At 70.0% G+C, this 113,849-nt stretch carries 101 protein-coding genes and 4 pseudogenes (1 of these 105 running past the window's edge); 53 read left to right on the top strand and 52 right to left on the bottom strand.

The window, feature by feature from the left end; translation table 11 throughout:
• The 3 genes in view from ACFYXH_RS31975 to ACFYXH_RS31965 are tightly spaced (at most 5 nt apart) and all read right to left on the bottom strand, a layout consistent with a single transcriptional unit that may run on beyond the window.
• A protein-coding gene (locus tag ACFYXH_RS31975) for a xanthine dehydrogenase family protein molybdopterin-binding subunit (RefSeq protein ID WP_389570305.1) crosses the window boundary here: on the bottom strand, positions 1–76 show its 5' end (the start). Its footprint begins 2,309 nt before the window's first position; the window shows 76 of its 2,385 coding nt (coding positions 1–76); the start codon lies at positions 74–76; its stop codon lies off the left edge, out of view.
• Positions 77–81: 5 nt separating this feature from the next.
• On the bottom strand, positions 82–666 hold the full coding sequence (locus tag ACFYXH_RS31970; RefSeq protein ID WP_327326793.1) for a (2Fe-2S)-binding protein: 585 nt from the start codon (positions 664–666) through the stop codon (positions 82–84).
• A complete protein-coding gene (locus tag ACFYXH_RS31965) occupies positions 657–1,556 on the bottom strand; it encodes an FAD binding domain-containing protein (RefSeq protein ID WP_389570302.1) in 900 nt (299 codons plus the stop codon). Before ACFYXH_RS31965 ends, ACFYXH_RS31970 begins: the two co-directional genes overlap by 10 nt.
• 288 nt (positions 1,557–1,844) lie before the next feature.
• On the opposite strand from ACFYXH_RS31965, the gene ACFYXH_RS31960 reads away from it, so the two are divergent.
• The 4 genes from ACFYXH_RS31960 (at position 1,845) to ACFYXH_RS31945 (ending at position 5,991) form a co-directional block, all read left to right on the top strand.
• Complete coding sequence (locus ACFYXH_RS31960; RefSeq protein ID WP_389570299.1) at positions 1,845–3,569, top strand: PucR family transcriptional regulator; 1,725 nt, start codon at positions 1,845–1,847, stop codon at positions 3,567–3,569.
• A gap of 190 nt (positions 3,570–3,759) precedes the next feature.
• Positions 3,760–4,623 (top strand): hypothetical protein, encoded by an 864-nt coding sequence (locus ACFYXH_RS31955; RefSeq protein WP_389570296.1) that lies wholly within the window; start codon positions 3,760–3,762, stop codon positions 4,621–4,623.
• Between the two features lie 43 nt (positions 4,624–4,666).
• Entirely contained in the window at positions 4,667–5,449 is a 783-nt protein-coding gene (locus tag ACFYXH_RS31950) for an SDR family NAD(P)-dependent oxidoreductase (RefSeq protein WP_389570292.1), read from the top strand.
• A 29-nt stretch (positions 5,450–5,478) separates the two neighbouring features.
• A complete protein-coding gene (locus tag ACFYXH_RS31945; protein WP_389570289.1) occupies positions 5,479–5,991 on the top strand; it encodes a protein phosphatase in 513 nt (170 codons plus the stop codon).
• Between the two features lie 9 nt (positions 5,992–6,000).
• Here the strand turns inward: ACFYXH_RS31945 and ACFYXH_RS31940 are convergent, their stop codons facing one another.
• The 3 genes from ACFYXH_RS31940 to ACFYXH_RS31930 all read right to left on the bottom strand — a co-directional run bounded on the left by ACFYXH_RS31940 (position 6,001) and on the right by ACFYXH_RS31930 (position 9,071).
• Positions 6,001–6,354: a hypothetical protein gene (locus ACFYXH_RS31940; protein WP_389570287.1), complete on the bottom strand. Its 354-nt coding sequence runs from the start codon at positions 6,352–6,354 to the stop codon at positions 6,001–6,003.
• A 116-nt stretch (positions 6,355–6,470) separates the two neighbouring features.
• Positions 6,471–8,096, bottom strand: coding sequence for an alpha/beta hydrolase (locus ACFYXH_RS31935; protein ID WP_389570284.1), 1,626 nt, complete (start codon positions 8,094–8,096; stop codon positions 6,471–6,473).
• Between the two features lie 180 nt (positions 8,097–8,276).
• Positions 8,277–9,071: a GntR family transcriptional regulator gene (locus ACFYXH_RS31930; protein ID WP_389570282.1), complete on the bottom strand. Its 795-nt coding sequence runs from the start codon at positions 9,069–9,071 to the stop codon at positions 8,277–8,279.
• A gap of 148 nt (positions 9,072–9,219) precedes the next feature.
• Between ACFYXH_RS31930 and ACFYXH_RS31925 the strand changes: the two genes are divergently transcribed.
• Together ACFYXH_RS31925 and ACFYXH_RS31920 are read left to right on the top strand one after the other, a co-directional pair.
• Positions 9,220–10,065 (top strand): (2Fe-2S)-binding protein, encoded by an 846-nt coding sequence (locus ACFYXH_RS31925; protein WP_389570279.1) that lies wholly within the window; start codon positions 9,220–9,222, stop codon positions 10,063–10,065.
• A 210-nt stretch (positions 10,066–10,275) separates the two neighbouring features.
• On the top strand, positions 10,276–11,361 hold the full coding sequence (locus tag ACFYXH_RS31920) for a DUF2637 domain-containing protein (RefSeq protein ID WP_389570276.1): 1,086 nt from the start codon (positions 10,276–10,278) through the stop codon (positions 11,359–11,361).
• Between the two features lie 43 nt (positions 11,362–11,404).
• Here the strand turns inward: ACFYXH_RS31920 and ACFYXH_RS31915 are convergent, their stop codons facing one another.
• From ACFYXH_RS31915 to ACFYXH_RS31900, 4 genes are all read right to left on the bottom strand, one after another.
• Entirely contained in the window at positions 11,405–11,863 is a 459-nt protein-coding gene (locus tag ACFYXH_RS31915) for an ATP-binding protein (protein ID WP_389570273.1), read from the bottom strand.
• A 158-nt stretch (positions 11,864–12,021) separates the two neighbouring features.
• Positions 12,022–13,764, bottom strand: coding sequence for a pyruvate dehydrogenase (locus tag ACFYXH_RS31910; RefSeq protein ID WP_389570270.1), 1,743 nt, complete (start codon positions 13,762–13,764; stop codon positions 12,022–12,024).
• A gap of 89 nt (positions 13,765–13,853) precedes the next feature.
• The gene (locus ACFYXH_RS31905) at positions 13,854–15,662 is read right to left on the bottom strand and encodes a protein phosphatase 2C domain-containing protein (protein WP_389570267.1); all 1,809 of its coding nucleotides are present in this window, start codon (positions 15,660–15,662) and stop codon (positions 13,854–13,856) included.
• 125 nt (positions 15,663–15,787) lie between these two features.
• Complete coding sequence (locus ACFYXH_RS31900; RefSeq protein ID WP_389570264.1) at positions 15,788–19,528, bottom strand: S8 family serine peptidase; 3,741 nt, start codon at positions 19,526–19,528, stop codon at positions 15,788–15,790.
• Between the two features lie 191 nt (positions 19,529–19,719).
• Here ACFYXH_RS31900 and ACFYXH_RS31895 point away from each other — a divergent pair, with 191 nt between their 5' ends.
• The 5 genes and pseudogenes from ACFYXH_RS31895 to ACFYXH_RS31875 all read left to right on the top strand — a co-directional run bounded on the left by ACFYXH_RS31895 (position 19,720) and on the right by ACFYXH_RS31875 (position 23,976).
• Entirely contained in the window at positions 19,720–20,712 is a 993-nt protein-coding gene (locus tag ACFYXH_RS31895; RefSeq protein ID WP_389570261.1) for a helix-turn-helix domain-containing protein, read from the top strand.
• A gap of 23 nt (positions 20,713–20,735) precedes the next feature.
• Positions 20,736–20,876, top strand: a pseudogene (locus ACFYXH_RS31890) (DUF456 domain-containing protein); the annotation flags it as partial.
• Positions 20,846–20,968: a hypothetical protein gene (locus ACFYXH_RS31885; RefSeq protein ID WP_389570804.1), complete on the top strand. Its 123-nt coding sequence runs from the start codon at positions 20,846–20,848 to the stop codon at positions 20,966–20,968. The pseudogene ACFYXH_RS31890 and the gene ACFYXH_RS31885, both read left to right, overlap by 31 nt.
• A 189-nt stretch (positions 20,969–21,157) precedes the next feature.
• A complete protein-coding gene (locus ACFYXH_RS31880; RefSeq protein WP_389570258.1) occupies positions 21,158–23,512 on the top strand; it encodes a Tat pathway signal sequence domain protein in 2,355 nt (784 codons plus the stop codon).
• Positions 23,513–23,610: 98 nt separating this feature from the next.
• The gene (locus ACFYXH_RS31875; RefSeq protein ID WP_362677156.1) at positions 23,611–23,976 is read left to right on the top strand and encodes a PPOX class F420-dependent oxidoreductase; all 366 of its coding nucleotides are present in this window, start codon (positions 23,611–23,613) and stop codon (positions 23,974–23,976) included.
• A gap of 74 nt (positions 23,977–24,050) precedes the next feature.
• Here ACFYXH_RS31875 and rsgA read toward each other — a convergent pair whose 3' ends face one another.
• From rsgA to ACFYXH_RS31845, 6 genes are all read right to left on the bottom strand, one after another.
• Entirely contained in the window at positions 24,051–25,163 is a 1,113-nt protein-coding gene (gene rsgA, locus ACFYXH_RS31870; RefSeq protein WP_389570254.1) for a ribosome small subunit-dependent GTPase A, read from the bottom strand.
• Positions 25,164–25,624: 461 nt separating this feature from the next.
• A complete protein-coding gene (fmdA, locus tag ACFYXH_RS31865) occupies positions 25,625–26,875 on the bottom strand; it encodes a formamidase (RefSeq protein WP_326653435.1) in 1,251 nt (416 codons plus the stop codon).
• 24 nt (positions 26,876–26,899) lie between these two features.
• Positions 26,900–27,538: an AmiS/UreI family transporter gene (locus ACFYXH_RS31860; protein WP_389570250.1), complete on the bottom strand. Its 639-nt coding sequence runs from the start codon at positions 27,536–27,538 to the stop codon at positions 26,900–26,902.
• 33 nt (positions 27,539–27,571) lie between these two features.
• A complete protein-coding gene (locus ACFYXH_RS31855; RefSeq protein ID WP_389570249.1) occupies positions 27,572–27,850 on the bottom strand; it encodes an FmdB family zinc ribbon protein in 279 nt (92 codons plus the stop codon).
• A 148-nt stretch (positions 27,851–27,998) separates the two neighbouring features.
• The gene (gene crcB, locus ACFYXH_RS31850; protein ID WP_389570248.1) at positions 27,999–28,367 is read right to left on the bottom strand and encodes a fluoride efflux transporter CrcB; all 369 of its coding nucleotides are present in this window, start codon (positions 28,365–28,367) and stop codon (positions 27,999–28,001) included.
• Positions 28,364–28,840: a fluoride efflux transporter FluC gene (locus ACFYXH_RS31845; protein ID WP_389570245.1), complete on the bottom strand. Its 477-nt coding sequence runs from the start codon at positions 28,838–28,840 to the stop codon at positions 28,364–28,366. The genes crcB and ACFYXH_RS31845 overlap by 4 nt, the downstream gene beginning before the upstream one ends.
• Before the next feature lie 171 nt (positions 28,841–29,011).
• Here ACFYXH_RS31845 and ACFYXH_RS31840 point away from each other — a divergent pair, with 171 nt between their 5' ends.
• The 7 genes from ACFYXH_RS31840 to ACFYXH_RS31810 all read left to right on the top strand — a co-directional run bounded on the left by ACFYXH_RS31840 (position 29,012) and on the right by ACFYXH_RS31810 (position 38,915).
• Positions 29,012–30,175, top strand: coding sequence for an NAD-dependent formate dehydrogenase (locus ACFYXH_RS31840; protein ID WP_385301449.1), 1,164 nt, complete (start codon positions 29,012–29,014; stop codon positions 30,173–30,175).
• Between the two features lie 227 nt (positions 30,176–30,402).
• Positions 30,403–30,825 carry a hypothetical protein gene (locus ACFYXH_RS31835; protein WP_121786269.1) on the top strand — a complete coding sequence of 141 codons (423 nt, stop codon included), beginning with the start codon at positions 30,403–30,405 and terminating at the stop codon, positions 30,823–30,825.
• Positions 30,826–31,640: 815 nt separating this feature from the next.
• A complete protein-coding gene (locus ACFYXH_RS31830; protein ID WP_389570242.1) occupies positions 31,641–32,111 on the top strand; it encodes a hypothetical protein in 471 nt (156 codons plus the stop codon).
• The gene (locus tag ACFYXH_RS31825; RefSeq protein WP_389570239.1) at positions 32,111–33,499 is read left to right on the top strand and encodes a hypothetical protein; all 1,389 of its coding nucleotides are present in this window, start codon (positions 32,111–32,113) and stop codon (positions 33,497–33,499) included. Before ACFYXH_RS31830 ends, ACFYXH_RS31825 begins: the two co-directional genes overlap by 1 nt.
• The gene (locus ACFYXH_RS31820) at positions 33,496–34,971 is read left to right on the top strand and encodes a VWA domain-containing protein (protein ID WP_389570236.1); all 1,476 of its coding nucleotides are present in this window, start codon (positions 33,496–33,498) and stop codon (positions 34,969–34,971) included. The genes ACFYXH_RS31825 and ACFYXH_RS31820 overlap by 4 nt, the downstream gene beginning before the upstream one ends.
• Before the next feature lie 12 nt (positions 34,972–34,983).
• Entirely contained in the window at positions 34,984–36,096 is a 1,113-nt protein-coding gene (locus ACFYXH_RS31815; RefSeq protein ID WP_389570233.1) for an AAA family ATPase, read from the top strand.
• Complete coding sequence (locus ACFYXH_RS31810; protein WP_389570230.1) at positions 36,093–38,915, top strand: DUF5682 family protein; 2,823 nt, start codon at positions 36,093–36,095, stop codon at positions 38,913–38,915. Before ACFYXH_RS31815 ends, ACFYXH_RS31810 begins: the two co-directional genes overlap by 4 nt.
• A gap of 269 nt (positions 38,916–39,184) precedes the next feature.
• On the opposite strand, the gene katG is transcribed toward ACFYXH_RS31810, so the two are convergent.
• Together katG and ACFYXH_RS31800 are read right to left on the bottom strand one after the other, a co-directional pair.
• Positions 39,185–41,416 (bottom strand): catalase/peroxidase HPI, encoded by a 2,232-nt coding sequence (katG, locus tag ACFYXH_RS31805; RefSeq protein WP_389570227.1) that lies wholly within the window; start codon positions 41,414–41,416, stop codon positions 39,185–39,187.
• A gap of 33 nt (positions 41,417–41,449) precedes the next feature.
• A pseudogene (locus tag ACFYXH_RS31800) lies at positions 41,450–41,793 on the bottom strand (Fur family transcriptional regulator).
• Between the two features lie 230 nt (positions 41,794–42,023).
• On the opposite strand from ACFYXH_RS31800, the gene ACFYXH_RS31795 reads away from it, so the two are divergent.
• On the top strand, positions 42,024–42,434 hold the full coding sequence (locus tag ACFYXH_RS31795; protein ID WP_362677164.1) for a Fur family transcriptional regulator: 411 nt from the start codon (positions 42,024–42,026) through the stop codon (positions 42,432–42,434).
• Positions 42,435–42,715: 281 nt separating this feature from the next.
• Entirely contained in the window at positions 42,716–43,141 is a 426-nt protein-coding gene (locus ACFYXH_RS31790; RefSeq protein ID WP_389570223.1) for an acyl-CoA thioesterase, read from the top strand.
• Between the two features lie 51 nt (positions 43,142–43,192).
• Here the strand turns inward: ACFYXH_RS31790 and ACFYXH_RS31785 are convergent, their stop codons facing one another.
• Positions 43,193–44,092 (bottom strand): hypothetical protein, encoded by a 900-nt coding sequence (locus tag ACFYXH_RS31785; RefSeq protein WP_389570220.1) that lies wholly within the window; start codon positions 44,090–44,092, stop codon positions 43,193–43,195.
• Between the two features lie 140 nt (positions 44,093–44,232).
• On the opposite strand from ACFYXH_RS31785, the gene ACFYXH_RS31780 reads away from it, so the two are divergent.
• Positions 44,233–45,297 carry a nitrous oxide reductase family maturation protein NosD gene (locus tag ACFYXH_RS31780; protein WP_389570217.1) on the top strand — a complete coding sequence of 355 codons (1,065 nt, stop codon included), beginning with the start codon at positions 44,233–44,235 and terminating at the stop codon, positions 45,295–45,297.
• 32 nt (positions 45,298–45,329) lie between these two features.
• The gene (locus ACFYXH_RS31775; RefSeq protein WP_389570214.1) at positions 45,330–46,397 is read left to right on the top strand and encodes a methyltransferase; all 1,068 of its coding nucleotides are present in this window, start codon (positions 45,330–45,332) and stop codon (positions 46,395–46,397) included.
• 84 nt (positions 46,398–46,481) lie between these two features.
• On the opposite strand, the gene ACFYXH_RS31770 is transcribed toward ACFYXH_RS31775, so the two are convergent.
• The 7 genes from ACFYXH_RS31770 to ACFYXH_RS31740 form a co-directional block, all read right to left on the bottom strand.
• On the bottom strand, positions 46,482–46,814 hold the full coding sequence (locus ACFYXH_RS31770) for a TcmI family type II polyketide cyclase (RefSeq protein WP_327326751.1): 333 nt from the start codon (positions 46,812–46,814) through the stop codon (positions 46,482–46,484).
• Positions 46,815–46,841: 27 nt separating this feature from the next.
• The gene (locus tag ACFYXH_RS31765) at positions 46,842–47,321 is read right to left on the bottom strand and encodes an SRPBCC family protein (RefSeq protein WP_327326750.1); all 480 of its coding nucleotides are present in this window, start codon (positions 47,319–47,321) and stop codon (positions 46,842–46,844) included.
• A gap of 1 nt (position 47,322) precedes the next feature.
• Positions 47,323–47,577 (bottom strand): acyl carrier protein, encoded by a 255-nt coding sequence (locus ACFYXH_RS31760; RefSeq protein WP_327326749.1) that lies wholly within the window; start codon positions 47,575–47,577, stop codon positions 47,323–47,325.
• Between the two features lie 14 nt (positions 47,578–47,591).
• Entirely contained in the window at positions 47,592–48,842 is a 1,251-nt protein-coding gene (locus ACFYXH_RS31755) for a beta-ketoacyl synthase N-terminal-like domain-containing protein (RefSeq protein ID WP_389570209.1), read from the bottom strand.
• Entirely contained in the window at positions 48,839–50,107 is a 1,269-nt protein-coding gene (locus ACFYXH_RS31750) for a beta-ketoacyl-[acyl-carrier-protein] synthase family protein (protein WP_389570207.1), read from the bottom strand. Before ACFYXH_RS31750 ends, ACFYXH_RS31755 begins: the two co-directional genes overlap by 4 nt.
• Positions 50,104–50,538 carry a cupin domain-containing protein gene (locus ACFYXH_RS31745; protein WP_385301427.1) on the bottom strand — a complete coding sequence of 145 codons (435 nt, stop codon included), beginning with the start codon at positions 50,536–50,538 and terminating at the stop codon, positions 50,104–50,106. The genes ACFYXH_RS31750 and ACFYXH_RS31745 overlap by 4 nt, the downstream gene beginning before the upstream one ends.
• A gap of 70 nt (positions 50,539–50,608) precedes the next feature.
• Entirely contained in the window at positions 50,609–51,730 is a 1,122-nt protein-coding gene (locus tag ACFYXH_RS31740; protein ID WP_389570204.1) for a SchA/CurD-like domain-containing protein, read from the bottom strand.
• Between the two features lie 261 nt (positions 51,731–51,991).
• Between ACFYXH_RS31740 and ACFYXH_RS31735 the strand changes: the two genes are divergently transcribed.
• The gene (locus tag ACFYXH_RS31735) at positions 51,992–53,629 is read left to right on the top strand and encodes an FAD-dependent oxidoreductase (protein WP_389570200.1); all 1,638 of its coding nucleotides are present in this window, start codon (positions 51,992–51,994) and stop codon (positions 53,627–53,629) included.
• 315 nt (positions 53,630–53,944) lie between these two features.
• Complete coding sequence (locus tag ACFYXH_RS31730; protein ID WP_389570197.1) at positions 53,945–56,647, top strand: SpoIIE family protein phosphatase; 2,703 nt, start codon at positions 53,945–53,947, stop codon at positions 56,645–56,647.
• Between the two features lie 81 nt (positions 56,648–56,728).
• On the opposite strand, the gene ACFYXH_RS31725 is transcribed toward ACFYXH_RS31730, so the two are convergent.
• The 3 genes from ACFYXH_RS31725 to ACFYXH_RS31715 all read right to left on the bottom strand — a co-directional run bounded on the left by ACFYXH_RS31725 (position 56,729) and on the right by ACFYXH_RS31715 (position 58,847).
• Positions 56,729–57,460, bottom strand: a complete 732-nt coding sequence (locus ACFYXH_RS31725; protein WP_389570194.1) for a DUF1775 domain-containing protein — start codon at positions 57,458–57,460, stop codon at positions 56,729–56,731.
• A 69-nt stretch (positions 57,461–57,529) separates the two neighbouring features.
• Positions 57,530–58,120 (bottom strand): hypothetical protein, encoded by a 591-nt coding sequence (locus ACFYXH_RS31720; RefSeq protein WP_389570191.1) that lies wholly within the window; start codon positions 58,118–58,120, stop codon positions 57,530–57,532.
• Between the two features lie 151 nt (positions 58,121–58,271).
• Positions 58,272–58,847 carry a histidine phosphatase family protein gene (locus ACFYXH_RS31715; protein WP_389570188.1) on the bottom strand — a complete coding sequence of 192 codons (576 nt, stop codon included), beginning with the start codon at positions 58,845–58,847 and terminating at the stop codon, positions 58,272–58,274.
• A 262-nt stretch (positions 58,848–59,109) separates the two neighbouring features.
• Here ACFYXH_RS31715 and ACFYXH_RS31710 point away from each other — a divergent pair, with 262 nt between their 5' ends.
• Positions 59,110–59,322 carry a CbtB-domain containing protein gene (locus ACFYXH_RS31710; RefSeq protein ID WP_327326740.1) on the top strand — a complete coding sequence of 71 codons (213 nt, stop codon included), beginning with the start codon at positions 59,110–59,112 and terminating at the stop codon, positions 59,320–59,322.
• Positions 59,323–59,343: 21 nt separating this feature from the next.
• Complete coding sequence (locus tag ACFYXH_RS31705; protein ID WP_389570184.1) at positions 59,344–60,117, top strand: CbtA family protein; 774 nt, start codon at positions 59,344–59,346, stop codon at positions 60,115–60,117.
• Between the two features lie 102 nt (positions 60,118–60,219).
• On the opposite strand, the gene ACFYXH_RS31700 is transcribed toward ACFYXH_RS31705, so the two are convergent.
• The 3 genes from ACFYXH_RS31700 to ACFYXH_RS31690 form a co-directional block, all read right to left on the bottom strand.
• Positions 60,220–61,107: an ABC transporter substrate-binding protein gene (locus tag ACFYXH_RS31700; protein ID WP_389570181.1), complete on the bottom strand. Its 888-nt coding sequence runs from the start codon at positions 61,105–61,107 to the stop codon at positions 60,220–60,222.
• Between the two features lie 112 nt (positions 61,108–61,219).
• Positions 61,220–62,341: a sensor histidine kinase gene (locus tag ACFYXH_RS31695; RefSeq protein WP_389570178.1), complete on the bottom strand. Its 1,122-nt coding sequence runs from the start codon at positions 62,339–62,341 to the stop codon at positions 61,220–61,222.
• Positions 62,342–62,346: 5 nt separating this feature from the next.
• Positions 62,347–63,117, bottom strand: a complete 771-nt coding sequence (locus ACFYXH_RS31690; RefSeq protein WP_389570175.1) for a response regulator transcription factor — start codon at positions 63,115–63,117, stop codon at positions 62,347–62,349.
• A gap of 144 nt (positions 63,118–63,261) precedes the next feature.
• On the opposite strand from ACFYXH_RS31690, the gene ACFYXH_RS31685 reads away from it, so the two are divergent.
• Entirely contained in the window at positions 63,262–63,657 is a 396-nt protein-coding gene (locus ACFYXH_RS31685) for a VOC family protein (protein WP_389570172.1), read from the top strand.
• Here the strand turns inward: ACFYXH_RS31685 and ACFYXH_RS31680 are convergent.
• Both ACFYXH_RS31680 and ACFYXH_RS31675 read right to left on the bottom strand, forming a co-directional pair.
• Positions 63,597–64,334 carry a DUF6597 domain-containing transcriptional factor gene (locus ACFYXH_RS31680; RefSeq protein ID WP_389570169.1) on the bottom strand — a complete coding sequence of 246 codons (738 nt, stop codon included), beginning with the start codon at positions 64,332–64,334 and terminating at the stop codon, positions 63,597–63,599. The genes ACFYXH_RS31685 and ACFYXH_RS31680 overlap by 61 nt on opposite strands.
• Positions 64,335–64,469: 135 nt before the next feature.
• On the bottom strand, positions 64,470–65,651 hold the full coding sequence (locus ACFYXH_RS31675; protein WP_389570167.1) for a YihY/virulence factor BrkB family protein: 1,182 nt from the start codon (positions 65,649–65,651) through the stop codon (positions 64,470–64,472).
• Between the two features lie 17 nt (positions 65,652–65,668).
• On the opposite strand from ACFYXH_RS31675, the gene ACFYXH_RS31670 reads away from it, so the two are divergent.
• The 14 genes from ACFYXH_RS31670 (at position 65,669) to ACFYXH_RS31605 (ending at position 79,053) form a co-directional block, all read left to right on the top strand.
• On the top strand, positions 65,669–67,303 hold the full coding sequence (locus tag ACFYXH_RS31670; protein ID WP_389570164.1) for an acyl-CoA dehydrogenase family protein: 1,635 nt from the start codon (positions 65,669–65,671) through the stop codon (positions 67,301–67,303).
• Positions 67,304–67,611: 308 nt separating this feature from the next.
• The gene (locus ACFYXH_RS31665; protein WP_389570770.1) at positions 67,612–68,856 is read left to right on the top strand and encodes a GAF domain-containing protein; all 1,245 of its coding nucleotides are present in this window, start codon (positions 67,612–67,614) and stop codon (positions 68,854–68,856) included.
• 129 nt (positions 68,857–68,985) lie between these two features.
• Positions 68,986–69,552 (top strand): GNAT family N-acetyltransferase, encoded by a 567-nt coding sequence (locus ACFYXH_RS31660; RefSeq protein ID WP_389570160.1) that lies wholly within the window; start codon positions 68,986–68,988, stop codon positions 69,550–69,552.
• A 96-nt stretch (positions 69,553–69,648) separates the two neighbouring features.
• The gene (locus tag ACFYXH_RS31655; protein WP_351448512.1) at positions 69,649–69,732 is read left to right on the top strand and encodes a putative leader peptide; all 84 of its coding nucleotides are present in this window, start codon (positions 69,649–69,651) and stop codon (positions 69,730–69,732) included.
• 117 nt (positions 69,733–69,849) lie between these two features.
• Positions 69,850–71,547, top strand: coding sequence for a nitrite/sulfite reductase (locus ACFYXH_RS31650; protein ID WP_389570158.1), 1,698 nt, complete (start codon positions 69,850–69,852; stop codon positions 71,545–71,547).
• Positions 71,544–71,723 (top strand): hypothetical protein, encoded by a 180-nt coding sequence (locus ACFYXH_RS31645; protein ID WP_389570155.1) that lies wholly within the window; start codon positions 71,544–71,546, stop codon positions 71,721–71,723. The genes ACFYXH_RS31650 and ACFYXH_RS31645 overlap by 4 nt, the downstream gene beginning before the upstream one ends.
• Entirely contained in the window at positions 71,720–72,421 is a 702-nt protein-coding gene (locus tag ACFYXH_RS31640; protein WP_389570153.1) for a phosphoadenylyl-sulfate reductase, read from the top strand. The genes ACFYXH_RS31645 and ACFYXH_RS31640 overlap by 4 nt, the downstream gene beginning before the upstream one ends.
• On the top strand, positions 72,418–72,975 hold the full coding sequence (gene cysC, locus ACFYXH_RS31635) for an adenylyl-sulfate kinase (protein WP_389570151.1): 558 nt from the start codon (positions 72,418–72,420) through the stop codon (positions 72,973–72,975). The genes ACFYXH_RS31640 and cysC overlap by 4 nt, the downstream gene beginning before the upstream one ends.
• Positions 72,972–73,907 (top strand): sulfate adenylyltransferase subunit CysD, encoded by a 936-nt coding sequence (gene cysD, locus ACFYXH_RS31630; RefSeq protein WP_389570148.1) that lies wholly within the window; start codon positions 72,972–72,974, stop codon positions 73,905–73,907. The genes cysC and cysD overlap by 4 nt, the downstream gene beginning before the upstream one ends.
• Positions 73,908–73,909: 2 nt before the next feature.
• Complete coding sequence (locus ACFYXH_RS31625; protein ID WP_389570146.1) at positions 73,910–75,250, top strand: sulfate adenylyltransferase subunit 1; 1,341 nt, start codon at positions 73,910–73,912, stop codon at positions 75,248–75,250.
• A 218-nt stretch (positions 75,251–75,468) separates the two neighbouring features.
• Positions 75,469–76,581, top strand: a complete 1,113-nt coding sequence (locus tag ACFYXH_RS31620) for an aliphatic sulfonate ABC transporter substrate-binding protein (RefSeq protein ID WP_389570144.1) — start codon at positions 75,469–75,471, stop codon at positions 76,579–76,581.
• A 36-nt stretch (positions 76,582–76,617) separates the two neighbouring features.
• Positions 76,618–77,418, top strand: coding sequence for an ABC transporter ATP-binding protein (locus tag ACFYXH_RS31615; RefSeq protein WP_389570142.1), 801 nt, complete (start codon positions 76,618–76,620; stop codon positions 77,416–77,418).
• Positions 77,405–78,298, top strand: coding sequence for an ABC transporter permease (locus ACFYXH_RS31610; RefSeq protein WP_362677222.1), 894 nt, complete (start codon positions 77,405–77,407; stop codon positions 78,296–78,298). Before ACFYXH_RS31615 ends, ACFYXH_RS31610 begins: the two co-directional genes overlap by 14 nt.
• 8 nt (positions 78,299–78,306) lie before the next feature.
• Positions 78,307–79,053 (top strand): sirohydrochlorin chelatase, encoded by a 747-nt coding sequence (locus ACFYXH_RS31605; protein WP_389570138.1) that lies wholly within the window; start codon positions 78,307–78,309, stop codon positions 79,051–79,053.
• Between the two features lie 40 nt (positions 79,054–79,093).
• Here the strand turns inward: ACFYXH_RS31605 and ACFYXH_RS31600 are convergent, their stop codons facing one another.
• From ACFYXH_RS31600 to ACFYXH_RS31590, 3 genes are all read right to left on the bottom strand, one after another.
• Complete coding sequence (locus ACFYXH_RS31600; protein WP_389570136.1) at positions 79,094–79,675, bottom strand: TIGR03086 family metal-binding protein; 582 nt, start codon at positions 79,673–79,675, stop codon at positions 79,094–79,096.
• A 79-nt stretch (positions 79,676–79,754) separates the two neighbouring features.
• Positions 79,755–80,375, bottom strand: coding sequence for a DsbA family protein (locus tag ACFYXH_RS31595; protein ID WP_389570133.1), 621 nt, complete (start codon positions 80,373–80,375; stop codon positions 79,755–79,757).
• Between the two features lie 55 nt (positions 80,376–80,430).
• Positions 80,431–81,438: a ketopantoate reductase family protein gene (locus tag ACFYXH_RS31590; RefSeq protein WP_389570131.1), complete on the bottom strand. Its 1,008-nt coding sequence runs from the start codon at positions 81,436–81,438 to the stop codon at positions 80,431–80,433.
• Positions 81,439–81,474: 36 nt separating this feature from the next.
• Here ACFYXH_RS31590 and ACFYXH_RS31585 point away from each other — a divergent pair, with 36 nt between their 5' ends.
• The gene (locus ACFYXH_RS31585) at positions 81,475–82,311 is read left to right on the top strand and encodes an aldo/keto reductase (RefSeq protein ID WP_389570128.1); all 837 of its coding nucleotides are present in this window, start codon (positions 81,475–81,477) and stop codon (positions 82,309–82,311) included.
• Between the two features lie 57 nt (positions 82,312–82,368).
• Here the strand turns inward: ACFYXH_RS31585 and ACFYXH_RS31580 are convergent, their stop codons facing one another.
• From ACFYXH_RS31580 to ACFYXH_RS31570, 3 genes are all read right to left on the bottom strand, one after another.
• Positions 82,369–82,731, bottom strand: a complete 363-nt coding sequence (locus tag ACFYXH_RS31580) for a DUF4440 domain-containing protein (RefSeq protein WP_385301396.1) — start codon at positions 82,729–82,731, stop codon at positions 82,369–82,371.
• Positions 82,724–83,272, bottom strand: a complete 549-nt coding sequence (locus ACFYXH_RS31575; protein WP_389570125.1) for a DUF1697 domain-containing protein — start codon at positions 83,270–83,272, stop codon at positions 82,724–82,726. Before ACFYXH_RS31575 ends, ACFYXH_RS31580 begins: the two co-directional genes overlap by 8 nt.
• A gap of 77 nt (positions 83,273–83,349) precedes the next feature.
• A complete protein-coding gene (locus ACFYXH_RS31570) occupies positions 83,350–84,549 on the bottom strand; it encodes a S8 family peptidase (protein WP_389570122.1) in 1,200 nt (399 codons plus the stop codon).
• A gap of 366 nt (positions 84,550–84,915) precedes the next feature.
• Here ACFYXH_RS31570 and ACFYXH_RS31565 point away from each other — a divergent pair, with 366 nt between their 5' ends.
• Positions 84,916–87,189 (top strand): MMPL family transporter, encoded by a 2,274-nt coding sequence (locus tag ACFYXH_RS31565; RefSeq protein WP_389570120.1) that lies wholly within the window; start codon positions 84,916–84,918, stop codon positions 87,187–87,189.
• 732 nt (positions 87,190–87,921) lie between these two features.
• On the opposite strand, the gene ACFYXH_RS31560 is transcribed toward ACFYXH_RS31565, so the two are convergent.
• Genes ACFYXH_RS31560 through ACFYXH_RS31550 form a run of 3 tightly spaced genes read right to left on the bottom strand, consistent with a single transcriptional unit; the run spans position 87,922 to position 90,982 of the window.
• Positions 87,922–89,208, bottom strand: coding sequence for an ABC transporter substrate-binding protein (locus ACFYXH_RS31560; protein ID WP_389570117.1), 1,287 nt, complete (start codon positions 89,206–89,208; stop codon positions 87,922–87,924).
• Positions 89,208–90,050: a carbohydrate ABC transporter permease gene (locus ACFYXH_RS31555; protein WP_389570114.1), complete on the bottom strand. Its 843-nt coding sequence runs from the start codon at positions 90,048–90,050 to the stop codon at positions 89,208–89,210. Before ACFYXH_RS31555 ends, ACFYXH_RS31560 begins: the two co-directional genes overlap by 1 nt.
• Complete coding sequence (locus ACFYXH_RS31550) at positions 90,047–90,982, bottom strand: carbohydrate ABC transporter permease (protein WP_389570111.1); 936 nt, start codon at positions 90,980–90,982, stop codon at positions 90,047–90,049. The genes ACFYXH_RS31555 and ACFYXH_RS31550 overlap by 4 nt, the downstream gene beginning before the upstream one ends.
• A gap of 151 nt (positions 90,983–91,133) precedes the next feature.
• On the opposite strand from ACFYXH_RS31550, the gene ACFYXH_RS31545 reads away from it, so the two are divergent.
• Positions 91,134–91,985, top strand: a complete 852-nt coding sequence (locus ACFYXH_RS31545; RefSeq protein WP_389570107.1) for a phosphotransferase enzyme family protein — start codon at positions 91,134–91,136, stop codon at positions 91,983–91,985.
• Between the two features lie 167 nt (positions 91,986–92,152).
• Here ACFYXH_RS31545 and ACFYXH_RS31540 read toward each other — a convergent pair whose 3' ends face one another.
• Together ACFYXH_RS31540 and ACFYXH_RS31535 are read right to left on the bottom strand one after the other, a co-directional pair.
• Positions 92,153–92,875 carry a 3'-5' exonuclease gene (locus ACFYXH_RS31540; protein ID WP_389570105.1) on the bottom strand — a complete coding sequence of 241 codons (723 nt, stop codon included), beginning with the start codon at positions 92,873–92,875 and terminating at the stop codon, positions 92,153–92,155.
• Between the two features lie 72 nt (positions 92,876–92,947).
• Positions 92,948–94,180: an SAV2148 family HEPN domain-containing protein gene (locus tag ACFYXH_RS31535; protein ID WP_389570102.1), complete on the bottom strand. Its 1,233-nt coding sequence runs from the start codon at positions 94,178–94,180 to the stop codon at positions 92,948–92,950.
• A 300-nt stretch (positions 94,181–94,480) separates the two neighbouring features.
• On the opposite strand from ACFYXH_RS31535, the gene glgX reads away from it, so the two are divergent.
• The 3 genes from glgX to ACFYXH_RS31520 all read left to right on the top strand — a co-directional run bounded on the left by glgX (position 94,481) and on the right by ACFYXH_RS31520 (position 99,419).
• Entirely contained in the window at positions 94,481–96,601 is a 2,121-nt protein-coding gene (glgX, locus tag ACFYXH_RS31530) for a glycogen debranching protein GlgX (RefSeq protein ID WP_389570099.1), read from the top strand.
• 136 nt (positions 96,602–96,737) lie between these two features.
• Positions 96,738–99,098 carry a malto-oligosyltrehalose synthase gene (treY, locus tag ACFYXH_RS31525; RefSeq protein WP_389570096.1) on the top strand — a complete coding sequence of 787 codons (2,361 nt, stop codon included), beginning with the start codon at positions 96,738–96,740 and terminating at the stop codon, positions 99,096–99,098.
• Positions 99,099–99,182: 84 nt separating this feature from the next.
• Positions 99,183–99,419 (top strand): hypothetical protein, encoded by a 237-nt coding sequence (locus tag ACFYXH_RS31520; RefSeq protein WP_389570093.1) that lies wholly within the window; start codon positions 99,183–99,185, stop codon positions 99,417–99,419.
• Positions 99,420–99,457: 38 nt separating this feature from the next.
• Here the strand turns inward: ACFYXH_RS31520 and ACFYXH_RS31515 are convergent.
• A pseudogene (locus tag ACFYXH_RS31515) lies at positions 99,458–99,846 on the bottom strand (LysR family transcriptional regulator substrate-binding protein); the annotation flags it as partial.
• Between ACFYXH_RS31515 and ACFYXH_RS31510 the strand changes: the two are divergent.
• Positions 99,844–100,330: pseudogene (locus ACFYXH_RS31510) on the top strand (dihydrolipoyl dehydrogenase); the annotation flags it as partial. The pseudogenes ACFYXH_RS31515 and ACFYXH_RS31510 overlap by 3 nt on opposite strands.
• Before the next feature lie 10 nt (positions 100,331–100,340).
• On the opposite strand, the gene ACFYXH_RS31505 reads toward ACFYXH_RS31510, so the two are convergent.
• A complete protein-coding gene (locus tag ACFYXH_RS31505; RefSeq protein ID WP_389570091.1) occupies positions 100,341–102,536 on the bottom strand; it encodes an MMPL family transporter in 2,196 nt (731 codons plus the stop codon).
• A gap of 146 nt (positions 102,537–102,682) precedes the next feature.
• Positions 102,683–103,231: an FHA domain-containing protein gene (locus ACFYXH_RS31500; protein WP_389570088.1), complete on the bottom strand. Its 549-nt coding sequence runs from the start codon at positions 103,229–103,231 to the stop codon at positions 102,683–102,685.
• A 300-nt stretch (positions 103,232–103,531) separates the two neighbouring features.
• On the opposite strand from ACFYXH_RS31500, the gene ACFYXH_RS31495 reads away from it, so the two are divergent.
• Both ACFYXH_RS31495 and ACFYXH_RS31490 read left to right on the top strand, forming a co-directional pair.
• Positions 103,532–104,428 (top strand): GNAT family N-acetyltransferase, encoded by an 897-nt coding sequence (locus ACFYXH_RS31495; protein WP_389570086.1) that lies wholly within the window; start codon positions 103,532–103,534, stop codon positions 104,426–104,428.
• 57 nt (positions 104,429–104,485) lie between these two features.
• Positions 104,486–105,724 carry an MFS transporter gene (locus ACFYXH_RS31490; RefSeq protein WP_389570084.1) on the top strand — a complete coding sequence of 413 codons (1,239 nt, stop codon included), beginning with the start codon at positions 104,486–104,488 and terminating at the stop codon, positions 105,722–105,724.
• Here the strand turns inward: ACFYXH_RS31490 and ACFYXH_RS31485 are convergent.
• Positions 105,713–107,095 (bottom strand): GH1 family beta-glucosidase, encoded by a 1,383-nt coding sequence (locus ACFYXH_RS31485; RefSeq protein WP_389570081.1) that lies wholly within the window; start codon positions 107,093–107,095, stop codon positions 105,713–105,715. The two genes, ACFYXH_RS31490 and ACFYXH_RS31485, sit on opposite strands and share 12 nt — an antisense overlap.
• Before the next feature lie 56 nt (positions 107,096–107,151).
• On the opposite strand from ACFYXH_RS31485, the gene treZ reads away from it, so the two are divergent.
• Positions 107,152–108,930, top strand: a complete 1,779-nt coding sequence (gene treZ, locus ACFYXH_RS31480; RefSeq protein ID WP_389570078.1) for a malto-oligosyltrehalose trehalohydrolase — start codon at positions 107,152–107,154, stop codon at positions 108,928–108,930.
• Positions 108,931–108,972: 42 nt separating this feature from the next.
• On the top strand, positions 108,973–109,977 hold the full coding sequence (locus tag ACFYXH_RS31475) for an aldo/keto reductase (RefSeq protein WP_389570075.1): 1,005 nt from the start codon (positions 108,973–108,975) through the stop codon (positions 109,975–109,977).
• A 54-nt stretch (positions 109,978–110,031) separates the two neighbouring features.
• Here ACFYXH_RS31475 and ACFYXH_RS31470 read toward each other — a convergent pair whose 3' ends face one another.
• The 3 genes from ACFYXH_RS31470 to ACFYXH_RS31460 form a co-directional block, all read right to left on the bottom strand.
• On the bottom strand, positions 110,032–111,153 hold the full coding sequence (locus ACFYXH_RS31470; protein ID WP_389570073.1) for an aminopeptidase P family protein: 1,122 nt from the start codon (positions 111,151–111,153) through the stop codon (positions 110,032–110,034).
• Between the two features lie 37 nt (positions 111,154–111,190).
• Positions 111,191–112,144 carry a hypothetical protein gene (locus ACFYXH_RS31465; RefSeq protein WP_389570767.1) on the bottom strand — a complete coding sequence of 318 codons (954 nt, stop codon included), beginning with the start codon at positions 112,142–112,144 and terminating at the stop codon, positions 111,191–111,193.
• A gap of 183 nt (positions 112,145–112,327) precedes the next feature.
• Positions 112,328–112,969, bottom strand: coding sequence for a nucleoside/nucleotide kinase family protein (locus tag ACFYXH_RS31460; protein ID WP_389570765.1), 642 nt, complete (start codon positions 112,967–112,969; stop codon positions 112,328–112,330).
• Positions 112,970–113,027: 58 nt separating this feature from the next.
• Here ACFYXH_RS31460 and ACFYXH_RS31455 point away from each other — a divergent pair, with 58 nt between their 5' ends.
• Positions 113,028–113,417, top strand: coding sequence for a VOC family protein (locus ACFYXH_RS31455; RefSeq protein ID WP_389570071.1), 390 nt, complete (start codon positions 113,028–113,030; stop codon positions 113,415–113,417).
• Positions 113,418–113,849: the final 432 nt, after the last annotated feature.

Genomic DNA, 113,849 nt, shown 5'->3' with positions numbered 1-113,849 from the left:
GCAGCGTCGACTCGCCGATGCCGCCCTTGGTCCGGGAGCCCTGGGAGATGTTGGTGGGAGTACCGATGGTGGCCATGGTTCTCAGACCGCCTCTTCCTGGCGGGCGGCCGCGAGGCGGACCGCGTCGAGGATCTTCTCGTAACCGGTGCAGCGGCAGAGGTTGCCGGAGAGCGCCTCACGGATGTCCGCGTCGGACGGCTCGGCGTTGCGCTCGAGCAGTTCGTCGGCGGCGACCAGCAGACCGGGCGTGCAGAAACCGCACTGCACGGCGCCGGCGTCGATGAACGCCTGCTGGATCGGGGAGAGCTCGGAGCCCTCGCCGGTCTGCGAGTCGGAAGGCTTGGCTTCCCACTGCTTGGCCTGGTCCAGGGTGGTGCCGCAGGCGGCCGTGGCGCAGCCGCCGTGCTCGGCACGCTGCTTGGCGAAGTCCGCCAGGCCCTCTACGGTGACGACCTCGCGGCCCTCGACCTGACCTGCGGCAACGAGGCAGGAGCAGACCGGGACGCCGTCGAGCCGGACCGTGCAGGAGCCGCACTCGCCCTGCTCGCATGCGTTCTTGGAGCCCGGCAGGCCCATGCGCTCACGCAGCACGTAGAGAAGGCTCTCGCCCTCCCACACGTCGTCCGCTTCCTGCTGACGACCGTTGACCGTGAAGTTCACGCGCATTGTGCGCCTCCCTTTGTGCCGTGGGCGTTGCCCCGGTATGCCTCCCAGGTCCAGCCGAGGGTCCGGCGGGCCATGGTGCCGACCGCGTGACGGCGGTAGCTCGCGGTGCCACGCACATCGTCGATCGGGTTGCAGCCGCCGGAGGCGAGCTCCGCGAACTGCTTGGCGATCGACGGGGTGATGATCTTCCGGCTGTCCCAGAAGCCGCCCTCTTCCAGCGCGGCGTTCAGGAATTCCTCGGCCGCCTTCGCCCGGACCGGGGTCGGGGCGGCGGAGCCGATGCCGGTGCGCACCGTGCGGGTCTCCGGGTGCAGGGCCAGACCGAAGGCGCAGACCGCGATCACCATCGCGTTGCGGGTGCCCACCTTCGAGTACTGCTGCGGTCCGTCGGCCTTCTCGATGTGGACGGCCCGAATCAGCTCGTCCGCCGCCAGCGCGTTGCGCTTGACGCCGGTGTAGAACTCGTCGATCGGGATGAGGCGGCTGCCGCGTACCGACTCGACCTCGACCTCGGCGCCCGCGGCGAGCAGCGCCGGGTGGGCGTCGCCGGCCGGGGATGCGGTGCCGAGGTTGCCGCCGACGCCGCCGCGGTTGCGGATCTGGGGCGATGCGACCGTGTGCGACGCCAGTGCCAGTCCGGGCAGTTCGGCCCGGAGGTTCTCCATGATCTGGGTGTACGGAACGGAGGCGCCCAGTCGGACGGTGTCCTCGCCGACCTCCCACTCGCACAGCTCGCCGATGCGGTTCAGGTCCAGGAGGTACTCCGGCCGGCGGTGGTCGAAGTTGATCTCGACCATCACATCGGTGCCGCCCGCAATGGGTACAGCCGTGGGGTGCTCGGCCTTGGCGGCGAGCGCCTCCTCCCAGCTGGCGGGGCGAAGGAAGTCCATGAGTGGCTCTCTTCTTCTCAATCGTGGGCGTTCGTCGCAGCGGGCCCGGGACGGTTGGCCCTCGACTGTTTGTTCCTGCGCTTATTCATGTGCTGTTAACGCGCTGTGACCCCAGTACACAAGCCGGGCTGCGCCTGGTGCAGTCACCGAAACCATGAAGGAGTTGGCTGGTCGCCTGTCCCGTCTTGTAGATTCGAACGAAAGGCGGGGCTCAGTAACCTCACTGTTTTCCCCTGGAAACGGTGGTCACGGCCACCGGCAACAACGAGACAGATCGGTGGCGACGAGATGCGGCTGCGCGCACTGCTGGAAACCGACGCGCTGGGGCTGCGGCTGCTCGGCGGCGAGGACGAACTGGACCGCGGTGTACGCGGTGTGATGACCACCGACCTGCGGGATCCGAGCCGCTATCTCTCGGGCGGCGAACTGGTGCTGACCGGGCTCGCCTGGCGGCGCACGGCCGCGGACTCCGAGCCGTTCGTCCGGATCCTGGCGGGCGCCGGGGTGGCCGGTCTGGCGGCCGGCGAGGCGGAGCTGGGAAACATCCCGGGTGATCTCATCGAGGCGTGTTCGCGCCATCGACTGCCACTCTTTGCAGTCAATGAATCCGTTGCATTCGCGACGATCACTGAGCATGTGGTGCGCCAGGTCTCCGGCGAGCGGGCCGGGGACCTCGCCGCAGTCGTGGACAGGCACAGGCGGCTGATGACCTCCGGCCCGGCGGGCGGCGGACCCGAGGTGGTCCTGGACCTCCTCGGCTCCGACCTGGACCTTCGAGCCTGGGTGCTCTCCCCCACCGGCCGCCAGATCGCGGGCGCGGGCGACCCGCTGCCCGCCGACGTGAGCGCCACGCTCGCCGGTGAGCACCTGGCGGCCTCCCGCACCGGCCGCCGGGGGCCGCATCGGGCGACGGTCCGCGGGCTGACGTACTCCCTCTTCCCGATCCGTAACACGGGCCGCGGCGCCACCCCCGCCTCCAGGGACGTCCGCGAGACGGTCCTGTCGGACTGGCTGCTGGCGGTCGAGGCGGACGCGAGCGACTGGCCGGCCGCGCGGCTGGATCTGCTGCAGGGCGTGACCCAGCTGATCGCCGTCGAGCGCGACCGGCGCGAGGCGGCCCGTACGGTACGCCGACGGCTCGCCCAGGAGGTCCTGGAACTGGTCCAGACGGGCGCGGCACCGGCCGAGATCGCGGCACGACTGCGGGTGGCCGCGCCGGTGCTGCTGCCGGGGCTCGGGACGGCGCCGCACTGGCAGGTGGTGGTGGCGCGGGTGGACTGGGGGGACGCGACGACGGTGGCGGGTGCGGGTGCTTCCGCTGCTTCGGGTACGGCCATCGAGGCCGGCCCGGTCGCCCAGTCGCTGCTGGAGGAGATCCTGGTCGACCCGGCGGCGGCCGGGCCCGACTCCGCGGACCGGATCGCGGTCGCCCACACCGGCGACGAGGCGATCGCGCTGGTCCCGCTGCCCGCGACGGCCCTCGCCCCGGACGCCCCCGACGCCGACTCCTTCGAGGCCGGGCTGCACGCCGACGCGCTGCTGCTGTCCGTACGCGACCCGCTCTCCGCGGGTCTCGCCGACGACGGCCGGCTCACCCTGGGCGTCAGCGCGGCAGTGAGCTCGGCAGAGGGTCTGCGGGGCGCGCTGGAGGAGGCACGACACGCCCGCCGGGTGGCGGCGGCGCGCCCTGGCAGGGTCTGCGCGGCGGGTCACCACGAGCTGGCCTCGCACGTACTGCTGCTGCCGTTCGTCCCGGACGATGTGCGCCGCGCGTTCACGGCCAGGCTGCTGGACCCGCTCCGCGACTACGACCGGCGCCACCGAGCGGAGCTGATCCCGACGCTGGAGGCGTTCCTGGACTGCGACGGGTCGTGGACGCGATGCGCGACGCGGCTGCATCTGCATGTGAACACACTGCGCTACAGGGTGGGCAGGATCGAGCAACTGACGAGCCGTGACCTGTCGCGCCTGGAGGACAAGCTGGACTTCTTCCTGGCGCTGAGGATGAGCTGAAGCCGGGCCCCTCCCCCCTGCCCCCGGACGGGCTGGAAAATCCAGCCTCGCCGGCAATTGAAGCGCGGGGACGCCGGGGGAGCCCGGTTCGGAAGAGGCGCCCCACTGACCACCCGCGCCCCATCACCCGCCGCGCGATTGTGAATTCATTCACCTGACCTCTTGGCCAGGCATGCCTATCCATGCTGAGATGCGACTGACTCAACAGCTCAATGGCGTGCTCGGGGAGGGCAACGTGGCGCATACCGCCATGTCTGGTTCCGGAACCACTGCAGGTGACGATCCCCTCCAGACCGCGGTATGGCGGCTGCGCTCGCGCGGCTGCTGGACCGATGCGGCAGCCCTGCTCGAAGCCCACACGGCGAATCCCGCCGCGGCGCTCGAGCGGGCCGGACTGCTCGTCGAGCGCTGTCTGTTCACCGCCGACGGCTGGGCGGAAGCCGAGGACGCGCTGCGTACGGCCGAGGCCGTGGCCCGGGACGACGAAGAACGCGGCGGCGCGGCGTGTGAGCGCGGGAGGCTCGCGTACGCGGCGACCCGCCTCGGAGTACGCGACCGAGCCGACGAGGCCCGCTCCGCACTCGGCAGGGCCGCGGCGCTGCTCGCCCCCACCTCGCGCAGGCGCCCGCTGCTCGACTTCCGCCGCGGGCTGGTCGCCGAGCACATCGCCGACTCGCCGCAGGCGGCCCGCGCCGCGTACCAGCGGGCGCACGCCGGAGCCACCGCGCAGGATGACACGCTGCTGCTCTCCTTCACATGGCATCATCTGGCCGGACTCGCCCTGCGGGACGGTGAGTTGGCGGAGGCTCGGCACGGCTTCTCCGAGTCGCTGCGGATCCGCGAGGAGCTCGGCTACCTGATCGGCACGGCCCCGTCGCTGGCAGGGCTGGCCGACTGCGAACCGGAACCGGAGGCAAGCCGTTTGCGGGCGGAGGCCGGCCGGCTGTTCCGCCTGCTGGGCGGCGTACCGGTCTCGCTGGCCGCTCAACTGGCCCCGGCGACGTCCACCGGGCCGCTCGAGAACTCACCGGCCCAGACCGAGCCTGCGGCATGAGCGGGCCTGCGGCATGAGCGGGCCTGCGGCATGATCGGGGCGCATGAGCGCTCAGCATGACTTCCTCGACCGCCACTTCGGCCTGCGAGACCGTACGGCGCTGATCACCGGCGGCAGTTCCGGCATCGGCCGCGCCATCGCGGGGGCACTCGCATCGGCGGGCGCGCGGGTGGTGGTGCTGGCGCGGCGCGAGGCTCCGCTGCGTACGGCCGTCGAGGAACTCCGCGCGGCGGGCCACCGGGCCGACTGGGTGGCCGCCGACCTCGGCGACCGGGACGCGCTGCGGGCCGCGGCCGAGCGGGCGGTCGGTTTCGTCGGCGAGCCGGACATCCTGGTCACGGCCGCCGGCGTCAACCACCGTCCGCCGCTGGACGATCTGACCGAGGCGCAGTGGGACACGACGATGTCCGTGAACCTGGACGCGCCGTTCCTGCTCGGGCAGCGCTTCGGCCCGTCGATGGCGGGCCGCGGGTGGGGCCGGATCATCCACCTCGCCTCGCAGCAGTCGGTTCGGGCCTTCGGCGCCAGTGGCGCGTACGGGGTGTCGAAGGCAGCGGTCTCCGCGCTGGCCCGCTCCCAGGCGGAGGCGTGGTCGCGGCACGGCGTCTGCGTCAATGCCCTCGCGCCCGGCTTCGTCCGTACGCCGCTGACCCGTGCGGTGTTCGACGATCCGGTCCGTACGGAGGCGATGGCGGCGCGCACGATGGCGGGCCGCAACGGCGAGGCGGCTGATCTGACGGGCGCGGCGGTCTTCCTGGCGAGCGACGCCGCACGCTATATGACGGGCCAGACCTTGTTCGTGGACGGCGGCCTCTCCGTCACCTAGCGTGGACCTCCCCGCAAAGGGAGGGTTCAGTGAAGGCACGTCGCCCGGACCACCACGTTCCGGATCCCCGATCGCCCTGGGACGAGATCACGACCGGCCTCTGGATGGGTGGCCATGTCTGGGAGGACGACCGGAACCGGCGCCTCAATGCTGTTGTGGAACGCGAATTCGACCTGGTGATCAGCCTGTTCACCCGCGTCGGCCACGGTCCGCCGGACGGGGTCGAACACCATGTCGCCCCGATCCCGGACGACTGGCTGACCGCCGAGCAGATCGACCGGGTCCGCGGGCTGGCAGTGCTGGCCGCTGATGCGGTACGCGCCGGGCGCACCGTGCTCGTGCGCTGCTACTCCGGCTACAACAGATCGGGCCTGGTGGTGGCCCAGACGCTGATCGAGCTCGGCCACGACGGCGCGGGGGCGATCGACCTGATCCGGCGCCGACGCTCCTCGTACGCCCTGCACAACCTCGCCTTCGAGCGATACCTCATGACCGGGCTGGACATCGCCTCACTGCTGACCGGCCTGGAGTCGCCGCCCTGAGCCCCCGGCTCACACCAGCCAGGACAGCGTCCTCTCCGGATTCATGACGAGCAGTAGGACGACGACGGTCACGACCACCCAGAAGACTCCCCAGGCCCGCCGCCTGCGCGCCTGCCGCTGCCGGGACGGCCAAGCCCGCCACGCCTCGGGCTCCGCGCGCACCGCTGCCTTCCTCCCCCACCTGCGCGGACGGCGCTGCCGCCGGGCGGCCGCCTCGTCCTCGAGCCGCAGCCGCTCGGTCACCATCCGCGCCCGCGCGGAGGGCTCCTTCGGCGCGGCGAGGCGTGCGGGCCCTTCGCTCTCGCGCTGGAACTCCTCCCACGCCTCGTCGGGTATGGGTGACTCCGGCAGCTCCGCGGACATGAATGGCCCCCCGTTTGTTCGGACTTCGTCAACGGCGGCACAGAATAATGCAGCAGACTGACATCCGCGCGCACGGTCCTACCGACGTGCCCCGGGGGAATTGCCCGGAGCCGGACTCAGGAGACGGTGCCGGCCATCGCTCCGCCCCCGGTGGCGACGCCACCGCTCGGCTTGCGTGCGGAGAAGGGAGGCGTGTCCTGCAGGCACGTTGTTCCGACCGGGGGGAGGGTGCCGTCGATGAGGTAGCGGCTCTCGTAATTCCTGACGCAGCTGCTGGGGTTGAGCAGCGCGGTGTGCCCGTATCCGTTGTGGGTGAGCAGGCGGGCGTTGGCCAGTTCTCTGGCCATGGCCTGGGTGCCCGAGTAGGGGGTGGAGGGGTCGTAGGTGGTGCCGACCAGCAGGACGGGGTGCGCCGTCCGCTTGTTCCACGGGCCGCGATAGCTGTTGGCCACGGTGGCCGGCCAGTCGGCACACCCCTCGGCGGCCCAGGTCCAGAAGCGTCCGGCGTCGCCCGCGCGGGTCGCGCTGGCCTCCTCCATGGCGTGGTAGGCAGCGGGGTCACGCGGATTGGGGCTGTCGCTGCAGAACACCGCACCGGCCTGTTCATCGCCCAGGTACGGATTCGGATTCGGGACCGGTGGTGGGGGTGGAAGAGGGGACGGCTCCGGAACGCGGCCCTGCCACAGGTTCTGCAGCCTGCCGGCGAGGCCCGTCCATCCGAGGTGGACAATGTAGAGGCTGTTCACGACGTCACCGACCGTACGGCCATAGGTCCATGCACCCAGGGGATGCCCCCTCAGCCGCCGCATCAGCTGGTCGAACTTGTCCCGGGTCGCTTTGGGGCTGCCGGCGGAGAAGGCACAGCGGGCGGTGGTGGTGGACCCGCAGAGGGCGAGGAACTTGTCCAGGACTGCTGCCGCGCCGCGGTCCGCGCCCATGCGCAGGAATGTCGTGAGCCGGGGGTCGTCGTCGGAGGCGTGGGTCCAGGCCTGCGGGTCGACGTTGCTGTCAAGAACCATGGCGCGGACCTTGCCGGGGAAGAGGTTGGCGTAGGTGGCGCCCAGGAACGTGCCGTAGGAGATCCCGAGGTAGGTGAGTTGTGGGTCGCCCACCGCCTGGCGGAGCTGGTCGAGGTCGCGAGCGGTGTCGGCGGTCGACACATGGCGCAGGAGCTCGGGGTCACGCTGCTGACAGCGCCGGGCCAGATCCTTGTACGCGGCGATCCAGGTCTTCCGCTGCTGTTCGCCCACCGGGAAGCCGGCGGGTTTGCTCGCATTCCACGCGTCGGCTTCCTTGCGACTGTCGAAACAGTTCACCGCGGTGCTGCTGCCGATCCCGCGGGGGTCCCAGCTGACGATGTCGAACCGCTCCCGCACCTCGCGCGGGAAGAACTCGTAATTCTGTGGCATCTGCACCGTTCCGGGCCCGCCGGGTCCGCCGGGGTTGAAGAACAGAGTGCCGATGCGCCGTCCGGGGCCGGTCGCCTTCCGTTTGACGACTGCCAGTTCGATGGTGCGACGACCGGGGTTGCGGTAGTCCAGCGGCACCTTCGCGGTCGCGCAGTCGAACTGACTGCCCTGGACGCAGGGTCTCCAGTCCAGCTTCGGGGCGGGAACCGAAGGTGTCGGCGCGCCGCCGGCCGCGGCGAGGTCCGGCCCGGTGAATACCGTCGAGCAGATCACCGCCGCGGCGGTGGCCGCGGCACAACGCCGACGGCCCGCTATGCATCTGGGTATGCGCATACTCTGTCCCTCCGCCTTCACGGCTGAGCGCCCGATGCCACCAACACCCTGGACGTCGGCACGCATCCGCATCAACAGCACCGCGGCCCGACGGGGCGCACAAGTCGGCCGCGGCCGAATGCGCGGAGCTACTCGAGCGCGCGTACATCGTCGGCCGAGACCGGCGTCGGGTGGATGCCGTCAGCCGTCCGCGCCGGTGAAGTGCTCCCGCACCAGCGACTGCACCACCGCCAGGTCCTGGGCCACCAGGGCCTCCAGCAGCGCCATGTGTTCCGCCGCGTCCGCCACCAGGTCAGCCCTGCGGGTGACCGGTGCGCTCGTCAGCGGCCACTGGGAGCGGCGGTGGAGGTCGTCCGCGACCATCACCAGTTGCTGGTTTCCGGACAGGGCGAGCACCGCGCGGTGGAAGGCGCGATCCGTCTCCGCGTACGCCGCGCGGTCGCCCGTCGCCGCCGCCGCTGCCGTCGCGTCGGCCAGCGGGCGCAGCGCCGCCCAGCGGGTGGCGGGGACCGTGCGGGCCAGACGGAGCATGACCGGGACCTCGAGCATGGCGCGGACCTCGGCGAGCTCGGCCAGCTCGCGGGCGGTGCGTACCGCGACGCGGAAGCCGCGGTTGGGGACCACCTCGACCGCGCCCTCGATCGCCAGCTGCTGCATCGCCTCGCGTACCGGGGTCGCCGAGACGCCGAAGCGCTCGCCGAGGACCGGGGCCGAGTAGACCTCGCCCGGGATCAGCTCGCCGTCGACGAGGGCGGTGCGCAGGGCTTCGAGGATCTGGCCGCGGACCGAATGGCGCTGAACCGTGCGCGGCGCGGGCGGCTCGCTGTGGGTGTGCTCGCCCCGGGCCTGTTCCGGGATGCGGGCCTGTTCCGGGATGCGGGGACGCGCGGGCTGCCCGCTACCTGCCTGTTCGGGGACGTGCGCGGACGCGTACGGCTGCGGCGTCGCGGCATCGCGCGCTCGGGCCTGCTCCACTCGAGTCCTCCTCCGGCCGGGTGCCGGGCCCGGCTGGCGAGTGCAGGGCCCCTGAGCACGATAGGCGGACGGGGTCACAGTTCAAACATCGATCGCGTCGGGTAAGGTAAGGCTAACCTGTTAATGATCGCGATACGGTGGTCCCTGTATGACCGTTCCCGCTCTGCTGCCCGCCCTCACCTCACCCGTCGAGGACGCGTATGCCCGCCTGGCCGAGGTCTACCCCGGGCTGCGCGTACGGGAGCTCATGGACGGCGAGCGGGCCCCGTCCGGCGCCGGCTGGGTGGGCGCGGACGAGCTCGCGGCCGGTGGGCCCGCGCTCGACAGCTTCCTCGACTGGGACAACGCACAGGTCCTGCGGGACTACGGACAGCAGGCCCGCCCCGATGTGATCGCCGGCTTCGGTCTGCACCGTTACGCCTGGCCGGCCTGTCTGCTGATCACGGTGCCCTGGTTTCTGCACCGCCGGGTGCCGCGGGTACCCGTCGAGGATGTCGCCTTTCAGCGCGTGGCGGGGCAGATGACGGTACGGGTGAGGGAGTTCGCCTGCCTGCCGGACAACCCCGCCGCGCGGCTGCCCGGCGCCCGTGTCGTACAGGACGAGGAAGCGCTGCGTGCCGAGGTGCGCTCCGCCGTCGCCGAGCACATCGGGCCCGTCCTGGACGGCTTCCGTTCGCGGATGCGCCGCGGCAGGCGTGCGCTGTGGGGCATGGCGACCGACGAGATCGCCGAGGGCCTCTGGTACATCGCGCATCTGCTCGGCGAGGAGCGGCGTGCCGTACTGGAGCTCGAGCAGCTGCTGCCGGGCGCCACCGAGCCGTACGTCGGTACCGCCGGCTTCCGTGAGCTCACCGGGCCGAACGGCGAGCAGCTGCCGACCCGCGACCGGGCCGGCTGCTGCCTCTTCTACACACTCCGGCCCGAGGACACCTGCGTCACCTGTCCGCGTACGTGCGACGCCGACCGCGTGAGGAAGCTCCAGCCGAGCGCCTGATCTCCCGCACGCCCTGCGTCACGCCATCCGACCGGGTGAGGTAAATCGAACCAACTCCCTTTATACATACGGTAGTTCGACGAGATCGCACCTATCCGTATGTCGTACAGCCCCATTGGCGTTCTCTTGCCCCGAAACCCCTTGGACACGCTGCGACTTCGGACACTATGGCGGCCGAAACGCTCTACCGCGATGCAAGGGACACCGCCCATGAGACTGACCGACATATCGCTGGACTGGCTGCTTCCTGGCGGCGTGATGCTCCTGGGAGTCCTGGTCGCGGTGACGGTGCTCGCACGCGGCAAGCGCACCGGTGACAAGGCCTCGCCCGAGGACTCCTGGGAGCGCAGCGAGGAGCGCCGAAGGCGCAAGGAGGCGGTCTATGGCACGGCCTCCTATGTGCTCCTGTTCTGCTGTGCCGCAGTCGCCGCCGCACTCTCCTTCCACGGCCTCGTCGGCTTCGGCCAGCAGAATCTCAACCTCACCGGAGGCTGGGAGTATCTGGTCCCCTTCGGGCTCGACGGCGCGGCGATGTTCTGCTCGGTGCTCGCGGTGCGCGAGGCCAGCCACGGAGACGCGGCGCTCGGCTCGCGGATGCTGGTGTGGCTGTTCGCGGGCGCGGCAGCGTGGTTCAACTGGGTACACGCACCACGGGGGTTCGGCCATGACGGCGCCCCTCAGTTCTTCTCCGGGATGTCGCTGTCGGCCGCGGTCCTGTTCGACCGGGCGCTCAAGCAGACTCGCCGGGCGGCGCTGCGCGACCAGGGCCTGGTGCCGCGGCCGCTGCCGCAGATCCGCGTCGTGCGCTGGCTGCGCGCTCCCCGGGAAACCTTCGGCGCCTGGTCGCTGATGCTTCTGGAGGGCGTACGCACCCTGGACCAGGCGGTCGACGAGGTCCGCGAGGACCGCCGGGAGAAGGAGCAGGACCGACTCCGCCGACGGGGCCGGGAGAAGCTGGAGCGGGCGCAGATCAGGGCGCTCAGCCGGCAGCACCGGGCCTGGGGGCGCGGACGCACCCACCGCATGCCCGAGCTGTCTTCGGAGCTTCCCGCCCTGGGCTCCGCGACTGGTTCGACGCAGGCCGTCTCCGGCACTGCCGGGTCCGCCGGGGAGCCGGCCCCGGCAGAGCCGGGACAACTGCCGCTTCGCCCCCGGCCCTCCCTCCAGGCCGTGAAGATGACCGACGGCTCCGAGCCGCGCACGGTCGACCTCACCGCCGAGGACGACACCCAGACGCTGCCGCGGCTGGACTCTCTGGAGCAGAAGCTCACGGATCTGGAGCGGCAGTTCGGCTGAGCGCACGGTCAGGAGGATTCACGCGAAGGCCGGCCTGCGACTGTCAGGTCGGCCTTTCGTGCAGCTCGAACCAGACCACCTTGCCCACGCCGTGTGTCCGTACACCCCACGCGTCGGCGAGGCTCTGCACCAGGACGAGTCCCCTGCCGTTCGTGCCGAGTTGGCCGACCGGTACACGCAGCACAGGCAGTCCGGCCATGAAATCCCGCACCTCCACACGGAGTGTGGAAGCCGCGACGGTGGCCGTGACCACCGCTCCGTGATCGGTATGGATCAGCGCATTGGTCACCAGCTCGCTCGCGAGCAGCTCCGCCACATCTGCCGCATCCGGTTTCCCCCAGTGCCGCAGCAAGTCCCGCAGCGCACGTCGTACTTCCGGAACGGACGTAAGGTCCACGCACCCTAATCGGCGGTGCAGCCGGCTCTCCGGTTCTCCTTCCGCCCCAGGTTCCCGGCCATGCCCGCTTGCGGCAGGATCGGCCCCTCCCTGACGCCCAGTCATCATCCCCACCCGCACGTCGAAACGACCCTTTCTCCGGTTTCCTCGGAACTACCCCTTCTGCCGAACATGTTCACGAGATGCATGCCCCACGCGGGGAACGCCACTCATGTCCATTCATCAACGAACCAGGGCCGTCGAGAGGAAGTCCGCCCCGGGCGTCAGGGCCTCGGCACGTTCCGCAGATTCGAGCGCGCCATCTGGACCATGCGGCCCACGCCACCGTCCAGCACGATCTTGCTGGCGGAGAGCGCGAAGCCCGTCACCATCTCGGCGCTGATCTTCGGCGGGATGGAGAGCGCGTTCGGGTCGGTGACCACATCCACGAGTGCCGGGCCCTTGTGCCTGAAAGCGTCCTTCAGCGCGCCCGCGAGCTGCTTCGGCTTCTCCACCCGTACGCCGTACGCCCCCGCCGCCCGCGCGATCGCCGCGAAGTCGGGGTTGCGGTTGGTGGTTCCGTACGACGGAAGTCCCGCCACCAGCATCTCCAGCTCCACCATGCTCAGAGAGGAGTTGTTGAACAGGACGATCTTCACCGGCAGGTCGTACTGGACGAGGGTGAGGAAGTCGCCCATCAGCATGGCGAAACCGCCGTCCCCCGACATCGAGACGACCTGGCGGTTCCGGTCGATGAACTGTGCGCCGATCGCCTGCGGCAGGGCGTTCGCCATCGAGCCATGGCTGAACGAACCGATGATCCTGCGGCGGCCGTTGGGCGAGATATAGCGGGCCGCCCACACATTGCACATGCCCGTGTCCACGGTGAACACCGCGTCCTGGTCGGCGAGTTCGTCCAGTACGGAGGCGACGTACTCGGGATGGATCGGGGTGTGCTTCTCCACCTTGCGGGTGTACGCCTTGATCACGCCCTCGAGCGCGTCGGCGTGCTTCTTCAGCATCTTGTCGAGGAACCTGCGGTCCGACTTGGCGCGCACGCGCGGCGTAAGACAGCGCAGTGTCTCGCGCACATCGCCCCAGACGGCCAGGTCGAGCTTGGAGCGGCGGCCGAGGTGTTCGGGCCTGACATCGACCTGGGCGATCTTGACGTCGTCGGGGAGGAAGGCGTTGTACGGGAAGTCCGTGCCGAGCAGGATCAGCAGATCGCACTCGTGGGTGGCCTCGTAGGCGGCGCCGTAGCCGAGCAGTCCGCTCATGCCGACGTCGTACGGGTTGTCGTACTGAATCCACTCCTTGCCGCGCAGCGCGTGCCCGACCGGGGACTTGATGCGCTCCGCAAACTGCATGACCTCGGCGTGCGCGCCCGCCGTACCGCTGCCGCAGAAGAGCGTGACCCGCTTCGCCTCGTCGATCATCTGCGCCAGTTTGTCGATCTCGGTGTCCCCCGGTCGTACGGTGGGGCGTGAGGTGACCAGTGCGTGCTCGATCGACTTCTCCGGGGCGGCGTGCGATGCGATGTCGCCGGGGAGCGAGACGACGCTGACACCGCTCCGGCCGATCGCGTGCTGGATCGCGGTCTGCACGAGGCGCGGCATCTGCTGCGGGTTGGAGATCATCTCGCAGTAGTGGCTGCACTCGCGGAACAGCTGGTCGGGGTGGGTCTCCTGGAAGTAGCCGAGGCCGATCTCCCCGGAGGGGATGTGCGAAGCGAGGGCGAGTACGGGCGCCATGGAGCGGTGGGCGTCGTACAGACCGTTGATGAGGTGGAGGTTGCCGGGGCCGCAGGAGCCGGCGCAGGCGGCGAGCTGCCCGGTGATCTGTGCCTCGGCACCGGCCGCGAAGGCGGCGACCTCCTCGTGCCTGACCTGGATCCAGTCGATGGCGGAATTGCGGCGGATGGCGTCGACGACGGGGTTGAGACTGTCGCCGACGACTCCGTACAGCCGCTGGACACCGGCGCGGACGAGGATGTCGACGAACTGCTCCGCCACGTTCTGCTTGGCCATGGGACGCACCCTTTCTCGGCTTCGGGCCTGCTTCGGCCTGCTTCGGCCTGCTTCGGGCCTGAAGGTCCATCAACCCATGGCGGATGCGGTTACGCCTCCCAGACTGCGACAGCCGTACGATCGTCGGCGTATCCCTTCACCCTCAGCTGGGTGTCGGCGAGGAACGTGGCCAGGCCCGGCGGCCGGGCGGGCGCCCACCGCTCGGCGAGCACCTTGGCCAGGGCGGCCTCCCCGCGCAGCGGCTCGGCCAGTCCGCTGCTGCACAGCAGCAGGGTGTCACCGGGGCGGGCCACGGAGGCGCGGAATCGGAACGGTTCGGCGGGCGGCGGTGGCGGGGCCTCGATATACGGGGACGGGGCCGTCGCGATCCCCAGATCCATGGTGAGCCGGTCGCCGTCGGGGGTCTCGGCGGGCGTGTCGGTGGGCGCCGAGCCGTATCCGACGACGGGTTCTCCGGTCACCGCGGCGGGCTCGGGGACATGCGGCTCGATGTCCTGCCAGGCGCCGTCGCGAAGGCGGAAGAGACCGCCGCCGCCCACTCCGAAGAACACGCGCGTACGGCACTCGGGGTCGGCGGAGAGCAGCAGGCACCGGAGGTTCGCGGTGTACTCCTCGGGTTCCACACCGAGCTCGGCGGCGCGGGCGCGCAGCTTGCCGAAGCTGCGGTCGGTGAGCCGGTGCAGACCCGACTTGAGATCGCCCCGGCGGCCGGCCCGGATGTCCTCGGCGAGGCGGGCGTGGCTGCGGCCGACGGCACCGCCTATCCAGCGGCAGGCGTCGGCGGCGGCGAGATGGGCCCCTTCGGCGGCACGGGCACCGCTGGCCACGGCGACCAGGACGAGCGCGGCCTCGCCGCTGCCGAAGCGCGCGGTGAGCAGGGCGTCACGGCGCGGCTCGCCGCGGTAGCGCGCGGAGTCCCCGCGGACGGAGGCGGCGCGCAGGGTGTACGTACCGTAGTGGGCCCCGTCGAGCACGGTGTCGGCGACGAGGTTGTCCAGCTCGTGCGGCTGGGCCGCGGGCAGCGCGGTGGGCTCGGCGTCATAGGTGGGCGGTCCGCCACCGACGTACGCGACGTAGGGGCGCGGCTCCACGAGACCCGCGTCGGGCGGCGGCAGGGGCGGATCCTCGGCAATCTGCGGCGGGGCGGGCAGGTGTGGCTCCGCGGAAACCAGCGGCGGTACGGGCGTGGAGCTCGGTGCCTCGAGGCCTTGCGGTGGTACGGGCGCGGCGTGCCGTGCCGCGGAGGCGGGGGCGGGCGGCTCCGCGGAAATCCGCGGCGGTACGGGCGGGTGCGGTGCCGAAGGGGCGGGCGCGTCCTCGAAGTGCTCGTCCGGGACGGTCGCTCGTCCGGGCGGGCCTTCGCGCCGGGGCGGCTCTACGCCGGCAACCGGGGGAATGTCGCGTACCGCGTCCGGCCGGGTGGCCGGGTGCCTGGGCGCCACGGGGGCGGCGGGCGCGGCGGGCGCGGCGTCGAAGTTCTCTGCCGGGACCGGCAGTTGCGCGCGCGGGACCTCCGGCCGGGGCGGCTCGGGCGGCGGCGCCGGCCGGAACGTGGGCGGCTGGTCGGAGGCGGTCGGCCGTTCCCATGCCGCTCGTTGCCGGGGCGGCGTCGCAGGACGGTGCGGAATGTCCGGCTCGGCGGGCGCCGCCGCATCCGTGGGGCGCGCCTCCCACCAGGCGCGCGGGCGCCATCTGCCGCGATCGCCCGGACCGCGGGGGTCGTCCGGCTCCGCCGGCTCGGGTGTGCTCTCCGTGGCCACCGCATCCGCCGCGGAGTCGAAACGGTCGTCCAGCGTGTCGCGCGTGGGCGCCGCGGGACCGATGTCCGGGGCGGACTCGTCGTACAGCCGGTTCCACCATTCGTCCTCGGTGGCGGGCCTCTCCCCCTGCTGACTCATGCCCTTATTGTCCACCGCACGGGCCGTACGAAAACGGGGCATCCCGAAAAAAGAAATATGCGGCAAGTGGTCCGCCGGGCGCCCCAACCCCCCACGGGAAGGACGCCCGGCGGACCGTTTCGCGGTCAGCGCACGGCGTATGCGTTGGCCACGAGCTGGGTGACGGAGTTGCCGTTGGCGTCCGTCAGTTCGGCCTTCAGGGTGACCGGTTTGCCCGCCGCGCCCGCGTGGTTCACGGTCGCTGTCCATGCGCCGCCCTGCTGGGACGTGGCCGCCTCGGTCCATGTCCCACCGCCGTCGTACGAGTACGACAACGTGGCGGCGGTCAGCGCGCCGGGCGTATAGCCCGCGTGCCCGGTGAAGCTCAACGCGATCCTCTGACCGTCCGTCGCCGAGAGGGTCTTCAGCCCGTCCTCCGGAAGGCCGTAGTGCGGGAAGAGCAGCGGGATGCCCTGCGAGTACGCGCTCTCGTCGAGTTTCGAGCGGAACTTCCAGGTCGTCAGCAGCTGGGTCGAACGCTTCCACACCGCGGCCGGCTGCCCGATCTTCGTGGTGTTCAGGGAGAGTACGTACGTCGCCTCGTCCGCCGGGACCTCGAAGACCCCGAACGGGTATCCGCTCTGGCCGATCTCCTCGCCGTTGCGGCTCAGCCGCATGTTGCCGATGTCGCCGAACGACCCGGCCATGCCGACGTGCTCGCTGTCGCCCCAGAACGCCGGGGCGACACCGATCAGATTGGCCTGCCGCTCTGCTGCGAGTGCCGGCCTGCCGGTGGCGTCGCGCGGCGCGGCCGGGGCGACCACCCCGCCGTACCAGCTCTCGTTGCGCTGCTTGCCCGCCTGGTACGTACGCGCCTGGTCGATCATGAACTCGCCCCAGGGGAAGCTGGAGGAGACATAGTGGTCCCAGCTGGTGTCGCCCGCCGTGTAGTACTCGGTACGGGTGCCGGGGACGCCGACCAGGTCGAAGCCGGAGACCGAGGCCCCGGTGCCGTTCGGGCGGTAGGCGACGACGCTGTCGTTGTAGTCGGCCTGGACGCCCATCGCGTGGTACGTGGACTCGTTGCGGCCGAGCTTGCTGTCCCGGACCCGGTAGGTGCGGGCGGAGGTGATCGGACCGTGCTCGGGGAAGGCCAGGTTGTAGACGAACGGGCTCTTGGCCGTCGCCTTCCAGCGCAGTGCGACCGGGCCGTTGGCCAGCCGCTCCAGCAGGGACTTCGCCTCGGCGGCCTCGATGCCGAGGACCGGGTGCGGTGCGGTGCCGAAGCCGGTGGACGGGATCCAGCGGCCGGCGGACGGACGGTGCACGATGACGGCCTTGGCGCCCGCGGCCTTGGCTTCGCGTGCCAGGCCGATGACGTTGCCGCCGCCGTCCGGGACCTCGACCAGGGCGAACTTTCCGCTCACGCCCGCGGACTCGAGCTCCTTGGGTGTGCCCTTGCCCGCGTCGACGACCGCGGCCTCGCCGGTGCCGTCGAGGTTGACGGAGCCGAGGCTGGCGGCCACCGGGTGCAGATCGCCGCCGCCGACGACGGAGAGCTTTTCGACCAGCGGTGCGTAGGCGCGCCAGTAGCTGCCGAACTCGAACTCGCCGTCGTCCGCGTGGCCTTGGACATCGGCGTAGTAACCGGCGACCAGGCGCGAGCCGGAGACGGTGCCGGCGTGCCGCCAGGTGTCGTCCCAGCTGCGGTCGAAGGCGAGCGTGGTGGTGCGCGTCTCACTCCTGCGGTCGGTCTCGATACGCAGCCTCTTCGCCTTGCGGGCGTCCAGGACGACCGTGGTGTCCTTGGTCAGGTCCAGCTGCGGGCGGCCGACATAACTGACCGTCATGTCCGGTGAGTCCACGAAGGAGGAGAGGAAGTACGCGCCGGGGCGCAGCCGGTAGACCTGGTCGGCCGCGCCGTCGTTGAAGCGGCGCTCGCCCTTGGCGGTGTCGGTGCCGATGACGTCGAGCGAGGACGCGCCGTCGGCGGGCTTCCCGGTGCGGTCGACGAGTTTGACGCGCAGGGTGACGGTCTCCGGCTCGACGTACAGCGAGAACGGCGTGGAGACGCTGACGCCGTGCGCGGTGGCGAGGACGCGGCCGGTGATGTCGCCGTACTGGCTGCGCTCGATCCGGGCATCCGGGTCGAGAGTCAGCGGGACCTTGACCGTCGCGCCGGCCGGGACGGTGACGGAGCGTGCGCCGAGGCGGGCGACGGCGGAGCGGATCCGGGAGCCGTCGTTGCCGGTGACGGACTGGACGGCGAGGTCCAGCCGGGCCGGCTTCTCGCCGGTGTTGGTGTACGGGACCTGGACGGTGGTGCGGTCGCTGCTGTCCTGCGGCCAGTTGAAGCTGCCGCCCTGGACGGCGGGCGCGCCGGTCACGGTGGTGGAGACCGCGGCGTTGACGTCGAGCCTGCCGCCGCCGATCTCGCGTACGTCACCGGGCGCCGAGGCCTTCGCCGACGACACCAGCGCGGCCTTGATCTGCTGGGCCGTCCAGTCGGGGTGACGCTGCTTGACGATGGCGGTGGCGCCCGCGACATGCGGAGTGGCCATCGACGTACCGGACATGGACCGGTACGCGTAGACGCCGCGGCCGCCGGCGGCCGCGGCCGAGATGGCGACGCCCGGGGCGGCGATCTCCGGCTTGAGCGTGTGCGTGTACGGGGCGGGGCCGCGGCTGGAGAAGGACGCGGTGGAGTCGTCGCGGTCGACGGCGCCGACGGTCAGCACGCTCGGGGCGCAGCCCGGGGACGAGACGGTGTTCAGGCTCGGGCCGGAGTTGCCCGCGGCGATGACGAACAACGTGCCCTCGTTCCGGGCGAGCTCCTCGGCCGCGACGCTCATCGGGTCGGTGCAATCGGTCGGTTCCGGGCTGCCGAGGCTCATGGAAACGACGTCGGCCTTGCTGTCGACGGCCCACTGCATACCGGCGATGATCCAGGAGGCGGCGCCGGAGCCGCCGTCGTTGAGGACCTTGCCGTTGAGCAGTTCGGCGCCGGGGGCGACACCCTTCTTCCTGCCGCCGCTCGCCGCGCCGGAGCCGCCGACGGTGGAGATGGTGTGGGTGCCGTGGCCCTGGCGGTCGTCGTCGGTCCCGGAGTCGGTGAAGTTCTTGGAGGCGGCGATCCGGCCCTTGAGGTCGGGGTGTTCGGCGTCCGCGCCGGTGTCGAGCACGGCGACCTTGGTGCCCTGGCCGTCGTAGCCGGCGGCCCAGGCGAGGTCGGCGCCGATCTGCTTGGTGGAGCGGTCGAGGGTGGCCGTGACCTTGCGGTCGAGCCAGAGCTTCTCGAGTCCGGAGACGGAGCGCGAGCGGGAGTTCGTGACGTCCGCCCAGAAGTCGGCCGTCTGCTTCTTGTCGGCCTTGAGGGCGACTCCGTCGACGGCGTCGAGGACGAGGCCGCGCTCGGCGCCGCGGGGGGTGACGGGCACGGAGCGGGCGATATCGGTGCCGTACACGGCGATCAGCGGCAGGGACTCGGCGTGCGCGTCGTCGTAGCCCTGACGGATCAGGCCCGTGACGTTGAAGAGCTGCTCGTCGACCTTGTTCGCGGCGAGTGCGGTGGCGGCGTCCGCCGGGTAGACGTACAGATCCTGGCCCGACCGGCGGGTCTGTACCAGCGGGGTGGAGCCGTCGGCGCGGGGCAGCACGGTCGCGGACGGCGTGCCTGCGCGGTCGCGGCTCACCAGGACCCTGTCCCCGGTGACAAGGGTGACCGTGGTCGGCCTGTCCCCCTGCTGTGCGGCGGCATCGCTGCCGGCCAGGGCTCTCTTCGCGGTCGTGTCGTCCTGCGGCCCAGCGGCCGCCGACGGCGCGACCGCCGTGACGGCCAGGACGGCGGCGGTCGCCGCCCCCAGTGCCGTACGCGATATCGGGCGCATCGCTCTCCCCATCTGAATCCGGCACAGATAGGCATGAAATACCCTGTCGCCGGAGGCTGTTGGTGCTGCGGTGGCGCCACATTGGCAGAGGGGCGGGCGGTGCAGGGATGATGTACGCGGCGGAAATACGCCTTGGCCGGTTTCCGCCAGCGCGGCCGAAGAAGTGCACGTCCGGGGAGGGGTGGGGTCAGTTGCTGGGAGCGATAGGTCTCGACGAGAGGCAGGAATCGGCGTACCGCGCGCTCGTCGCGCTCGGGGCGGCGGAAGTCCCCGATCTCGCGCACCGGCTGGCGCTGCCGGAGACGGATACGGAGCGCGCGTTGCGACGGCTGGAGCAGCAGGGCCTTGCCGCGAAGTCCTCGGCCGGCACCGGACGGTGGGTGGCGGCTCCGCCCGGCGTGGCGCTGGGCGCGCTGCTGACCCAGCAGCGCCACGAGCTGGAGCAGGCGGAGCTGGCGGCGGCGCTGCTGGCGCAGGAGTTCAGATCGGAGGCCACCGCTCCGGCCGTGCACGATCTGGTCGAGGTGGTGACGGGCGCGAGTGCCGTCGCGCACCGTTTCGTACAGCTGCAGTTGGGCGCCACCGAGGAGGTCTGCGCCCTGGTCACCGGAAATCCGGTCGTGGTCACCGGGACGGACAACGAGGCGGAGGAGAAGGCGGCGACGCGCGGGGTGAGGTACCGGGTGGTGGTCGAGCGCGAGGTGTTCTCGCTGCCCAACGGGATCAACGAACTGAGCGCGGCGCTGGGCCGTGACGAACAGGTCCGGGTGGTGGACCGGGTGCCGACCAAGCTGGTGGTCGCCGACCGAACGCTCGCCATGGTCCCGCTGACCGGGCGCGGGGCCGATCCCGCGGCACTGGTCGTGCATGCGAGCGGGCTGCTGGAGTCACTGACGGGTCTGTTCGAGGCGGTGTGGCGGGAGGCGCTGCCGCTGCGGCTCGGCGTGGGTGGCGAGGTGGACGAGGAGAAGGCGCCGGGGCCCGATGCCACGGATCTGGAGATCCTTTCGCTGCTGCTCGCCGGAATGACGGACGCGAGTGTGGCCAAGCAGCTGGATCTCGGGCTGCGGACCGTTCAGCGCCGGGTGAAGGGGCTGATGGAGCTGACCGGTGTGACGACCCGGCTGCAGCTCGGCTGGCATGCGTACGCGAAGGGCTGGGTGGCCCGCGACCTGCGGGAATGATCAGCATCCTGCACCCTTGGCAGATGGGCGCATGGCGGCTCCTGCTGGTCGGCCTGGTGATGCTGCTGGGCCAGCTCGGGGTGCTTGCGCCCGGTGCCCCGGGGCCGTGGCCGGTCTGGGCCGCGATGCTGTGGTGGTCGATGCACGAGCAGTCCGGACCGGCTGGGTGCTGCCGGTGGGGACGAGTGTGCTGGTGGAGCTGTTCGCCTGCCTGCCGGCCGTGGGGGCGTGGCTGGGCACGGTCTTCGCGGGCTGAGCGCGACCCGGTGTCCCTTCGTCCTCCAGCCAAGGTGCCTTTTGTCCTCTGCTGAACACTGTCCAGATGGACAGAGACACATCGGATCTCTCCCGCCGTATTGACTGCCTCCCACCGCCTGCCTACCTTCCGTCGAAGGGATAGCTCGGATGAATTGACATGTCTGCGTACGAGCCGCCGGGAGGCGTCATGGCCACTGCACCAGACCCGTCCACTGCACCGGACCCATCCAGAAGAACCGTCCTTGCCACCGGTACGGCGATCGGCGGAGCGCTGGTGGTGGGAGGTGCCGCCGCGGTCCCGGCGCAGGCCGCGCCCGCCCCGGAAGACACCACCGCTCTCACGGTGCACGCCGACAGCTGGCGCACGGTCCTCGACGACGCCGATCTCGTCTGGCAGAAGATGCCGAAGACCTGGTACGAGGGCCCGTATCTCGGCAATGGCTACTTGGGCACCGGCATCTACGCCGAGCCCGGCGGAAAGAACGCCGTCCGCTTCAATGTCCAGCACTCCGAAGTGCAGGACCACCGGCCGGAGTTCGGCTCGCTCTTCGGCCTCGCCCGGCTGCCCGTAGGCCACTTCACGCTTGAGCCCGTCGGCACGATCACCGGCCTCGACTGGCGGCTGCGGCTGCGCGGCGCCGAGCTCACCGGCAGCCTGACCACCACGGCGGGCACTCTGCGCCTGCGCGTCTTCGTCCACACCACGACATCCCTGCTCACCGTCGAGATCACACCGAGCGAGGGCGAGAAGAACTTCCGCTGGGTCTTCCACCCGGCCGATGCCATCAGCCCGCGTGCCGCCTTCAAACCCCTTCCGGACGGGTACACGGGCAATCCGCCGGCCGTCGTCGAGCAGCACGGCGAGCTGACGGCCGCGGTCCAGCCGCTGCTCGCGGGCGGCCGGCATGTCACCGCCTGGCAGGAGCGGGTCCGCAGGGAGACGCGGACGCTGTATGTGTCCGTCGCGCACTCCTTCCCGAGGACGACCGCACTCGACCGTGCGCTGCGCACGGTGCGGGACGCGTCCTCGGCGCCGTACGACGTACTCGCCCTCCCCCACCGCGTCTGGTGGGAGCGCTTCTACCGCAAGAGCTTCCTGTCGCTGCCCGACGCACGGCTGCAGCGCTTCTACTGGATCCAGCTGTACAAGACGGCTTCCGCGGCCCGGCGCGACGCCCCCGTCATGGCCACCTGCGGGCCCTGGCTGGAGTCGACCCCCTGGCCCAACACCTGGTGGAACCTCAACGTCCAGCTGGAGTACTGGCTGATCCACGGCTCGAACCATCTTGAACTCGACGCCGTCTCACGCGCGTTGGGCGAGTTCCGGGCCCAGCTGACCGCCGAGGTCGCCGGCCCCTACCGTGGCGACTCGGCCGGCATCCCCCGCACCACCGACACCCGGCTCGTCAACGGCGGCGCCACTCCGTCCGGCAACGGCTACGGCGTCGGCATCCCCGGCCAGAACCCGCCCACCCCCGAGGTCGGCAACCTCACCTGGGCGCTGCACAACGTCTGGCTCTCGTACCGCCACACCATGGACGAGTCGCTGCTGCGCGACCTCCTCTTCCCGCTGCTGCGCAAGGCGGTCAACTACTACCTGCACTTCCTCAACCCCGGGCCGGACGGCAAGCTGCATCTGCCGCCGACGTTCTCGCCGGAGTACGGCGTGGACGCGCCGGACTGCAACTACGACCTGATGCTGCTGCGCTGGGGCTGCCGTACGCTCATCGACTCGGCCGCGGAACTGGGCATCTCCGACCCTCTGACCGCCCGCTGGCAGGAGGTCCTCGCCAAGCTGGTCCCGTATCCGGTGGACGCGAACGGCTACATGATCGGCGCCGGTGTCCCGTTCGCGAAGTCCCACCGCCACTACTCGCATCTTCTCGCGGTGTATCCGCTGTACGAGATCACCGGCCGTACGCCCGAGGAACGCGCCCTGATCGAGAAGTCGCTCAGCCACTGGGTCAGCTTCGAAGGGGCGCTGCAGGGCTATACGTTCACGGGTGCGGCATCCATGTCCGCGCTGCTGGGCAAGGGCGAGGACGCGCTCAAGTACCTCGGCGAACTGATGACCCGTTTCATCCAGGCCAACACCATGTACAAGGAGTCGGGCCCGGTCATCGAGACCCCACTTTCGGCGGCGCAGTCGCTGCACGACATGGTCTGCCAGTCGTGGGGCGAGGTCATCCGGGTCTTCCCGGCGCTGCCGGACGCGTGGCGGGAGCTGGTCGTCCATGACTTCCGTACGCAGGGAGCGTTCCTGCTCAGTGCGGTACGGGAGGCGGGGAGGACCCGCTGGGTCCGGCTGACCAGCGGGGCGGGCGCGCCGTGCGCCGTACGCCACGGCATCGCGGGCCCGATCGAGGTCCGCGACGGGCGGGGCCGACGGCTGCGGTGGGATGAGGCGGGCGACGGTGCGATCCGGATCCCGCTGGGGAAGGGCGAGTCGGCGCTGATCACGGCGCGTGGGGACCGCCCGGACCTGCGGATCCGTCCGGTGGCTCCGAACGCGCCGGCCCCGGCGTGGGGCCTCCCGGCCTGACCGGCCCCCGACCGGTGCCGTGCCGGTCCGAAGTCCTAGGACTCGCCCAGTTCCTGCGTCCCATGCGGGGGACGAGGTACGCGTGTGAGGCTGCATCCATGACCGAATTCAGCGACGCCGAGCGCGCGTACCTCAAGTCCCAGCGCCTGGGACGGCTGGCGACCGTCGACCCGAAGGGTCAGCCACAGGCGAACCCGGTCGGTTTCTTCCCGCAGGAGGACGGGACGATCCTGGTCGGCGGCTACGCCCTGGGCACGACGAAGAAGTGGCGCAATCTCCGGGAGAATCCGAAGGTGGCGCTGGTGGTCGACGACATCGTGAGCCTCCAGCCGTGGAAAGTGCGCGGGGTGGACATCAGAGGCGAGGCCGAACTGCTGACCGGCCCGCACGAGTTGGGCCCGCACTTCAGCGAGGAGCTGATCCGGATCCACCCGCGGAAGATCCACAGCTGGGGCCTGGAGTAGGGCCGGAACGGGCGGCGTCAGCGGCCATCGGGCCCGGTGACCCACGAGGTCACCGGGCCCGGTCCCACCTGCACTCAGCGCATCCGGCCACGCTTCGCCTGCATGGCCGCGCGGCCCTCCGCGCCCTTCTGCTTCCAGTCGCGCAGGATTTCCGCCCGCAGCCGCGCGTCCGTCTTCGCGACGATGCGCTGGTTCTCCCGCAGCAGCTTGCGGTAGCTCTCCAGCCGCCGCTCCGGCAGCGAACCGTCCTCGATCGCGGCGAGCACCGCGCAGCCCGGCTCCGACTCGTGCGCACAGTCGTGGAAGCGGCACTCCTCCGCGAGCTCCTCGATCTCCGAGAAGACCTGACCCACGCCGGACTCCGCGTCCCAGAGCCCCACGCCGCGCAGCCCGGGCGTGTCGATCAGCACACCCCCGCCGGGCAGCGCGAGGAGGTTGCGGGTCGTGGTGGTGTGCCGGCCCTTGCCGTCGACGTCGCGGGTCGCCTGCACATCCATCACGTCCTCGCCGAGCAGCGCGTTGGCGAGCGTCGACTTACCCGCGCCGGACGCGCCGAGCAGCACACTCGTCCCGCCGGAGAGGACCGCGGTGAGCACATCGACGCCCTCACCCGACGCCGAACTGACAGGCAGCACCTGCACTCCGGGCGCGGTCGTCTCCACGTCCTGGACGAGGTACGAAAGACCGGTCACATCGGGAACGAGGTCGGCCTTGGTGAGCACGACGAGCGGCTGCGCGCCGCTCTCCCACGCCAGCGCGAGGAACCGCTCGATCCGCCCGAGGTCCAGCTCGACAGCGAGCGAGACCGCGATGATCGCGTGGTCGACGTTGGCGGCGAGGATCTGCCCCTCGGAGCGGCTCGAGGAGGTGGAGCGTACAAAGGCGGTACGGCGCGGCAGATACGTCCGTACGAAACGGGGGTCGCCGTCACGGTCGACGGCAGCCCAGTCACCGGTGCAGATGACCCGCAGTGGATCGTGCGGGGTGACGAACGCGGTGTCGGCGCGGACCAGTCCGCCGGTGGTGACGACATCGCACTGGCCGCGGTCCACCCGTACGACTCGGCCCGGCAGCAGACCCTGCTCGGTGTACGGGGCGAACTCGACGTCCCATCCTTCGTCCCAGCCGTAGGACGACAGCGGGTGCGACGAAGACGAAGCGGACGCAGAAACAGATGAGAGAGACAAGGGGAACCCTTCGAAGGGCGGCCCCGGCAGCGCGCTCGGCGCGCGGAAGTGGTGTGAGTGTCAGCCGGAGACCACGGGGGTGGGAACGATGAACTCCTGAATGCGGGCAACGCCCGTCTCCGTGACAGTCATCAATGTCCTCACCTCCTGCTCCTCGACGCACCAACGCGGTTCCCCGGACACAGCACACGGCCGCGCCCCGGAACGAGCAGAACCGTAGCCCCACCCCAGGGCACGGCGCCAGCGATTAACTGTCGGGGCTCATCCGTGCGACACCCGCAGCCGGCGGACCGACCTCACGCCGCGACTCGTACGGCGTTCTGCGCGAGGTCCTGGGGCCTGCGGGCATCAACTGCGCAGACAAGAACCCTGGCCGCGGCCCGCCGTCTCGGATCTGGCAACCGGCGATGATGTGCAGGGCCGAGTTGCTTCGGGACCGCGGGGCCGCAGCTGGGGTCCGGTCAGGCGGTGGCCAACGCGCACTGGCCTCGGTCGGCCTTCATCGGTCCGGCGGCGCTGGGACGGACCTCGAAGTCGAACATGGCGGTGGGTACGTACAACGAGCAGCAGGCGTTGGGGATGTCGACGATGCCGCTGATACGTCCCTCTATGGGGGAGGAGCCGAGCAGCAGGTAGGCCTGCTCTCCGCTGTAGCCGAACTTCTTGAAGTACTCGACGGCGTTGAGGCAGGCCCGGCGGTAGGCCAGCGTCGCGTCGAGGTAGTAGTTCGTGTCCGTGTCGTGGTCGACGGAGATCCCGATGAAGGTGAGGAACTCCGTGTACCTCGGCTCGACGTTGCCAGGAATGAACACGGGGTTGGTGGAGATGCCGTACGTCTCCATGCCGCCCTTGATCAGGTCGACGTGGAAGTCGATGAAGCCGCCCATCTCGATGGCGCCGCAGAAGGTGATCTCTCCGTCGCCCTGGCTGAAGTGCAGGTCGCCTCCGGAGAGCTTGGCGTCCTTGACGTGTACGGGGTAGAAGACCCGCGAACCGCGCGTGAAGTTCTTGATGTCGTGGTTGCCTCCGTTCTCGCGGGCCGGCACCGTGCGTGCGCCTTCCGCGGCGATGCGCGTGGCGAGGTCTCCGGTGGCCGTGCCCGCGAGTGCGTTGGTGCTGTCCGGCGGTACGGCGAGTGGCGGGACCCGGTTCGGGTCGGTGTCGATCAGCGCCTGCTCGCGGGCGTTCCAGCGGGCGAGCATCTCGGTGGACGGGGCGGTTCCGAACAGCCCGGGGTGGGTGATCCCGGTGAAGCTGATCCCGGGAAGGTGGCGGGAGACCGCCTGCTGTCCGTGGAAGTCCCATATCGCCTTGTAGGCGTCCGGGAAATAGTCGGTCAGGAAGCCGCCGCCGTTGGCCTTGGCGAAGATACCGGTGTAGCCCCAGCCCTGGCCCGCCGCGTCCCCGGTCTGCTGCGGCACGGGGCCGAGGTCGAGTATGTCGACGACGAGCAGGTCGCCGGGTTCGGCGCCCTCCACGCCTACCGGACCGCTGAGCATGTGAGGGATGGTCAGGTCGATGTCGCGTACGTCGTTGGCGGTGTCGTTGTTGCCGACCTGGCAGTCGGTCCAGTCGCGGCATTCCATGCGGAACTCCGCTCCCGGCTTCACCATGGCGACGGTGGGGACGTCCGGGTGCCACCTGTTGTGTCCGGGGACGTCCTGGTCACGCATCGACTTACTGTGGTCCACATTGAAGATGATTTCTGGCATGACAGCTCCTGGTTTCTGATTCCGTCACGTTTGTGCGCCCACGCTTCCGGCCGCCGGGGCGGCTGGGGCCGGTTGCCGCGAATTCCGGGTGAGCGGCCACAGCGCCCCGAACACCACCACGCCGAACACCGCCAGCGCGATGGCGGTTTCGGTGGGGCTCACCCAGTAACCGGAGAGCAGCAGCGCCGCGGGAATCGCGCCGGTGACCCAGCCCTGGATCGCCGTGACCCAGCCTGTATAGATTCTGAGGCTGTCCATCTTGAGACCGAGCAACAGGAAGAACAGGAACCACAGGAATGCCCAGTAGAGCCAGATGACCCCGAACGGGTAGTCCCTGAAGACCCGGAAATTGACGAACGAGTACCCCAGGGCCGCAACCGCAACGAACAGCGAGTAGTAGCCGACGCCGGTACTGTCGAGACCGGCGAGGAGGCCCACACCTACATACAGGTAGGTGAAGCCGAACAGATAGATGCCGGATGCCGCCAGGATCCCTCTGGGTTCGCCGGCGGCGACGAAGATGAGATAAGTCGGCGTCAGCACCTGCAGTGCGCCCACGAACAGGTTGAACACCGCTGCCGCCTTGGCGTCGACCTTCCCGAGCAACAGCATTCCGTTGATGAAGAGCACTGCACCGACAAACAGCAGTCCCACGTTTCCCACGAGGTCGCACCTCCTAAGTCCGCGTGGACGCCCTCAGGGACGCGGCAACCGCGAGAGCGCGGGGTGCGGGTGCCGTGGCACCCTTGTGCGTGACGGCACTTCGGAGACTACTGCCGGGGCCTCACGGGCCTGCTCCTCCTGGTCATGAAGGGCGGCGACCGCGTGCGAGGTCAGCGTAAAGCCGGGCGAGGAGTACACACGTCTCGCAGCGCCTGCGCAAACAGGGCAACCGTAAACCTTGGGCGCCGTCCCGATCGCCAACTTCACGTCGAAGGGCCCACATCGGCTGCATAGATATTCATAGGTTGCCATCAGCAGCCTCCGAATGCCGGTGGACGCTGGCCAACCCGAGTGCGTGCGGTGCGCCCCGATCAGCACACGCCGCAGCGCGTTTCCTACCTTCAAGAAGACGTCTCGCAAATCCAGGTGTCAAGTACCGGACGGCCGGGCCTGGACCTTCTCAGAACGACCCGATCACGAGCGCCGCCGCTGCTGCCGCAAAACCCACCGCGAGACTCGAAGCGGCGTACAGCAGGGCCTTGCCGACCTGCCCTTTCTCGCACAGGTGGACCAACTCGTAACTGAATGTGGAGAACGTCGTATAGGCGCCGCAGAAACCGACGCCGGCAATGGTCACGACCTGCTCCGGCAATGCGTGCCGTGCGCCGAGGCCCACCAGAAGCCCCAGCACGAACGATCCGCTCACGTTGATCAGCCAGGTGCCGCGTGGGAACACGCCCGGGCTCCGGTACTGCACGTACTGGCCGAGGACGTAACGCGCCACTGCCCCGACCGCGGCCGCCGCACCGACGGCGAGCAGGATGATCACCGCACCCACCAGCCGTATCGGCGGGCGCGCCCGCGCCGCGCGTCGAGCCGTATTCGCCGGGCCGACGTCAGCCGGCCGATAGCCAGGCCCAGAACGGTGGCGGCCGCCCCGGCGAAGAGGCTCCCGACGATGTTCAACGCCGCGGCTGCGTAGTGGCCGTGGCCCAGCAGGCGATCGGTGTCGACCATCCAGGTCGAGAAGGTGGTGAAGGCGCCGAGGAAGCCGACGGCAGCGAACGGCCGCACGTACAGGGTCGGCGGCCAGGCCTCGAACACATAAATGAGCAGCAGCGCCAGCGCGAACGATCCGGACACGTTGATGGCGAATGTCGTCCACGGGAACGTCGCCCCAGGCGCGGGGAAAGCCAGCCCCAGCGCGTAACGGGCCGTCCCGCCCAGCAGGCCGCCGAGCGCGACCGCCGCCAGGACGCCCCCGCGCAGATGCGCGCGGAACGGCTCCCGAACTCCCGTCACAGGCCTCATCGAAATAGCCGCATCCCTATCCACCGGAACACCTCCCCATTATCCCTGGGGATTGCAGCGCCGACGCACACTCGACTAAAATTCAAGATCATCGGCGTTCGACCGGTTTACCGGTGCCCTACCCGTTCACCGGAGCAGTGGCCCCACCGATGGAGGACGGCCATGGCAAAAATCCTTGCGGTGCTCTATCCGGATCCCGTGGGCGGATATCCTCCCGACTACGCCCGCGACGAGATTCCCACCATCACCGGCTATCCGGGCGGTCAGACCGCGCCGACCCCGCAGGCCATCGATTTCGCCCCGGGGCACCTCCTCGGCTGCGTCTCCGGAGAACTGGGACTGCGCCGGTTCCTGGAGGACCGGGGTCACACCTTCGTCGTCACGAGCGACAAGGAAGGGGCGGACTCCACCCTGGATCGCGAGCTTCCCGACACCGACGTGGTCATCTCGCAGCCATTCTGGCCCGCCTATCTGACCCCCGAGCGCATCGCCGCGGCTCCCCGGCTCAGACTCGCGATCACCGCGGGGATCGGGTCGGACCACGTCGATCTGCCGAGCGCCATCTCCCATGGCATGACCGTGGCCGAGGTGACTTTCAGCAACAGCATCAGTGTGTCGGAGCACGCCGTGATGCAGATCCTCACCCTGGTGCACAACTACATGCCGGCTCACGAGTGGGTGACCACCAAGAAGGGCTGGAACATCGCCGACAGCGTCTCGCGCGCCTACGACCTCGAAGGCATGGACGTCGGCGTCCTCGGCTCCGGCCGTATCGGCCAGGCGGTACTGCGCCGCCTCAAGCCGTTCGACGTCACGCTGCACTACTGCGACGTGCACCGGCTGTCCAAGGAGGTCGAGGAGGAGCTGGAGCTGACCTGGCATCCCGACGCCCGTTCGCTGGCCTCCTCCGTCGATGTGCTGTCGATCCACACTCCGCTGCATCCGCAGACGAAGAACCTCTTCGACGACGAGCTGATCGGGGCCATGAAGCGCGGTTCGTACATCGTCAACACCGCACGGGCGCTCATCGTCAACCGGGACGCCGTGGTGCGGGCCCTCAACAGCGGCCAACTGGCCGGTTACGCCGGTGACGTCTGGTACCCGCAGCCGCCACCGCCCGACCATCCCTGGCGCACCATGCCGTACGAGGCGATGACGCCGCACGTGTCCGGGTCGACCCTCTCGGCGCAGGCACGCTACGCGGCCGGTACGCGGGAGATCCTGGAGTGCTGGCTCGACGGGCACCCCATCCGCCCGGAGTACCTGATCGTCGAAGGCGGTGGGCTCGCCGGGACGGGAGCGAGCTCCTACACGGTCGCCGGATGACCGACACGCGCGGGACTGACATCCGGCGGACAAGAAATCAGCTGAAGATTCAATAGAAGATCCACCACCCCGGCTGTGAGCCGATTCACGCAAAATTTACTGGACGGGCACAGACGAGGCCTTTAGCGTCCGTAAATAGATTGTTTCTCATTATGCGGAGATACCGGCGCCGCGCGTAATCTCTCGTAAGAAAACCAGGCGCACGCCGGGAAGGTGGATCAGTGAGCATAGACGCAGTGTGGGTCCGGGGCGTGACCGGCATTCAGATGCACCACGTGACCGACCTTCAGGATGCCGGCAGGTTTTTGGGCAACGCAGCGATGGCACTGCGGGCCGCGCACGTAAGGACCGGCGCCGACCGGTACTCCGGCATCGCCGCCGAGCTCAAGGCTCTGGTGGAGCGAGTGCGGGAGCTGGAGGAGGAGGCGCGGTCGAGCATGCACGACCTGCACTCCACCGACCCCGATCGGTTCGTCCGCTGCCGGGACGGCCACGAGCCGTGGCCCGGCGAGATCGCGGCAGGATTCATCCCGCGCCACACGTGCAAGGACGAGTGCCTATACCACGACCGCGAGGTCCTCGACGCCATCATGCAGTGCACCTGCGGGCGGCCGCCGTGCCGGGCCTGTGAGATCGGCGGGAGGCTCTGACGAGCCCCGGGCCTCCCGTGGCCGAGCCGGATCGAGACACCACCTGATCACCGACGGTCACGGCGCCAACTCGCGGTGATCAGGACCGACTGTAACCACAACGACGGCTGCCGCTGGTCGATGCCGTTCCTGCCGTAGACAACGGTCAGCAGGGACGGCCACGCCGCAAGCCCGGCTCACACATCGCCGAGCACGGTTTCGGCCGGTACCGAGCCGTGCGGCCGACACGGCCGTGACGACGAGCTCGAGTCAGCTCACCGCGACCCCACCGCTGCGCAATTCGCGGCACTCTCCGAGGAGGGGGCCGACTTATGCAGCTCGTGGGACGCGAGAACATTCTGCGCGGATCCCCGAAGAGGCTGCGAATACGCCTCGGACCCGGAGTGGCGGGCGGAGAGTTTCTGACTCACGGTGGACTCCCGTCCCACCTCGACGCGTTCGACGTTCTCCGGCTCACGACCCTGAGCAGCGACTACCAGTCCCTGGCTGGTGCTCGCTCCCCAGCTCGCCTCGCCTCAACACCGGAACGGATCAGTGCTCGGCTCCCCGGAGCCCTCCCTCGTCGTACGCAACCGGCGCAGGGGGCCGTACTTCGCCCGCTCCAACCACACAGCACGAGGGCAGTTGGGCGGTCCATTCAGCGGGCCATCGCCTCCGAGAGCAGTGCGTGACGCGGCTGTGCGTCCGCGATCAGCATTGTCAGTGGCCGCAAGTATGTTCAGTCGTGTCCCGCCGTTGTGGCGCGGAAGTCCCCTTGGTGCATAGGAGATGGCGCGTTGTCAGATTCAGATTGGGAGAGGTCGAGCACGGCACGGGTGGTAGCACCCGCACGGCCGCGCAAGCTGGCCAAGGTCCCGTTCGTCGAGCTGGCCGACGGACGCTTGCAGGGCGTGGTGTCCAGCGGCTCGGACATCGAGCGGGTCTATGTCTCGTCGGTCGCCGCCGGCACCCACGCGTTCGCTTGCAGCACCAACAACAACCGGCCCTGCGGCGGCGCGCGGGGCTCGTTCTGCAATCACATCCGGGCCCTGATCAACGAGGCGGTGCTGCAATACGGCGCCGAGCGCGTCGTCCGTTACCTGAGGGTCGAGAGCGTGGACGGGGAGCCGAGCGCGCAGACCATCGCCACCGACATGAGCAACACACGTCCACCGCAGGGGGACTCCAAGGCCGCCGCACCCGTCTTCAGCCGGTTCCTGCGCCATCTGGCCTACCTGGAACTCGCCCCGACCACCGCGCCGTTGCCGGAGATGCAGTGGTTCCCGCCGACCAGGGCGGTGGCTTGATGCGCGCCGACCTGCTCGCCGAAACCATCGCCGGGCTCGACGAAGCCCTGGCGGCCGTCGACGCCTTCGACCGGGCTCTCGTCGCCGGCCTGCTCCGCCCCCAGCCCGCCCAGGCCGCCGGCCTGACAGAGCTCGCCCACGCCGTCACGGGAACGCCGCTGGCCGCCAAGGTCGCCGAGGCGGCCGAGAAGACGGCGGCCGGAGCCGCGAGCGAAGACCACTTCGTCGCCCTCGCCGCCGCCCGCACCGCACTGCTCGGCTCCGTCCACGACGCACTGATGACCCGCGTCGAAGAGGCGACCGGCCGGCCCCGCAACGAGGAGACCGTCCCGGCGCCCGGCGGGCAGCAAGCGGCGAACCTGCTCGCCGCCGCCCGCTCCTGGCTGTCCGATCTGGCGCGCTCCGGGTGGCAGGGCATCGACCACGACGTGGTCTCCGGGTCGGCGCAAGTCGTCTCCGCGATGCTTCCGGACCCGGCCCTGCGCCGCCTGGCGACGCTCCTCGACGGCTTCGCCGCCGAACTCGCCGCATCCTGCCCGGGCGCGGCCCTGGAACGCATCCCGGCACGCCGCTGGGCCGACCTGTGGTCGCGCGCGATGCTGCTGACCCTGCCCGGTGCGGCCGACATACCCAAGACCGGTACGGCCACCGGACGCCTCCTGCCCCTCGGCGTGGACGTGCAGGAACACGCGACCGCCGCACAGGCCCAAGTCCACGCGGTGTTCGAGCCCGCCGACGGCACCGCGCCCCGCCTGGTGCGCGCCAGCGTGTCGGTGCCGAAGCCGGACACGGTTGTCGGAGCCGGCCTCTGGCAGCTGCTCCGCCCGCACATGTCGCTCCTGGCGGCCGTCAGCGAAAGCCGCTCGATGGACCTCGCCGGTATGCCGGTCACCGCCGAGGGCGACCTGCTCTGGAGCGACGAGCACGCACGCCCGAGCGAGCCCGCCGACGCCTTCGCCACTGCCCGCGTCGCCCTGCCCACCGCCACCGACGCGGCGACCGCACCCCTGGACCGGCACCCGGCGCGCATCGCCGTACCCGTGTTCCTGGAGGGCTACGCCGCCCAGAAGGACGACGGCGCGCTGACGTTCACCGTCGCCGGACACCTTCTCGCTGTCGACACCGACCGCATTCCGACCGCCGGACCGCTCACCCCCGAGGCCGTTGCGGCGTCCGGCGCGTGCATCGGGCTGCTCCGCTGGGACGCCGGGACGTATCGCGTCCAGCCTCTGGCCGTCGAGACGACCGTGCGGAAGAAGGCTGTCGCGATCCACGCCGGGGGATGGGCCGGCGGCACGACCGACAAGGCCGGCGTCAAGGCCGAGAAGGCCGCCACCGACGCCGTGACTGTGCTGCGGGAGCGTGCCGGGAGGCTGCTGCGGAAATGACGGACCACACGACCGGGCAAACGACCGAAACCGAGCAATCGGCCGACCATACGAATCCACAGAACCCCGAGGTGGAACCCCACGACAACCGCCGTCAGGCCCTGTACTGGCGGCTCCTCGCCCGCCTCTTCGACGACGAGGAGCAGGCCACGCTGGAATCGGCGAGCCTCGCCGTCGTCGAGGACATCGGTCTGCCGTCCGCGCTGCTGGACCCGCAGGCCTCCCTCGACTCGATCGTGCAGCGCCACCCGGAGCTGGCCGCCGAGTTCGACGGTCTGATGGCGCCCGCCCCCGACCCCGACGACGGTGCCCGCGACCGGGCCGCCGAAGTACGGCGCGCGGCGCTGGTGTCGAAGGTGCTGCTCAACGTCTTCGCCTCCGACTCCGGCACAGTCACCGCCGGACAGCTGGCGCGCTGGCAGTCCGACGCGGGCTGGTTGGAGCGCGCGCTCGGCTGCAAGCCGGGCGAGCTGCGCGGCGGCCGCGCAGGCGGAGGTTCCGGGGCAGGCGCCGCAGGACCGGGTGTCAGCCCGATCGGCACCGGCGGCCTGGGCACGACGCCCGATCTCAGTCGGCTGATTCCGGCGATCGGCCCGGAACTCGGCGCCATCGAGGCCGACCTCGTCAAGCGGATGCACCTGCGCGAGGTGCTGGCCGACCCCAAGCTGGCCTCGCAGCTGACCCCGAGCATGTCCCTGATCGAGCAGCTGCTGCGGGACAAGAACAACCTCTCGGGCGTGGCCCTGGCCAACGCCAAGGCCCTGATCCGCCGTTTCGTCGACGAGGTCGCCGAAGTGCTGCGCACCCAGGTGGAGAAGGCCACGGTAGGCGCCCTGGACCGCTCCGTCCCGCCCAAGCGGGTGTTCCGCAACCTCGACCTCGACCGCACGATCTGGAAGAACCTCACCAACTGGAGCCCGGAGGAGGAGCGGTTGTACGTCGACCGCCTCTACTACCGGCACACCGCACGCAAGACGACGCCCCAGCGGCTGATCGTCGTCGTGGACCAGTCGGGCTCGATGGTCGACTCGATGGTGAACTGCACCATCCTGGCGTCGATCTTCGCCGGGCTGCCGAAGGTGGACGTCCACCTGATCGCGTACGACACGCAGGCGCTCGACCTCACGCCGTGGGTGCACGACCCCTTCGAGAGCCTGCTGCGCACCAACCTCGGGGGCGGCACCGACGGCACAGTCGCCATGGCACTGGCCCAGCCGAAGATCGCCGAGCCCCGCAACACCGTCGTGGTGTGGATCTCCGACTTCTACGAATGGCGGACCGAGCAGCTGTTCGAGAGCATGGCCGCCATTCACCGCTCCGGAGCCAGGTTCATCCCGGTCGGCTCGGTGACCAGCTCCGGCCGCGGCAGTGTCAACCCGTGGTTCAGGGAGCGCTTCAAGGACCTCGGTACGCCGGTGCTCTCCGGCCACATCCGCAAGCTCGTCCACGAACTCAAGACGTTCCTCGCTTAGAAAGGTCCTGTTATGTCAGACATGTTGCGCGCCCCTGCCGAGATCAAGTACGCCGAGGAACTGGACTGGCTGGAGTCCATCGACGACAACCCCAAGCCCTTCTCCTGGAGGCTGTCCCCGAAGATGGTCCGGCTGTTCGTCCTGGGCTCCGAGCGCTCGGACGGTCTGGACCGGGAAGTCTCGCAGAAGTGGTATGGAGACCGCAGTTTCGTCGAGCGCTCCATCGTCACGCTGGCCTCCGACCGCGGCCTGCTGCTCATCGGCGACCCCGGCACCGGCAAGAGCTGGCTGGCCGAGCTGCTGTCCGCCGCGATCTGCCGCAACTCCACGCTGGTCGTGCAGGGCACGGCCGGCACCACCGAGGACCACATCAAGTACTCCTGGAACGTGTCCATGGTCATCGCCAAGGGCCAGTCGCGGGAGTCGATGATCCCCTCGCCGATCATGACCGCGATGGAGAGCGGCGCGATCGGCCGTTTCGAGGAACTCACCCGCTCCACCAGCGACGTCCAGGACGCGTTGATCTCGATCCTGTCGGAGAAGTACATCTCGGTTCCCGAACTGGACAGCGAGAACATCGTCTTCGCCAAGCCCGGCTTCTCGATCATCGCCACCGCCAACAGCCGTGACCGGGGCGTCAACGACCTGTCCTCGGCGCTCAAGCGCCGCTTCAACTTCGTCCGCATCCCGGTGGTGACGAACAAGAAGAGCGAGGCGGAGATCGTCCGCTTCCGTACCGAGGAACTGCTGCGCCGCCACCAGATCGAGCTGGACGTGCCGCCGACGCTGCTCGACGTGCTGCTGCAGAGCTTCGCCGACCTGCGCGCCTCGGCGGCCGCGGCCGGCAGCGACGACGAGAAGCTGGAGTCCGCGCTGTCCACCGCCGAACAGATAGGCGTGCTCGAGGACGCCATCCTGCACGGCAATTTCTTCGGCGAGCGCGCGCTGACCGCCCACACGCTGGCCTCCTCGCTCGTCGGGTCACTGGCCCGGCGCGAGCCCGAGGACTTGGCCATCCTCAACAAGTACCTGCATGGCGTCGTCGAGCCGCGCAGCAAGGAAGAGGGCGGATCCTGGCCGGAGTTCCTGGAGGGCGGCCGCGACGCGATCGCCACCCTGTCATGAGCGGTACGCACGAGGGGACCTTCGAAGCGCTGCGCGCGCAGCTGCAGGAGGCCGCAGCGACGTTCGCCGACGGGCCCGGCGCACTGGAGGGCATCCTCCTCGGCCTCGTCGAGGACGTCGACCGCGCGGTGGGCGAGCCACTGGAGATCTTCCCCGTCTGTCACCACTCGCCCGCCTCGGCGCTCGCGATGGCACGCCGCCTGCGGGAGAAGCAGCCGAAGGTCGTGTACCTGGAGCTGTGCGAGGACATGGCGCCGCTGCTGACCGAACTGCGCAACTGCAGGCTCCCGGTGGCGGTCCAGGCGTTCGCGACCGAGGTCGACGGCTTCCCGGCCGAGTGGTCTCCGCTGTCGGTGGTCGCACCGATCACCGAGGCCTCGGCCGAGTACCAGGCGATCGCCTACGCGCTGGACACGCCGGGCGTCGAACTGGTCCTCGTCGACCGTTCCTCGGACCACGTCTACCAGTGGGACGCGCGCGGGAGACACCCCGACGACCCGGCCGAGCCCGGCGCCGATCCAGGGGGGTCGGACGCACCGCCTGCCGAGGAGGAGGCCGCGCTGCACGGTGACGCGGTCGGCGTGGGGATAGGCGACCTGCGGCCGCGCTTCGCCGAACTGGAGGAACACCTGCTGCATCACGGCAGGGTGCGGCACTGGTCGGAGTGGTGGCACCAGTACGTCGAACTCCCGCTCGGCGACAGCGACCACGACACCTACCGGCAGGTCATGCTCCTGATCGGCAGCCTCTTCCGCCGCCTCGCACCCGGCGACCCCCATCGGGTGCACGTGGACGAGGACCGCGAGCGCTACATGTGGACCAGGATGCGCCAGCACCTGGCCGCGACCGGCACCGATCCCGCGGACTGCCTCTACATCTGCGGCGCCTTCCACGCGGCCAGCCGTGTCGCGGAGTTCGGCGTCCACGGCACCGACACCTTCGAGATCAGCCCGCTCAGTGCCACCAAGTGGCAGCACGGCCTGATTCCGTCCAGCCACGCGGCGATCGAGGCGCAGTTCGGTCTCGCCGCCGGCTCGGTGTCGATCGCCGCGACGGTCTGGGCGAAGAACGTCAGGCGCACGCGCGTGGAGCCGTACCGCCTGGCGGGACAGGCGGGCGCGAAGAAATCGAAGGCCAGGAAGACCGCGGCCGCGGTGGCTCCCGTACCGGCGGTCCCGCTCTCGGACAAGCTGACCGGCTTCCTGCAGCAACCGCCCGTCCTGGACCGGCTGGACGAGACCGAACTGCTCGGCTGGTCGGTGGAGATCGTGCGCGCCGCGCGCCGTAACGGCTACCTCGCCTCCACCGCCGACGCCATCGCGGTGTTTGAGACGTCGATCCTGCTGGCCGGCATGCGTGACCGGGCCAAGCCGACGCCGTACGACTTCCAGGACGCGGCCGTCACCTGCATCGAGAAGGACACCGTGCCCGGCCGGCGCGACGTGCGCCGCCTCGTGGAGATCATGATGGGCGGCGACAAGATAGGCCAAGTCGGCTACGACGCGCTGCCACCCCTGGCCCGCGACGTCCACGACCGGCTCGCGCCGCTGAACCTGAAGCTCCAGCAGCGCGGTGTGCAACGGGCGTTGCTTGACATCGCCTCCCGGCCGGAACTGGGGCAGTGCTCCGACGTGCTGTGGATGCTGCGCTACCTGATGCCGCAGGGCACCGCGCGGCCCATCATGGGCGAGCGGAGGCTCGGCGAGCGCCCGATCCAGGAGTCGTGGGACCTTGCGCTGGGCACCCACCAGCGTGCGCTCATCGAGCTCGGCTACGAGGGCGTCAGCATCGAGCAGGTCCTGGAACAGCGCCTGCGCCGCACGGCGTACGGCCCGCAGGCCACCGCGGCAACCGTCCTGGAAGCCGTCGAGGACGCGACGCTGTACCTGCGCAGCCGCCGGCTTGCCGACGAGCTGGGCACACGCGCCCTGGAAGTTCTGTCGGCCGAACGCAGCGTCGACGGCGCACCGGAGGTCCTGCGCCGGGTGCGGCGGCTGTTGGCGTACTACCGCACCAGCGAGCCGGTACTGCCGCCGTGGATCGAGTCCTTCGTCAAGACCGGATACGCCCACTACTGCACCCTGCTGCCGACGGCGTTCACCGACGACGACGCCACCGTCCGCCACGTGGCGGCGATGCTGGGCTTCTTGTTCAGCATGGAGAGCCTGGCGCTGTCGCTGGGCTGCGACCGGACCCAACTGGAGCTGGCGGTCGCCCAGTCGCATCCACAGGACCAGTCGAAGACGGCGCTGCTGTGGGCGGCCCAGACGCAGCTCGGGCACCTCTCCCGCGCGGACCTTCGGGCGAGGTGTGACGAACTGCTGGGCAATCCCTTGGTGGTGCCTGCCTATCCGCGCTACCTCAGCGGCTTCGTACACGCCTTGGAGCCCGTCCCAGGCCTCACCGACTTCGTCGTGGAAGCGGTGTCGAACGCGTTCGGACGGCTGCCGGACCCGGTGCTCCTGCCGTGGCTGCCGACCCTGATCACCACCCTGCGATCGGGTGGCACCGAGCTGGCCCCGCTGCTGATTCGTGAGGCCGGACGGATCTTCCCCGGCCGGCTTGCAGTGCTGGACGAGTGGGTGCCGCCGTGGCGGGCGCAGCCGGAGCCGGAAGCCGTGCATCCGGCGCGGCGCACGGACGGCAGCCGAGGTGGCACGCTGCTCGCTGCCCACCCCGCGACGTGCGACGCGGTGGCGAGACTGCTGGGCTGCGACGGGACGTGGGAGACGGCGGATCCTGGCCCGCAGGGCGCGGCGCTGGTAGGCCGCCATCCGGACACGGCGGTGGCGCTGGAGGTGCTGCTGGCCGGCACATGACTTCGGCGGGGTGAAACCCACGCAGCGGATTCGCCGCCGACGGCGACCCGAGCTGCGGGCGCCGCCGACGCGGCCCGGCAAGCGGGCCCAGGTCCCGCCGCAGCCGCGCGAAATCCACGCTCAGCTGCCGGGCCACGGCCGCCGTCACATCCACCCGGTCGGCCAGGGCTCGGGCTCCGGGCCTGCCCGATCATCACCTGGTGTGCCGGAGCTGCGGGGCGGTCAAGGACGTCCAGGTCGGCCGGCGGGGGCCGACCTGGACGTCATGATCAGACGAGGTCGAACCGGTCGAGGTTCATCACCTTGTCCCACGCCGCGACGAAGTCGTTCACGAACTTCTCCTTCGCGTCATCGCTCGCGTAGACCTCCGCGAGCGCGCGCAGCTCGGAGTTCGACCCGAAGACGAGGTCGGCACGGCTGCCGGTCCACTTGACCTCGCCCGTGGCGGCGTCGCGACCCTCGAACGTGTTCGCGTCCTCGGACGTCGACTTCCACGTCGTGCCCAGGTCGAGCAGGTTGACGAAGAAGTCGTTGGTCAGAGACCCGGGGGTCGTGGTGAAGGCGCCGAGCGGCGACTGCTGGTAGTTCGCGCCCAGGACCCGGAGGCCACCGACGAGGGCCGTCATCTCGGGGGCGCTCAGGGTCAGGAGGTTCGCCCGGTCGGTCAGCAGGTACTCGGCCGGCAGCCGGTTGCCCTTCCCGAGGTAGTTGCGGAACCCGTCGGCGGTCGGCTCGAGCGCGGCGAACGACTCCACGTCGGTCTGCTCCTGCGACGCGTCCACGCGGCCCGGCGTGAAGGGGACCTCGACAGCGAAGCCGGCGTCCTTGGCGGCCTGCTCGACGGCGGCACCACCGGCGAGCACGATCAGGTCGGCGAGCGAGATCTGCTTGCCGCCGGTCCCGGCGGCGTTGAAGGCCTCCTGGATCCCACCCAGGGTGCGCAGCACCGTCGCCAGCTGGTCGGGCTCGTTGACCTCCCACCCGCTCTGCGGCTGGAGGCGGATGCGCGCACCGTTGGCGCCGCCGCGCTTGTCGCTGCCGCGGAAGGACGAGGCCGACGCCCACGCGGAGGACACGAGCTGGGACACCGACAGGCCCGAGGCGAGGATCTGGCCCTTGAGGGAGGCGATGTCCTCGGCGTCGATGAGCTCGTGCGTCACCGCGGGGAGGGGGTCCTGCCACAGCAGCGTCTCGGCCGGGACCTCAGGGCCGAGGTAGCGCACGATCGGGCCCATGTCGCGGTGGGTCAGCTTGAACCACGCGCGGGCGAAGGCGTCCGCGAACTCGGCGGGGTTCTCCAGGAAGCGCCGCGAGATCTGCTCGTAGGCAGGATCGAACCGGAGCGAGAGATCGGTCGTCAGCATCGTGGGGGCGTGGCTCTTCGACGGGTCGTGGGCGTCGGGCACGGTGCCCGCCCCGGCGCCCTCCTTCGGCTTCCACTGGTGCGCCCCGGCGGGGCTCTGGAACAGCTCCCACTCGTTGCCGAACAGGATCTCGAAGAAGCTGTTGTCCCACGTGATCGGGGTGTTCGTCCAGATACCCTCAAGACCGCTGGTGATCGCGTCGCCACCCTTGCCTGTGCCGAACGAGTTCCTCCAGCCGAGGCCCTGCTCCTCGAGCGGGGCGGCCTCGGGGTCGGGGCCGACGCTCTCCGCCGGGCCCGCGCCGTGGGTCTTGCCAAAGGTGTGACCGCCCGCGATCAGGGCGACGGTCTCCTCGTCGTTCATCGCCATCCGGCGGAACGTCTCACGGATGTCGCGGGCCGCGGCGAGGGGGTCCGGGTTGCCGTTCGGGCCCTCCGGGTTGACGTAGATGAGGCCCATCTGGACCGCGCCGAGGGGGTTCTCCAGCTCCCGGTCGCCGGTGTAGCGCTCGTCGTCGAGCCAGGTGGTCTCGGGACCCCAGTAGACGTCCTCGTCGGGCTCCCAGACGTCCGCACGACCGCCGCCGAAGCCGAAGGTCTCGAAGCCCATCGACTCCAGGGCGACATTGCCGGCGAGGATCATGAGGTCGGCCCACGAGAGGCTCTGGCCGTACTTCTTCTTGACCGGCCACAGCAGGCGGCGGGCCTTGTCGAGGTTCCCGTTGTCCGGCCAGCTGTTGAGGGGGGCGAAGCGCTGCTGGCCGGCCCCGCCGCCGCCGCGGCCGTCGCTGATCCGGTAGGTACCCGCGCTGTGCCACGCCATCCGGATCATGAACGGGCCGTAGTGGCCGAAGTCGGCGGGCCACCAGTCCTGCGAGGTCGTCAGCACCTCCGCGATGTCCTGCTTCACAGCCGGGAGGTCGAGGGTCTTGAACGCCTCGGCGTAGTCGAAATCCTCGCCGAGGGGGTTGGCCACGGCGGGGTTCTTGGCAAGGATCTTCAGGTTGAGCCGCTCCGGCCACCACTGGCGGTTTCCGCCGCCCTGAGTCGGGTGCGGGGCGCGCCCGTGCGCGACCGGGCAGCCACCTCCACCCTCCGTCTTCGCGTCTGTGACGATCGCATCATGGTTCTCAGACATGGGAATCCTTCCGAACTGGGCGGATCATGGTGCTCAGAAACTGTGGGCGGTGGAACAGTCGGGGTACAGGCCCCAGTAGATGACCTCGGCCTCGTCGATCGAGAAGCCTTGGTCGTCGGACGCGGTCAGACAGGTGGCCTCGCCGACCGCGCAGTCGACGTCGGCGAGGCCACGAGTCGTCCCTCGAACCGGGCCGGGCTGCCGGCCGGATCGATGCGGCGTACGAGTCCCGCCACGGTGAGCGCGTAGAGGGCCTCACACACGACTTGAAGGGAGATATGGCCCACGCGATCGCGCACCCCGGAGGCGATCGCCTCGACACCGAGGCGGTCACCGTCCTGGACGGTCTCGAGCAGCGCGACGCGGGCGGCCGTCACCCGCAGGCCGACACCGCGCAGGTCCGCGGTGGTGGTCCCGTCACGTCTCTGTCTCCTGTCTGTACCGGAGTTCTGTACTGGAGTCTTCCTGTCCCTTGGCTATCACCGGAACCGATCCTACGATGGACAGAGTCCAAGTCAAGAAGTGCGCCAAACCCCTATCCAATCGGAACCCGGATGTCCACCAGTAAACTTCGAGTATCCCACCGAACCTGAATAGGTGAACCGATATGAGTGACCTGCTGGAGCGACTGCGAGGGCGTGGCTGGCGGATGACCTCCCAGCGGCGTGTCGTTGCGGAGGTCCTCGACGGCGACCACGTGCATCTCACGGCCGACGAGGTGCACGCCCGCGCGGTACAGCGGCTGCCCGAGATCTCCCGTGCGACCGTCTACAACGCCCTGGGCGAGCTGGTCTCCCTCGGTGAGGTCATAGAGGTCTCCACCGACGGCCGCGCCAAGCGTTACGACCCCAACGCACACCACCCGCACCAGCACCTGGTGTGCTCCAACTGCGGCACCATCCGCGATGTCCACCCGACCGGCAATCCGCTGACCGACCTCCCGGCGGAGGAACGGTTCGGCTTCACGGTGTCCGAGGTCGAGGTCACCTACCGCGGGCTGTGCCCCTCCTGCGCCTAGGCAGTGCTTGCCCTGCGAGCGCGCTCGGCGACCGTTCGCAGGAATCCTCTGCCCGTCTCCGTGACAGTCATCAATGTCCTCCCCTCCTGCTCCTCGACCACCAACGCGGTTCCCCGGGCACGGCACACGGCCGCGTCCGGGAAGGAAGGAACCCTGCCCCGCGACGCGACGCCACCCATGTGCAGAGGGCCGAGCTCACGACCGACACCAACTCCCGGGTGGAAGTGGGCCGTTACCTTCAACAAGGCGCTTGAACGGCGCCCTGTTGAAGGGATTGAAAAATGGCAGACCTGTTTACCGTGAGGGTTACCGTCCGCGGTTACGAGATCGATGCGCAGGGGCACCTCAACGGCACGGTGTATCTGCAGCATGCGGAGCACGCGCGCTGGGAGTTGCTGCGGGCAGCCGGAATCGAGCAGAACGCACTGCTGGCGAAGGGCGTCGGCCCGATCAATCTGGAGACCACGATCCGGTACCACCGCGAGGTGGTCGCGGGTGATGACGTCGACATAACCTGCGCGTTCATCTTCGGGGAGGGCAGGTCGTTCCAGGTGGAGCAGACGTTCCACCGTACGGACGACAACACTCTCGTGGCCGAGGTCGTCAGTGTCGGAGGTCTGCTCGACCTGAAGGCACGCAAGCTGGTCGCCGACCCGCACGAGTACTTCCGCGCCGTGGCCTCCGACCCTGGCGTGTTCGGCCTCTGACACGGTTCCACCGGGCCGCTGTCGCGGCCCGGTGGAGCTCCGGTGCGAGTGTCAGCCGCCGACCAGGCGCACCGTGCTCAGGATCTTCCGTACCGTCGCGTCCGGCACCTCACCCGCAACGTCCTTCGCGCCGAGGAAGGTCCAGGACACGAAGTCGCCCTTGGAGTCCTCGAAGGCGAACGTGGTGGCCTTGCCCTCGGTTTCGCACTTGCCCTTCTTCTCGACGCCGGAGGACACCGCCGTCGCCACGCTGCCCTTGATGCCGGACCTCGCGGTGTACGGCTCCACCGCACCGGGCTTGATCTTCTTCTTGTCCGGCTGGGTGTACGCGCCATAGAGCCACAGGGACACGCTGTTGCGGGCGGCCTCCTCGGTGGTCCTGGCCCCCGTCTCACCTCTGGAGCCGGCAGTGGCGAGCGCCGTGTCCTCCAGGGTGCCGTTCTTGTCGTCGTCGGACTGGCACCACTTCTCCTTGAACATCGCCGGGGCCGAGAAGCCGATGAGGGGTTTGTCCTCCGGGTCGTTGTTGTCGGAGACGTAGCTGGACCAGCTCGGCGACTTGAGCCCCCATTCCGGGGGAACGTCGAAGGCAATGCCGCGCTTCGGGTTCACCACGACCTTCCAGCCGGGAATCACCGGTTTCGGGTCGGCGGCGTCGCGCGCATCGTCGTCGCCCGAACCGGTCGGCTCGGACGCCGGGGACGACGCCGATCGGGTCGGCCCCGGATCCGCCGTGTCGTCCTTGTCGCCGCCCAGGACCAGATAGCCGGTGACACCGGCGGCGATGACGACGGCGGTGGCCGCGGCGACGGCGACGGCCGTCGTGCTGCGGCCGCCGCGCGGAGGCTCGGGCGGCGTACCCGTCGCGTACGGATTCGGCTGCTGATACGGATTCACATACCCGTCCTGGGAGTGCTCCTCGCCCCCCGGCGGCTGCTGTCCTGACCACATAAGAGGCCACCCTAGAGGGGCCGTCGGGAGGGGCTGGGGCCGGGCCGCGCGACCACCGAAAAACACCCACTCGCGCACGGGATGTATCCATACGCTCACTCCATGTGGCGAGCGGGGATGATCGACCATAACTTCGGCTCATGACGAAACGACAGTTCACGTGCCTCGCATGCACCGCGGTCATCATGGTCTCCGGACTGGGCGCAGCCGCTCCGTCCGCCGGCGCGGCCACCCACACGGTGCATCCGGGCGAATCGATCCAGAAAGCGGTGAACGCCGCCAGTCCGGGAGACACCATTGTCATCGCGGCCGGCACCTACCGCGAAAGCGTCCTTGTCACGAAGTCGAACCTGACCCTGAGCGGGATGGGCGAGGCGACCGTGATCAAGCCGCGGACGGCGACCACGTCGGCCGCGAACGTCTGCGCCCGGGCCGGCAACGGCATCTGTGTGACGGGTAAGGCGAAGAAGGACGTAGTAGGCGTCAGCATCCGCTCGCTGACCCTTTCAGGCTTCAAGAAGAGTGCCATCTGGGCCACCCGCACCGACCGGCTGACGGTCCAGCAGGTGACGGCCGAGAAGAACGGCACCTGGGGCATCGCCCAGGAGATGTCCACCCGGTCGGTGATCCGTAACAACACGGTCCGGGGCAGCGGAGACGCCGGCATCTTCATCGCCAACACGGTCGACCGGGAGGCCGGGGCGACCGACACCAAGAGGACGGTGGTCGCGTACAACCGGCTGACGGGCAACCGGATCGGAGTCACGGTCAGGCGGGTCAGAAACCTCAGCGTCCGCGCCAACACCATGACCGGAAACTGCGCCGGGTTGTTCATCGTGGGCGACGAGTCGAAGCCCACGGCCGGGGCGATGACCGTCCGCGACAACTGGATCTACCGGAACAACAAGTTCTGCCCCGCCACCACCCGCCTCCCCGCCATCCAGGGATCCGGCATCGTCCTCACCGGTACCGAGTCCGCCGTCGTCCAATCGAACCTGATCATGGAAAATGTCGGCTCCTCGCCGCTCTCCGGCGGAGTCGTGCTGTTCCAGAGCTTCGTGGGCGCCGTCAACACCGGAAATGTCATCAAGGACAACTGGGTGCAGGGCAACAAGACGGCTGACCTGGCCAACCGGGGTGGCGGAACGCGCAACGAGTTCCTCAGCAATGAGTGCCTGGCTTCCGAACCCGCAGGGATGTGCTGAGTGTTCCCCCTCAGCAGGAGAATCGAGGCGGTATGACCACCGTAAGTCCCACCCCCGTCACCACCACCGTCACTACCCCCGTCGTGTCCACTCCCCCGCCCGCCATGCGGCTGCGGGAGCTTGTCTTCGGGGCGGCGTGCGCCGCTGCCGTACGCGCGGCTGCCCGGCTGGGCGTGGCCGACGCGCTCGGCGATTCGCCCGCCACCGCGGAGCAGCTCGCGACCGCGGTGGACTGCGAACCCAAGTCGCTGCGCCGGCTGCTGCGCACCCTGTCCTGCTACGGCATCTTCGTCGAGACCGAGGACGGGACGTTCGCCCACACGGACATGTCGCTGATGCTGCGCGAGGACGATCCCAACAGCCTGCGGTACATCGCCCTGTGGTGCACAGAGCCGTGGACCTGGGACGCCTGGCCCCGGCTCGACGAGGCGGTGCGTTCCGGCGGGAGCGTCTTCCACGAGCTGTACGGCAAGGGGTTCTTCGAGTACCTGCACCAGGACGCGCACGAGTCGGCCCAGGTGTTCAACCGGGCCATGACCACGTCCAGCAGGCAGTCGGCGCTGGAAGTCGCGGAGCTCCTCGACCTGACCGGTATCTCGGTGGTCGCGGACATCGGCGGCGGCCAGGGGCATGTGCTCGCGAGCCTGCTGGAGAAGCATCCGACCGTCCGGGGCACGCTGCTCGATCTGCCCGACGTGGTCGCGAAGGCGGATCCCCGGCTGCGCGAAGGGGGTTCGCTCGCGGATCGGGTCCGTATCGTCCCCGGGGACTGCCGCCAGGACATCCCGGTCGAGGCCGATCTCTACATCATCAAGAACATCCTGGAGTGGGACGACGAGAGCACCCGCAGAACTCTGGGGAACATCGTCGCGGCGGCGCGGCCGGGAGCCCGGGTCGTGGTCATCGAGAACCTCGTGGACGACACTCCCTCGATGAAGTTCACCACGGCCATGGATCTGCTTCTGCTGCTCAACGTCGGCGGCGCGAAGCACACCAAGGAGAGCCTGGTGGAAAGAGTGACGAAGGCGGGTCTGCTCATCGGCGAGATCCGCCCGGTCAACCCGTACCTCGACGCGTTCGAATGCACCGTCCCCGGGTGACCCTGGTCGCTCTCCGCACCTCAACACCCGCAACAACGCCCCGAGTCCGGCTTCTCAGCCCGGACCCGGGGCGATCGCATGTCCTCATGTGGTTCCGTCGCGCTCCCACCGGTAGAACTGGTGGGCCATCGCGTCCTTCGGGGTCCGCCAGGTCTCCGGGTTGTACGGACTGACGAAGGCCGTGAGCCGGTCGCTGATGTCCCGGAAGGCCGGATGTTCCGTCACCTTCGCGATCTCGGGGCCGGGCGGCTTCTCGGACTCGATCAGGTGCATATACACATCGCCGAACTGGAACAGGCTGCGGCGGGTGACGCCGACGAGGTGCGGAAGTTCACCGGCGTCGGAGGCCGCGAACAGCTTGGCGATGTCCGGGGCCGATTCCGGCGCCATACGGGCGACGATCAGAGCTTGGTGCATCGGGAGGCTCCCTTTCCTTGCCCGGGCTCAGTTGGGGGTGACGGCGGCGGTACGGCTGTCGCGGTCGCGCTGCTCGATCTTGTCCCGGATGAGTTCCATCTGGACCCGGGAGTTGCGGTTGATGTTGTCGGTCATCCAGGCGTCGTCGACCGGGGCTTCCGGCTTCATCGCGAAGTCCTGGGTCCAGTGCATCCGGGTGCCGCCGGGGACCTCCGTGTACTCCCACCGGATGTCCATGCGCTCGAAGGGGCCGGTCTCGACGCGGCGGGCCCGTACCTTCCGGCCCTTGCGGTCGATCGTCCGTTCCGAGACCCAGCTCCAGATCTTGCCGTTCTCGTCGGGGTGCATGGTCAGCCGGAAGGTCGTCGTATCGCCCTCCCGGGACAGGACCTCGACCGACGCGTACTCGCTGAACAGCTGAGGCCAGTTCTCGAGGTCGTTGGTCATGTCCCAGACGAGGTCCAGGGGGGCGGCGACGGTGATTTCGTTCTCGGTGTGTCCGGGCACGTCAGGCTCCAGTCATGAGGCTGTTGTTGACGAGTTCGAGGAACTCCTGCGGGGTCTTGCACCGGTCCGCGTCGGCGGGCAGGGGGCGGCCGTGCCGGTTCTCCAGCTCGCCGACGATGCCGAGCAGGCCCAGCGAGTCGAGGCCGAACTCGTCGAAGCGGGTGTTGGGCCGGTTTGCCAGGTCCAAGGGGTCGACGGTGACGCCGGCGCCCTTCTTCATCAGTGCGGCCAGTTCTTGGATGGTCAGAGCGGACATGAGTGCTCTCCTTCTCATGAGGGGGTTTCGGTGGCGTGCCGCAGCACCAGTGCCGCGTTCGAGCCCATGAGCCCGCGGCTCAGCACCAGCGCAGTCCGCAGCTGAGCGGGTCGCGCCCGGCCGGTCACGACGTCGAGGTCGTGGCACACGTCGAAGACATTGGGAGTGGGTGGTACGAGGTCGCGCTCCATGGCCAGCACGGCGGCGGCCGCGTCGAGCACGGGTCCGCCGCAGTAGGCCCGGCCGATACCGGTCTTGGGCGCCGTCACCGGTACCTTGCAGCCGTGCGCGCCCAGCGCGTCGGCGATCGCCATCGCCTCGGCGCGGTCGGCCTCCGGTACGCCGAGCGCGTCCGCGAAGACCACGTCGATCTCCTCCGGCGCGCACCCGGCTTCCCTCAGAGCGCCACGGATCGCCTGGGCCAGTCCCTCCCGGGACTCCTCCCACCGCGACGGTCCGGTGAAGGTCGCGGCGTGCCCGGCCACCCGGGCGCGGACCCGGGCCCCTCGGCGGCGGGCCGCCGTCTCCTCCTCGACCACGAGCATCGCGCCGCCTTCGGCAGGGACGAAGCCGCAGGCGTCGGCGGTGAACGGCCGGTAGGCGCGGTCCGGTTCCTCGCCGGTGCTGAGATCCTCGTACCCCAGCTGGCAGACGACCGAGTAGGGCGCCAGCGGGGCTTCCGCGGCACCGACCACGACCGCGTCGGTGCCGCGGCGGATGGCACCGGCGGCATGCGCGAGCGCGTCGAGCCCGCCCGCCTCGTCGCTGGCCACGACGCCGCACGGCCCCTTGAAGCCGCCGCGGATGGATATCTGGCCGGTGCTCGCGGCGTAGAACCAGGCGATGGACTGGTACGGGCCGACGAAGCGGGAGCCCTGTCCCCACAGCCGCTGCAGTTCGCGCTGTCCGAACTCGCCACCACCGGAACCCGCCGCGGTCACCACACCCACGGCGAAGGGCGAACCCTCGTAGTCGCCGCGGCCGAGCCGGGCGTCGTCCATGGCGAGATCGGCCGCTGCCATCGCGAAGTGCGTGAACCGGTCCGTCTGGACGAGAAAGCGCTCCTCTATCAGCGCAGTCGCGTCGAAGTCGCGCACCTCGCCCGCGACGCGGAGCGGAAGATGCTCGCAGCCCTCGCGGGTGACGCGGTCGAGGACGCTGACGCCCTCGTGGGTCGACTTCCAGAAGGCCTCGGTGTTGGCCCCGTTGGGGGCTATGACACCGATGCCGGTGACGACCGTGTGCCGATCCTGCCGGGAGCTCATAGGGTCCTCCCACTTGGTCTGGTCATGACGACCGCCGACTGGAAACCGCCGAATCCGCTGCCCACCGAGAGCACGCTGTGCAGCTTCCGTGAGCGGGCGGTGCGCGGCACATAGTCGAGGTCGCACTCGGGGTCGGGGGTCTCGTAGTTCGCCGTCGGCGGCACCACCTGGTGGGCCATGGCAAGGACACAGGCCACGAGTTCGATCGCGCCGATGGCGCCCAGCGAGTGGCCCACCATGGATTTGATGGAGCTCATGGGCGTTTTGAAGGCGTGGTCGCCCAGTGAGCGCTTCACCGCGGCTGTCTCGTGCCGGTCGTTCTGTTTGGTGCCGGAGCCGTGTGCGTTGACGTAGTCGATCTGTGAGCGGTCGATACGGGCGTGGTCGAGGGCGGTGTTGATCGCCTGGGCCATCTCCAGTCCCTCGGGGGTGAGCCCGGTCATGTGGTAGGCGTTGCCGAAGGTGGCGTAACCCCCTATCTCGCAGTACACACGCGCGCCGCGGGCGCGAGCGTGCTCCAGGTCCTCCAGGATGAGGACGGCGCCGCCCTCGCCCATGACGAACCCGTCCCGGTTGGCGTCGAACGGCCGGGAGGCGTGGGCCGGGTCGTCGTTGTTCGGCGAGGTGGCTTTGATCGCGTCGAAGCACGCCACGGTGATGGGTGAGATGGGCGAGTCCGACGCGCCCGCTATGCAGACGTCGAGCCGGCCCTCCTCAATGGCGTGGAAGGCGTAGCCGATCGCGTCGAGTCCCGAGGTGCAGCCCGTCGAGACGGTCTGCACCGGGCCGTGGGCGCCGACCTGCTCGGCCACCGCGGAAGCGAGTGAGCTGGGCGAGAACGCGCGCTGCAGATGAGGTCCGGCCGGGTGGTGGTCCACGTCCCAGTACGTGCCGCTCTCGCTGACGGCGACGTAGTCGTGCTCGAGACGTGTGGTGCCGCCGACCGCGGTGCCCAACGACACCCCGACGCGCCAGGGATCCTCCTTCTCGGGGTCGAGACCGGCGTCACGCACCGCCTCCCGGGCGGCCACCAGCGCGAACTGGATGTACCGGTCGGAGCGCGCCACCTGGTTCTCGTCGAGACCGTGCGCCGCCGGATCGAAGTCGACCTCGGCGGCGATACGGGAGCGGAAACCCTCCGGGTTGAAGAGGGTGATGCCCCGCGTCGCCGTACGGCCGTTGGCGAGCAGGTCCCAGAACGCCGTGGCGCCAACTCCGCCGGGGGCGACGATACCGACCCCGGTGACCGCCACCCGCCGGTTCACGACACCGCCCCAGTCCGTTCCGGCGGCAGGCCCTGCTCGGAGTTCTCGGTGTCCTCGGTGTCGACGTGCCCGAGCTCCGGGCGCGGGGCCAGCGGACCGAGGTGGAACACCATGCGGGCCTCCACGTTTCCGACGTTGCGGAACCGGTGGCGCATATTCAGCGGGATCATGAGGCCCTGATCGGGTCGCATCGCATGCGTCTCTCCGTCCAGGTCCACCTCGAGGAGCCCGCTGACGACGTAGACGAACTCCTCGGAGTACGGGTGGTAGTGCTCCCCGATGCGCTCACCGGGCTGCACGATGGCCAGCCCCATGAAGCCAGTGGTGGCACCCACCGCGGTCGGGGTGAGCATGGCGCGCAGGTCGCCTCCGCGCCTGCGGTTGGGCTGGGTCTCGCTGAGGTCCACGATGCGTGGGCGGTGCGTGGTCATGACTGCTTCCTCCAGGTGCGTTGCCCCCGACGGCCTTGGCCGCGTGGCTGGATGGGCCGGACAATCGGGTTCAGGATTCCGACGAGGCACACCGGTCCGTGATCAGGCGCATGTCGGAGCTGGCGAGGAAGCGTGAGAACTCCTCGTCGGTGGTCGGCACGCCGTCCTTTCCGGTGGCGAGCAGACGGGTGAGCGTGGCTGCCTTCCTGGCACCGCTGATGCCGAGCGCCAGTTCGGGCCGCGCTTCGAGCGGACCGTTCATATCGACGAGCCGGACCACGATGTCGTCGCGCTGGAAGATGGTGCAGCTCGCGATGGGGGTCGTGGGGTCGTTGGCCGCCGTCTCGGCCTGCTTGGCGAGCAGCCGGGCCAGGGCCATCCCGCAGCCCTCCTTGGCCTGGTAGAGCAGCGCGTGCCGGTGTACGTCGGCGGGCGGGGGCCCGTCGGCCGCCACATGGTGGACCGCCGGGAGCGCCGCCCGGGTGAAGAACATCCGGGCGGAGTCCTGATCGTTCAGGTCCCGGTCCTGCTCCAGATACGGGTTGATGGCCTCCTCCACCTTCCTGACCTCCGGCTGGCGGGCCACGTAGCGCAGTGCCGCGAGCAAGTCCCCCTGCACCTCGATGGCCCGCACGACGCGGTTGCCGTGCATGAAGAGCGAGGTACGGCGCAACCGGGTGTGCTCGTCGACCTGGGCCGCCGGGGAGGTGTAGCCGGCGAGGATCTTCGCGACCTCCTTCTCGCTGCCCGGCTTGACCGTGAAGGTGAGCGCGTGCCGGACCACGCCGTCCCCGAGCCTGGGCGAGGCCTGGAGCCCGCCCTTGAGCTTGTCAGGGGCACCGCTGGCGGCCCCTTCGGTCTCCCGCAGAATGCTGAACCGCAGCGACCGCGTGTCGCGCACGCAGCTGTGCAGCGGCTGGACCGTCTCGACGTGCTCCTCGCTGTTCACCCAGGCCAGGAAGGGCGGTGCGCTCTCCCATTCGCTGGTGATGAGCCACTGCGACGGGTTCTCGATCGACTGGCAGAGCTGGTCGCTGATGTGACCGGGGATCGACGCCACCTGGTTTCGCAGATGCTCGTACGCCTCCAGGAACTGGTTCTGGGCACCGTCATGAAGATCCAATAGCAGGACGACCCGAAGCCTGGAGCCGTCGAAGGCGGACTGCGATGTCCGTTCCGACAGGGTTGTCATCTTTCACTCTCCTTTGCGACAGCGTGGCCGCCACTTCGCGTGGACCTCGTCCGTCGTCAGTGGAATCCGCCGGGTCAATCGCCCTGCGGATACGGACGGTCCGCCTCCCATGTGTTGAGGGGCGCTCCCGCAACCGATCGTGGTCCGGTACCACGAGTGGCGCGAGAGCTGAGAACCATGCGGGTGAATGCGCGAGCAAACGGCTCCCGTAGAGGGCATGAAAGTTCCATCCCCCTAGGGCGGCAGGAGCTGGAGCAACTCATGGAATTGGAAGAGAACATCGACCACCGCGTGCCGGTCCTGATCGTGGGCGGGTCCCTGGTGGGCCTGTCCACCTCGCTGTTCCTGGGCCGCCTCGGCATCAGTCACCTGCTGATCGAGAAGCACTCAGGCACCTCGAAGCACCCGCGTGGACGCGGGAACAACGTTCGGACGATGGAGCTGTTCCGCGGCGCCGAGGCAGAGCCGGAGATCCGGCAGGCCGCATCGGTCCTCGCGGAGAACCACGGCATCCTGCAAGCGGGATCGCTGACCGGCGACGACCAGGACTGGCTGTTCAAAGAGATCGACCCCGGCGGTGCGCTCGCGCGCTTCAGCCCGAGCTCGTGGTGCCTGTGCAGTCAGAACGACCTCGAACCCGTGCTGCTGTCCTGCGCCCGCAGGGAGGGCGGCGACCTGCGGTTCTCCACCGAACTGATGACCTTCGAGCAGGACGCGACGGGCGTGAGCGCGGTCATGAAGGACCGGGAGACCGGCAAGCACACCAAGGTGCGCGCGGACTATCTCGTCGCGGCCGACGGGCCGCGGAGCCCTATCCGGGAGCAGCTCCGCATCGGCCAGACGGGCCACGGCGACCTGTTCCACAACGTGAGTATCACCTTCCGTTCGCGGCGGCTCGCGGAGGCGCTGGGCGACCGGCGCTTCATCTGCTGCTACCTCACCAACCCCGAAGCGGACGGCGCTCTGCTGCCGGTGGACAACAAGGAGCAGTGGGTGTTCCACGCGCCGTGGCACCCGGAGCAGGGCGAGACGCTCGCGGACTTCACCGACGAGCGGTGCATCGAGCACATCCGCCGGGCAACGGACGTGTCAGGCATGGATGTTGAGATCACCGGTATGGCGCCGTGGCACGCCGCGGAACGGGTCGCCGAGCGGTACTCCTCGGGCCGGGTCTTCCTCGCCGGGGACTCGGCCCACGAGATGTCCCCGACCGGAGCTTTCGGCTCCAACACCGGAATCCAGGACGCGCACAACCTCGCCTGGAAGCTCGCGGCGGTGCTGGAGGGCGCGGCGGGGCCGGAACTGCTCTCGACGTACGAGTCCGAGCGGCTGCCGGTGGCGCGCGCGACGAGCGAGCGCGCGTCGGCCCGCTCCGCCGAACACAGCCACCCGGGGTACGCGCCTGTCGGCACCCCGGGCGGCGGACGGCAGGGCGGGATCCTCAATGTGGCCATGGGCTACGGCTACCCCCACGGCGCCGTCCTGGGTGTGGACCCCGAACGGCCCGTGGTGCCCGAGCGAATGCAGCTGACGGGCGAACCCGGCACCAGGTCCCCCCATATGTGGGTCGTCAGATCGGGTGAGCGGATGTCCACGCTGGACCTCTACGAGCGGGCGTTCGTGCTGCTCAGCTCGGAGGGCACGGCGTGGCGTGCGGCGGCCCGGAAGGTCGCCGAGCTGCTGTCCGTGCGGCTTGACGCGTACGCGATCGGTGCGGGACCGGACGCCGACCTGACGCCCGGGAACGGGGCCGACTGGGCCGAGACGCACGGCACGACGGCGGAGGGCGCGCTGATCGTGCGCCCGGACGGCTTCGTCGCCTGGCGGTCGGCGGGCGCGGTGGCTGATCCGGAGGCCACCGTCCGCGAGGTCATGACGACGTTGCTGTACCGGGACTGACCGTACCGCCGAAAGCCGCACCGGCCAGACCAGACCTCGGCCCGCATCCGGCAGCATCAGCACCGCCCCCGACAGCGGGTGCGGGCGGGTGAGGCCGGTGCGGGCCGAGGTGATGTACGGATCCCGCAGGCACGCTCCCCAGGCTGCCCCCGACGCAGCGCCGCCCCCGCCCCGACCGACCTGTACCGGCCATGATCCACCTGGTCCCAAACCCGGCCCCGCGCCGCGGATTACGGCAAGTGCGTCGCGTACGCGCCCCCTGCGATCTACGGTATGCGGATCGCCCAGCGTATGCCGGAGGTGTACAAATAGCACATGGCCGGACGCTACGGCCGCCCGCGCTCGGTTCTGAAGATGCGAACTGTCGCAGGTCAGGTCTTTCTCCTGCAGGTGGCGATCGTGGTGTTGCTCGTCGCCGCCGCCATGGCGGCGCTCGTGCTGCAGTCCCGGTCCGACAGTGAACGTGAGGCCCGCAACCGGTCCGTCGCCGTGGCCCAGACCTTCGCGCATTCACCCGGCATCGTGGCAGCCCTGTCCAGTCCCCACCCCACCGCGATACTGCAGCCCCTGGCCGAACAGGCACGCAGACAGTCCGACGTCGACTTCATCGTCGTACTGAGCACCGACGGAATCCGCTACACGCACCCACTTCCCGACCGGATCGGAAAGAAATTCGTCGGCAACCTCCAGCCTGCGCTGGACGGCGGCATCGTCACCGAGAAAATCGTCGGAACCATCGGGCCTCTGGTGCAGGCCGTGGTGCCCGTCACCGACACCCATGGCAAGATCGTCGGCCTGGTTTCGGCCGGGATCACAATCGCGCATGTCAGCGGTGTCGTCCAGAATCAGTTCCCTCTCCTGTTCGGCGCCGCCGCCGCGCTGCTCCTCGTGACCGCGGGCGGAACGGCGCTGGTCAGCAGACGGCTGCGGCGCCAGACCCACGGTCTGGGCCCTGCCGAGATGACCAGGATGTACGAGCACCACGACGCTGTTCTGCATGCCGTACGGGAAGGTGTGCTCATCGTCGGCGGCGACGGACGGCTGCTCCTCGCCAACGACGAGGCGCGCCGGCTGCTCGAGCTCCCTGCGGACGTGGAAGGGGCCCCGGTCACCGAGCTCGGGCTGGATCCGCTCACCGCCCGGCTGCTGGTCTCGGGCAGGATCGCCAACGACGAGGTGTATCTGGTCGGAGAGCGGCTGCTCGCCGTCAACCAGCGCTCGACGGACCAGGCCGGCGGGCCGCCCGGCAGCGTGGCGACGCTGCGCGACACCACCGAACTGCGGGCGCTCTCCGGCAGGGCCGATGTGGCGCGGGGGCGCCTGAAGCTCCTGTACGACGCCGGTACGGAGATCGGCACCACGCTCGACGTGGTGCGGACGTGCGAGGAACTGGCGGAGTTCGCCGCGGCCCGCTTCGCCGACTTCGCCACCGTCGATGTGGTGGAGGACGTGCTGCGCGGCGAGGAGCCGACAGGAGCCGGCCCGCAGATGCGTCGTACGGCTTTCAAGGGCCTCCGGGACGACACGGCGCTCTACCCGCTCGGCCAGCTGATCCGCTTCGTACCGTCCACCCGGCTGGGTTCCGGCATCGGGGCGGGAGAGGCTGTCCTGGAGGCGGATCTGGCGGCCTTCGGCGGCTGGCAGGAACAGGATCCGGAACGAGCCCGCAAGCTTGTCGCCGACTACGGAATCCACTCGATGATCGCGGTTCCGCTGCGCGCCCGCGGCGTCATTCTGGGCGTGGCGATGTTCTGGCGCTCGGAGAAGCCCGAGCCGTTCGAGGACGAGGATCTGTCGCTCGCCGAGGAGCTGGTCGCCCGCGCCGCGGTGAGCATCGACAACGCCCGGCGCTACTCGCGCGAGCACACCATGGCGGTGGCCCTGCAGCGCAGCCTGCTGCCACGCGGCCTGCCGGAGCAGAACGCCATCGACGCCGCCTACCGGTACCGGCCCGCACAGGCCGGGCTCGGCGGACTCGGCGGAGTCGGCGGCGACTGGTTCGACATCATCCCGCTGCCCGGCGCCCGGGTGGCGCTCGTGGTGGGCGACGTCGTAGGTCATGGGCTGCATGCCGCGGCCACCATGGGCCGGCTGCGGACGGCGGTCCACAACTTCTCCGCCCTGGACCTGCCGCCCGACGAGCTCCTGTGGCACATCGACGAGCTGGTCGCCCGTATCGACCAGGACGAGGCCGTCGACGGCTCCGAGGCGCGCGTCACCGGAGCCACCTGCCTGTACGCGATCTACGACCCGGTCTCCGGCCACTGCACCATGGCACGGGCCGGCCACCTCCAGCCCCTGCTCCTGCGGCCGGACGGCAGCGCGGAGTTCGCCGACGTACCGGGCGGCCCACCGCTCGGGCTCGGCGGTCTGCCCTTCGAGACCCTGGAAATCCGGCTGCCCGAAGGCAGCGGCCTGGTGCTGTACACGGACGGGCTCGTCGAGGACCGGCGCCGGGACATCGACGACGGCCTCGCCCTGCTCCGCCGTACGCTCGCCGACCACGCGGCCCGGACACCGGAGGAAACCTGCGAGGCGGCACTGCAGGCGCTGCTGCCCGAGAGCCCGAGCGACGACGTGGCACTGCTCGTCGGCCGTACGCGCGTGCTGGACTCCGGAAGAGTGGCGGACTGGGAGGTTTCGCCCGAGCCCGCAGAGGTGTCACGCGTACGAGCGGCTGTGGCCGACAAGCTGGCGGAGTGGGGTCTCGCGGAGGAGGCGTTCACCACCGAGCTGATCCTGAGCGAGCTGGTCACCAATGCCATTCGGTACGCATCCGGCCCGATCCGCGTACGGCTGATCCGCGACCGCAGCCTGATCTGCGAGGTCTCCGACCACAGCAACACCTCGCCGCACCTGAAGCAGGCGGCGATCACGGACGAGGGAGGCCGGGGGCTGTTCCTCGTCGCCCAGTTCGCGGAGCGCTGGGGCACGCGGTACACCGCCGACGGCAAGGTCATCTGGACGGAACAGCCACTGCAGGCCGACGGGTTGCCGGACCCCACAGACGGACGGTGACCGGTCGGTGCGTCAGCCGTTGCCGGAACGCCCGGGGACGCCCGGGCCGGGGGCGGCAACCTGTCGCCCCCGACCTCCGGTTCAGGCGGATCCGGCGCCCGGACGGCGCTTGAACCACCACAGGCCGACGCCCGCGGCGATCACCACCACGACGGCGGCGACCGCGACGACAACCCCGCTGCCTCCGCCGTCGTCCTTCTTCTTCGCCGCCGACTGCTGCTGCTGCTGCTGCTGTGAGAGCAACGGTGCGGGCGAGGTCTTACTCGGCTCCGTGCTGGGAGTGGGACTCGGGCCGGCATTGATCGGTGTCGAGCCCGGCGCGGCCGGCTTCAGGTTGAGCACCGGCGCCGGATTCTCCGGCTCCTGGGCGCCCTTGGGCACCTCGATCCAGCGGTCGATCTTTCCGTCGCCGTACGTCTCCACGGTCTTGAACACCAGCGACTTCACGTCCGGCAGTTGCGTCACCGTGATGCTGTGGACCACGTCCGTGCCGGTGGCCAGCGCCTTGCCGCCGATGGTGTAGCCGCCTTCGCCCGGCGTGAGCTTCCAGCCGTCGGGCGCCTTCTTCAGCTTCACCGCATCCGGCGCGATGCCTTCGGGCAGGACGATCTGCAGTTTGGCGATGCCCGCAGTGTCCGACTCCGCCTCGGACGTGAACGTCAGCGTCACGTCCTTCGCCAGGGCCCGGTCGTCGGAGGCGGTCACTTCAACGTGGGCGGCGGCCGGACCGGCCACGGCGAGCACTGTGCCGATGGCCAGGGTGGCGACAAGCAACGACCGCCGGACGGCGGAAGGCATGGGAGAGGTACTCATGGTGTGGATCTTCTCCTCGAAACTCGAAGGCAGCGCAGCCCTCGACAGGGCGAGAGGCCCGCTGGTCGGTCATGGACGGGACGGTGAGGGTGACAGCGACGGTCCATGACCGGGAGGCCCCCGGCGTACCACGATGTGCGCGAGGACGACGCACGCCGGCTCTCCTGGCAGCGGCCGCGATCCGGCGACGGCTGGAGCGGCGTCCGGGCAGCGGAACATGTACGCACTCCACCGGCCGAGCAGCCGCGCCACGGTGTCGCGGACCGTGCCGGCGAGAAGACCCACGAGCCGTGGGAGCGCCGCCAGTTGGTCGTCCGTCTGGTGCAGCAGCACCGCCACGGCCAAGGCGGCCAGCGTGTGCGCCAGGAGCATCACGGCCGCGCCCGGATGCAGGACGTGATCACCCGCCATCGGGTGGGCGGCTGCGTGCGGTGTGCCGTGCCGGCCGGGCCCGGCCGTCGCCAGCACCTGGTGGAGGACGAGCTGCGCGGCGCAGGTCGCGGTCACCACCACCGCGAGCGAACGCCGCCGCCCCGCCCAGGGCAGCGCCCCGAGGAAGGCGGCGCCGGCCGTGGCCAACAGCAGCAGCCAAGCGACCGGTTTTCCGGACGCCACATGGTGTCCGACGCCGGCCAGGCCCACGCTCGCCAGTGCGAACACACCCGCCCGAGCGCCCCGCACACTCCACCGAGCGCGCGGCGCGCTGCGAGACGGAGGACCGAGGGTCTGCGGCATGCCGGGCCCATCATTCACGACCGGGAGGCCCGCGGGTGCCCCAACCTGCGGATCTCTCCATACTGACCGCCGAAGGTCAGTCCGCGTCCGCCGCCAACGGCCGGCCGCAGCGCAGATTCCAGCGCCCGGCCCGTCCGCTGAGCTCGGTCAGGGTCAGCGGCGCGATGTCCAGCCGCCAGAACGCTTCCGCCGGCAGCGCCAGCGCATGCACGATCGCCGCACGCGCCACCGCGGGCTCGGTGACCGCCAGCACACGACCGTCGGCCGACAGCGACTCGAGCCAGCCGCCGACCCGGGCACACAGAGCCAGCAGCGACTCGCCGCCGTGCGGAGCGGCCGAGGGATCGGACAGCCACGCCGACACCGCCTCCGGCTCGCTCACGCTTACTTCTTCCAGCGTGCGCCCGCGCCAGCGGCCCATGTCCCAGTCCCCGAGCCGCAGTTCGGGCTCGGCCCGCAGACCCAGCACCTCGGCCGTCTCACGGCAGCGCGCGGACGGGCCGCTCACCCACCGGCCGGCGCGCGGCAGCGCACCGGCGGCGGCGCGGGCGCTGCGGACTCCCGCCTCGTCCAGGGGTACGTCCCCGTCGAAGCGCGCCCCGCGCAGCGCGGCACTCATCGCCGGTGAGACCAACATCACCCGTACCGTCATCCCGCACATTCCTCTCCGCCCGACGGCCCATGATGCAAGCACATCACGGGCGTTGAGGCGCCCCGGCATGCGCCCCTGCGCCGTAGCGGTGCAGGCCGCCAAGCGGTACGGTCTCGTGGACATGACGACGGTGTGACGGAAGTCCGGTGAGAATCCGGCACGGTCGCGCCACTGTGAACCCGTACCTCTGCGGGAAGTCAGACCCAGCACCTTCGTCTCAGGCACCACGATCGGGACGCGTGTTCCCCCAGGAGGTTCTGTCATGGCACAGACCGCTGCACCCGCCGCCGCACCGGCCATCACCCCCATCTCGCTCAAGGCAATCGCCCCGTGGGCGCTCTTCTTCGGCGTGCTGATGCTCGTCCTGCTCTACTTCGTCGGCGCCGAGCAGGGCGCCACCGCGCTCATCTCCGGCGAGAACGTGCACGAGTGGGTCCACGACGGACGCCACCTGCTCGGCTTCCCCTGCCACTGAGAACCAGGGGAACACTCACTCATGAACTCCATCTCTGTCAGAGCTCTGCTCGTCCGCGGCATGCTCGCCGGCCTGATCGCAGGCTTCTTCGCCCTCGTCGTGGCCTACCTGCTCGGCGAGTCCCCTGTGGACTCCGCCATCGCGTTCGAGGAAGCGCACAGCCATGAGCACGGCGGCGAGGAACTCGTCAGCCGTGCCATGCAGTCGACGGCCGGCCTCGCCACTGGTGTGCTGGTCTTCGGCGTCGCGATCGGCGGCATCGCCGCCCTCGCCTTCTGTGTCGCGCTCGGCCGCATCGGCCGGTTCGGCCCGCGCGCCACGGCCGCCCTGGTCTCCCTGGGCGCGCTGCTGGCCGTGTACGTCGTGCCGTTTCTCAAGTACCCGCCGAACCCGCCGGCCGTCGGTGACCCCGAAACGATCGGCAAGCGCACCACCGTGTACTTCCTGATGATCGTGCTCAGCGTGCTGCTCGCTGTCGCAGCGGTGATCCTCGGGAAGCGGATGGCTCCCCGGCTGGGCAACTGGAACGCGACCGTCGCCGCCGCGGCCGCCTTCATCGCGGCGGCCGGGCTCGCCTTCGCCTTCCTGCCCTCGTTCAACGAGGTGCCCAAGGACTTCCCGGCCACGGTGGTGTGGGACTTCCGACTGGCCACGCTCGCCATCCAGGTCACCCTCTGGACGTTGTTCGGGCTGGTCTTCGGTCACCTCGCGGAGCGCCTCCTGGTGCCGAGTGCCGACCGGACGGCGGCCGCGGGAAGCAGCACGCCCTCGCGGACAGCCTCTGCCGCGAGCTGACCGCGACGTATCAGCGCCATCAGAACCCGCCGGGGATTCCCCGGCGGGTTCTGGCGTTGCCGCGGGTTCTGGCGTTGCCACGGCGGCCGGACGAGGCGACGTTCAGCTGCCGGACGAGGCGGACGCCTGCACCGCGTCCGCCACGGCGTCGAAGAAGCGCGCGTGCGCCAGATGGCTGCAGGGAACCTCAGGGTTCCACGGCACGATCCGGGCCCTGCCCGCGCCTGCCTGCCACGCCTTGACTCCCTCGAGTGCAGCGACCGGCAGGACATTGGCGCGTACGTCCGTCAGCACAATGTCCGGCTCCAGTGACGCGGCCACCGTCCAGTCGACGGTGGACCAGTTGGCCCCTGGACCCCGCTCGGGCTCCACCAGGCCGATGCCGCACTCGGCCAGCGCCCTGAGGTCCGGCCACGCGCGTGGCCTGGCGAGATGGACGCTCTCCGGCGTGCCGGGCGACAGGGCCAGGATCCGTAAGTGAGCGGCGTCGGGCGCCAGCGTGCGCAGTCGGCCTTCCGCGCAGTCGAGTTCCGCCGCCCCCGACAGGTTCTGCTCGGCTCCGAGCGACCGGGCGAGCGCCGTGAACCGGTCCCGTACATCGGCGAGCGAACGCCCTTGGCCCACGTCGCACACCACCACCGGCACATGTTCCTCGATGTGCTTCGCCGTGTCCGGATCCAGGCCGTAGACCTGGTCGGAGCCGTAGCCGACGCCGACCACCAGGTCGGGTTCCGCGTCGAGGATCGCGTCCACCCCGACGCGGTTGCCCGATCCGAGGTACGCGATGTCCTCGAGCGGCAGCGTGCCGGCCTTCGCCGGGTCGGCGGTTTCGCCGTCGTGGTGGGATCCGAAGAGGCCCACCGGCCGGATGCCGTGGTCGAACAGGGTCGCTCCGGCCTGGATGTAGGCAACCAGCCTCGACGGCGTTTGCGCCGCCGTCGCCGACCGCCCGCGATCGTCCAGGAATTCCCAATCCGTCTGTCGCGCCATAGGTCCCCACCCCTGCCTTCTGCCGGTTACAGGTCGCGAGGCCTCCCCCCAAGGCCATCGACGTTTGACTGCCCGGCAGTCTCCGCGGTCACTCATACAGACGCTCGCTGTTTCAACCAAGTGGGGCTGCCGCGGCGGGCAGCGTCACCTCGAAGCGGCAGCCGCCCGTCACATTGCGTACGTCGGCGTGGCCGGCATGCGCCTCGACGATGCCGCGGACGATCGCGAGGCCGAGACCGGCGCCGGCCGGGGGCGTACGGGCCTGAGTGCCGCGCCAGCCGGTGTCGAAGACGCGTGGGAGGTCCTCCTCGGGAATGCCGCCGCAGCCATCGGTGACGGAGAGAACCACCCACTCCTCGCGGCGTTCGGCAGCGACGGCGACCGTGCCGTCGGCGGGGGTCCGGCGGATCGCGTTGACCAGGAGGTTCGCCAGTACGCGGGTCATCTCCTTGCCGTCCACCTCGACCGGGACGGACTCGACGCTGTCGCCGACGAGGCGTACGCCGTGCTCGCGCGCCAGCGGGTCCGCGCCGGCGATCGCCTCGCCGATCAAGTCGTACACCGACATCCTGGTGGGGGTGAGGGCCAGCGTGCCCGCGTGGATGCGGGAGAGCTCGAAGAGATCGCCCACCATGGAGTTGAGCCGGTCGACCTCGGTACGGATCTGGCGGAAGTAGCGCTCCGGGTCCTGTACGACGCCGTCCTCCAGCGCTTCGGACATGGCGCGCAGCCCGGCCAGGGGGGTGCGCAGGTCGTGGGAGATCCAGGCGACGAGCTCGCGGCGGGAGGTCTCCAGGGCGCGTTCACGCTCGCGGGACGCGGCGAGCCGGTCGCTGGTGGCGGCGAGCTCCCGGCTCAGTGCGGCCAGTTCCGCGGTGGAGGCGCCGTCGGGTGCGGCGAAGGAGCCACCGTCGCCGAACGAGCGTGCCGCCAGGGCGAGTTCGCGGCTGCGGGCGACGACCCAGCGGCCGAGCAGCAGCGCGGTGGCGAGCGAGACGACCGCCGCCATCGCAACGACCGTGGTGACGACACTGAGGTCGTGCGCGGACAGGAACATCGCCTGGGCGACGGCGAGCGTCCCGGCGAGCATCGCGGTGACCGCGACGGCGGCGACGATCGTGAGGGAGACTGCGACGGACCGGTGGCGCAGCGCCCGCAGGGCCACGGCTCCGAGCAGGCCGACGGCCGCGGCCCCGAGGAAGGCGAAGAGGGCGATGAGGAGCATGTCCCACACGACGATCAGGCCTCTTCCGTCGGCAGCTGCGAGGGCGGTAGATCCCGCGGCTCGTCCCGCGCTACGTCTCGCGGTACGTCCCCGTCACCCGGCACATCGAAGCGGTAACCCACGCCCCACACCGTCTGGATCAGTCGCGGCCTGGCGGGATCGTCCTCGATCTTGCCGCGCAGCCGGCGTACATGGACCGTGACGGTGGACAGATCGCCGAACTCCCAGCCCCATACGTCCTGCATCAGCCGCTCCCGGCCGATCGCCTCGCCCGGGTGCCGCATCAGATGCGCCAGCAGGTCGAACTCCCTCAGAGTCAGGGCCAGTTCATGGCCGTCCTTGGTGGCTCTGCGGGCGGCCGGGTCGAGGACGATGCCCGCGGCCGCCGGCCCCGGCCCGGCCCGCCGCTCCCCCGCCGCTGCCCCTCTGCGGAGTACGGACTCGACCCGCAGCACCAGCTCGCGCGGGCTGAACGGCTTGGTCACATAGTCGTCCGCCCCTATCTCGAGCCCCAGGATCCGGTCGTCCTCGTCCCCGCGCGCCGTCAGCATGATCACGGGTACGGCGGCGAGCGCACCGGCCCGTAGCCTGCGGCACACCTCCAGCCCGTCCATACCCGGCAGCATCAGATCGAGGACGACCAGGTCCGGCCGCCGCCCGGCGGCAAGCCGCAGCGCCTGCGGCCCGTCGGCGGCCCGGTCCACGGTGAAACCCGCGCGCTCCAGATAGCCGGTGACGACCTCGGCGACGGTCGGATCGTCGTCGACGACCAGAATGTTGTGCATACGGTCAGTGTCCTCCGAGAAAGTGCGGGTCGATCACGCGCGGCGCCTTACGGAACCATGACGTCCCGCGCCGATGACGTCCCGCGACGGAGGGACGTCCGATTCGTTCAAGACTCCCGGTCCCTGCCTGCCTACGTTGAGGTCATGACTCCACGACTCGACGCGATCGGCCTCGTCGCCTCCGACATGGCCGCCTCTCTCGCCTTCTACCGCCGGCTCGGCCTGAACATCCCCGCCGACGCCGACACCGCGCCCCACGCCGAGGTGACGCTGCCCAGCGGGCTGCGGGTGCTGTGGGACACCGAGGAGACCATCCGTTCCTTCGACCCCGAGTGGACCCGGCCGCCGGGCGGCGGCGAACGGCTCGGGCTCGCCTTCGCCTGCGACAGCCCCGCCGAGGTGGACTCCGTCTACGCCGAGCTGACCGAGGCGGGATACCAGGGGCACCTCAAGCCCTGGAACGCCTTCTGGGGGCAGCGTTACGCGGTGATCCTCGACCCCGACGGCTGCGGTGTCTCGCTGTTCGCCAGCGCCGAGTAGGCGCCGAGGGTGATTCCGGCCAGGTCGCGCATCTCTCGTGCGAGGTGCGCCTGGTCGGCGCAGCCCGCGCCGAGTGCCGCCTCGGCGTACGGCACGCCCTCCCGTACGAACGTCAGCGCCCGTTGCAGCCGCAGCACCCGGGCCAGCGTCTTGGGCCCGTATCCGAAGGCGTCCAACGAACGCCGGTGCAGCTGCCGGGCGCCCAGGCCCACCGCGTACGCCGCCCCGGCCACCGTGCCGCCCGCCTCCAGCCGGCGCACCACCTCGCCCAGCAGCGGGTCCGGCGGCAGGGCCCCGTCCGCCCGCCGCAGCGCCACGGCCTCCAGCTCGGCCACCGGGTCCGGGGCCGCGTCGATCCGCGCGGTGAGCCGGCGCGCCTCGGCCCCGCCCCACACATCGGCGAGCTCGACCCGCCGGTCGCGCAGCTCGTACGCCGGTACGCCGAGAATCGCGGGCGCGGTCCCGGGCGCGAAGCGCACCCCCGCGTACCGGGTGCCGAGGCCGCTCCTGGGGGTGTGGGCGTGGGTGTCGGGTCCTGCCACGAGGAGCCGGCCCTCGAACCAGAGCAGGTCCATGCAGCCGTCGGGCAGCACGGGGAGGACCGCACCGGCGTGCCGGTCCATGGCCCGCGTCCAGACGACGGCTCCTTCGAGCCGCGACGCCCATTCCTCGTACACCCTTACAAGGCTATCCCGCAGCTGCCCGCGGATGCCCGCGCGGTAGAGAACGGCCCCTCGGTCCAACGCCGCTGATGTCGGGGGCTGTTATGAGCGCGCTCAGGGAATTCACCCGCACGGACAGCGGGGCCCGGCTCAGGGTTTCCGCTGCTGCCTGGTCTCCTTGTCACGGCTGCTCTCACGGCTCTCCCGGCCGTTCTCCCGACTCGCGTGCAGCCGCGACTTCACATCGTCCGGCGGCAGGAACCGCGACCATCGCTCCGGGAATTCCGATGGCATGGCCCCGTCGTCCTCGTCCTCGCTCTCGCCCTCCCCGTAGACCTGGGCGGCCTCTGCCCGGGCGAGGAGCTCTGCGGCGTTGAGCGCACGCATCCGCTCGTTGGCCGCGCGGGCCGCGGCCGTGGCGACCGACGGCCAGACGCGGTCGATGGCGGCATTGACCGCCGCGCCCACCAGGACCGCGAAGGCGGTCAGGCCGATCCACAGCAGGACGGCGATGGGCGCGGCGAGTGAGCCGTAGATCGTCGGGCCCTCGACCGTGCTGGTGAGGTAGATACGCAGCAGGAATGAGCCCAGCACCCACATCCCGAGCGCCACCAGCGCACCCGGGACGTCCTCGATCCACGGCGAGCGCACCGGGACGGACACGTGGTAGAGCGTGGTGAGGAAGGCGATCGAGAGCAGACTGACCACCGGCCAGTACAGGACGCTGACGACTTCCGTGCCCCACGGAATGAACTCCACCACCCGGTCGGGGCCGACCACCGCCAGCGGCAGTACCACCGCTCCGATCAGCAGCGCCACGATGTAGAGCAGGAAGGCCAGCAGCCGGGTGGCGACGATGCCGCGCTGACCGTCGAGGCCGTACATCACGGTGATCGTGTCGATGAAGACATTGACCGCCCGCGAACCGGACCAGAGCGCGATGGCGAAGCCGATGGAGATGACGTCCGGCCGGCCGCCCTGGGTGACGTCCTCCAGCAGGGGCTTGGCGATCTGGTTGACGCCCCGGTCGGAGAGCACCGTGCCGGCCGCTCTCAGGATGTTTTCCTCGATCGAGGCGACGGTGGTGGTGTTGGTCCACACGTCCACATAGCCGAGGAGACCGATCAGACCGAGCAGCAGCGGCGGCAGGGACAGCAGCGTGAAGAACGCCGCCTCGGCCGCGAGACCCAGGATGCGGTACTCGATGCACGAGTTGACCGTGTCCTTCAGCAGCAACCATGCCATCTTCCGCTTGGAGACGTTGCGGTAGAGGACTCGGGCCCGGTGGAGTCGGCCCGATGGCCGCTCGGGTGTTTCATTTGCTGCCTGCACCTCCTTACCGTATCGGCATGGCAGCTACCACCCACACAGTGACCAACCAGGCTCCGCCCCTGGTCGGGTACGACGTCTTCGGCGCCGACCAGGCCCTCACGGAGGGCGTGGAACGGCATGTCGCGCCCGAATTCCTCGACGAGGCCCGGGAGGAGCTCGAGACACTCGGCAGCACCGCAGGCTCCGCGCAGGCCCAGGAGTGGGGTGTGCAGGCCAATGAGAATCCGCCGAAACTGCGCACCCACGACCGCTACGGGAACCGGATCGACGAGGTCGACTTCCATCCCGCCTGGCACCGGCTCCTCGGCAAGGCCGTGTCGGCCGGGCTGACCAATGCCTGGGGCAGGCCGGCCGGGCATGTACGGCGTGCGGCCGGGTTCCTGGTGTGGACGCAGGCGGAGGCCGGGCACGGCTGTCCGGTGTCGATGACGCATGCGACGGTCCCCGCGCTGCGTACGGACCCGGCGCTGGCCGCGGAGTGGGAGCCGCGGCTGACCTCGCAGGTGTACGAGGAGGGGCTGCGGCCCGCCTCACTGAAGGCCGGGGCCCTGTTCGGCATGGGAATGACCGAGAAGCAGGGGGGCAGCGACGTCAGGGCGAACACGACGAGGGCCGAGCCGCTGGCCGGTGACGGGGAGTATCTGCTCACCGGTCACAAGTGGTTCTGTTCCGCTCCTATGTGTGACGGTTTTCTGGTACTCGCCCAGGCGGCAGGGGGTTTGACCTGCTTCCTGGTGCCCCGGGTGCTGGACGACGGGACCCGCAATGTGTTCCGGATCCAGCGCCTCAAGGACAAGCTCGGCAATAAGTCCAATGCGTCGAGCGAGGTCGAGTTCGACGGGACATGGGCGCGCCGGGTCGGCGACGAGGGCCGCGGGGTGCGCACCATCATCGAGATGGTGGCGGCGACCCGGCTCGACTGTGTCATCGGGTCGGCCGCGCTGATGCGGCAGTCGGTGGCACAGGCGATCCACCACTCCGCGTACCGCAGCGCGTTCGGCGGGCTGCTCATCGACAAGCCGCTGATGCGCAACGTACTGGCGGATCTGGCGCTGGAGTCGGAGGCCGCGACGACACTGGCGCTGCGGCTCGCCGCCGCGTACGACGCCGATACGGACGATGAGCGGGCCTTCCTGCGGCTCGCGGTGCCCGCCGCCAAGTACTGGGTGACCAAGCGCTGTACGCCGACGGTGGCCGAGGCGCTCGAGTGTCTGGGCGGCAATGGCTACGTAGAGGAGTCGGGGCTGCCGCGGCTGCTGCGCGAGTCGCCGCTCAACTCGATCTGGGAGGGCTCGGGCAATGTGCAGGCGCTCGATGTCCTGCGGGCGCTGCAGCGTGAGCCGCAGGCACTGAACGCCTTCCTGCAGGAGGTCGGCAAGGCGCGCGGCGCCGATCACCGGCTGGACGGGGCGATCAAGGACCTGCTGACCGAACTGGCCGATCTGAACGGGATCGAGGCGCGGGCGCGTCGGCTGGTGGAGCGGATGGCGCTGGTGCTGCAGGGATCGCTGCTGGTGCGGTGGGCACCGCCGGAGGTGGCGGACGCGTTCTGCGCTTCACGGCTCGGCGGGGACTGGGGCACGGCCTTCGGCACGCTGCCGCACACGCTCGATCTGGCGTCGGTCGTCGAGCGGGCGCGAGCCGTGGTCTGAGGGCCCGCGCCGCCGACGGCTGTCGGGGTGGTGCTGCGCCGACACGGCACCACCCCGCGCGCTGTCATGCGCCCCGCAGTGCAGGGCAGTGCGGTGCATGACGACCGGCGAACCGGTGTTCCACCACCCTGATATATGTGCACGCCTGTACGCGAGAGTTGCAAGGGGTTGCAGTCTTGTGGCTCAAATCGCCACGCATTGCCGCCGGAAGGGGCACGATTGAGCCAGCCCCCCGCATCCGGACGCCGGCGCCGCCCAGGAGGACCCCGGTGCAGAGCACATCACTCGACCTGGCCAGGCTCGCCGCCATGGACACCGCGGAAGCCGCCAGGTTACTGAAGGGCGTGCGGGACGCCACGCTCAACGGCCGACGCTCGCAGGTCGGCCCACGGGCGGACATCAACGAGTCGTGGCAGCGGATGCTGCGCGGCGGTATGGATCCCGACCGGGACCACAGGGCCGGGCTGCTGCCGCTGGAGGAGATAGAACGCCGTCGGCTCGCCTCGCCGCTTCGCGAGGTGCTGCCGGTGCTGCGGGACGGCCTGGTGTCGATCGCCGAGGCGGCCGAGCACATCATGGTCGTCGCGGACACCGAGGGACGGATGCTCTGGCGCGAGGGCAAGGCGACCGTGCTGCGCAAGGGCGACTCGCACGGCTTCGTCCTCGGCGCCGACTGGAGCGAGGGGCTCGTCGGTACGAACGGTATCGGCACTCCGCTGATCTCCCGGCGGCCGGTCCAGGTGCACTCCGCCGAGCACTTCGTCTCCACCCACCACACCTGGACCTGCGCGGGCGCACCGGTCACCGATCCGCGCGACGGCAAGCTGATCGGCGTCGTCGATATCAGCGGACCCCTGTCCACCATGCATCCGGCGACGCTCTCCCTGGTCACCTCGGTCGCCCGGCTCGCCGAGGCCGAACTGCGCAACCGGCACTTCGCGGCGCTGGACCGGCTGCGCAGCGTGGCGGCGCCGCTGCTGGCCCGGCTGACCGGCCGGGCGCTGGCCGTGGACGTCAACGGCTGGCCGGCCGCGGTCACCGGCATGCCGCCCACCGGTCGGCTTTCGCTGCCGAAGTCCGTCGGGGGCGGTCGGCTCTGGCTGCCCTCGCTCGGCATGTGCACGGTCGAGCCGCTGCCCGGCGGCTGGCTGATACGGGTCGACGAGCGGAGCTCCGCGGCGCCGCCGGGCCGGGTGGTGCTGGATCTGAGCAGGCCACGGCAGCCTTCGGTCACCGTCGCGGGGGCCGCCGGCAGCTGGGCGCAGGAGCTCAGCCCGCGCCATGCCGAGCTGCTGTACATGCTGGCGCTGCACCGGGACGGGCGGACCGCGGCGCAGTTGGCGCAGGCGCTCTTCGAGGACCCGACGCGCACGGTGACGGTGCGGGCCGAGATGTCGCGGCTGCGGCGGCATCTGGCGCAGGTGCTGGCGCACCGCCCGTACCGCTTCGTCGACGAGGTCGAGGTGGAGCTGGTCCAGCCGGACGATCCGGCCGATCTGCTGCCGCAGTCGACGGCCCCGGCGGTGGTGAGCGCGCGCCGACCGCCGGACTGACCAAGCGGCTGGGGGCGGAAGGCGGACAGCTCGGCGCGGAGGCGGCCCCGGGTGGCTCAGAGAGGCTGCGGGCGGCTCAGAGAGGACTCGGCTTTGGCCGGATCAGGACATCGTGGTTCCCTGGCGCTCATGAGCATCACTGTGACCACCTGGTCCCTGGAGCAGACCTCGCCGGCAGATCTGCGGCCGGCCACCGCGCCCGAAGGGGATCTGCGGATCGTACGGGCCGAGGCGCCTTCGCCCGAGTTCAGCCGCTTTCTGTATACGGCCGTCGGCGGTGACATCCGCTGGACGGACCGGCTGGGCATGACGTACGCGCAGTGGGAGGAGATGCTCGCCGGGCCGGGCACCGAGACCTGGGTGGCGTACGAGAAGGGGACGCCGGCCGGCTATGTGGAGCTGGAGGCGCAGGGCGAGGGCTCGGTCGAGATCGTCTACTTCGGGCTGATCCCGGCGTTCCGGGGCCGGCGGATCGGCGGCCATCTCCTCTCCTGGGGTGTCGCGAGGGCTTGGGACCTGGCGGAGCGGTGGCCAGGGCTGACGCCGACGAAGCGCGTCTGGCTGCACACCTGCTCCAAGGACGGCCCGCATGCCATGGACAACTATCTGCGGCGCGGCTTCACTCTCTTCGACACCAAGACGGAGGAAGAGCCCGAGGTGGCCGCGCCCGGCCCCTGGCCAGGTGCCCGCGTCTGAGTGACCGGCAACACACTGTCTCGCGATGCGGGACAGTGTTGTCCACATTCTGGATGATGGTGGACTGCCATCGGATCGCCGTGACACGCTTCCGTCATGTCTCGAGCTGGAATTGCCTTGGTGAGTCGGCGGCACGTCGACCTCGGCCGCATGTCCAGCGCCATCTGTCCGGTCTGCTGAAAGACCAGCACAGCCGAGCATTCCCCACTCTCTGTTCCCCTCCTGCGCATTGTCGCGCCCTCGCGCGAGTGTGCAGCTCAGAGCCGCCCTCCTGCAGTCTCGAAGGACGTATTCGCCATGGCCGCCTCCCCTGAAAAGCCCGCCCCCGCCGCGCCCCACCGCAAGGCCGGACGTCACCGCGGCGAGGGTCAGTGGGCTGTTGGCCATATGACGCCGCTCAACGCCAATGAGCAGACGAAGAAGGACGACGACGGTCTCAATGTGCGGACACGCATTGAGACGATCTATGCCCACCGCGGCTTCGACTCGATCGACGGGGCCGACCTCCGCGGGCGTATGCGCTGGTGGGGGCTGTACACCCAGCGCAAGCCCGGCATCGACGGCGGCAAGACCGCGATCCTCGAGCCGGAGGAGCTGGACGACAAGTACTTCATGCTGCGCGTCCGTATCGACGGCGGCCGGCTGACCACCGAGCAGTTGCGGGTCATCGGCGAGATCTCGCAGGAGTTCGCGCGCGGCACCGCCGACATCACCGACCGGCAGAACGTGCAGTACCACTGGATCCGGATCGAGGACGTCCCGGAGATCTGGAATCGGCTGGAGGCCGTGGGACTGTCCACGACCGAGGCCTGCGGTGACACGCCCCGCACGATCCTCGGCTCGCCCGTGGCGGGCGTCGCCGAGAACGAGATCATCGACGCCTCCTCCGCCATCGACGAGATCCACCGCCGCTTCATCGGCAACCCCGCCTACTCGAACCTGCCGCGCAAGTTCAAGACGGCCATCTCCGGATCCCCGCAGCTCGATGTCGCGCACGAGATCAACGACATCGCCTTCGTGGGCGTCAACCACCCCGAGCACGGTCCCGGTTTCGACCTCTGGGTCGGCGGCGGGCTCTCCACCAACCCCAAGCTCGGAGTCCGCCTCGGCGCCTGGGTCCCGCTGGACGAGGTGCCGGACGTGTACGGCGGCGTCATCAGCATCTTCCGTGACTACGGCTACCGCCGGCTGCGCACTCGCGCCCGGCTGAAGTTCCTGGTCGCCGACTGGGGCCCGGAGAAATTCCGCCAGGTCCTGGAGGACGAGTACCTCAAGTACCAGCTTGTCGACGGTCCCGCGCCCGAGGAGCCCGCCGAGACGTGGCGTGACCACCTCGGCGTGTACCGGCAGAAGGACGGCCGCTTCTACGTCGGCTTCGCCCCGCGCGTGGGACGTGTCGACGGAGCGACCCTGACGAAGATCGCCGAGCTTGCCGAAGCGCACGGCTCGGGACGGCTGCGTACCACCACCGAGCAGAAGATGATCGTGCTCGATGTGGCCGAGGACCAGGTCGAGTCGCTCGTCTCCGGTCTCGAGGCGCTGGACCTGCGGGTCAACGCCTCCCCGTTCCGCCGGGGCACGATGGCCTGCACGGGTATCGAGTTCTGCAAGCTGGCGATCGTCGAGACCAAGGCGCGCGGCGCCTCGCTGATCGACGAACTCGAGCGCCGCATCCCCGAGTTCGACCACCCGATCACCATCAACCTCAACGGCTGCCCCAACGCCTGCGCCCGTATCCAGGTCGCCGACATCGGTCTCAAGGGCCAGCTGATGCTGGACAAGGACGGCAACCAGGTCGAGGGCTTCCAGGTGCACCTGGGCGGCGCGCTGGGCCTCGAGGCGGGCTTCGGCCGCAAGGTCCGCGGTCTGAAGGTCACGTCGGCCGAGCTGCCGGACTACGTCGAGCGCGTCCTCAAGCGCTTCCAGGCGGAGCGCGAGGACGGCGAGCGCTTCGCGACCTGGGCCGCGCGTGCGTCCGAGGAGGCCCTGTCATGAGCGAGCGTGCCGCGCCCTTCTACTGCCCGTACTGCGGTGACGAGGACCTGCGTCCGAACGAGCAGGGCCACGGCGCCTGGGAATGCGCAGCCTGCAATCGAGCCTTCCAGTTGAAGTTCCTCGGGCTGCTGTCCCGTGGACTTCAGCGCAACGACGGTGGAAGGAACGAGATATGACGGCGGTTCAGACCAAGGACGAGCTCAAGTCGCTCGCCGAGCAGGCCGGGCGGGACCTGGAAGAGGCCTCGCCCCTGGACATCCTGAAGTGGGCGGCCGACACCTTCGGGCCGCGCTTCTGCGTCACCTCCTCGATGGAGGACGCGGTGGTGGCCCATATCGCCTCCCGTGCCTTTCCGGGCGTCGACGTCGTCTTCCTCGACACCGGCTACCACTTCCCCGAGACCATCGGCACGCGTGACGCGGTCGAGGCCGTGATGGACGTCAACGTCATCACGCTCACGCCGCGTCAGTCGGTCGCCGAGCAGGACGCGGAGTACGGCCCGAAGCTGCACGACCGCGACCCCGACCTGTGCTGCGCGCTGCGCAAGGTCAAGCCCCTCGAAGAGGGACTGACCGCGTACGACGCCTGGGCGACGGGTCTGCGCCGCGACGAGTCCCCGACCCGGACGAACACCCCGGTCGTCGGCTGGGACGAGAAGCGGCAGAAGGTCAAGATCTCGCCGATCGCCCGCTGGACGCAGGACGACGTGGACACGTACGTCGCCGAGCACGGCGTCCTCACCAACCCGCTGCTGATGGACGGTTACGCCTCCGTGGGCTGCGCGCCCTGCACCCGCCGGGTGCTGGAGGGCGAGGACGCGAGGGCCGGGCGCTGGGCCGGGCGTGGCAAGACCGAATGCGGGCTGCACGGATGACGATTCTGGGAGACAAGAACGTGACTGGGGCCACCATCTGGCTCACCGGGCTGCCGAGCGCCGGCAAGACCACCATCGCCTACGAGCTGGCCGCGCGGCTGCGCGCCGAGGGCCACCGGACCGAGGTGCTCGACGGCGACGAGATCCGCGAGTTCCTCTCCGCGGGCCTCGGCTTCAGCCGCGAGGACCGCCACACCAACGTCCAGCGGATCGGCTTCGTCGCCGAACTGCTGGCGTCCAACGGCATCAAGGCGCTCGTGCCGGTGATCGCCCCGTACGAGGACAGCCGCGAGGCCGTCCGCAAGCGCCACGCCACCGAGGGCACGCCGTACGTCGAGGTGCATGTCGCCACTCCGGTGGAGGTCTGCTCCGTACGCGACGTGAAGGGCCTCTACGCCAAGCAGGCCGCCGGTGAGATCAGCGGCCTGACCGGTGTCGACGACCCGTACGAGGAGCCGCAGACCCCGGATCTGCGGATCGAGTCGCACCAGCAGACCGTGCAGGAGTCCGCAGCGGCGCTTCACGCGCTGCTCACCGAGAGGGGTCTGGCATGACGACGGCCGCCACTGTTCACGAAGGCACCGACAGCCCGTACGCCCTGTCGCACCTGGACGCCCTGGAGTCCGAGGCGGTGCACATCTTCCGCGAGGTGGCGGGCGAGTTCGAGCGACCGGTGATCCTCTTCTCCGGCGGCAAGGACTCGATCGTCATGCTGCATCTGGCGCTCAAGGCGTTCGCGCCGGCGCCGGTGCCGTTCACCCTGCTGCACGTGGACACCGGGCACAACTTCCCCGAGGTTCTCGAGTACCGCGACCGCACCGTCGCCCAGCACGGGCTGCGGCTTCATGTCGCCTCCGTACAGGAGTACATCGACGCCGGGAAGCTGCGCGAGCGCCCCGACGGCACCCGTAACCCGCTGCAGACCGTCCCGCTGACCGAGGCCATCCAGCAGCACCGCTTCGACGCGGTGTTCGGCGGCGGCCGCCGGGACGAGGAGAAGGCGCGCGCGAAGGAGCGGGTGTTCTCGCTGCGCGACGAGTTCTCGCAGTGGGACCCGCGCCGGCAGCGGCCCGAGCTGTGGCAGCTCTACAACGGCCGCCACGCGCCGGGCGAGCATGTCCGGGTGTTCCCGCTCTCCAACTGGACCGAGCTGGACGTCTGGCAGTACATCGAGCGCGAGAGGATCGAGCTGCCCGAGATCTACTTCGCGCACGAGCGCGAGGTCTTCAAGCGCTCCGGCATGTGGCTGACCGCCGGTGAGTGGGGCGGCCCCAAGGAGAGCGAGAGCGTCGAGACGCGTCTCGTCCGCTACCGCACCGTCGGCGACATGTCCTGCACCGGGGCCGTCGACTCCGACGCCACCACGCTGGACGCCGTGATCACCGAGATCGCCGCATCCCGGCTCACCGAGCGGGGCGCGACCCGCGCCGACGACAAGATGTCCGAGGCCGCGATGGAAGACCGCAAGCGCGAGGGGTACTTCTAACCATGACCACCACGACCGGGCAGCTCTCCGGGATCTCAGCCACCACCCTGCTGCGCTTCGCCACCGCCGGGTCCGTCGACGACGGCAAGTCGACCCTGGTGGGGCGGCTGCTGCACGACTCCAAGTCGGTTCTCACCGACCAGTTGGAGGCCGTCGAGCACGCCTCGCGCTCACGCGGTCAGGAGACACCGGACCTGGCGCTGCTCACCGACGGTCTGCGGGCCGAGCGGGAGCAGGGCATCACCATCGATGTCGCGTACCGCTACTTCGCCACCCCGCGCAGGCGGTTCATCCTCGCCGACACCCCCGGGCATGTGCAGTACACCCGGAACATGGTCACCGGCGCGTCCACGGCCGAGCTCGCGGTCGTGCTGGTCGACGCGCGCAACGGCGTCGTCGAGCAGACCCGCCGCCATGCCGCGGTCGCAGCCCTGCTGCGCGTCCCGCATGTGGTTCTCGCCGTGAACAAGATGGACCTCGTCGACTACGCCGAGCCCGTCTTCGCTGCGATCGCGGAGGAGTTCACCTCCTACGCGGCGTCGCTCGGCGTTCCGGAGATCACCGCGATCCCGATCTCCGCGCTCGCCGGCGACAATGTGGTGGAGCCCAGCGCCAACATGGACTGGTACGGCGGTCCGACCGTCCTGGAGCACCTGGAGACGGTCCCGGTCAGCCACGATCTGACCGGCTGCCACGCGCGGCTGCCGGTGCAGTACGTGATCCGTCCGCAGACCGCCGAGCACCCCGACTACCGGGGCTACGCGGGCCAGATCGCCGCCGGCACCTTCCGGGTCGGCGAGCAGGTGACCGTTCTGCCGGCGGGCCGCACCTCGAAGATCGCCGGGATCGATCTGCTCGGCGAATCGGTGGACATCGCCTGGACCCCGCAGTCCATCACTCTTCTCCTCGAGGACGACATCGACATTTCGCGCGGCGATCTGATCGTGCCGAGCGGCGACGCGCCCGCGACCACGCAGGACATCGAGGCGACGGTCTGCCATGTCGCGGACCAGCCGCTCACCGTCGGCCATCGGGTGCTGCTCAAGCACACCACCCGCACGGTCAAGGCGATCGTCAAGGAGATCCCGTCGCGGCTGACCCTCGACGACCTCTCGCAGCACCCGAACCCCGGTCAGCTGGTCGCCAACGACATCGGCCAGGTCAAGGTCCGTACCGCCGAGCCGCTCGCGCTCGACTCGTACGCGCACTCCCGCCGCACCGGGTCGTTCCTGCTGATCGACCCCGCGGACGGCACCACCCTGGCGGCCGGCATGGCGGGCGACTCCTTCGCCACCAGCGCCGAGGTCGTGCACGAGGCCGACGACGCGGGGTGGGACTTCTGATGACCACCGACTTCTACGCGACGTTCGCGAAGGAGGGCGGCCGCGTCGGCAGCGGCAACCTCGGCGCGGGAACGGGCGGGGTGGCGCGATGTGCGCGATGACGTACGCGCACTGCCTGCGCGCCCGCACCCCCCGCACCCTGCACCGACGAAGACCGCCGATACCCCGGCCACGTCCGAAGTGACGTAAGAACCGGGCCTCCGAGAGGAAACCCTCCCGTGCCTGCCACCCGTATCACCCTGCGCCGCAGCCTCGCCGCTGCCGCCGCCCTTCCCCTGCTCGCCGTGGCTCTCACCGCCTGCGGCTACGGCTCGGACGCCAAGAAGGACGACAAGGTCGCTCCCGCCGCCAAGGGCGAGAAAGTCGGCGGCCTGGACACCGTGAAGGTCGGATACTTCCCGAACCTCACGCACGCCACCGCCCTGGTCGGCGACCAGGAAGGCATCATCCAGAAGGAGCTGGGCGGCACCAAGCTGGCCGCCTCGACCTTCAATGCCGGCCCCTCCGAGATCGAGGCGCTGAACGCGGGTTCCATCGACATCGGCTTCATCGGCCCCTCGCCGTCCATCAACGGCTACGTCAAGTCCAAGGGCCAGAGCCTGCGGATCGTCGGCGGCGCCGCGTCCGGCGGTGTGAAGCTCGTCGTCAACCCCAAGAAGATCAAGTCCCTGGACGACATCAAGGGCAAGAAGATCGCCACGCCGCAGCTCGGCAACACCCAGGACGTGGCGTTCCTCAACTGGATCTCCGAGAAGGGCTGGAAGGTCGACGCCCAGAGCGGCAAGGGCGACGTCTCCGTGGTCCGTACGGAGAACAAGGTCACCCCGGACGCCTACAAGTCCGGTGCCATCGACGGCGCGTGGGTGCCGGAGCCGACCGCGTCCAAGCTGGTCAGCGAGGGCGGGAAGGTGCTGCTCGACGAGTCGACGCTGTGGCCCGACAAGAAGTTCGTGATCACGAACATCATCGTGTCGCAGAAGTTCCTCAAGGAGCACCCGGACGTCGTCGAGGCGGTGCTGCGCGGCTCGGTGAAGACCAACGCGTGGATCAACGCCAACCCGGACAAGGCGAAGGCGTCCGCGAACGCCAAGCTCAAGGAGCTCAGCGGCAAGGCGCTGCCGCCCGAGGTTATCGACCCGGCGTGGAAGTCCATCCAGTTCACGGACGACCCGCTGGCCGCGACGCTGCAGGCGGAGGCCGAGCACGCGGTCAAGGCCGGTCTGCTGAAGCAGCCCGACCTCGCCGGGATCTACGACCTGAAGCCGCTGAACAAGGTCCTCAAGGCCGCGGGCAAGCCCGAGGTCGCCGACGCCTCGCTCGGCGTCAAGTAACCCTCGCTCCCCGTTCACTCCCAGGAGGTGACGACCATGGCCCAGACCCTCACCAAGGACAAGGCCCAGGCCGAGGACCGTGCGGCGGACCTGCCCGCCGCCCGTCTCGAGCATGTCTCGAAGTCCTTCGCCGGACCTTCCGGGCAGCAGCTCGTGCTGGACGACATCAGTCTCGATGTCGCTCCGGGTGAGTTCGTCACCCTCCTGGGAGCCTCCGGGTGCGGAAAGTCGACGCTGCTCAATCTGGTGGCGGGGCTCGACCGTCCGACCGCGGGGTCCATCGAGACCCCCGGCGGGCGGCCCGCCCTGATGTTCCAGGAGCATGCGCTGTTCCCGTGGCTGACCGCGGGCAAGAACATCGAACTGGCGCTGCGGCTGCGCGGCGTGTCCAAGGGTGAGCGGCGCATCGAGGCGGAGCGGCTGCTTGAGCTCGTACGCCTCCAGGGTTCGTACGACAAGCGGGTGCACGAGCTGTCGGGTGGTATGCGGCAGCGCGTCGCGATGGCGCGGGCCCTGGCGCAGGACAGCCAACTGCTGCTGATGGACGAGCCGTTCGCGGCGCTGGATGCCATCACACGGGACGTGCTGCACAACGAGCTGACCCGGATCTGGCGCGAGACGAACGTCTCGGTTCTCTTTGTCACGCACAACGTCCGTGAGGCGGTGCGGCTGGCGGAGCGGGTGGTGCTGCTGTCATCGCGTCCGGGCCGGATCGCCCGGGAGTGGACGGTCGACATCGAGCAGCCGCGCCGTATCGAGGATGCCGCCGTGGCGGAGCTGTCCGTCGAGATCACCGAAGAACTGCGTGGGGAGATCCGCCGACATGGCCAGCACTGACACCACCCCGAAGGTGGCGAAGGCCGACGATCTCGCCGGTCTGGAAGCCGGCCTCGACGCACTCGACGCGGTGCAGGTCAACCGCACGCCCGTACGCGAGGTGCTGCTGAAGAAGGTCCTGCCACCGCTGATCGCCGTCGCGCTGGTGATCGTGGTGTGGCAGGTGCTGGTCTGGGCGAAGGTCACCGAGGAGTACAAGCTGCCCGCGCCGTCCGCGGTGTGGGACAGCGTGTCCCAGATGTGGCTGGAGGGCACACTGCTCGAGGTCGTGTGGACCAGCGTCTCGCGCGGTCTGCTGGGCTTCCTGATGGCGCTCGCCATCGGTACGCCGCTGGGGCTGCTGGTCGCCCGGGTGAAGTTCGTACGGGCGGCGATCGGTCCGATCCTGTCCGGGCTGCAGTCGCTCCCGTCGGTCGCCTGGGTGCCGCCGGCCGTCATCTGGCTCGGCCTCGAACCGTCGATGATGTACGCGGTGATCCTGCTGGGCGCTGTGCCGTCCATCGCCAACGGACTCGTGTCCGGTGTCGACCAGGTGCCGCCGCTGTTCCTGCGGGCCGGGCGCACTCTCGGCGCGACCGGGCTGCGCGGAACGTGGCACATAGTGCTGCCGGCCGCGCTGCCCGGCTATGTGGCGGGGCTCAAGCAGGGCTGGGCGTTCTCCTGGCGTTCACTGATGGCCGCGGAGATCATCGCCTCCTCGCCCGAACTGGGCCTGGGCCTCGGCCAGTTGCTCGAGAACGGCCGCAACAACGCCGACATGCCCGGAGTCTTCCTCGCCATCATTCTGATCCTGATCGTCGGTATCGCGATCGACCTGCTGATCTTCAGTCCGCTGGAGCGGTGGGTGCTGCGCAGCCGCGGTCTCCTTGTGAAGAACTGAGCTCCGTCATGCACCGTCCTGTCCTCCTCGTCATCGCCCACGGCAGCCGCGACCCGCGGCACGCGGCGACCGTGCACGCCCTGGTGGAGCGTGCCCGTTCGCTGCGGCCGGGGCTGCGCGTGGAGACGGGCTTCCTCGACTTCAACGCCCCAACCGTCCCCAGGGTGCTGGAGCGGCTGGCGGCCGAGGGCGTCGAGGATGTGGTCGCGCTCCCGCTGCTGCTGACGCGCGCCTTCCACGCGAAGGCCGACATCCCCGCCGTACTGCACGAGGCTTCGGCGCGGCTGCCGCGCCTGCGGATCCGTCAGGCCGACGTCCTGGGCCCGTCCCCGCTGCTCCTCTCCGCCCTGGAGCGGCGGCTGTACGAGGCCGGGCTCGACCCGTCCCAGAAGCGCTCGACGGGGCTGGTTCTGGCCTCGGCGGGCTCCACAGACCCGGAGGCGATCGCAGTGATCGCTGAAATCGCGCGGGAGCTGCGGCACACCGGTTGGTGCGCCGTGCGGCCTGCGTTCGCCTCCGCATCCCTTCCGCGCACCGAGGACGCGGTGCGCGAGCTCCGGGCCGAGGGCGTACGGCAGGTGGCGGTGGCTCCGTATGTCATCGCTCCGGGCTTTCTCCCGGACCGCATCGCCCGCGGGGCCGAGGATGCGGACGTGATCGCCGATGTCCTGGGCGCCGCGCCGGAGCTGGCGCGGCTGCTGCTCCGGCGCTACGACGCGGTGCGGGTCGACCGGCCGCTGGCGGTCACCGCGTGAACGTGGCCGCGCTGTTCCCGATCGCCGGACGGGCCGGCCATCAAGCCCACCGCGGGTCGCGGCCGCTGTCGGCCAGCGCCCGCTCGAAGGCCGGAGCCTCGTCCGGCTGCGGTACGGGGTCGGCGAAGCCGTCGTACTGGCGGTAGACCTCGGCGTGCTCGTCGACGACGGTCAGGATCAGCGCCGCGGCCGCCTCCGAGATCCGGTGGTCCTGCCCGGTCGCGCGAGCCAGGTCCCAGCCGTGGACGGCCAGTTCCTTGGTGATCAGCGAGGCGATCTCGGGCGCGGGCATCGCGGCGAAACCGAGGTCCACCTCGCCCTCCCAGACGGCCGGATCGGACCAGGCGGCAATGGCGCGGTCCAGCTGAGCCGCGTACTGCTCCGCCCAGTCGGCCTCGGTGGTGAAGTCGCGGCCGGTGAGCTCCTCGGGCAGCTGCTTGCGCAGGGCACGGTGCTCGAGGCCGTGCGAGGAGTAGAGGACGAGATGGTTGACGAGTCCGCGGACGTCCCACTCCTTGCAGGGCGTCGGTGCGGTCAGCTGGTCGGCGCTGACGCCGCGGGCGATACGGGCGGCTTCGGTGGCGCACTCGGTCAGGTACGGGTACACGGTGTCCTTGTCCATGCACAGCACACTATTTTCGGTCGCGGGGCCGGGTCTTGAACAAACGCGACGCCGCCGGACAGCCCCGCGCGGCCCTGGCTCAGTCGAAGGCGAGGCTGCCGGTGCGGGTGCGCTTGAGCTCGAAGAAGTCCGGAAAGCCGGCGATGACACGGAAGCTGTCGAAGAGCCGGGCCGCCTCTTCGCCGCGCGGGATCGAGTTGAGGACCGGGCCGAACCAGACCGTGCCGTCGACATGGATGGTGGGCGTGCCGACATACGCGTCGGACGCCGGGTCCTTGCCCGCCTCATGGCTGTGGCGTACCGCTTCGTCGTGCGCCGGGTCGTGCGCGGCCTTCGCGAGGGACTCCGACAGTCCCAGCTCGGCGAGGGCCTCGGCGATGACCTCGTCGAAGTCCTTGTTGCCCTGCTCATGGATACGGGTGCCGAAGGCGGTGTAGAGATCGCGCAGGATCCCGTCGCCGTGCTGCTCGGCCGCGGCGACCGCCACCCGTACCGGGCCGATCGACTTGTCGACCAACTCGCGGTACCAGTCGGGCAGTTCATTGCCGGTGTTGTGCAGATACAGGCTCATCGGCCGGAAGCGCAGCTCGATGTCGCGCTTCCGCTCGACCTCCAGGATCCAGCGGGAGGTGATCCAGGCGAAGGGGCAGGCGGGGTCGAACCAGAAGTCGACCGCGGTCTTGTTTCCCGCAGTATTCATAGCCCTCAGGCTAGGCTCGGAGTGGCCCCAGCACCTGGGCCATTTACAGCGTGAATCACTGGGCCACTTCGGCGTCGACGAGTGCGGTCAGCTCGGCGAGGGACATCGATCCGGCGGCCGTGCCTGCGCGGGCGAAGCCGTTGGCGACGCGCTGCAGGGCGTCGTTCACCGGCGTGGGTACGCCGTGGATACGGCCGACCAGGGCGATCTCGCCGTTGAGGTAGTCGGCCTCGATCGTGCCCGTACCGCGGTTGAGGCTCTGCCAGGACGAGCCGCCGCCGCGCTTGGAGCCGTCCAGCGGATCGAAGCGGATCTTGTCGCTCCTGAACTCCTTCTGCTCCGCCTCGCTCACCACCTCGATTCCCGCGGCCGCGAGCACCGCGCGGGCCTCCGCCGTCGCACGCCTGGCGAGCCGGACACCGTCCTCGTCGGCGATCACTCCGGTGGCGGCCTCGACGGCGTTGGCGACATTGTTGGTCAGCTTCGCGTACTTCCAGCGCATGACATCGGGGACGACCGGTGCGAGCAGCCTGGACTTCTCCAGGTCGGCGGAGATACGCAGCGCGGTCTCGTCCGTTCCGGACGGATAGCGGCCCAGGTGCAGGACGCCGGTCAGCGGAGCACCGACGGCCGAGACCGAACCCGGCTCGAGGTAGCTGGCAGGAAGGTAGACACACATGCCGTACACACGGCGGAAGCGGCGCAGGGCAAGGCGCTCGCTCTCCACGCCGTTCTGTGCGCAGACCAGCGGCAGCAGTTCGCCCGCGGTACCGCCGCCGGCCACGGGCTGCGCGGCCCAGTCCTCCAGCGCGGCCGTACTGTCCTGCGTCTTCACCGTGAGGAACAGGACGTCGTCCGGGCGCAGTTCGAGCGCGCCGGGCCGGTCCACGACGGGCAGCCGGTGCGTACTGGTCCCCTCTGCCGTGGTGAGCCGCAGTCCATTCGTCCGCAGCGCCTCGAAGTGCGCGCCGCGTGCGACGAGCATCACCTCGTGCCCCGCCTCGGCAAGCCGTCCGCCGATGGTGCCGCCGATCGCCCCTGCCCCGATGATGATGTAGCGCATACGTACGAGGCTCGCACATTCGGGTACGGTCCAGCAATGATCTTGGAGACTTTCCGGCTCGGCGGGGAGCGGACCGTACGACGACTCGGCTACGGCACCGCACAGCTCACCGGCCGGGGGTACTGGGGGCCGCGCGGTGAGCGCGCGGACGCCCTCACGGTGCTGCGGCGGGCGGTCGAACGGGGCGTCACGCTCATCGACACCGCCGACAACTACGGACCGCACCTTGCCGAGGAGCTGGTCGCCGAGGCGCTGCACCCGTATCCGGCCGACCTGGTCCTCGCGACGAAGGGCGGGGTGGTACGTACGAGCGACAGTGCCTGGCATATCGCGGGACGGCCCGAGCAGTTGCGCGCGATGTGCGAGGCGAGTCTGCGCCGGCTGCGTACGGAGACGATCGGCCTGTACCAGCTGCACCGACTGGACCCGGAGGTGCCGCTCGCCGAACAACTGGGCACGCTTGAGGAGTTGAGGGACGAGGGCAAGATCCGGCACATCGGTCTGGACACGGTCACCGCCGGTCAGCTGAGAAAAGCGCTGGCTCTCGCGCCGATCGCCTCGGTGCAGAACCGCTTCAATCTCATCGACCGGGAGTCGGAGGCGGTGCTCGAGGTGTGCGAGGCGAACGGTCTCGCCTTCCTGCCGTGGTTCCCGCTCGCCAATGGAGCCCTGACCGGCGAGGCCGCCGCCGCGCTCGACACGGTCGCCGCACACCATGGCGCGAGCAGGGGCCAAATCGCCCTCGCCTGGCTGCTGCACCGCTCCCGGGTGCTGTGTCCGACGCCGGGTACCGGATCGCTCGCGCATCTGGAGGAGAACCTGGACGCGGCCACGATCCGGCTCACGGAGGCGGATCTGACGGCCCTTCGGTGACCGGCTCCTCGGTGACCGGCTCCTCGGTGACCGACCCTCCGGTGGCCTGCTCTTTCCTCACTGAGCCCGTGTGCCCTGGTGGAAGTAGAGAAGCCAGTTGCCACTGGTCAGGCGCCACAGCGAACTGCGGTGGGCACGGTGAGCGCCCGACTCCGTGTCGAAGGTCAGATGCACCACGTCCGGTGCGAGCTGTACACCCTTCATCTCCGAGGTGGTGATGGGCCGCGGCGCGGGCACGTCCCGCGCCATGAGGGTGGCGAGGATCGACGCCCGGTCCCAGCGCCTGCCCGAGGTACCGAACTCCAGGTACTCCGGGTGGAACAGATCGGCAAGCAGCTGGGGCGAGGAGCGCACCATCGGGTCGAGAAGACGGAACTCCGCCTCCATGGCTCCATGGACGGCCTTGGTGAGATCAGTCACGGGTCAGCTCCACCAGTTTGAGGACGGTGTTCCAGTTACGGCTGGTAGCGACGATGCCCTTGAACAGGCTCGGTTTCGCGAGCGCTTCGGCCAGCTTGGAGCGGCCGAGGCCGTTCGGGGCATACAGATACAGCACCCGGTCACCGAGCCGGAACTCCTCCGGCAGATGCGCCGATACGTCGATGGGGGCGAGCCGCTCGGGGCCGACACGTTCCGAGAAGTAGGTGACGTGCAGTTGCCTGCCCTCGAGCGAGGCGGCGGGAAAGGGGCACGCGTCGGCGACCGCCCTCAGATACGTACCGTTGCGCACCAGGCAGTCGACGCCGAAGCCGAAGCGCTTCTCGATGGCCCGCTCCAGAGCGGCGCCGAGTGCCTTCTCGTCGTCCGAGTCGCTGGTGAAGACGGCGTTGCCGCTCTGCAGATACGTGGCGACGTCGCCGTGACCCAGTTCCGCGAGCAGTTCACGGAGTTCCACCATGGGCACTTTCCTGTGCCCACCCACATTGATCCCGCGCAGCAGGGCCGCATACCTCGTGGTCATCGCCACACAATAAGGCGGCCGCCGCGCCCCGTGGGGGAGGGCACGGCGACCGCCGGTTCAGCGATGGAGTCCGTCGGCTACTCGACGACCTTCAGCAGCTTGTTGGGCGTGCCCGCGCTGGGGTTGGAGATCTTGTCGGGCGTGGCGCCGTCGGTCAGCGCCTTGGCGACCTGCTCCGGGGTGGCGTCCTTGTGACCGCCGAGGTAGACCGCCGCGGCGCCGACCACATGCGGGGTCGCCATCGAGGTGCCGGAGATGGTCTTCGTACCCTCGTCGCTGTCGTTCCACGACGAGGTGATGTCCGAGCCCGGGGCGTAGATGTCCACGACCGCGCCGAAGTTGGAGAAGTCCGACTGCTGGTCCTCCTTGGTGGAGGAGGCAACCGTGATCGCTTCCTTGACGCGCGCCGGGGAGCCCTGGCTCGCGTCGGCGGACTCGTTGCCGGCCGCGACGGCGAAGGTGACGCCGGAGGCGATCGCCTTGCGGACAGCCTCGTCGAGCGCCTCGTCGGCGCCGCCGCCGAGGCTCATGTTGGCGACGGACGGGCCCTTGTGGTTCTTGGTGACCCAGTCGATACCCGCGACGACCTGCTCCGTCGTACCGGAGCCGTTGTTGTCGAGGACACGGACGGCGACGACCTTCGCCTTCTTGGCGACACCGTAAGTGGCGCCGGCGATGGTGCCGGCGACATGGGTGCCGTGGCCGTTGCCGTCGTCGGCGGAGTCGTCGTTGTCCACGGCGTCGAAGCCGTGCGTGGCGCGACCCACGAAGTCCTTGTGGGTGATACGGACTCCGGTGTCGATGACGTACGCCGTCACACCCTCGCCCGCGCTGTCCGGGTAGGTGTACTTCTTGTCGCCGGCCGTGTCGGCCTGGTCGATCCGGTCGATGCCCCAGGACGGCGGATTGTCCTGGGTCGCGTTGATCGAGAACTTCTTGTTCTGGACGACCTTGGCGACGGACGGGTCGGCGGCGAGGCGCTTGGCCTCGGTCTCCGTGAGGCCGCTGGCGGAGAAGCCGTTGATGGCGGAGCTGTAGTTGCGCTGCAGCTTGCCGCCGTACTCCTTGGCCAGGTCCTGCTTGTCGGCCTTCTTGTCCAGCATCACGATGTAGCTGCCGTCGATCGCGCCTGCGGCATTCGCACCGTAGATGGTGCCCTGTGGGGAGGGCGCCGCTCCGGCGAACGAGGTGTTGAGTACGGTCACTCCGGCTGCGGCAGCCACGGCGGTTATCGCCGCGGTGAGCTTGATCCTGCTCGCACGCTTGTGAGTTGCCATGAAGAGGGGGCTCCTCGTCATCATTTGTGGGGGGATTGCCCGTCGGACGGAAAATCTCCGGGGGCTGATTCGAAACCCTGACCGATTGACGCGCCCAGATCAAGACCTTCATACAGCTGTGACTTACTCAACAAGGTTTCGTAATAATGAATCGGCCAGGGCCCCACAAGTCGGACTTCACCCCCAACCCCCTTTAGATGTAAGGGGCTTCGATCCTTCTTGTCGGGGATACGACGGTCCGAAAGGAGGAGAGGACCACCTCTCCGGGTCACCGGCGAGCAGGAGGAGACGGCCTGAATGTGCCCTTAACTTCGAAGCGGAGACAACGGCGAGGCGCCGACGTCATTTCGAGGGGGCAGGACCGTCATGGGGAAAGCAGGAAGAGGTCCGCGCGGAATCGCCGCGCGAGCCGGTGGATGGAGCGCGCGACACCGCTGGGCGGCAGTGGGAATCTGGGTGTTGTTCGTCATTCTCGCCATGGCGGCCGGCTCGGCGGCGGGCACCGTCAAGCTCAAGGACAGCGAACAGCTGAAGGGTGAGACGACCCAGGCCGCGAAGATCACAGCGGAGGCGGGCGTCGAGGAGCCGGCCGGCGAGACGGTACTCGTCCAGGCGCGCAACGGCTCGGTGAAGGCCACCGACGCGGGATTCCGCAAGGCCGTCGACGAGGTGATGAAGGCGGTCGGCGACACGGGCGCGGTCACCGCGGTGACGTCTCCGTACGACACCAAGAGCATCTCGAAGGACGGACGCAGCGCGCTCGTCCAGTTCGATGTGCGCGGGGACCCCGAGACGGCGGGTGACCGGATCGAGCCGGTACTCAAGGCCGTTGCCACGGTCCAGGACGGGCACAAGGAGCTGCGGATCGAGGAGATCGGCGGCGCCAGCATGCGAAAGACCTTCGACGACGCGTTCGGCGACGACTTCCAGCAGGCGGAGCTCTCGGCGGTGCCGGTCGCGCTCGGCATTCTGCTGATCGCCTTCGGCGCGCTGGTGGCCGCACTGCTGCCGGTAGCTCTGGCCATCACCGCGATCATGGCGACGATGGGGCTGATGGGCGTCGTCAGCCACTTCCAGCCGATGAGCGACAGCGCAAGCTCCGTGATGCTGCTGGTGGGTCTGGCGGTCGGCGTCGACTACTGCCTGTTCTATCTGCGGCGCGAGCGCGAGGAGCGGGCCGCAGGACACGACGCGCACACGGCGATGCAGATCGCCGCGGCGACCAGTGGCCGAGCCGTCATCGTCTCCGGCGTAACGGTGTGCGTGGCGATGGCCGGCATGCTCTTCACCGGCATCGGCACGTTCGAGTCGATGGGCCTGGCCTCGCTGATCGTAGTGGCCGTGGCGATGGTCGGCTCGGTGACGGTGCTGCCGGCGCTGCTCTCGCTGCTCGGCGAGCGGGTGGAGAAGGGGCGGATCCCCTTCCTCAGCCGCATGAAGCGCGGCGTGAACGGCACGAACAGCGGCAGCCGGGTGTGGAACCGGGTCCTCGGCGGCGTACTGAAGCGTCCCGCGGTGTCGCTGGTGGTGGCCGCAGGAGCGCTGGTCGCCATCGCACTGCCCGCGCTCGACATGAAGACGCAGAACCTCACGCTGGACCAGGAGTTCGGCGACTCGGTACCGATCGTGGCGACATACGTGCGGATCAACGAGGCTTTCCCGGGCGGTGCGGACCCGGCGGAAGTCATCGTCAAGGCGGACGACATCAACGCGACGCCGGTGAAGCAGGCGATCGACGACTTCCGTAAGCAGGCGGTGAGTTCGGGTGCGTCCCGGGGGCCCATCGAGGTGGTCCGGCACGACGCGCAGAACCTGGCATTCGTATACGTACCGCTGGTGGGCGGCTCCGACCAGGACAAGGCGGAGAAGAGCCTGGACATCCTGCGCAAGGAGGTCCGCCCGGCGACACTCGGCAGAATCGACGGCCTCCAGGCGCCGATCAGCGGTCAGGTCGCGGGCTCGAAGGACTTCAACGATCAGCTCGCCGGGGCCGTGACACCCGTCTTCGCCTTTGTGGTGGTGTTCGCCTTCATCCTGATGCTGCTGTCGTTCCGGTCGCTGACGATCGCGATCACCTCGATCGTGCTCAACCTGCTGTCGGTCGGCGCGGCGTACGGCATCCTCACCGCGGTCTTCCAGCACGGCTGGGGCGCGTCGCTGGTCGGCGCGGAGGGCGTGGGCGCCATCATCACGTGGCTGCCGCTGTTCCTCTTCGTGATCCTTTTCGGACTCTCGATGGACTACCACGTGTTCGTGGTGTCCCGGATCCGCGAGGCGAAGATGCAGGGGCGTGGTACGCGGGAGGCGATCACCCATGGCGTGGTGACGACGGCGGGCGTGGTGACAAGCGCGGCGGTCATCATGGTCGCGGTGTTCGCGATCTTCGGCACGCTGTCGATGCAGTCGATGAAGCAGATGGGCGTCGGCCTCGCGGCGGCGGTTCTGATCGACGCGACGGTCATCCGCGGGGTGCTGCTCCCGGCGATCATGGCGCTGCTGGGTGACCGGAACTGGTACTTCCCGAAGTGGCTGCGGTGGCTGCCGGATCTGACGCATGACGAGTCGGCGGTGGCGCCGGTTGGGGCGCCGGCGGGGACGCCGCGCCACGACGACGGCCGACCGGAACCGGCCCGCGTCTGAGGCGGGTTTGATGCCCCCCGCGGCCCGGGAGCGCGCGCTCCCGGGCCGCGGGTGTTTTGCGCGGTGCGGGGTCCCTGGCGGGGTGCGGGTCCCTGGCGGGGTGCGGGCCCTTTGCGGGTGCGGGTCCCTGGCGCGGTGCGGAGTCCGTGGCGGGGTGCATTGCGGGTGCGGGTCCCTGACGGGGTGCGGGCCCTTTGCGGGTGCGGGTCCCTGACGGGGTGCGGGTCCTGGGTGCTTGGGCGTGCCCGGTCTTGTGTCGGTGGCCGTCCGGGGTCCGCTCCGGGGCTCGTGTCCTGGACTGCTTTCCTCACCGCGCTTCGCGCGAGTTGCGACGCTTTACGTCCAGAACACGACCCCTGCGCGTCCCCCTGCCAGGGACGCGCCCCCGGCCTCTCGGGTGCCCGCACTTGTCGGCGTTGGGGCTTAGCCCCCGCGTTCGCGGCACGAAGCCGCCGCACCGGGGGTGTCGGGGCATCAGCCCCCAACGTCCTCCCACTCGGAGTGGGACCCTCTGCCTGCGGCCGCGGCACGAAGCTGCCGCAAGCGGGTGTGGGGCTCCAGCCCCCAACGCCCCTCCCCCTGCCGGCAAGCCGCGCCTGTGGTCTGCGGCGCGAAGCTGCCGCTCCGGGCACGCGGGGGGGGCGTCAGCTCCCTCAACAGGGGGCCTGGGGGCGCCGCCCACAGTTTCGGGAAGGGGCGGGGTGGGGGAAAACGGACCCGCGCCCCCGGGCGTCAGCGTTGGTAGCGGGACAGCACCAGGTTGCCGTCGTTGACGAGGCGATTCTCCAGCTCGGCCGCGTCGATCGCGCCGCTGTAGTACTCCTGCAGCGCCGGCGTCGCGACCTTGTCCTTCCACTCCGGGTAGCCCCGCACCGACTGGGCCGGCGCTGAGCGCAGCTCCCGCGCCAGCGCGGCGCCCGTGGACCAGCCCTCCTTCTCGGTGTGCAGGGCCGGGTCAGCCAGTGCCTTCGTACCCGTCGGCAGCATCCAGTCGCCCTTCGCCAGCCGCACCATGTTCCGCGGCTGGAGCATGAAGTCGATGAACTCGGCCGCCTCCTTCTTGTGCGGGCTGTCCTCGGCGACAGAGAGGGTCTGCGGGCTCACGCCCTGGGTGAGGCCACCGGCTCCCGCGGGGGCGGGCAGCACCTGCCACTCGAAGCCCTTCGGCGCCTGCTGGACGATCTGCTGGCGGTAGGAGAAGCCGAGCGGGACCATCGCGTACTTGCCGCCGAAGAAGCCGGGCAGGGTGTCGGAGCCGCCCGAGCCGAGAGTGGTGCGCGATGCGCTCCCGTCGGTGTTGACCTGTGCGTTGATGGTACGGGGCACCACCTGGTCGGCCGCGTCGAAGCGGACCTCGACCTTGCCGTCCGCGCCGCGGTGGAAGACCTGGCCGCCGGTGGAGAGGGAGAGGTTGAGAGTGGCCGAGACCGGCTCCTTGAGCGGCCAGGCGACACCGTACTTCCCCTCCCCCATCCTCTCCGTGAGCGTCTTGGTGACCTGGCGGAACTCCTCCCAGCTCCACGGCTTCCCGGCCGTCGGAATGCGGACCCCTGAGGAGTCGAGGATCTTCTTGTTGGCGATGAGAACGCGCGGTTCCTGGAGAAAGGGCACGCCGTAGACCCCCTTGTCGAAGGTCGCCGTCTCCCAACTCTGCCGCGGGATGTCCGACGTGAGGCGCTCCGGCAGCAGCCCACTCAGATCGGCGAGGTAGCCGCCGTACGCGAAGTCGGCGAGGTCGTCGGAGGCGTCATGGATGATGTCCGGCGCCTCGCCGCCCTCGAAGGAGGTCAGCAGTTGGTCATGGACGCTGTCCCAGCTGCCCTGGACGTACTCCACCTGGACGTCGGGGTGGCTCGTGTTCCACTCCTTCACCAGGTCCTTGTTGGCGTCGACGGACTCCTGTTGCCAGGCCAGGGACTGGAAGCGGAGCCTGATCCTTCCGCTGTCGGCTCCGCCGTCGGCGGAGCAGCCGGTCAGCAGTAGCGTGCACACGGCGGCCGCGGCCGCGACTCTCCGCATCAGCTCTTCACCGCCCCTGTCAGCATCCCGCCCGTGATTCGCTTCTGAATAATCGCGAAGATGACGAGCGAGGGAATCGTCGCGAGGAACGCGGCAGCGGCAAGCGGCCCGAGATCCGCGACGCCCTCCGCGCCGAGGAAGTGCGTGAGGACGACCGGCAAGGTCTGCTTCTCCGGAGTCTTGAGCAGGACGAGCGCGAAGAAGAACTCGTTCCATGCGGTGATGAAGGCGAACAGCGCGGTGGCGACGATGCCGGGCGCGAGCAGCGGGGCGGTGACCGAGACGAGCGTGCGGAGCTTGCCCGCGCCGTCGACGGACGCCGCCTCCTCCAGCTCGCGCGGCACGGCCCGTACGTACCCGACCAGCATCCAGAGCGCGAACGGCAGCGACCAGACGACGTACAGCATGATCAGACCGAACAGTGTGTTGATCAGATGCAGGTTCTTCAGGATCAGGAACAGCGGAATGATCACCAGGACGAACGGGAACGCCTGACTGACCACGACCCAGCCGGTGGCTGCGGCGGAGAGCCTGTTGCGGTTACGGGCCATGGCGTAGGCCATGGGCGTCGCGATCACGACGGCGATCAGCGCGGCGGACAGGGCCGCGATCAGGCTGTTGCCGGCGGCCTGGAGGAGCGGCTGCTCGTCGAAGGCCTGCCGGAAGTTGTCGAGGGTGGGGTCGTTCGGAATCCAGGTGGGGTGCAGCGAGCCCAGTTCGCGCGGCGGTTTGAAGGCGGTGGAGATCAGCCAGAGGAAAGGGAACGCGAGGAAGACGAGGTAGCAGAGGAGCGCCACGTACTGGCCGGCGCGGCCGGACCTGCTGGTGCGCAGCGTTGTCACTGCTCCGCCCCTTCCTTGAGCCGTCCTACGAGGTAGAGCGCGAGCATCACCGAGATCACCGCGACCATGACGCAGCCCATCGCGGCGGCGTAGCCGAACTGGCCGTAGCGGAAGGCCTCTTCGTAGGCGAAGAGCATGGGGAGGCGGGTGCGGCCGCCGGGTCCGCCGTTGGTGAGCACGTACACCAGGGCGAAGGAGTTGAAGTTCCAGATGAGGTTGAGCGCGGTGATGGCCAGCGCGACGGGCTTGAGAGCGGGCCAGGTGACGGTACGGAACCGGCGCCAGGCACCGGCGCCGTCGAGCGCGGCGGCCTCGTGGAGCTCGTGCGGGGTGTTCTGAAGTCCCGCGAGCAGCGCGACGGTGGTCTGCGGCATGCCTGCCCAGATCCCGACGACGATCACGGCGGGCAGCGCGGTGGCGAGTCCGGTCAGCCAGTCCCGTCCGTCTCCCAGCCCGAGGTCACGAATGGTCTCGTTCAGGATGCCCGCGTCGGGGTTGTATACGAGCCGCCACATGATGCCGACGACGACCTCGGGCATGGCCCAGGGGATGATCGCCAGGGCGCGCGCCAGCCAGCGGAAGCGGAGGTTCTGGTTGAGCAGGAGAGCGAGACCGAGCGCGAGCAGGAACTGTGGGACCGTCACGCCGATCGCCCAGAGCAGACCGATCCTGAACGAGTCCCAGAAGAGCGTGTCGTGAAGCAGGTCCTGGAAGTTCAGCGTCCCGATCCACTGGGTGGGTTCGGTGCGGCCCGCCTGGGAATCGGTGAAGGCGAGCGATATGCCGTAGAGCAGCGGCCCGACGCTCAGCACCAGAATCGGGATCAGGGCAGGCAGCACGAGGAACCAGGCCCCGTGGTCCGGCTGCTTCCTGGACCGCGCATTCTGGGACCGCGGCTTACTGGACCGCGGCGTTGCCGTCGCCAATGTCACGGATTCGACTCCTTTGGGCGGCCCATCCTGGTCCGGCCGCCCAGGCGGCCTCCGTCATCGTGCTGACGGTCCGTCGGTTCGTCAACCCAACCTGCATGGATGCGAGACTTTGGCGGATTCGTGCGAGCGGCGGGAGCGGTGGGAGAGACCAATGGACGAGACACGGGCACGCGCGGTGCTGGCGGCTGCGGGACTTCCTGCCGATGCGGCGCTGCTCGCGCTCGGCGAGAACGCGGTGTTCGGGGCGGGCGAGGTGGTCGTCAAGGTCGGCCGAGACGCGGAACTGATGGCGCGGGCGGAGCGTGAACTCTCCATCGCCGCCTGGCTGTCGGAGGAAGGAGTGCCGGCGGTGCGGGCGGCCGAGCCGAAGCCGCGGCTGGTTAAGGGCCATCCGGTGACGGTGTGGCACCGGCTGCCGGATGCGGTACGTCCGGCGGAGCCGGCGGATCTGGCGCGGCTGCTGCGTCGGATCCATGCGCTTGGCTCCCCGTCCTTCTCCCTTCCGCCGCGGGAACTGCTCGGAGGCGTCGAGCGCTGGCTGCGTCTTGCGGGCGAGGCGATCGACCCGGGCGACGCGGACTATCTGCGCGAGCGCCGCGACGGTTTCGCCGAGGCGGCGTCCGCGCTCACCTCACATCTGCCGCCGGGCCCGATCCACGGCGACGCACTCCCCCGCAACGTCCATGTGGGCCCGGACGGCCCGGTCCTGGTGGACCTGGAGACATTCTCGTCGGACCTCCGCGAGCACGACCTGGTGGTCATGGCGTTGTCCCGCGACCGCTACGGACTGGCGCCCGAGGCGTATGAGTCGTTCACCGAGGCGTACGGCTGGGACGTCCGTGAGTGGCCCGGCTGCGCGGTCCTGCGCGGTGCCCGCGAAACGGCAAGCTGCGCATGGGTGGCGCAGCACGCCCCGACGAACCCGGCGGCGCGGGAGGAGTTCGCTCGGCGGGTCGCGTCACTGCGGGAGGGTGCGGAGAGGGTGCGCTGGCACGCGTTCTGACGGTACGAGGGCGGACGCCTGCGGCGGGGCATGTTCCCCACCCCGCCCCTTCCCCTAACCAAGGGCTTCGCCCACCCTGGGCCCCGAACGCGTTTCGCGCGTGTCCTCAATCGCCGGACGGGCTTGATTTCAGGCCTCGCCGGCGATTGAGGGAGAAGACCCCGGGCTCAGCCCACCGACGGCACCAGCTCCCGCACCGGCCAGGACGCATCCACCACCGCGTCCGCGCTGCCCTTCTTCCGCAGGAAGCGCTGGAAGTCCGTCGCCCACTCCGCGTACCACTCGACCTGGCGCTCATGCAGCTCCGCCGGAGTCAACGCCGCAACCGAGCCGTGCCGTTCGGCTATCGCGCGGGCCACCCGCACCGCCGCCAGTGCGTCCGCGGACGCATCGTGGGCCGTGTCCAGGACCACGCCGTACTCGACGCAGACCGCCTCCAGTGTGCGCTTGCCCTTGCGGTAGCGGTCGACCGCCCGGTCGATGGTGTACGGGTCGATCACCGGGCCGATCGGGCGGCCCGAAAGGCGGTCCGTCAGGGAGGGCAGGTCGTGGCGCTGCAACTCCGCCGTCAGCAGCGTCAGATCGAATGCCGCGTTGTACGCGACGACCGGCACCCCCTGCGCCCAGTACCCGCTCAGTGTCTCCGCGATCTCGTCCGCCACCTCGCGCGCCGGACGGCCCTCCGCCGTAGCCCGCTCGCTGCTGATGCCGTGGATCGCCGACGCCTGCGCCGGGATGCGGATGCCCGGGTCCGCCAGCCAGCCCCGCCGCCGGACCGGCTCCCCCGACTGCACCCCGACGATCGCCGCCGTCACGATCCGCGCTTCCAGCGGCTCCGTACCCGTCGTCTCCAGATCGAAGCCGACCAGCGGTTCCCCGTGCCAAGCCATCGTGGCCCTCCTTCGTGGTGCGGTGGTGCGTTCCCCCCGTGGACTTTCACCCTCCCACGTGCCACTGACAACTCAGGAGACGGGACGCGAGTCCGCCCATACGGACTCGAACTCCTCGCGGTATGTCTGGAAAAGTCCGTTCTCGCCGTCATGACCGGCGCGAACCACCGCACGCCCCCCGCCCCGCAGCACCAGCACCGGCGCCTCCATCCCCCGCGCCCGGCGCAGATAGGACTGGATGACGGCGAGGCCGTCCGGGCCGTCGCCGTCGACCAGGTAGGCGGTGAAGCGCGGTGTCTCGTCGAAGACCTGGATCTCGAAGGCGCCCGGGTCGCGCAGGCGCGAGCGGACGCGGCGCATATGGAGAATGTTCATCTCCACCGTGCGGCTCAGCTCGCCTTTCTTCAGACCCAGTTCGCGTTCGCGGCGCTTGACCGCACTGCTCGCCGGGTTCAGGAAGAGGAGCCGGACCCGGCATCCGGATTCGGCCAGGTGGACCAGCCGTCGTCCGGAGAAGTTCTGGACCAGGAGGTTCAGGCCTATGCCGATCGCGTCGAGGCGGCGCGCACCGCCGAAGAGGTCTTCGGCGGGGAGCTGGCGCTGCAGCCGGACCCGGTCGGGGTGGACGGAGACCACATCCGCGTAACGGTCGCCGACGAGATCCTCGACCGCGTCGACCGGGAGGCGGTCGGCCGAGGGCACGCCCGCGCCGCTGCCGAGTATCCCCAGGAGCCGGGCGGAGGCGCGCTCGGCCTGGGCGAGCACCGCCTCGTTCAGCGCGCGGTTGCGGGAGACGACATTGCGCGCGACTTCCAGCTCGTCCAGCGCCAGCTCGACATCGCGCCGGTCGTCGAAGTACGGCTCGAAGCACGGCCAGTGCTGGACCATCAGCTCCCGCAGCTGCGGGAGGGTCAGGAAGGACAGGACATTGTCGTCCGCCGGGTCCAGCAGATAGCCCTTGCGGCGCGAGACCTCCCGTACGGCGACCGCGCGCTGTACCCACTCCTGCCCCGCGGGCCCCGCCGCGGCCACCACCCAGTCGTCGCCGTGCACCGGTTCATAGATGGGGCGCAGCACCGCTGCCACCACGGCCCGCAGCCGCTGCTCCACCAGGTTCAGCCAAATGTAGGCCCGCCCGGCACGTTGGGCGCGCGTACGCACCTCGCTCCAGGCGTCCGCGCCCCAGTCCAGTTCCGCCCCGATCTCCATCGGCTGTGCGAGGGAGACCGCTCCGGGCGGCGCGTCGGCGGAGTCCCCCTCGTGACCAGCGTCACCTGGGGGTAGCTCCAGCCCTCCCGAGCTCACCCGCGCACCCCTCTTCCCTTCCCCCTTCAACGATCAAGGAAGAGTACTCCGCCTGCGGGACACGGTGCAGCCGGAACGGCAGTGTCCTTTCCCAACTCCCTTTCCATATCCGGCCCTTCTGCCTGGCGAGATCTGCCGGAGTGAGCGGATTCATAGCGGTTACGTCCCCGGGGCGTCCGAGGAACCCGATGTTGACCGCGGCGTCCTCCCCTGAGGAGGCGTCTCACCGGCGATACTTTCGGGGAGGATCTGGGCCAAGTGCCCCCCAGCACCCGGATCAGAAGTGGAAGAGTCATATCTATGCAGGTCTGGCCGGGACAGGCGTATCCACTCGGTGCCACGTACGACGGCGCCGGCACCAACTTCGCGGTGTATTCAGAAGCCGCCCGACGAATCGAACTGTGCCTACTGCACGACGACGGCTCGGAGACGGACGTCGAGCTGCGTGAGACCGATGCCTTCGTACGGCACGCCTATCTGCCGGGCGTGATGCCGGGTCAGCGGTACGGATTCCGGGTCCACGGTCCGTACGCCCCGGAGCGCGGGCAGCGCTGCAACTCCGCGAAGCTGCTCCTCGATCCGTACGCCCGTGCGATCAGCGGCAGCATCGACTGGGGCGAGACGGTGTACGGCTACCACTTCGGCAAGCCGGACTCGCGCAACGATCTGGACTCGGCGCCGCACACGATGGCCTCCGTCGTGGTCAACCCGTACTTCGACTGGGGCGACGACCGGCCGCCGCGTACCGACTACCACCGCACGGTGATCTACGAGGCCCATGTGAAGGGCCTCACGATGCTGCATCCGGAGCTGCCGGAAGAGCTGCGCGGCACCTACGCGGGGCTCGCGCACCCCGCCGTCATCTCGCATCTGACCGAACTGGGCGTCACGACGCTCGAGTTGATGCCGGTGCATCAGTTCGTCAACGACCACCGGCTGGTGGACGCGGGGCTGAACAACTACTGGGGCTACAACACCATCGGGTTCTTCGCGCCGCACAATTCCTACGCGTCCTGGGGCGACCGGGGCGAGCAGGTGCTGGAGTTCAAGCAGGCCGTACGGGCGCTGCACAAGGCGGGCATCGAGGTCATCCTCGACGTGGTCTACAACCACACGGCGGAGGGCAACCATCTGGGGCCGACGCTCTCCTTCCGGGGCCTCGACAATGCCTCGTACTACCGGCTGTCCGACGATCCGCGCTACTACACGGACACGACCGGCACCGGGAACTCACTGCTGATGCGCAGCCCCCATGTACTGCAGCTGATCATGGACTCGCTGCGCTACTGGGTGACCGAGATGCATGTCGACGGCTTCCGCTTCGACCTGGCGGCCACGCTGGCCCGGCAGTTCCACGAGGTGGACCGGCTGTCCTCGTTCTTCGACCTGGTGCAGCAGGACCCGGTGGTCAGTCAGGTGAAGCTGATCGCCGAGCCGTGGGACGTGGGCGAGGGCGGCTATCAGGTGGGGAACTTCCCGCCGCTGTGGACCGAGTGGAACGGCAAGTACCGGGACACCGTGCGGGACCTGTGGCGGGGCGAGCCACGGACGCTGGCGGAGTTCGCATCCCGGCTGACCGGCTCGTCCGACCTGTACCAGGACGACGGGCGGCGGCCGCTCGCCTCCATCAACTTCACCACCTGCCACGACGGTTTCACGCTGCACGATCTGGTCTCGTACAACGACAAGCACAACGAGGCGAACGGCGAGGGCAACCGCGACGGCGAGAATCACAACCGGTCCTGGAACTGCGGCACGGAGGGGGACACGACCGACCCCGAGGTGCTCGATCTGCGGGACCGGCAGATGCGCAACTTCATCGCCACGCTGATGCTCTCGCAGGGTGTGCCGATGCTCAGCCACGGCGACGAGTTCGCGCGTACGCAGGGCGGCAACAACAACGCGTACTGCCAGGACAACGAGGTCTCCTGGGTGCGCTGGCCGGAGCCGGGCGCGGACGAGGACGGCACACTGCTGGCGTTCACCCGGGCGATGGTGTGGCTGCGGCGCGACCATCCGGTCTTCAGGCGGCGGCGTTTCTTCCACGGCCGGCCGGTGGAGGGGACGCACGACGAGCTCTCCGACATCGCCTGGTTCACTCCGGAAGGTGAGGAGATGGTCCAGCGGGACTGGCAGTCGGCGTCCGCCAAGGCGCTGTCGGTGTTCCTGAACGGCCATGCGATTTCGGAGCCGGGGCCGCGGGGCGAGCGGATCGCCGACGACTCGTTCCTGCTGATGTTCAACGCCAGCGCGGACGAGCTGGACTTCGCGGTGCCGGTGAACCACGGCCGGCAGTGGCAGGTGGTCGTGGACACGGCACGCAAGGAGGGGGTCCCGCCGGGCGAGGGGCCGAAGGTGGCGGCCGGTGAACGGGTGCCGCTGCTGGGGCGGAGTCTGACGGTGCTGCGGCGGCCTGCATAGCCGTCACCACCCTGCTCGGCCGTGCCGGTCCGCGGCGCGCCCGAGCAGGGGGTTCGCCCACCCAGTAGTCCGAACGGCCGGTACCCGTGCACGGGCCGATGACACAGAAGCCCTCAAGCTGGGTACGTACGTTCGCATGACGCCCACCGCCACATACCGGCTGCAGCTCCAGCCGGACTTCCCGTTCTCGGCCGCCGCGGCAGCGGTCCCGTACATCGCCGGGCTCGGCGTCTCGCATCTGCATCTGTCGCCGGTGCTGGAGGCCGTACCCGGGTCGACGCACGGCTATGACGTCGTCGACCCCGCCCGGGTACGGGACGAGCTGGGCGGCGAGGAGGGTCTGCGGCGGCTGGCCCGCACGGCGCGCGAACACGGTCTCGGACTCGTCCTGGACATCGTCCCGAACCATATGGCGGCCGTGCCGCGGCACAACGCGGCGCTGTGGGAGGTGCTGCGCGAAGGGCCGCTGTCGCCGTACGCCCGCTGGTTCGACATCGACTGGGAGGCGGGCGGCGGGAAGGTGCTGCTGCCGGTGCTGGCGGGCCGGATCGGCGACGAGCTTGGCGGGATGCGGGTCGAAGGGGACGTACTGCACTACGGTGAGCAGCGTTTCCCGCTCCGTGAGTCCACGGCGAAGCTGGCGCTGCCCGAGCTGCTTGACGCGCAGTGGTACCGGCTCGGCTGGTGGCGGCTGGCTCGTACCGAGCTCAACTACCGCCGCTTCTTCACCATTTCGGAGCTGATCGGCGTACGGGTGGAGGACCCGGAGGTCTTCGACGCGACCCACGGGAAGATCCTCGAGCTGGTACGGGACGGAGTGGTCGAGGGCCTGCGGGTGGACCATCCGGACGGTCTCGCCGACCCCGAGGCGTATCTGCGGCGGCTCGACGAGGCGACGGGCGCGGCCTGCTGGACGGTCGTCGAGAAGATCCTCACCGGGGACGAACGGCTGCCGACCGGCTGGCCGGTGGCCGGCACGACGGGCTACGACGCGCTGCGGCATATCGACGGCCTGTTCACCGATCCGGCGGGTGAGTCCGAACTGGTCGCGCATTACCGGGAGTTCGCGGGGCCGGCGGGCGACCGCGGCGGCTACTGGGAGGCGACGGTGCGCCGCGCCGCGTACAAGGTGGTCACTCATGAACTGGCAGCCGAGACCGCGGCGCTCACCCGCCTGGCCGGGCGCGTCTGCACCGCGGATCCGGCGCTGCGCGACCACGCGCCCTGGGCGCTGCGCGCGGCGGTCCGGGAGCTGCTGGTGCGGGTCCCCGTCTACCGTCCGTACCGCATCGGCGGCGAGGAGGCGCTGCCCCCGGCGGCGGCGCTCGGTGCGAAGGCGGCGTTCGCGGTCGTCGAGGAGGCCGAGGCCGTCGAGGTGGTGCGGGACCTGGCGCTCGGGCGGCTCGGCGAAGGCCCGGACCATGACGCGTTCCGTGCCCGCTTCGCGCAGACCTCGTCCGCACTGCGCGCCAAGTCCGTGGAGGACACCGCCTTTTACCGGTATGTGCCGTTGATTTCGGCGAACGAGGTGGGCGGCGACCCGGGGAGTCCGGCGGTGGGCCCGGAACTGTTCCATGCGTACTGCGAACGCCTTGCCCGCGACTGGCCGGCCACCGGCACCGTACTGACCACGCACGACACCAAGCGCAGCGCGGATGTACGGGCCGGGATCGCCGTGCTGTCCGAATGCCCGGAGAAGTGGGCGGACTTCCTCGCACGCATCACGGAGGAAGCGGCGCGGCTGGAAGGCGGACGCGCGCCCGATCCGCATCTGGCGTGGGTGGTCTGGCAGACGGCTGTCGGCTTCGGCATCCCGTCCGAGGGCAGATTGTCGACGGCGCTGCTGAAGAGCGCGCGCGAAGCGGCGCTGCTGACCAGCTGGACGGAGCCGGATCCGGCATACGAGGAGGCGGTCACCGCGTTCGCCGGCGCGGGCCCGGCGGGCCCGCCGCTGTACTCGGTGGCGCTGTTCGCCCGTGAGCTGGAGCCGTATGTACGGGCCAATGTGCTGGGCGCGGCGCTGGTGCAGCTGACGATGCCGGGCGTGCCGGACCTCTACCAGGGCACGGAGCGGGAGTTCCTCGCCCTGGTGGACCCGGACAACCGGCGGCCGTTCGATGAGGGGCCGCCGAACGAGAAGACGACGGTCACGACGGCGGCGCTGCGGCTGCGCCGGGAACGCCCCGAGGTCTTCGGCGAGTCGGGTACGTACGCACCGCTGCATGCGGATGGACCCGCCGCCGAGCACTGCCTGGCCTTCTGCCGGACGGGTGAGGTCGTCACGGCGGTCACTCGGCTCTCGCTGCGGCTGGACCGGGCGGGCGGCTGGGCGGGCACGGAGCTGACACTTCCTGCGGGGAGGTGGGCCGATCTGCTCGCTCCGGAACGGGAGTTCACCGGCGGCCGGCCGGTGCCGCTGGCCGAGCTGTTCGCGGAACGTCCGGTGGCGCTGCTCAGCCGGAGGGCGGTAGGAGAAGGGTCCGCGGCGAGCGTGTGAGGGCCGTGGCGACGGGGCAGTCCCCGGCCCGAAGGTGGGCTGACCGGGATCGTCCCGCAGCGGATCGACCGCCGGCTGGTCGGGGTGGTCGAGCACATTGGCGAGAGAGGAAGCGAGCGCCTTCTCGCGCACGGAGAGCTGCGCGACGCACTTCCCGCCGGGCACGACACCGACGGCGGAGCGACCCCGCACCCCGACGGCGGGCGACCAGCGGCAGAACTCCGTGACGAGGTCGGCCTGTTGCCGTTCGGCTGGGCGCCGGGCAAGGACGTACGCGGTCCACCCGACGACATCCCACAGTGCGTCTGCACGGCCCCCTGATGGGGGCGTGGACGTGTCCCCCGTGGCGCGGGTAACTCTCAGGCGACCGCCCCGGTTTCCGCGTCGCAGTCCGCGTACGCCCGTACGCGTGAGGGCGCGGCCGCCCCGCCGTACGGCCTCGACGTGCGCAGCAGGTCCGCGAAGGCCGCCGCCGCGCCCGTCAGCTCCACGCGGGAGAAGACCGTCAGTGCGCGCCGCACGGAGGGTCCGCAGCCAGCACCATGCAGTCCTCACCGACCGCTCCCCGCACGACATGGGAAGGCGCGGTCGCGATGCCGACCCCCGCCGCCGCCATGCGTACCGCCGTCGAGGTGTGCTCGGTCCGCACCGCCGTCCGGGGCGTGAAGCCGGCCTTGGCGAACGCCCAGTCCAGGAAGGCCTGTCCCTCCACCACGGGTTCCATCGCGCACCGCACCCAGGTGTGGTCCATGTGGTCGGGGATCTGCTGCCGCCGCCCTCGCCGGGCCTGGCCCATGCCTCGTTCGCCGAGGGTCTGTTGGCCGCCGAGACGCTGGCTGGACGCGTCTGCCCGCCCGTCGACTACGCCACGGTCCCCCGGGTCACGTACTCCTCGCCGCAGACCGCAGCGGTGGGCCTGAGCGAGGCCGAGGCGCGCGCCCGCGGTATCGAGGTGAGCGTCAACACCATGCCCCTGACGGCCGTCGCCAAGGGCATGGTGGACGGCCAGGGCGTGCGTTGTGAAGGTCCTCGCCGAGCGGGGAGGCCGGGTGCTCGGCGTGCATCTCGTCGGCCCGAATGTCTCCGAGATGATCGCCGAGAGCCAGCTGATCGTCGGGTGGGATGCGGAACCGTCCGACGTGGCCCGGCACATCCACGCCCACCCGACGCTGTCGGAGGCGGTCGGCGAGACGTTCCTGACGCTCGCCGACCGCGGCTTGCACCAGCCATGAAGCGCCGGCGTCAGCCGGTGTTGGTCAGCCGCTGGTCGCCCCCGACAGCCCGGTCACCGGCGACCCTCCGGCCCTCCGCGTCCGGCCTGACCGGCCTGACCGGCCTGACCGGCCACCAGGACCGCTCGCCCAGCAGCGCCAGCGCCGACGGCAGGATCAGCGCCCGCAGCACCACCGCGTCGAACAGCACCGCCACCGTCAGTCCGACGGCGATCTGCTTCATCTCGATCCGGTCGATGAACAGGAAGCTGATGAAGACCGACACCATGATCACCGCGGCGCTGGTGACGACGCTCGCGGAGCCCGCGATGCCGTCCACCACCGCCTGCCGGGTCGGCACGCCTCTGCGCACCGCCTCCCTGATCCGGCTGACCACAAAGATCTGGTAGTCGGTGGAGAGCCCCACCAGGATCGCGAAGACCATCAGCGGCGTACGCGATCCGACGAAGCCGACCGAGTCGAAGCCGAGCGGCCCCTCCGCCCATGTCCCCTGGAAGACCAGCGTCAGTACGCCCCAGGAGACCATCACCGCCGCCAGGTTGAGCAGTACGCCGAACAGCGCGAGCACCAGCGAGCGGAACGCCAGGAACATGATGACCAGCGTCGCCAGCGAGACAAAGGCGATCACCCACAGCAGCCGCCCCTCCTGGTGCTCGGCGTAATCCACGCCGCCGGCGATCTCACCGCTGACGGCCACCTCGGCGGCCGCCGTCCGTCCGACCGTGGCCGGGATCAGCTCGCCGCGCAGCCGCCGCAGGGAGCGGCTCGCCTCGTCGGAGTTCTGTGTGTACGGGACGGCCAGCCGCAGCAGCGCGGTGTGCCCGTCCTTGGAGGTCGTCACCTCGGGTTCGCGGTCCTGCGCGAAGAGCCGGTCGCCCTTGGTGCGTTCGGCGAGCCGTCGCAGTTCCGTGGCCGGGTCGGCGGACTTCAGGAGAACAAGATGTGCCGCCCCCTCGGACGGGTAGGCGGCGGTGAGCCGGTCGTACGCGGCGACCGCGGGCACGCTGTCGGGGAAGGTCTCCTTGCCCTCCGTACCGAGCGTCATGTTCAGGGCGGGCACGGCGAGCGCGGCCGTCGCGGCGATGCCGACGAGCAGCGTGGCGAGCGGGCGGCGCATGACCGGCCGCAGCAAGGCCGTCCACACCCGGCCCTGGCCCGAGCGGCGCCTGATCCCCCTGCGACCGTCCATGCGGCGGCCCAACTTGGTGAGCAGCGCGGGCAGTACGGTCAGCGAGCCGGCCACCGCGACCAGCGTGACGAGAATCGTGCCGGTGGCGATGGACGAGAAGATCACGTCGTCCATCAGATAGAGGCCGCCGAGCGCGAGGGCGACGGCGAGGCCCGAGTCGACGACCGCCCGGCCCGAGGTGGCCGCCGCGAGCTCGACCGCGGCGGCGTGGCTGATGGTTCCTCCACCGCGTTCGCGCTCCTCGCGGGCCCGCTTGAGGTAGAAGAGCGAGTAGTCGACACCCACGGCCATGCCCAGCATGAAGATCGCGCTGAGCGCCGCGCCGCCCGCGTCCGGGAAGACCCAGGACGCCAGTCCGTAGAGCCCGACCGCGCCCGCGAAGGCGGAGAGCGCCAGCAGCACCGGGATGGCGGCGGCGAGCACCGCGCCGAAGACGACGAAGAGAATGACGAACGTGACCGGGAGACTGATCATCTCGGTCCGCTGAAGGTCCTTCCCCTGCTTGTCGTTGACGCCGTTCGAGATGGACGCGCTGCCGGTCTGCTCGATCCGCAGATCCTTGTGGGCGCTCTGGACGGCCTCGGTCTGCTTGAGCAGCGCCTCGACGTCCTTCTTGGCGGTCTCCTTGTCGCCGCGCAGGGTGACGGCGACCCTGAGCGCCTCACCGCCGCGCGCCCGCTGCGGACCGGCGACTGATACGACGGCGGGCAGTTCGCGCATCCGCCGGCCGATCTCGCGCGCCACTTCCTGCGCGGCCGCCTGGTCGAGCGTGCCTCGCGGCACGGTGATGAGGACCTGTTCGACGGGCGGCGGGGTCAGCCCGCTGTGCGCGGCCATGGCCTCGGCCCGGCCCGCCTCACCGACCCAGAAGTCCTCGAACTTCCCCTTGTTGGTGCCTGCCGCCGTACCCGCGCCGATACACAGCACGACGAACACGAGCCAGCCCACCACTGCCCGCCAGGGGTGGGTGGCACACCATCGCGCCGCACGGACCGTGATCGGATCTCTGCCCGGCATGCGGGCACCTCCCCTGGGACGTCTGATCTTCTTCGTGATCAGCGTCCCGCCGGGGGTGTTTCCAGGTCACTGGTGACCGCAGGCATATCGGTCTGGGGCTGTCCCCACCACGGACTTGGGGCTACCCGGGGGCAGGGGGAGCAGGGTCAGCGCGCGGTGAGGCGGAAACTCATCCGTCCGAAGCCCACCATGTCCCCGTCGTGCACAACGACGGAGCCGGTCACCCGCCGGCCGTTGACGGTGGTGCCGTTGGTCGAGCCGAGGTCGCGCAGGATCCACAGGCTGCCCTGGCGGCTCAGTTCGGCGTGCAGTCGCGAGACCGTGTCATGGCTCAGCCGCAGCCCGTTCGCCGGGTCGCGGCCGATCCGCAGGGGGTACGGGCTGGGTTCGGGCAGCAGCAGCGGCGGCAGCTTCTCGGCCTGCCAGGCCCTGCGCAGCCGTACCGAGAACGCCGATATACGGCCCACCGCGCCGTACAGCCGCCGTGACCATCGGCCCTCGGTGTCGAGGTCGGCCGTGAGCGCCCGCAGTTCATCGGAGCGGCGGGCGGCGAGGGCCAGTTCCATACGGTGAATGAAGGTGTCGTGCGACAGCTTGCCCTGCGCCGCGCCCTCTCTGAGCACACCGAGGACACGGTCCCGCTCGGCATCCGAGAGCCGAGCGGGATACGTGTGGAACTCGAAGGAGGACGTCACATACGAGATTGTCGGGCCGAATGGCCACAGGTGTCCAGAAGAACCGGAGTTAAGGTCCGTCCTGAGTCGCTGCTGACCTGCGCGGACCTGCCGAACTCGGGCTGTTCCCGGGCCCGGTTCCAGGGAAAGTGGTGGACGACTCCGCCGGGAGCCGTCTAGCATGATCGCGACGCCCGTGACTGACGGAAGGAGGCGAGAGCAATGCACACCACACGACTCTCGCGCTCCCGCCCCGTCCGCCCGGCGTTCGCAGTCTGACCGGGAGCGCATACCGCACATCTCTTCCCGGAGGACTTCCTCATGACCGAACTGGTCATCCGCGCGCTCACCCCGAGCGACGCGCATCTTTTCGACTCTCTGCCCGACCCTCTCGGTGTGGGCCGCGCGCTGGCCCGTGCCACGCACCGCCCCGAATGGAAGCGGGTCGCACTGCGCGACGGCGTGGTCGTCGCGCGGGCCGCCTGGTGGGGCGGCCACGACGACGAAACTCCCGTCAACGTCAACTGGTTCGACTTCGCCGAGGGCGAGGAGGAGGCAGGCACCGAGCTGCTGCGCACCTCGCCGTTCCAGGTCGAGTACGAACTGATCCTGCCCGCCGGCTGGCGCGAGGATCCGGCGGCCCTGGCGGCCGGTGAGGCCAGGATCCGCGCCGTGACGGCGGCCGGGATGAAGGTCCTGGTGGAGCGGTACCAGTACCGCTGGACGCCGGAGTGCGGGCTGCCGGAGCGGCCCCGGCGGCTGGAGTTCAGGCCGGAGCCCGACGACGCAGTGATCTTCGATGTGCTGCGCCGGGTCCACTCCTCGACGCTCGACGCGCACGCGCTGCGCGCCATCGCAGAGGCGGACGTGGACAAGGCAGCGCAGGAGGAGCTGGACTTCTTCCACTGGTGCCCGTCGCCGCGCGAGTGGTGGCAGCTGGCCTACGCGCCTGACGGTGAACTGGTCGGTATCCACGTCCCGGCGCGCAATCCGTCGGGGCCGTGCGTCGGCTTCATCGGAGTGGTACCGGAGCAGCGCGGCCACGGCTATGCGTACGACCTGCTCGTGGAGTGCACGCACTTCCTGGCTGAGCGGGACGCGGAGTTCATCGCGGGCGCGACCGATCAGGGCAACTTCCCGATGGCCAAGAACTTCGCGAAGGCCGGGCATCCGGTCGTCCAGGAGCGGATCCACTTCCTTCCCGGTTCGCAGCATTGAGCAAGCTCGGGGGTGTCCGTAGGCTCCGGACACCCCCGAGCTGATGGCGAGCCGCCCATGACGACGGAAGAGACGACGGAAGAGCTGCACTCCGAGCCACAGATCCGAGTCGGCGGCGGCTGGGTTTCCGCTCTCGTACTTGCCAACTTGGGCCTGTACATGGCGTTTTTCACGCCGATCCAGGTGCTGCTCGCCGAGCAGATCGCCGAGCTCGCACCGTCCGGCAAGGAAGTCGCGCTGGGCTGGGCTACCGGGGTGGGGGCGCTGGTCGCGGTCGTCGCCAATCCGCTCGCGGGTGCGCTGTCGGACCGTACGAGCGGACGCTTCGGCCGCCGTCGCCCATGGATCCTGGGCGGGGCCGTGCTGGGCGCGGTGGGTCTCGCGGTCACCTCGGCGCAGACGACGGTGATCGGGGTGGCGCTCGGCTGGTGTCTGGCGCAGCTCGGGCTGAACGCCATGCTGTCCGGGACCAATGCTGTCGTGCCCGACCAGGTGCCGGTGCGTCAGCGGGCCGCCGTCTCCGGCTTCATCGGGATTCCGCAGACGCTGGGGCTGGTCGTCGGGGCGCTGCTGGTGACCACGGTGGTGACGGGGATCGCGACGGGCTATCTGCTGCTGGCGGCGCTCGTGGTGCTCTGCGCACTGCCTTTCGTACTGCTGACGCGTGACCCTCAAGTCCCTTTTCTCCCAAGGGAGTCGGTGCGTCTGAAGGGCTTCTGGGTCAGTCCGCGGGCGTATCCGGACTTCGGCTGGGCCTGGCTCACCCGATTTCTGGTGATGCTCGGGAACGCGATGGGCACGCTGTATCTGCTGTATTTCCTCAAAGACGCGGTGCATTACGCGGATCCGGAGGAGGGCGTACTGATTCTGACGCTGCTCTACACGGCGGGCGTGGTGGTGACGGCGGTGGCCGGCGGGGTCGTCTCGGACCGGCTGGGTCGGCGCAAGGCGCTGGTCGCGGTCAGTTCGGTGGTGATGGCGGTGGCCTCGCTGCTGCTGACGTTCTGGCACACCTGGCCGGTGGCGATGGGTGCGGCGGCGCTGCTCGGGCTCGGTTTCGGGGTGTACATCGCCGTCGACCAGGCGCTGATCACGCAGGTGCTGCCGGAGGCCGGCGACCGGGCGAAGGATCTGGGCGTCATCAATATCGCCAATTCGGCGCCGCAGGTCCTCGGCCCGGCACTGGCCGCGCCGATCGTGGCGTACGCGGGCGGGTACGCCGGGCTGTATCTGACCGCGACGGTGGTCACGGCCCTCGGTGGTGTGCTGGTGTGGAAGATCCGTTCAGTGCCGTGAGTCCGACTTCCGGGCGGCGATTCGCTGGGCGGCGATGGCGTCCCGGTACCAGGCGTACGAGGCCTTGGGTGTGCGCTCCAGCGTCTCGTAGTCGACATGGACGAGGCCGAAGTGCTGGGACGCGCCCTGGACCCATTCGATGTTGTCGGTGAGCGACCAGGTGAAGTAGCCGCGTACGTCGACTCCCGCGTCGATCGCCTCGTGCAGTGAGCGAAGATGGGCGTCGAGGAAGTCGATACGGCGCTGGTCGTCGAGACCGTCGTACGAGCAGCCGTTCTCGGTGATGAAGAGCGGCGGCAGCCGGTCGCCGAACCGGTCCTTGAGGAGCACGAGCAGCTCGCGCAGCCCGTCGGGGACGACCGGCCAGCCGAAGTCGGTGCGCTGGTCGCTGTCGATGTCCCGCAGCCCGAAGGGGAGTTCGGCGGGCATGCCGACGCCGGCGAAGTCGCCGAGGGCGTCCTTGGCGGGCGCGCCGACGAGCATCGGGTGGTAGTAGTTCACGCCGTACCAGTCGAGCGGCTCGGAGATGACGGCGAGGTCGTCGGCGACCGGGCCCGGCATCAGGGCGGCGAAGTTCTCGTCGGGATAGCTGCCGGTGAGGATCGGGTCGGCGAACATCCAGTTGGTGATCGTGTCGTACAGCTCCGCGCCGAACCGGTCCTCCTCGCTGGTCCCTGCGGTCCGTACGGGCGAGTGGGAGACGGCGAGGCCGATGTTCGCGGCGCCCGCCGCGCGCAGCGCCCGGACGGCGAGGCCGTGGGCGAGCAGCTGGTGGTGGGCGGCGGGCAGCGCGTCGAAGAGGAGCTGCTTGCCGGGCGCGTGCTCGCCCAGTGCGTAGCCGAGCAGGGTGACCTCGGCCGGTTCGTTGATGGTGATCCACATCGGGACGCGGTCGGCGAGCCGCTCGGCGACGACGGAGGCGTACTCGGCGAAGCGGAACGCCGTGTCCCGGTTCAGCCAGCCGCCCGCCTCGTCCAGCGGGAGCGGGGTGTCCCAGTGGTAGAGGGTGGGCGCGGGCGTGATGCCGTGGGCACACAGTTCGTCGACGAGACGGTCGTAGAAGTCGAGTCCTGCGGCATTGACCGGTCCGCTGCCGCCCGGGACGACGCGCGGCCAGCTGACCGAGAAGCGGAAGGCGTCCGCGCCGAGGCCGGCGAGCAGGGCGACGTCCTCGCGATAGCGCGCGTGGAAGCCGGTGCCGCGTGAGGCGTCGGCGCCGTCCTTGATCCGGCCCTGGGCGGCGAAGGCGTCCCAACCCGAGGGCCCCTTGCCGTCGGCGTCGGCGGCCCCTTCGGTCTGGAAGGCGGAGGCGGACGCGCCCCAGAGGAAGCCGGGCGGGAACGCGGGCAGCGGCGGCATTGGCGTCGACATGGTTCGTGACCTTAATGGCCCCAAGGTCACCGCTTCCAGACCCCGTCCTTGCCAGGATGGAGGTCGCATCGACGACGAGGGGACCGCCAGTGCTGTTCGAGGTGTGGGCGCCGCAGGCCGAGGACCGGGTCGCACTGTGGCTGGAAGACGAGGAGCGCCCGATGGAGCGCGCCGAAGGGCGTGCGGGCTGGTGGAGTGCCGAGGCCGAGGCGGGCGAAGGCGCCCGCTACGGCTTCGCGCTGGACGGCGGGCCTGTGCTGCCCGATCCGCGCTCGCGCCGCCAGCCGGACGGCCCGGACGGCATGAGTGCGGTGGTGGACCAGAGCGCCTACGCCTGGCGCAACGACTGGTCGGGGCGGGGGCTCGGCGGCGCGATCCTGTACGAGCTGCACATCGGTACGTACACCCGCGAGGGCACGCTGGACGCCGCGGCAGAACGGCTCGGCGAGCTGGTCGAGTTGGGGATCACCCATATCGAGCTGATGCCGCTGTGTCCCTTTCCCGGTGTGCACGGCTGGGGCTACGAGGGTGTGTCGCTGTGGGCGGTGCACGAGCCGTACGGCGGGCCCGAGGCGCTCAAGCGCTTTGTCGACACAGCACACGGCCGTGGTCTCGGAGTGGTGCTCGACGTGGTCCACAACCACCTCGGCCCGTCCGGAAACCACCTGCCGGCCTTCGGCCCGTACTTCACCGACACCCACCACACCCCCTGGGGCTCGGCGGTCAATCTCGACGCCCCGGGCTCCGACGAGGTCCGCGCGTATCTGCTGGGCAGCGCGCTGGCCTGGCTGCGCGACTTCCATGTCGACGGGCTGCGTCTCGACGCGGTGCACGCCCTCGCCGACACGCGTGCGCTGACCTTCCTCGAGGAGCTCTCCGGCGCCGTCGACGCCCTCTCGCGTGAGTTCGGCCGTCCGCTCTTCCTGGTCGCCGAGTCGGATCTGTGCGACCCGCGGACGACGACGCCGCGCGAGGCGGGCGGCCTGGGGCTGCACGCCCAGTGGAACGACGACTTCCACCACGCCCTGCACACCGCGCTGACCGGTGAGTCCCAGGGCTACTACACCGACTTCGCCGTCACTCCGCTGGCGGCGGTCGGCAAGACCCTCACCCACGGCTTCTTCCACGACGGTACGTACTCGAGCTTCCGCGGCCGTACGCACGGCCGCTCCGTCGATGTGACGAGAAGCGCCGCACACCGCTTCCTCGGCTACGCCCAGACGCACGACCAGATCGGCAACCGGGCACTGGGCGACCGGCTCTCGGCCACCCTCTCCCCCGGGCTGCTGGCGTGCGCGGCCGTACTGGTGCTGACCGGGCCGTTCACCCCGATGCTGTTCATGGGTGAGGAGTGGGGCGCCCGCACGCCCTGGCAGTTCTTCACCGACCACACCGACCCGGAGCTGGCCGAGGCCGTACGCAACGGCAGACGACGGGAGTTCGCGGCGCACGGCTGGGCGGAGGAGGACATCCCCGACCCGCAGGCGCCGTCGACCAGGGAGCGCTCCTGCCTGGACCGGTCCGAGCGGGAGCGGGAGCCGCACGCACGGCTGCTGGCCTGGCACCGCGAGCTGATCGCGCTGCGCCGTACGCAGTCGGATCTGACGGATCCGGACCTGGCGGCGGTGAAGGTGGCGTACGACGAGGAGGCTCGCTGGCTGGCGTACCGGCGCGGCGATCTGCGGATCGCGGTCAACCTCGCCAAGGATCCTGCCGCGATCCCGCTGGGCGGCGGCGGCCGGGTGCTGGCGGCCTGGGATCCGGTCCAACCTCCCGGCGCGGACGGTCTGTTGCACCTTCCGCCCGAGTCCGGTGTCGTACTGGCCGATGCGTGACCTCTTGCCATCGAGCCCGCTCCAGCTTCTAGTGTCGCCGCCATGAAGCAACTCAATCTCGGCAGGACGGGTCTGCGCGTCAGCGAGCTGTGTCTGGGCACGATGAGCTTCGCGGACGACGCGAGCGGCCATCGGATCCTCGACGCATTCACCGAGGCGGGCGGCACCTTCATCGACACCGCCGATCTGTACGACCACGGTGGTTCGGAGGAGATCCTCGGCCGCTGGCTCAAGGGGCGCAGGCGCGACGACCTCGTCGTCGCGACCAAGGTGTGGGGGCGGATGGGCGAAGCGCCCAACGACGGCGGGCTGAGTCGCAAGCACATCGTCGCGGCCGTGGAGGCGAGCCTGCGCCGGCTGGGCACGGACTACATCGACCTCTACCAGACCCATATCTGGGACGCCACCACGCCGCTGGAGGAGACCCTCGCGACCCTCGACACGCTGGTGAAGGCAGGAAAGGTCCGCTATGTGGGCACGAGCAATGTGACGCCGTCGCAGTTGCAGCGCTCACTCGACCTGGCGCACCACCGCGGCTGGGAGCCGTACGTCAGCCTTCAGCCGCTCTACAACCTGCTCAGCCGAGAGCTGGAGTGGGAGCTGGCGCCGCTGTGCCTGGAGCAGGGGGTGGCGGTCATTCCATGGAGCCCGCTGGCGGGCGGCTGGCTGACCGGCAAGTACCGGCGCGGTATGGACTCGGTGCCGGCCGCATCGCGCGAGGCCCGGTTCCAGGAGCGGTCGGGCAAGGAGGGCTGGCGGGAGCGGGACACCGAGGAGACCTGGCAGGTGGTCGACGCGGTGCGTGAAGTGGCGGAGGAGACGGGCCGTACTGCGTCGCAGGTGGCGCTGCGGTGGCTGCTGGAGCGTCCGGCGGTGACGGCGCCGATCATCGGCCCGCGTACGGCCGAGCAGCTGGCGGACAATCTGGGGGTACTGGGCTGGGAGTTGACGGCGGAACAGTCGACGAAGCTGGACACGGCGAGCGCGCGGCCGCTGCCGTATCCGTACGAGATGCTGGCGCGGCTGAGCCACCACGATCCGCGGTAGCGGAAATCAAGCCCCGCCGGCGATCGAGGCGCGGGGTCCGGGGCGGAGCCCCGGCTACTCCACGATGGCCATCTCGCGCGGGGTGTTGTTGAAGCGGCGGCCGCCGTCCTCGGTGACCGTGACGATGTCCTCGATACGGACGCCGAAGCGGCCGGGGAGATAGATCCCCGGCTCGACGGAGAAGCACATGCCGGGGACGAGCGGCTGCTCCTCGCCCTCGATCATGTACGGCGGCTCGTGCGTGGTGACGCCGATCCCGTGGCCGGTGCGGTGGATGAACAGGTCGCCGTACCCGGCCTCCTCGATGATTTCGCGGGCGGCCCGGTCGATCTCCTGGCAGGCGACCCCCGGCCGTACCTCATCGAAGCCGGCCTGCTGGGCCTCCCGTACGACGTCGTGAACGTGCTGCTCGGCGGGGGTCGGCTCGCCTACATGGACGGTACGGCTGGTGTCGGAGCCGTAGCCGTGCTTGAGGCCGCCGAAGTCGAGGACGACCATGTCGCCGTGGAGGATGGTGCGATCGCCCGCCTCGTGATGCGGATTGGCGCCGTTCGGTCCTGAGCCGACGACGGTGAAGTCGACCTGCGAGTGCCCGAACTGCTTGAGCAGCGCCGCGAGATCGGCCGCGACCTCGGTCTCCCCGCGCCCGGCGAAGCGCACCTTGAGGATTTCCTGGTACGTCTCGTCGGCGGCGGCTCCTGCCGCCTCGAGCCGGGCCAGTTCGTGCGCGTCCTTCACGGCACGCAGCATGGGCAGCGCCTCGGTCAGCGATACGTACGAGGTGCCGGGCAGCTGCTTCTGCAGTCCGAGGAGATGCATCGCCCAGGCGTTGTCGCTGACGCCGAAGCGGCCGCCGACGTCCAGCAACGGGGCGGTCGCGGCGTACGGGTCCTGGCCGTCGGTCCAGTCGCGCACGGTGAGCGCGGCCGCGCCCGGGGCCTGCTCGGCGTCCGGCGCCTCCAGGGTCGGAACGACGAGGACCGGTTCCTGGCCGGCGGCGAGGACGAGCACGGTGAGCCGCTCGGTGATTCCGGGCCGGTAGCCGGTCAGATGGACGAGGTCGGGGCCGGGCGCGACGAGAACCCCCGCGAGCCCCGCGTCGGCGGCGGCGTCCGCGGCGCGGGCCATCCGAGCCCGGTAGTCGTCTGCGGTGAAGGGTGCGGGCGTGGTGGGCATGGGGCCATACTGCCCGCGGGCGGTGAGGCGCGCGAGCTCATTCCTGGTCCATGGCCACCAGCCGCTCCAGCAGCTCCTGGAATTCGTCACCGACCACGATGCGCAGGCCCTCACCGCCCTCGTCACGGTCGCTGAGCTGGGTGAGGGTGCCGGCGCGCCACCAGTAGACGTACGGGCTGATGGCGCCGGGCGTGTCGGCGTAGCCGGCGGCCGCGAACGAGGCCATGGCGTTGAGGGCCGAAATCATGCCGGTGTCGCGGATGGCATGAAAGGCGAGCTGATGCCGGAAGGGCATCGCCACCAGGGCCCCGTCGGCGGTGAGCTGCTCGCCGGTGACCTGTCGTACGACGCTGTCCAGCGCCAGGACGCGGCTCGCGGTGTAGAAGGAGTCGCCGAGAACCACCTCGAAGCGCATGCCCTCGGAGTCCTTGACGGTCTCGTGGCCCTCGACGGGCAGTCCTCTGAGGTTGTAGAGCGCCTGCTCGCGCAGGTACTGCAGGTCGCCGAGCGGCTCCAGGGCCTCGTCGGTGAGCATCATGACGCTCTCCGGGAGGTCGAGCGCGAGGATCTCGAACAGGCCGGGCGCGACGGTACGTGCGTAGCCGAAGTTCTGCGCATTGAGCCCGTCGGCGCCGACGACGCGCGGGTAGAGCTGGGCACGGATCTGCTCGGTCGGCAGGGTGTCCAGCGCGGAGGGCGCGTCCATGGTGCGCAGCACCATCCCGACGTGCTGCCGGACCAGTTCGGGCCAGGATCGCGGCCCGCGGTCGTCGTTGTGGCAGACGGCGGCGAGATTACCCAGCCCGAACTGGCGGCCGCCGCTGTCGGACACCACGTCCGCGTACACGGTCACTTCCAGGCCCTGTTCGGCGAAGGCTTCCCGGACCTGGGCGCGGAAGCGTGCGCCCTCGTTTTCCGAGAAGTACGAGAACTCGGGGTCCCGGGGTGTATCGCGTCCGTCGCGCTTCGGCCCTCGCCGGAACAACCCCACGTCGACCGCCTTCCGCATCGCGTACCAGGACCTCGAGCGTACCGACCACGTCCGGCGAGGCTGGACCGCACTCCGCATCGCCTCTGCCAACTCCTCGGCACGGCCCCGCAGCGCCACGCGGACGGAACGCGCCCGTATCCGATCGTGCGGGCGCATGCGGTGACGCACGCGGGCCGCCGGGGGCTACCGCGACTGTGTGACCACGAAGTCGGCGCGGCCGCGGCCGCGGGCGACCAGCCGGGCGTTGGGCTCGTCCGACTCATGGACCCAGCGCTCGGCGTACGGCCGCTGCTTGCCGAACCGCACATGGCGGTCGACCAGTCGGCGTACGCGTACGGCATCGTCGATCTCCAGGTACCAGACCTCGTCGAGGAGCGGGCGGACCTGTGCCCAAGGGCCTTCGTCGTGGAGAAGGTAGTTGCCCTCGGTGACGACGAGAGGGACGTCCGGATCCACCGGGATGCTGCCGGCCACCGCCTCCTCCAGGGCGCGGTCGAAGGCGGGAGCATAGACCGTCGCGCCCGCGGCGGGGGCGCGCAGCCGGGCGAGCAGGGCAGCGTATCCGGCCGCGTCGAAGGTGTCCGGCGCACCCTTGCGCCCCGCGCGGCCGAGGCGCCGGAGTTCGGCCTGGGCCAGGTGGAAGCCGTCCATGGGGACGAGGACGGCGAGGCCGTCGAGTGAGTCGACGAGATGGGCGGCGAGGGTCGACTTCCCGGCGCCCGGGGGCCCGGCGATGCCCAGGACGACGCGGCGCCCCTGGGCGGCCAGGGCTTGTGCGCGGAACAGAAGGTGCGGCGGGTACGTCGGGGGCGGCGGCGCATGCATGGTGCGCATTGTCGCATCGTGTTGATCCGTCGCGAGTCATACGTATAACGTGATGCGCATGTCGTACATCGCCCTGGTCACCCTCGTCGTCCGTGACTACGACGAGGCCATCGCCTTCTACACGGACGCCCTCGGTTTCGAACTGGTCGAGGACACCGACCGCGGGGACGGCAGCCGCTGGGTGGTGGTCCGCCCGCGCGGTACGGGCCATGGCTCGGCACTGCTGCTCGCCCGCGCCAAGGACGAGGACCAGCGCGCGAGCGTGGGCTCGCAGACCGGCGGCCGGGTCGGCTTCTTCCTGCACACCGCGGACTTCGCGGGCGACCACGCCCGGATGACGGCGGCGGGCGTGCGCTTCCTGGAGGAGCCGCGGCACGAGGCGTACGGCTCGGTCGCGGTCTTCGAGGATCTTTACGGCAACCGCTGGGATCTGCTGCAGCCCAAGTAGTCTGCGGGCTCGTTCCCCGTCGAGCACCTGCCTACAGCGGCGGTACGTCTCCCGGGTGGGGCGGTCGCCGCTCGGTACGGGTGCCGGAGGGCTCGGAGTCGTACGGAATGCCCCAGGCGTGCAATTGGTGGAGGGCGAGGGCCCTCGTAGAACTGTATGGCGGCGGTGAGGTTGAGCGCTCACTTGTCGGCCTGGCCGGCGCGGGGCTTGGGCTTCTCGCGATGGACGGTTGCTGGTCCGCCCCGCGTGGCAGGTCAAGTCCGGCCAGGGCCATACGGGGACCGGGACACGTCGATCAAGACCATGATCTTGGTGGGTCCAAAGGCCGGCCGGCCTAGGTGTTCTGTCCACGGAGGTTGGTGACGCAGGTCTCGGCTGAGTGATCTTGAAATGGGTGAGGGCCTTCTGGCCTGGTGTGGATTGCGACATCTG

Origin of the sequence: Streptomyces sp. NPDC002730, from assembly GCF_042888805.1 — a bacterium.
Classification (GTDB): domain Bacteria; phylum Actinomycetota; class Actinomycetes; order Streptomycetales; family Streptomycetaceae; genus Streptomyces.
Note: the sequence above shows the minus strand (reverse complement) of the source record. Positions and strands in the feature narration are given on the sequence as shown.

Coding starts and splice junctions, on each gene's coding strand:
- ACFYXH_RS31970 (WP_327326793.1), bottom strand. CDS start 666: ATGCGCGTGAACTTCACGGTCAACGGTCGTCAGCAGGAAGCGGACGAC.
- ACFYXH_RS31965 (WP_389570302.1), bottom strand. CDS start 1,556: ATGGACTTCCTTCGCCCCGCCAGCTGGGAGGAGGCGCTCGCCGCCAAG.
- ACFYXH_RS31960 (WP_389570299.1), top strand. CDS start 1,845: ATGCGGCTGCGCGCACTGCTGGAAACCGACGCGCTGGGGCTGCGGCTG.
- ACFYXH_RS31955 (WP_389570296.1), top strand. CDS start 3,760: ATGCGACTGACTCAACAGCTCAATGGCGTGCTCGGGGAGGGCAACGTG.
- ACFYXH_RS31950 (WP_389570292.1), top strand. CDS start 4,667: ATGAGCGCTCAGCATGACTTCCTCGACCGCCACTTCGGCCTGCGAGAC.
- ACFYXH_RS31940 (WP_389570287.1), bottom strand. CDS start 6,354: ATGTCCGCGGAGCTGCCGGAGTCACCCATACCCGACGAGGCGTGGGAG.
- ACFYXH_RS31935 (WP_389570284.1), bottom strand. CDS start 8,096: ATGCGCATACCCAGATGCATAGCGGGCCGTCGGCGTTGTGCCGCGGCC.
- ACFYXH_RS31925 (WP_389570279.1), top strand. CDS start 9,220: ATGACCGTTCCCGCTCTGCTGCCCGCCCTCACCTCACCCGTCGAGGAC.
- ACFYXH_RS31920 (WP_389570276.1), top strand. CDS start 10,276: ATGAGACTGACCGACATATCGCTGGACTGGCTGCTTCCTGGCGGCGTG.
- ACFYXH_RS31915 (WP_389570273.1), bottom strand. CDS start 11,863: ATGACTGGGCGTCAGGGAGGGGCCGATCCTGCCGCAAGCGGGCATGGC.
- ACFYXH_RS31910 (WP_389570270.1), bottom strand. CDS start 13,764: ATGGCCAAGCAGAACGTGGCGGAGCAGTTCGTCGACATCCTCGTCCGC.
- ACFYXH_RS31905 (WP_389570267.1), bottom strand. CDS start 15,662: ATGAGTCAGCAGGGGGAGAGGCCCGCCACCGAGGACGAATGGTGGAAC.
- ACFYXH_RS31900 (WP_389570264.1), bottom strand. CDS start 19,528: ATGCGCCCGATATCGCGTACGGCACTGGGGGCGGCGACCGCCGCCGTC.
- ACFYXH_RS31880 (WP_389570258.1), top strand. CDS start 21,158: ATGGCCACTGCACCAGACCCGTCCACTGCACCGGACCCATCCAGAAGA.
- ACFYXH_RS31875 (WP_362677156.1), top strand. CDS start 23,611: ATGACCGAATTCAGCGACGCCGAGCGCGCGTACCTCAAGTCCCAGCGC.
- fmdA (WP_326653435.1), bottom strand. CDS start 26,875: ATGCCAGAAATCATCTTCAATGTGGACCACAGTAAGTCGATGCGTGAC.
- ACFYXH_RS31855 (WP_389570249.1), bottom strand. CDS start 27,850: ATGGCAACCTATGAATATCTATGCAGCCGATGTGGGCCCTTCGACGTG.
- ACFYXH_RS31840 (WP_385301449.1), top strand. CDS start 29,012: ATGGCAAAAATCCTTGCGGTGCTCTATCCGGATCCCGTGGGCGGATAT.
- ACFYXH_RS31825 (WP_389570239.1), top strand. CDS start 32,111: ATGCGCGCCGACCTGCTCGCCGAAACCATCGCCGGGCTCGACGAAGCC.
- ACFYXH_RS31820 (WP_389570236.1), top strand. CDS start 33,496: ATGACGGACCACACGACCGGGCAAACGACCGAAACCGAGCAATCGGCC.
- ACFYXH_RS31815 (WP_389570233.1), top strand. CDS start 34,984: ATGTCAGACATGTTGCGCGCCCCTGCCGAGATCAAGTACGCCGAGGAA.
- ACFYXH_RS31810 (WP_389570230.1), top strand. CDS start 36,093: ATGAGCGGTACGCACGAGGGGACCTTCGAAGCGCTGCGCGCGCAGCTG.
- katG (WP_389570227.1), bottom strand. CDS start 41,416: ATGTCTGAGAACCATGATGCGATCGTCACAGACGCGAAGACGGAGGGT.
- ACFYXH_RS31795 (WP_362677164.1), top strand. CDS start 42,024: ATGAGTGACCTGCTGGAGCGACTGCGAGGGCGTGGCTGGCGGATGACC.
- ACFYXH_RS31790 (WP_389570223.1), top strand. CDS start 42,716: ATGGCAGACCTGTTTACCGTGAGGGTTACCGTCCGCGGTTACGAGATC.
- ACFYXH_RS31785 (WP_389570220.1), bottom strand. CDS start 44,092: ATGTGGTCAGGACAGCAGCCGCCGGGGGGCGAGGAGCACTCCCAGGAC.
- ACFYXH_RS31780 (WP_389570217.1), top strand. CDS start 44,233: ATGACGAAACGACAGTTCACGTGCCTCGCATGCACCGCGGTCATCATG.
- ACFYXH_RS31775 (WP_389570214.1), top strand. CDS start 45,330: ATGACCACCGTAAGTCCCACCCCCGTCACCACCACCGTCACTACCCCC.
- ACFYXH_RS31770 (WP_327326751.1), bottom strand. CDS start 46,814: ATGCACCAAGCTCTGATCGTCGCCCGTATGGCGCCGGAATCGGCCCCG.
- ACFYXH_RS31760 (WP_327326749.1), bottom strand. CDS start 47,577: ATGTCCGCTCTGACCATCCAAGAACTGGCCGCACTGATGAAGAAGGGC.
- ACFYXH_RS31755 (WP_389570209.1), bottom strand. CDS start 48,842: ATGAGCTCCCGGCAGGATCGGCACACGGTCGTCACCGGCATCGGTGTC.
- ACFYXH_RS31745 (WP_385301427.1), bottom strand. CDS start 50,538: ATGACCACGCACCGCCCACGCATCGTGGACCTCAGCGAGACCCAGCCC.
- ACFYXH_RS31740 (WP_389570204.1), bottom strand. CDS start 51,730: ATGACAACCCTGTCGGAACGGACATCGCAGTCCGCCTTCGACGGCTCC.
- ACFYXH_RS31735 (WP_389570200.1), top strand. CDS start 51,992: ATGGAATTGGAAGAGAACATCGACCACCGCGTGCCGGTCCTGATCGTG.
- ACFYXH_RS31730 (WP_389570197.1), top strand. CDS start 53,945: ATGGCCGGACGCTACGGCCGCCCGCGCTCGGTTCTGAAGATGCGAACT.
- ACFYXH_RS31725 (WP_389570194.1), bottom strand. CDS start 57,460: ATGAGTACCTCTCCCATGCCTTCCGCCGTCCGGCGGTCGTTGCTTGTC.
- ACFYXH_RS31715 (WP_389570188.1), bottom strand. CDS start 58,847: ATGACGGTACGGGTGATGTTGGTCTCACCGGCGATGAGTGCCGCGCTG.
- ACFYXH_RS31710 (WP_327326740.1), top strand. CDS start 59,110: ATGGCACAGACCGCTGCACCCGCCGCCGCACCGGCCATCACCCCCATC.
- ACFYXH_RS31705 (WP_389570184.1), top strand. CDS start 59,344: ATGAACTCCATCTCTGTCAGAGCTCTGCTCGTCCGCGGCATGCTCGCC.
- ACFYXH_RS31700 (WP_389570181.1), bottom strand. CDS start 61,107: ATGGCGCGACAGACGGATTGGGAATTCCTGGACGATCGCGGGCGGTCG.
- ACFYXH_RS31690 (WP_389570175.1), bottom strand. CDS start 63,117: ATGCACAACATTCTGGTCGTCGACGACGATCCGACCGTCGCCGAGGTC.
- ACFYXH_RS31685 (WP_389570172.1), top strand. CDS start 63,262: ATGACTCCACGACTCGACGCGATCGGCCTCGTCGCCTCCGACATGGCC.
- ACFYXH_RS31670 (WP_389570164.1), top strand. CDS start 65,669: ATGGCAGCTACCACCCACACAGTGACCAACCAGGCTCCGCCCCTGGTC.
- ACFYXH_RS31665 (WP_389570770.1), top strand. CDS start 67,612: ATGGACACCGCGGAAGCCGCCAGGTTACTGAAGGGCGTGCGGGACGCC.
- ACFYXH_RS31660 (WP_389570160.1), top strand. CDS start 68,986: ATGAGCATCACTGTGACCACCTGGTCCCTGGAGCAGACCTCGCCGGCA.
- ACFYXH_RS31655 (WP_351448512.1), top strand. CDS start 69,649: ATGTCTCGAGCTGGAATTGCCTTGGTGAGTCGGCGGCACGTCGACCTC.
- ACFYXH_RS31650 (WP_389570158.1), top strand. CDS start 69,850: ATGGCCGCCTCCCCTGAAAAGCCCGCCCCCGCCGCGCCCCACCGCAAG.
- ACFYXH_RS31645 (WP_389570155.1), top strand. CDS start 71,544: ATGAGCGAGCGTGCCGCGCCCTTCTACTGCCCGTACTGCGGTGACGAG.
- ACFYXH_RS31640 (WP_389570153.1), top strand. CDS start 71,720: ATGACGGCGGTTCAGACCAAGGACGAGCTCAAGTCGCTCGCCGAGCAG.
- cysC (WP_389570151.1), top strand. CDS start 72,418: ATGACGATTCTGGGAGACAAGAACGTGACTGGGGCCACCATCTGGCTC.
- cysD (WP_389570148.1), top strand. CDS start 72,972: ATGACGACGGCCGCCACTGTTCACGAAGGCACCGACAGCCCGTACGCC.
- ACFYXH_RS31625 (WP_389570146.1), top strand. CDS start 73,910: ATGACCACCACGACCGGGCAGCTCTCCGGGATCTCAGCCACCACCCTG.
- ACFYXH_RS31615 (WP_389570142.1), top strand. CDS start 76,618: ATGGCCCAGACCCTCACCAAGGACAAGGCCCAGGCCGAGGACCGTGCG.
- ACFYXH_RS31610 (WP_362677222.1), top strand. CDS start 77,405: ATGGCCAGCACTGACACCACCCCGAAGGTGGCGAAGGCCGACGATCTC.
- ACFYXH_RS31605 (WP_389570138.1), top strand. CDS start 78,307: ATGCACCGTCCTGTCCTCCTCGTCATCGCCCACGGCAGCCGCGACCCG.
- ACFYXH_RS31600 (WP_389570136.1), bottom strand. CDS start 79,675: ATGGACAAGGACACCGTGTACCCGTACCTGACCGAGTGCGCCACCGAA.
- ACFYXH_RS31595 (WP_389570133.1), bottom strand. CDS start 80,375: ATGAATACTGCGGGAAACAAGACCGCGGTCGACTTCTGGTTCGACCCC.
- ACFYXH_RS31590 (WP_389570131.1), bottom strand. CDS start 81,438: ATGCGCTACATCATCATCGGGGCAGGGGCGATCGGCGGCACCATCGGC.
- ACFYXH_RS31585 (WP_389570128.1), top strand. CDS start 81,475: ATGATCTTGGAGACTTTCCGGCTCGGCGGGGAGCGGACCGTACGACGA.
- ACFYXH_RS31575 (WP_389570125.1), bottom strand. CDS start 83,272: ATGACCACGAGGTATGCGGCCCTGCTGCGCGGGATCAATGTGGGTGGG.
- ACFYXH_RS31570 (WP_389570122.1), bottom strand. CDS start 84,549: ATGGCAACTCACAAGCGTGCGAGCAGGATCAAGCTCACCGCGGCGATA.
- ACFYXH_RS31565 (WP_389570120.1), top strand. CDS start 84,916: ATGGGGAAAGCAGGAAGAGGTCCGCGCGGAATCGCCGCGCGAGCCGGT.
- ACFYXH_RS31560 (WP_389570117.1), bottom strand. CDS start 89,208: ATGCGGAGAGTCGCGGCCGCGGCCGCCGTGTGCACGCTACTGCTGACC.
- ACFYXH_RS31545 (WP_389570107.1), top strand. CDS start 91,134: ATGGACGAGACACGGGCACGCGCGGTGCTGGCGGCTGCGGGACTTCCT.
- ACFYXH_RS31540 (WP_389570105.1), bottom strand. CDS start 92,875: ATGGCTTGGCACGGGGAACCGCTGGTCGGCTTCGATCTGGAGACGACG.
- glgX (WP_389570099.1), top strand. CDS start 94,481: ATGCAGGTCTGGCCGGGACAGGCGTATCCACTCGGTGCCACGTACGAC.
- treY (WP_389570096.1), top strand. CDS start 96,738: ATGACGCCCACCGCCACATACCGGCTGCAGCTCCAGCCGGACTTCCCG.
- ACFYXH_RS31505 (WP_389570091.1), bottom strand. CDS start 102,536: ATGCCGGGCAGAGATCCGATCACGGTCCGTGCGGCGCGATGGTGTGCC.
- ACFYXH_RS31495 (WP_389570086.1), top strand. CDS start 103,532: ATGACCGAACTGGTCATCCGCGCGCTCACCCCGAGCGACGCGCATCTT.
- ACFYXH_RS31490 (WP_389570084.1), top strand. CDS start 104,486: ATGACGACGGAAGAGACGACGGAAGAGCTGCACTCCGAGCCACAGATC.
- ACFYXH_RS31485 (WP_389570081.1), bottom strand. CDS start 107,095: ATGTCGACGCCAATGCCGCCGCTGCCCGCGTTCCCGCCCGGCTTCCTC.
- treZ (WP_389570078.1), top strand. CDS start 107,152: ATGGAGGTCGCATCGACGACGAGGGGACCGCCAGTGCTGTTCGAGGTG.
- ACFYXH_RS31475 (WP_389570075.1), top strand. CDS start 108,973: ATGAAGCAACTCAATCTCGGCAGGACGGGTCTGCGCGTCAGCGAGCTG.
- ACFYXH_RS31470 (WP_389570073.1), bottom strand. CDS start 111,153: ATGCCCACCACGCCCGCACCCTTCACCGCAGACGACTACCGGGCTCGG.
- ACFYXH_RS31460 (WP_389570765.1), bottom strand. CDS start 112,969: ATGCATGCGCCGCCGCCCCCGACGTACCCGCCGCACCTTCTGTTCCGC.
- ACFYXH_RS31455 (WP_389570071.1), top strand. CDS start 113,028: ATGTCGTACATCGCCCTGGTCACCCTCGTCGTCCGTGACTACGACGAG.